Source organism: Streptomyces sp. NPDC001270 (assembly GCF_042896695.1).
GTDB lineage: Bacteria > Actinomycetota > Actinomycetes > Streptomycetales > Streptomycetaceae > Streptomyces.
In genome coordinates, this window is sequence record NZ_JBIAXM010000003.1 from 336,976 (window position 1) to 428,666 (window position 91,691).

General features: G+C 73.1%; 85 protein-coding genes and 4 pseudogenes (1 of these 89 running past the window's edge). 43 read left to right on the plus strand and 46 right to left on the minus strand.

Annotation, left to right across the window (positions count from 1 at the left end; all coding sequences use genetic code 11):
• Nucleotides 1–743, minus strand: the 5' portion of a protein-coding gene (locus tag ACFY2B_RS07870) for a LysR family transcriptional regulator (RefSeq protein ID WP_390762264.1). 178 nt of this gene lie to the left of the window's left edge; 743 of the gene's 921 nt are visible here — the first part of the coding sequence; its start codon is at nucleotides 741–743; the stop codon falls past the left edge of the window.
• 188 nt (nucleotides 744–931) lie between these two features.
• Between ACFY2B_RS07870 and ACFY2B_RS07875 the strand changes: the two genes are divergently transcribed.
• Nucleotides 932–1,297, plus strand: coding sequence for a YybH family protein (locus ACFY2B_RS07875; RefSeq protein WP_390762265.1), 366 nt, complete (start codon nucleotides 932–934; stop codon nucleotides 1,295–1,297).
• A 46-nt stretch (nucleotides 1,298–1,343) separates the two neighbouring features.
• On the opposite strand, the gene ACFY2B_RS07880 is transcribed toward ACFY2B_RS07875, so the two are convergent.
• Nucleotides 1,344–2,501 (minus strand): acyltransferase family protein, encoded by a 1,158-nt coding sequence (locus ACFY2B_RS07880; protein ID WP_390762266.1) that lies wholly within the window; start codon nucleotides 2,499–2,501, stop codon nucleotides 1,344–1,346.
• Nucleotides 2,502–2,926: 425 nt separating this feature from the next.
• Between ACFY2B_RS07880 and ACFY2B_RS07885 the strand changes: the two genes are divergently transcribed.
• The 5 genes and pseudogenes from ACFY2B_RS07885 (at nucleotide 2,927) to purB (ending at nucleotide 8,325) form a co-directional block, all read left to right on the plus strand.
• Entirely contained in the window at nucleotides 2,927–4,267 is a 1,341-nt protein-coding gene (locus ACFY2B_RS07885; protein ID WP_390762267.1) for a hemolysin family protein, read from the plus strand.
• Nucleotides 4,264–5,277: a hemolysin family protein gene (locus tag ACFY2B_RS07890; RefSeq protein ID WP_390762268.1), complete on the plus strand. Its 1,014-nt coding sequence runs from the start codon at nucleotides 4,264–4,266 to the stop codon at nucleotides 5,275–5,277. The genes ACFY2B_RS07885 and ACFY2B_RS07890 overlap by 4 nt, the downstream gene beginning before the upstream one ends.
• Before the next feature lie 296 nt (nucleotides 5,278–5,573).
• The gene (locus ACFY2B_RS07895; protein WP_390762269.1) at nucleotides 5,574–6,389 is read left to right on the plus strand and encodes an SGNH/GDSL hydrolase family protein; all 816 of its coding nucleotides are present in this window, start codon (nucleotides 5,574–5,576) and stop codon (nucleotides 6,387–6,389) included.
• Nucleotides 6,386–6,715 (plus strand): annotated as a pseudogene (locus ACFY2B_RS07900) (DUF4326 domain-containing protein); the annotation flags it as partial. The gene ACFY2B_RS07895 and the pseudogene ACFY2B_RS07900, both read left to right, overlap by 4 nt.
• Before the next feature lie 167 nt (nucleotides 6,716–6,882).
• Nucleotides 6,883–8,325, plus strand: coding sequence for an adenylosuccinate lyase (gene purB, locus ACFY2B_RS07905; RefSeq protein ID WP_390762270.1), 1,443 nt, complete (start codon nucleotides 6,883–6,885; stop codon nucleotides 8,323–8,325).
• Between the two features lie 61 nt (nucleotides 8,326–8,386).
• On the opposite strand, the gene ACFY2B_RS07910 is transcribed toward purB, so the two are convergent.
• Nucleotides 8,387–9,103, minus strand: a complete 717-nt coding sequence (locus tag ACFY2B_RS07910; protein WP_390762271.1) for an ABC transporter permease — start codon at nucleotides 9,101–9,103, stop codon at nucleotides 8,387–8,389.
• A 2-nt stretch (nucleotides 9,104–9,105) separates the two neighbouring features.
• Nucleotides 9,106–10,026: an ABC transporter ATP-binding protein gene (locus ACFY2B_RS07915; RefSeq protein WP_390762272.1), complete on the minus strand. Its 921-nt coding sequence runs from the start codon at nucleotides 10,024–10,026 to the stop codon at nucleotides 9,106–9,108.
• A gap of 108 nt (nucleotides 10,027–10,134) precedes the next feature.
• Between ACFY2B_RS07915 and ACFY2B_RS07920 the strand changes: the two genes are divergently transcribed.
• The 3 genes from ACFY2B_RS07920 (at nucleotide 10,135) to ACFY2B_RS07930 (ending at nucleotide 13,455) form a co-directional block, all read left to right on the plus strand.
• Nucleotides 10,135–11,289, plus strand: coding sequence for a sensor histidine kinase (locus tag ACFY2B_RS07920; protein WP_390762273.1), 1,155 nt, complete (start codon nucleotides 10,135–10,137; stop codon nucleotides 11,287–11,289).
• 169 nt (nucleotides 11,290–11,458) lie between these two features.
• Nucleotides 11,459–12,124 (plus strand): response regulator, encoded by a 666-nt coding sequence (locus ACFY2B_RS07925; RefSeq protein ID WP_390762274.1) that lies wholly within the window; start codon nucleotides 11,459–11,461, stop codon nucleotides 12,122–12,124.
• Between the two features lie 173 nt (nucleotides 12,125–12,297).
• A complete protein-coding gene (locus ACFY2B_RS07930) occupies nucleotides 12,298–13,455 on the plus strand; it encodes an ROK family transcriptional regulator (protein WP_390762275.1) in 1,158 nt (385 codons plus the stop codon).
• Between the two features lie 105 nt (nucleotides 13,456–13,560).
• On the opposite strand, the gene ACFY2B_RS07935 is transcribed toward ACFY2B_RS07930, so the two are convergent.
• The gene (locus ACFY2B_RS07935) at nucleotides 13,561–14,322 is read right to left on the minus strand and encodes a GntR family transcriptional regulator (RefSeq protein WP_390762276.1); all 762 of its coding nucleotides are present in this window, start codon (nucleotides 14,320–14,322) and stop codon (nucleotides 13,561–13,563) included.
• Nucleotides 14,323–14,608: 286 nt separating this feature from the next.
• Entirely contained in the window at nucleotides 14,609–15,493 is an 885-nt protein-coding gene (locus ACFY2B_RS07940) for an RNA polymerase sigma-70 factor (RefSeq protein ID WP_390762277.1), read from the minus strand.
• A 307-nt stretch (nucleotides 15,494–15,800) separates the two neighbouring features.
• On the opposite strand from ACFY2B_RS07940, the gene ACFY2B_RS07945 reads away from it, so the two are divergent.
• From ACFY2B_RS07945 to ACFY2B_RS07960, 4 genes and pseudogenes are all read left to right on the plus strand, one after another.
• Nucleotides 15,801–16,631 carry an alpha/beta fold hydrolase gene (locus tag ACFY2B_RS07945; protein ID WP_390762278.1) on the plus strand — a complete coding sequence of 277 codons (831 nt, stop codon included), beginning with the start codon at nucleotides 15,801–15,803 and terminating at the stop codon, nucleotides 16,629–16,631.
• Nucleotides 16,632–16,803: 172 nt separating this feature from the next.
• Nucleotides 16,804–18,395, plus strand: a pseudogene (locus ACFY2B_RS07950) (alkaline phosphatase D family protein).
• 479 nt (nucleotides 18,396–18,874) lie between these two features.
• Complete coding sequence (locus ACFY2B_RS07955) at nucleotides 18,875–20,320, plus strand: GNAT family N-acetyltransferase (protein WP_390762279.1); 1,446 nt, start codon at nucleotides 18,875–18,877, stop codon at nucleotides 20,318–20,320.
• A 120-nt stretch (nucleotides 20,321–20,440) separates the two neighbouring features.
• On the plus strand, nucleotides 20,441–22,132 hold the full coding sequence (locus ACFY2B_RS07960) for a DUF885 domain-containing protein (RefSeq protein ID WP_390762280.1): 1,692 nt from the start codon (nucleotides 20,441–20,443) through the stop codon (nucleotides 22,130–22,132).
• A 227-nt stretch (nucleotides 22,133–22,359) separates the two neighbouring features.
• Here the strand turns inward: ACFY2B_RS07960 and ACFY2B_RS07965 are convergent, their stop codons facing one another.
• The 4 genes and pseudogenes from ACFY2B_RS07965 to ACFY2B_RS07980 form a co-directional block, all read right to left on the minus strand.
• A complete protein-coding gene (locus ACFY2B_RS07965) occupies nucleotides 22,360–22,875 on the minus strand; it encodes an immunity 21 family protein (RefSeq protein WP_390762281.1) in 516 nt (171 codons plus the stop codon).
• A 111-nt stretch (nucleotides 22,876–22,986) separates the two neighbouring features.
• Nucleotides 22,987–25,980: an AAA family ATPase gene (locus ACFY2B_RS07970; RefSeq protein WP_390762282.1), complete on the minus strand. Its 2,994-nt coding sequence runs from the start codon at nucleotides 25,978–25,980 to the stop codon at nucleotides 22,987–22,989.
• Nucleotides 25,981–26,075: 95 nt separating this feature from the next.
• Nucleotides 26,076–27,224 (minus strand): annotated as a pseudogene (locus ACFY2B_RS07975) (exonuclease SbcCD subunit D); the annotation flags it as partial.
• A 116-nt stretch (nucleotides 27,225–27,340) separates the two neighbouring features.
• Complete coding sequence (locus tag ACFY2B_RS07980; RefSeq protein ID WP_390762283.1) at nucleotides 27,341–27,967, minus strand: YigZ family protein; 627 nt, start codon at nucleotides 27,965–27,967, stop codon at nucleotides 27,341–27,343.
• A gap of 308 nt (nucleotides 27,968–28,275) precedes the next feature.
• Between ACFY2B_RS07980 and ACFY2B_RS07985 the strand changes: the two genes are divergently transcribed.
• Nucleotides 28,276–30,234 carry an amino acid transporter gene (locus ACFY2B_RS07985; protein ID WP_390762284.1) on the plus strand — a complete coding sequence of 653 codons (1,959 nt, stop codon included), beginning with the start codon at nucleotides 28,276–28,278 and terminating at the stop codon, nucleotides 30,232–30,234.
• Nucleotides 30,235–30,312: 78 nt separating this feature from the next.
• On the opposite strand, the gene ACFY2B_RS07990 is transcribed toward ACFY2B_RS07985, so the two are convergent.
• Both ACFY2B_RS07990 and ACFY2B_RS07995 read right to left on the minus strand, forming a co-directional pair.
• The gene (locus ACFY2B_RS07990; protein WP_390762285.1) at nucleotides 30,313–30,870 is read right to left on the minus strand and encodes a SixA phosphatase family protein; all 558 of its coding nucleotides are present in this window, start codon (nucleotides 30,868–30,870) and stop codon (nucleotides 30,313–30,315) included.
• The gene (locus ACFY2B_RS07995) at nucleotides 30,867–31,643 is read right to left on the minus strand and encodes a hypothetical protein (RefSeq protein WP_390762286.1); all 777 of its coding nucleotides are present in this window, start codon (nucleotides 31,641–31,643) and stop codon (nucleotides 30,867–30,869) included. The genes ACFY2B_RS07990 and ACFY2B_RS07995 overlap by 4 nt, the downstream gene beginning before the upstream one ends.
• Before the next feature lie 183 nt (nucleotides 31,644–31,826).
• Here ACFY2B_RS07995 and ACFY2B_RS08000 point away from each other — a divergent pair, with 183 nt between their 5' ends.
• A complete protein-coding gene (locus ACFY2B_RS08000; RefSeq protein WP_390762348.1) occupies nucleotides 31,827–32,234 on the plus strand; it encodes a CoA-binding protein in 408 nt (135 codons plus the stop codon).
• On the opposite strand, the gene ACFY2B_RS08005 is transcribed toward ACFY2B_RS08000, so the two are convergent.
• The 5 genes from ACFY2B_RS08005 to ACFY2B_RS08025 form a co-directional block, all read right to left on the minus strand.
• Complete coding sequence (locus ACFY2B_RS08005; protein WP_390762287.1) at nucleotides 32,218–33,273, minus strand: FUSC family protein; 1,056 nt, start codon at nucleotides 33,271–33,273, stop codon at nucleotides 32,218–32,220. The genes ACFY2B_RS08000 and ACFY2B_RS08005 overlap by 17 nt on opposite strands.
• Before the next feature lie 211 nt (nucleotides 33,274–33,484).
• Entirely contained in the window at nucleotides 33,485–34,159 is a 675-nt protein-coding gene (locus ACFY2B_RS08010; protein ID WP_390762288.1) for a GntR family transcriptional regulator, read from the minus strand.
• Nucleotides 34,160–34,336: 177 nt separating this feature from the next.
• Nucleotides 34,337–35,356: a cupin domain-containing protein gene (locus ACFY2B_RS08015; protein WP_390762289.1), complete on the minus strand. Its 1,020-nt coding sequence runs from the start codon at nucleotides 35,354–35,356 to the stop codon at nucleotides 34,337–34,339.
• A 335-nt stretch (nucleotides 35,357–35,691) separates the two neighbouring features.
• Complete coding sequence (gene fdhD, locus ACFY2B_RS08020) at nucleotides 35,692–36,531, minus strand: formate dehydrogenase accessory sulfurtransferase FdhD (RefSeq protein WP_390762290.1); 840 nt, start codon at nucleotides 36,529–36,531, stop codon at nucleotides 35,692–35,694.
• Nucleotides 36,532–36,538: 7 nt separating this feature from the next.
• Entirely contained in the window at nucleotides 36,539–38,836 is a 2,298-nt protein-coding gene (locus tag ACFY2B_RS08025; protein WP_390762291.1) for an FdhF/YdeP family oxidoreductase, read from the minus strand.
• Between the two features lie 242 nt (nucleotides 38,837–39,078).
• Here ACFY2B_RS08025 and moaA point away from each other — a divergent pair, with 242 nt between their 5' ends.
• The 4 genes from moaA to ACFY2B_RS08045 all read left to right on the plus strand — a co-directional run bounded on the left by moaA (nucleotide 39,079) and on the right by ACFY2B_RS08045 (nucleotide 42,956).
• The gene (gene moaA, locus ACFY2B_RS08030) at nucleotides 39,079–40,065 is read left to right on the plus strand and encodes a GTP 3',8-cyclase MoaA (protein WP_390762349.1); all 987 of its coding nucleotides are present in this window, start codon (nucleotides 39,079–39,081) and stop codon (nucleotides 40,063–40,065) included.
• 60 nt (nucleotides 40,066–40,125) lie between these two features.
• Complete coding sequence (locus ACFY2B_RS08035; RefSeq protein WP_390762292.1) at nucleotides 40,126–40,383, plus strand: DUF6457 domain-containing protein; 258 nt, start codon at nucleotides 40,126–40,128, stop codon at nucleotides 40,381–40,383.
• A 2-nt stretch (nucleotides 40,384–40,385) separates the two neighbouring features.
• The gene (locus tag ACFY2B_RS08040; RefSeq protein ID WP_390762293.1) at nucleotides 40,386–41,609 is read left to right on the plus strand and encodes a molybdopterin molybdotransferase MoeA; all 1,224 of its coding nucleotides are present in this window, start codon (nucleotides 40,386–40,388) and stop codon (nucleotides 41,607–41,609) included.
• Between the two features lie 129 nt (nucleotides 41,610–41,738).
• Complete coding sequence (locus ACFY2B_RS08045) at nucleotides 41,739–42,956, plus strand: 4-hydroxybenzoate 3-monooxygenase (RefSeq protein ID WP_390762294.1); 1,218 nt, start codon at nucleotides 41,739–41,741, stop codon at nucleotides 42,954–42,956.
• 24 nt (nucleotides 42,957–42,980) lie between these two features.
• Here the strand turns inward: ACFY2B_RS08045 and ACFY2B_RS08050 are convergent, their stop codons facing one another.
• On the minus strand, nucleotides 42,981–43,346 hold the full coding sequence (locus ACFY2B_RS08050; RefSeq protein WP_390762295.1) for an ArsR/SmtB family transcription factor: 366 nt from the start codon (nucleotides 43,344–43,346) through the stop codon (nucleotides 42,981–42,983).
• 61 nt (nucleotides 43,347–43,407) lie between these two features.
• Here ACFY2B_RS08050 and ACFY2B_RS08055 point away from each other — a divergent pair, with 61 nt between their 5' ends.
• A complete protein-coding gene (locus ACFY2B_RS08055; protein WP_390762296.1) occupies nucleotides 43,408–44,643 on the plus strand; it encodes a cation diffusion facilitator family transporter in 1,236 nt (411 codons plus the stop codon).
• Nucleotides 44,644–44,645: 2 nt separating this feature from the next.
• Here the strand turns inward: ACFY2B_RS08055 and ACFY2B_RS08060 are convergent, their stop codons facing one another.
• The 3 genes from ACFY2B_RS08060 to ACFY2B_RS08070 form a co-directional block, all read right to left on the minus strand.
• Nucleotides 44,646–45,203: a YbaK/EbsC family protein gene (locus tag ACFY2B_RS08060; RefSeq protein WP_390762297.1), complete on the minus strand. Its 558-nt coding sequence runs from the start codon at nucleotides 45,201–45,203 to the stop codon at nucleotides 44,646–44,648.
• 180 nt (nucleotides 45,204–45,383) lie between these two features.
• Nucleotides 45,384–45,956 (minus strand): helix-turn-helix domain-containing protein, encoded by a 573-nt coding sequence (locus ACFY2B_RS08065; RefSeq protein WP_390762350.1) that lies wholly within the window; start codon nucleotides 45,954–45,956, stop codon nucleotides 45,384–45,386.
• Between the two features lie 189 nt (nucleotides 45,957–46,145).
• On the minus strand, nucleotides 46,146–46,910 hold the full coding sequence (locus tag ACFY2B_RS08070; RefSeq protein WP_390762298.1) for an acyltransferase: 765 nt from the start codon (nucleotides 46,908–46,910) through the stop codon (nucleotides 46,146–46,148).
• A 148-nt stretch (nucleotides 46,911–47,058) separates the two neighbouring features.
• Here ACFY2B_RS08070 and ACFY2B_RS08075 point away from each other — a divergent pair, with 148 nt between their 5' ends.
• Nucleotides 47,059–47,586 carry a gamma carbonic anhydrase family protein gene (locus tag ACFY2B_RS08075; RefSeq protein WP_390762299.1) on the plus strand — a complete coding sequence of 176 codons (528 nt, stop codon included), beginning with the start codon at nucleotides 47,059–47,061 and terminating at the stop codon, nucleotides 47,584–47,586.
• A 152-nt stretch (nucleotides 47,587–47,738) separates the two neighbouring features.
• On the opposite strand, the gene ACFY2B_RS08080 is transcribed toward ACFY2B_RS08075, so the two are convergent.
• Nucleotides 47,739–48,395, minus strand: a complete 657-nt coding sequence (locus ACFY2B_RS08080; protein ID WP_390762300.1) for a DedA family protein — start codon at nucleotides 48,393–48,395, stop codon at nucleotides 47,739–47,741.
• Nucleotides 48,396–48,861: 466 nt separating this feature from the next.
• Between ACFY2B_RS08080 and ACFY2B_RS08085 the strand changes: the two genes are divergently transcribed.
• From ACFY2B_RS08085 to ACFY2B_RS08095, 3 genes and pseudogenes are all read left to right on the plus strand, one after another.
• Entirely contained in the window at nucleotides 48,862–49,794 is a 933-nt protein-coding gene (locus tag ACFY2B_RS08085; RefSeq protein ID WP_390762301.1) for a YbhN family protein, read from the plus strand.
• A 442-nt stretch (nucleotides 49,795–50,236) separates the two neighbouring features.
• Nucleotides 50,237–51,190 carry a UTP--glucose-1-phosphate uridylyltransferase GalU gene (gene galU, locus ACFY2B_RS08090; RefSeq protein WP_390762302.1) on the plus strand — a complete coding sequence of 318 codons (954 nt, stop codon included), beginning with the start codon at nucleotides 50,237–50,239 and terminating at the stop codon, nucleotides 51,188–51,190.
• Nucleotides 51,191–51,374: 184 nt separating this feature from the next.
• Nucleotides 51,375–52,390: pseudogene (locus ACFY2B_RS08095) on the plus strand (hypothetical protein).
• A gap of 147 nt (nucleotides 52,391–52,537) precedes the next feature.
• Here the strand turns inward: ACFY2B_RS08095 and ACFY2B_RS08100 are convergent.
• Together ACFY2B_RS08100 and tuf are read right to left on the minus strand one after the other, a co-directional pair.
• A complete protein-coding gene (locus ACFY2B_RS08100) occupies nucleotides 52,538–53,383 on the minus strand; it encodes a spermidine synthase (RefSeq protein WP_390762303.1) in 846 nt (281 codons plus the stop codon).
• 111 nt (nucleotides 53,384–53,494) lie between these two features.
• A complete protein-coding gene (tuf, locus tag ACFY2B_RS08105; RefSeq protein WP_390762304.1) occupies nucleotides 53,495–54,673 on the minus strand; it encodes an elongation factor Tu in 1,179 nt (392 codons plus the stop codon).
• Between the two features lie 497 nt (nucleotides 54,674–55,170).
• Between tuf and ACFY2B_RS08110 the strand changes: the two genes are divergently transcribed.
• From ACFY2B_RS08110 to ACFY2B_RS08120, 3 genes are all read left to right on the plus strand, one after another.
• Nucleotides 55,171–55,962, plus strand: coding sequence for a TVP38/TMEM64 family protein (locus ACFY2B_RS08110; RefSeq protein ID WP_390762305.1), 792 nt, complete (start codon nucleotides 55,171–55,173; stop codon nucleotides 55,960–55,962).
• A 257-nt stretch (nucleotides 55,963–56,219) separates the two neighbouring features.
• Nucleotides 56,220–57,095, plus strand: a complete 876-nt coding sequence (locus ACFY2B_RS08115) for an undecaprenyl-diphosphate phosphatase (protein WP_390762306.1) — start codon at nucleotides 56,220–56,222, stop codon at nucleotides 57,093–57,095.
• A 141-nt stretch (nucleotides 57,096–57,236) separates the two neighbouring features.
• A complete protein-coding gene (locus tag ACFY2B_RS08120) occupies nucleotides 57,237–57,416 on the plus strand; it encodes a hypothetical protein (RefSeq protein WP_121891261.1) in 180 nt (59 codons plus the stop codon).
• A 136-nt stretch (nucleotides 57,417–57,552) separates the two neighbouring features.
• On the opposite strand, the gene ACFY2B_RS08125 is transcribed toward ACFY2B_RS08120, so the two are convergent.
• Both ACFY2B_RS08125 and ACFY2B_RS08130 read right to left on the minus strand, forming a co-directional pair.
• The gene (locus ACFY2B_RS08125; protein ID WP_390762307.1) at nucleotides 57,553–58,293 is read right to left on the minus strand and encodes an SDR family NAD(P)-dependent oxidoreductase; all 741 of its coding nucleotides are present in this window, start codon (nucleotides 58,291–58,293) and stop codon (nucleotides 57,553–57,555) included.
• Between the two features lie 160 nt (nucleotides 58,294–58,453).
• Nucleotides 58,454–59,098: a class I SAM-dependent methyltransferase gene (locus tag ACFY2B_RS08130; RefSeq protein ID WP_390762308.1), complete on the minus strand. Its 645-nt coding sequence runs from the start codon at nucleotides 59,096–59,098 to the stop codon at nucleotides 58,454–58,456.
• Between the two features lie 150 nt (nucleotides 59,099–59,248).
• Here ACFY2B_RS08130 and ACFY2B_RS08135 point away from each other — a divergent pair, with 150 nt between their 5' ends.
• Nucleotides 59,249–59,830 carry a helix-turn-helix domain-containing protein gene (locus ACFY2B_RS08135; protein WP_390762309.1) on the plus strand — a complete coding sequence of 194 codons (582 nt, stop codon included), beginning with the start codon at nucleotides 59,249–59,251 and terminating at the stop codon, nucleotides 59,828–59,830.
• 101 nt (nucleotides 59,831–59,931) lie between these two features.
• Here ACFY2B_RS08135 and ACFY2B_RS08140 read toward each other — a convergent pair whose 3' ends face one another.
• Nucleotides 59,932–60,918 carry an LLM class flavin-dependent oxidoreductase gene (locus tag ACFY2B_RS08140; RefSeq protein WP_390762310.1) on the minus strand — a complete coding sequence of 329 codons (987 nt, stop codon included), beginning with the start codon at nucleotides 60,916–60,918 and terminating at the stop codon, nucleotides 59,932–59,934.
• A 249-nt stretch (nucleotides 60,919–61,167) separates the two neighbouring features.
• Here ACFY2B_RS08140 and ACFY2B_RS08145 point away from each other — a divergent pair, with 249 nt between their 5' ends.
• Together ACFY2B_RS08145 and lnt are read left to right on the plus strand one after the other, a co-directional pair.
• Complete coding sequence (locus tag ACFY2B_RS08145; protein WP_390762311.1) at nucleotides 61,168–61,653, plus strand: nuclear transport factor 2 family protein; 486 nt, start codon at nucleotides 61,168–61,170, stop codon at nucleotides 61,651–61,653.
• Nucleotides 61,654–61,844: 191 nt separating this feature from the next.
• On the plus strand, nucleotides 61,845–63,419 hold the full coding sequence (lnt, locus tag ACFY2B_RS08150; protein WP_390762312.1) for an apolipoprotein N-acyltransferase: 1,575 nt from the start codon (nucleotides 61,845–61,847) through the stop codon (nucleotides 63,417–63,419).
• Here lnt and ACFY2B_RS08155 read toward each other — a convergent pair.
• Both ACFY2B_RS08155 and ACFY2B_RS08160 read right to left on the minus strand, forming a co-directional pair.
• Nucleotides 63,337–64,248, minus strand: a complete 912-nt coding sequence (locus ACFY2B_RS08155; RefSeq protein ID WP_390762313.1) for a Gfo/Idh/MocA family protein — start codon at nucleotides 64,246–64,248, stop codon at nucleotides 63,337–63,339. The genes lnt and ACFY2B_RS08155 overlap by 83 nt on opposite strands.
• A gap of 10 nt (nucleotides 64,249–64,258) precedes the next feature.
• The gene (locus ACFY2B_RS08160; protein WP_390762314.1) at nucleotides 64,259–65,437 is read right to left on the minus strand and encodes an FAD-dependent oxidoreductase; all 1,179 of its coding nucleotides are present in this window, start codon (nucleotides 65,435–65,437) and stop codon (nucleotides 64,259–64,261) included.
• A 131-nt stretch (nucleotides 65,438–65,568) separates the two neighbouring features.
• Between ACFY2B_RS08160 and ACFY2B_RS08165 the strand changes: the two genes are divergently transcribed.
• The 3 genes from ACFY2B_RS08165 (at nucleotide 65,569) to ACFY2B_RS08175 (ending at nucleotide 67,305) form a co-directional block, all read left to right on the plus strand.
• Entirely contained in the window at nucleotides 65,569–66,159 is a 591-nt protein-coding gene (locus ACFY2B_RS08165; RefSeq protein WP_390762315.1) for a TetR/AcrR family transcriptional regulator, read from the plus strand.
• A gap of 43 nt (nucleotides 66,160–66,202) precedes the next feature.
• Entirely contained in the window at nucleotides 66,203–66,715 is a 513-nt protein-coding gene (locus ACFY2B_RS08170) for a DinB family protein (protein WP_390762316.1), read from the plus strand.
• 113 nt (nucleotides 66,716–66,828) lie between these two features.
• Nucleotides 66,829–67,305: a hypothetical protein gene (locus tag ACFY2B_RS08175; RefSeq protein WP_390762317.1), complete on the plus strand. Its 477-nt coding sequence runs from the start codon at nucleotides 66,829–66,831 to the stop codon at nucleotides 67,303–67,305.
• A gap of 196 nt (nucleotides 67,306–67,501) precedes the next feature.
• Here ACFY2B_RS08175 and ACFY2B_RS08180 read toward each other — a convergent pair whose 3' ends face one another.
• From ACFY2B_RS08180 to ACFY2B_RS08210, 7 genes are all read right to left on the minus strand, one after another.
• Nucleotides 67,502–68,020: a hypothetical protein gene (locus ACFY2B_RS08180; RefSeq protein WP_390762318.1), complete on the minus strand. Its 519-nt coding sequence runs from the start codon at nucleotides 68,018–68,020 to the stop codon at nucleotides 67,502–67,504.
• Between the two features lie 151 nt (nucleotides 68,021–68,171).
• Nucleotides 68,172–68,855 (minus strand): uracil-DNA glycosylase, encoded by a 684-nt coding sequence (locus ACFY2B_RS08185; protein ID WP_390762319.1) that lies wholly within the window; start codon nucleotides 68,853–68,855, stop codon nucleotides 68,172–68,174.
• Between the two features lie 174 nt (nucleotides 68,856–69,029).
• Nucleotides 69,030–69,791: an SDR family oxidoreductase gene (locus ACFY2B_RS08190; RefSeq protein WP_390762320.1), complete on the minus strand. Its 762-nt coding sequence runs from the start codon at nucleotides 69,789–69,791 to the stop codon at nucleotides 69,030–69,032.
• 42 nt (nucleotides 69,792–69,833) lie between these two features.
• Complete coding sequence (gene fabG / locus ACFY2B_RS08195) at nucleotides 69,834–70,595, minus strand: 3-oxoacyl-ACP reductase FabG (RefSeq protein WP_390762321.1); 762 nt, start codon at nucleotides 70,593–70,595, stop codon at nucleotides 69,834–69,836.
• A 171-nt stretch (nucleotides 70,596–70,766) separates the two neighbouring features.
• Entirely contained in the window at nucleotides 70,767–71,183 is a 417-nt protein-coding gene (locus ACFY2B_RS08200; RefSeq protein WP_390762322.1) for a DUF3037 domain-containing protein, read from the minus strand.
• A complete protein-coding gene (locus tag ACFY2B_RS08205; RefSeq protein WP_390762323.1) occupies nucleotides 71,180–71,944 on the minus strand; it encodes a HipA family kinase in 765 nt (254 codons plus the stop codon). Before ACFY2B_RS08205 ends, ACFY2B_RS08200 begins: the two co-directional genes overlap by 4 nt.
• Nucleotides 71,945–72,150: 206 nt before the next feature.
• The gene (locus tag ACFY2B_RS08210; protein ID WP_390762324.1) at nucleotides 72,151–73,074 is read right to left on the minus strand and encodes an Ig-like domain-containing protein; all 924 of its coding nucleotides are present in this window, start codon (nucleotides 73,072–73,074) and stop codon (nucleotides 72,151–72,153) included.
• Between the two features lie 477 nt (nucleotides 73,075–73,551).
• Here ACFY2B_RS08210 and ACFY2B_RS08215 point away from each other — a divergent pair, with 477 nt between their 5' ends.
• The gene (locus ACFY2B_RS08215) at nucleotides 73,552–74,073 is read left to right on the plus strand and encodes a Rieske (2Fe-2S) protein (RefSeq protein ID WP_390762325.1); all 522 of its coding nucleotides are present in this window, start codon (nucleotides 73,552–73,554) and stop codon (nucleotides 74,071–74,073) included.
• Between the two features lie 3 nt (nucleotides 74,074–74,076).
• Here ACFY2B_RS08215 and ACFY2B_RS08220 read toward each other — a convergent pair whose 3' ends face one another.
• Nucleotides 74,077–74,721 (minus strand): cysteine hydrolase, encoded by a 645-nt coding sequence (locus ACFY2B_RS08220; RefSeq protein WP_376536814.1) that lies wholly within the window; start codon nucleotides 74,719–74,721, stop codon nucleotides 74,077–74,079.
• 75 nt (nucleotides 74,722–74,796) lie between these two features.
• Between ACFY2B_RS08220 and ACFY2B_RS08225 the strand changes: the two genes are divergently transcribed.
• Nucleotides 74,797–75,264 carry a pyridoxamine 5'-phosphate oxidase family protein gene (locus tag ACFY2B_RS08225; protein WP_376536812.1) on the plus strand — a complete coding sequence of 156 codons (468 nt, stop codon included), beginning with the start codon at nucleotides 74,797–74,799 and terminating at the stop codon, nucleotides 75,262–75,264.
• A gap of 144 nt (nucleotides 75,265–75,408) precedes the next feature.
• On the opposite strand, the gene ACFY2B_RS08230 is transcribed toward ACFY2B_RS08225, so the two are convergent.
• Entirely contained in the window at nucleotides 75,409–76,311 is a 903-nt protein-coding gene (locus ACFY2B_RS08230; protein ID WP_390762326.1) for a LysR family transcriptional regulator, read from the minus strand.
• A gap of 74 nt (nucleotides 76,312–76,385) precedes the next feature.
• Here ACFY2B_RS08230 and ACFY2B_RS08235 point away from each other — a divergent pair, with 74 nt between their 5' ends.
• Complete coding sequence (locus ACFY2B_RS08235) at nucleotides 76,386–77,330, plus strand: DMT family transporter (protein ID WP_390762327.1); 945 nt, start codon at nucleotides 76,386–76,388, stop codon at nucleotides 77,328–77,330.
• 85 nt (nucleotides 77,331–77,415) lie between these two features.
• Here ACFY2B_RS08235 and ACFY2B_RS08240 read toward each other — a convergent pair whose 3' ends face one another.
• Nucleotides 77,416–78,747 (minus strand): aminotransferase class I/II-fold pyridoxal phosphate-dependent enzyme, encoded by a 1,332-nt coding sequence (locus tag ACFY2B_RS08240; RefSeq protein ID WP_390762328.1) that lies wholly within the window; start codon nucleotides 78,745–78,747, stop codon nucleotides 77,416–77,418.
• Nucleotides 78,748–78,783: 36 nt separating this feature from the next.
• Between ACFY2B_RS08240 and ACFY2B_RS08245 the strand changes: the two genes are divergently transcribed.
• A complete protein-coding gene (locus ACFY2B_RS08245) occupies nucleotides 78,784–79,467 on the plus strand; it encodes a pyridoxamine 5'-phosphate oxidase family protein (protein ID WP_390762329.1) in 684 nt (227 codons plus the stop codon).
• Nucleotides 79,467–80,099: an FMN-binding negative transcriptional regulator gene (locus ACFY2B_RS08250; RefSeq protein ID WP_390762330.1), complete on the plus strand. Its 633-nt coding sequence runs from the start codon at nucleotides 79,467–79,469 to the stop codon at nucleotides 80,097–80,099. Before ACFY2B_RS08245 ends, ACFY2B_RS08250 begins: the two co-directional genes overlap by 1 nt.
• Nucleotides 80,100–80,405: 306 nt before the next feature.
• Here the strand turns inward: ACFY2B_RS08250 and ACFY2B_RS08255 are convergent, their stop codons facing one another.
• From ACFY2B_RS08255 to ACFY2B_RS08265, 3 genes are all read right to left on the minus strand, one after another.
• Nucleotides 80,406–81,359 carry a DMT family transporter gene (locus tag ACFY2B_RS08255; protein ID WP_390762331.1) on the minus strand — a complete coding sequence of 318 codons (954 nt, stop codon included), beginning with the start codon at nucleotides 81,357–81,359 and terminating at the stop codon, nucleotides 80,406–80,408.
• A gap of 176 nt (nucleotides 81,360–81,535) precedes the next feature.
• Nucleotides 81,536–82,534: a DMT family transporter gene (locus ACFY2B_RS08260; protein WP_390762332.1), complete on the minus strand. Its 999-nt coding sequence runs from the start codon at nucleotides 82,532–82,534 to the stop codon at nucleotides 81,536–81,538.
• 210 nt (nucleotides 82,535–82,744) lie between these two features.
• A complete protein-coding gene (locus tag ACFY2B_RS08265) occupies nucleotides 82,745–83,416 on the minus strand; it encodes a Clp protease N-terminal domain-containing protein (RefSeq protein WP_390762333.1) in 672 nt (223 codons plus the stop codon).
• A 198-nt stretch (nucleotides 83,417–83,614) separates the two neighbouring features.
• Between ACFY2B_RS08265 and ACFY2B_RS08270 the strand changes: the two genes are divergently transcribed.
• Both ACFY2B_RS08270 and ACFY2B_RS08275 read left to right on the plus strand, forming a co-directional pair.
• Nucleotides 83,615–83,803 carry a hypothetical protein gene (locus ACFY2B_RS08270; RefSeq protein WP_390762334.1) on the plus strand — a complete coding sequence of 63 codons (189 nt, stop codon included), beginning with the start codon at nucleotides 83,615–83,617 and terminating at the stop codon, nucleotides 83,801–83,803.
• A gap of 229 nt (nucleotides 83,804–84,032) precedes the next feature.
• A complete protein-coding gene (locus tag ACFY2B_RS08275; protein ID WP_390762335.1) occupies nucleotides 84,033–84,461 on the plus strand; it encodes an SRPBCC family protein in 429 nt (142 codons plus the stop codon).
• A gap of 178 nt (nucleotides 84,462–84,639) precedes the next feature.
• Here the strand turns inward: ACFY2B_RS08275 and ACFY2B_RS08280 are convergent, their stop codons facing one another.
• Entirely contained in the window at nucleotides 84,640–85,269 is a 630-nt protein-coding gene (locus ACFY2B_RS08280) for a PadR family transcriptional regulator (RefSeq protein WP_390762336.1), read from the minus strand.
• A 188-nt stretch (nucleotides 85,270–85,457) separates the two neighbouring features.
• Between ACFY2B_RS08280 and ACFY2B_RS08285 the strand changes: the two genes are divergently transcribed.
• Nucleotides 85,458–86,267, plus strand: coding sequence for a PhzF family phenazine biosynthesis protein (locus ACFY2B_RS08285; RefSeq protein WP_390762337.1), 810 nt, complete (start codon nucleotides 85,458–85,460; stop codon nucleotides 86,265–86,267).
• Nucleotides 86,268–86,318: 51 nt separating this feature from the next.
• Here the strand turns inward: ACFY2B_RS08285 and ACFY2B_RS08290 are convergent, their stop codons facing one another.
• Both ACFY2B_RS08290 and ACFY2B_RS08295 read right to left on the minus strand, forming a co-directional pair.
• Entirely contained in the window at nucleotides 86,319–87,119 is an 801-nt protein-coding gene (locus tag ACFY2B_RS08290) for a CPBP family intramembrane glutamic endopeptidase (protein WP_390762338.1), read from the minus strand.
• Nucleotides 87,120–87,670: 551 nt separating this feature from the next.
• The gene (locus tag ACFY2B_RS08295) at nucleotides 87,671–89,188 is read right to left on the minus strand and encodes a glutamate--cysteine ligase (RefSeq protein ID WP_376536786.1); all 1,518 of its coding nucleotides are present in this window, start codon (nucleotides 89,186–89,188) and stop codon (nucleotides 87,671–87,673) included.
• Between the two features lie 556 nt (nucleotides 89,189–89,744).
• Between ACFY2B_RS08295 and ACFY2B_RS08300 the strand changes: the two genes are divergently transcribed.
• Together ACFY2B_RS08300 and ACFY2B_RS08305 are read left to right on the plus strand one after the other, a co-directional pair.
• On the plus strand, nucleotides 89,745–90,329 hold the full coding sequence (locus tag ACFY2B_RS08300) for a hypothetical protein (protein ID WP_390762339.1): 585 nt from the start codon (nucleotides 89,745–89,747) through the stop codon (nucleotides 90,327–90,329).
• Nucleotides 90,330–90,744: 415 nt separating this feature from the next.
• Nucleotides 90,745–90,936, plus strand: coding sequence for a DUF5999 family protein (locus tag ACFY2B_RS08305; RefSeq protein WP_390762351.1), 192 nt, complete (start codon nucleotides 90,745–90,747; stop codon nucleotides 90,934–90,936).
• A 12-nt stretch (nucleotides 90,937–90,948) separates the two neighbouring features.
• On the opposite strand, the gene ACFY2B_RS08310 is transcribed toward ACFY2B_RS08305, so the two are convergent.
• Entirely contained in the window at nucleotides 90,949–91,581 is a 633-nt protein-coding gene (locus ACFY2B_RS08310; protein ID WP_390762340.1) for a potassium-transporting ATPase subunit C, read from the minus strand.
• Between the last annotated feature and the right edge of the window lie 110 nt (nucleotides 91,582–91,691).

The following is a 91,691-nucleotide window of genomic DNA, read 5'->3' on the forward strand; positions in this document are numbered from 1 at the left end:
GGGGCGGCCATGGTGGCGGAGAGCACCGCGACGCCGAGCCCTCGTTCGGCCAGGTTCGCCACCGCTGCGGGGGCGCTCGCCTGGAGGGCGACGGCCGGAGTCAGGCCGTGCGCCGCGGCCGCCTGGTCGAGCGTCGCCCGGACGCCGGTTCCCTCGGGCAGGCAGATGAGCGGATGGGCGGTGAGTTCGGCGAGGGTGACCCCGTCCTTTTCGGCCAGCGGATGACCGTCGGGGACCGCGGCGACGATCGGCTCGCTGATCACCTGCCGGCCGTCCAGGTCCTCCGGAGCCCGGCGGGCCGCCCCGATCAGTGCCAGGTCGACGCTGCCCGCACGGACGCGCTCGACCAGCGTCGCGGAGTCGTCCTCGACGAGGCTGATCTCGACGCCGGGATGGGCGAGGTGGAACCTCGACAGGGCATCGAACAGCGGCTCGACGGTGCAGGCGGTGACCATGCCGACGACGAGCCTGCCGCGCACGAGCCCGTTCATCTCGTCGACGGCGCGCCGCAGCGCCTCCATCGAGGACAGGACGGACCGCGCGTGGGTCAGTACCACTTCGCCGACCGCGGTCAGCGCGACCGTACGCCCCGAACGGTCGAGCAGCGTGGCCCCGAGATCGTTTTCGAGCTGGCGGATCTGCGCGCTGATTCCGGGCTGGCTGATGTGCATCAGCTCGGCGGCCCGCGTGAAATTGGCTTCCTGCGCCACGGCGACGAAGTACCTCAGCTGCCTGATGTCCATAACTTTTTATTCTAAAGCCGATCCCAACTATTGATTGGACTTCTATTCGGTCGCCGCCGGAAAATCGCCACGCCGGTCCCGGTACCGGGACCGCGGCCGGTGCCTGAACCACAGAACAGGACGGCCGGCGCCTGAACCACAGAACAGGGCGGCCGGTGCCTGAACCACAGAACAGGAAAGGAACGACCGTGTCCGAGAACGAGAAGGCCATGCAGCCGGAAGATCTCACCCGTCTCTTCGTGGAGCGGGCCAACGCCGGTGACGCCGCGGGACTCGCCGCCCTGTACGAGGAGGAGGCGGTGATGGCCTATCCGCCGGGCAGTGTGACGGTGGGCCGCGAGGCCATCCGGCAGTTGTGGGAGAAGGTGCTGGCCGGCGCACCGCACTTCGCACCGGAGCAGCCGCTCCCGACCCTGGTCTGCGGTGACATCGCGCTGACCGCCACGCCGCCCGGGGACGGCGCGGGCGCCCGCGCTCAGGTCGTCAGGCGGCAGGCCGACGGCAGTTGGCAGCGCCTCATCGACCAGCCGGAGTTCCGTCCGCCCGCGAGCTGAGCGGGCACCCCGTCACGTCCTCCGTGACGCGACCGCCCGCTCGCCGCTACCCCGCGGCTCTGGCGAACGACCGGTCGAGACCGGTCTTCAGGGCCCTGGCCACCGGCCGCTCCACGAACCGGTGCACCAGCCAGCTCAGCACCAGGAACCCGGCGATCACCGCGACGACCAGCAGCCGGGGGTCCATGACGTCACGCAGGCGGTGGATCAGGGTCGTACCGGCCAGGTAGTGCGTCAGGTAGAGCGGGTAGGTCATGGCGCCGGCGGTGATCAGCCACTTCCAGCGGATGCGGTCGGTCGCGCCGAGCGCGACCGCCACCATCACGAGCATGAACACGGTGAAGATCAGCACGGCTCCGCGCCAGCTGGAGACACCCTCGTAGGCCACCCGGTCGCCCAGTTCCTCCTGGCCCATCAGCCAGGCCATGGCGAGGATGCCCCACAGCAGCAGGTCCTGGCCGAAGCGGTGCATGAGGTAGAGGGCGAGACCCGCGATGAAGTACCAGGCACCGGTCGGATCGGCCACCACCTCCAGCAGCCGGAAGTCGGCGAGCGGCGCGATCATCGCCGCCACGCCCCACACACAGCAGAAGATCACGACCCTGCGGTACGTCAGGCCCATGGCGACGACGATCAGGAAGAGGAGGTAGAAGCGCAGCTCCGACCAGAGGGTCCAGTAGACCGAGTCGACGTGCGGCACGCCCACGCCGGCCTGCAACATCGTGAAGTTCACCAGGATGTCGTGCAGAGCCAGCCGCTTCCACACCCCGGGCAGCGCCACCAGCACAGCCGTGGTGAAGACGATGGCGAACCAGTAGGCCGGATAGAGGCGGATCACCCGGGAGACGAAGAACTGGCGCGGGGTACGCCCCCAGCACGACATGCAGATGACGAAGCCGCTGATCACGAAGAAGATCTCGACGCCGATCCAGCCGAACGAGGCGAACCGGAACACCGTGGGCATGATGTCGGACACCGGCCGGTCCCAGATGGCGTTGCCCGGCTTGTTGACCCGGTTGGTGCCGACGTAGTGGTGCAGGGCCACCATCAGGGCGGCCACCAGGCGGATGCCGTCGACGACGAACAGCCGAGGGCGGTTGCGGCCCGCGGCCACCGGCTTCTGCGGGGCCGCGGGTCTGGGCGGGCTCTCGGCGAGTGCGACGCCACCGGCGGGTGTCGACGTTCTGCCGCGCACTTCGTGCATCAGAGCTAAGCCAATCCCTTATGAGGCAACCAGGACCTCGTGGCCCACGGACGGTTCACGCTACGGCCACGCCTTCCACGCCTTAGGGGCAGGGACGACTAAATCGCGCATGCCGTGACGGAGAGTTACCACAACCCTCGCCAGGCCGACGTGCAACGTTCTCCAATACTTCATCTGTCGTCACTCGCCGCGCTCACGGGGTTGACCGGCCGCCACCCCGGCCCGGGAGCCGACGCCCGACCGTTCCCTTTGCTGATCCTTTACCCTGGGAGGACGGCGGGTGGCCGACAGGTCCCCTCCTGCTCGTGTCCCCGATCCGCATCCTCCGACGAAAGGTGTGAGCGTCCACTCATGGACGAGCCTCCCAGTCCGCGACATCGCGCGTTCCTCTCCGCCCCGGCCGATCATGGGACGGAGGTGACCCGATGACCGAAGTGCTCCTCCTGCTGGTGGCGGTGCTGCTCTCGCTCGCCTGCGGTGCCTTCGTCGCCGCGGAGTTCTCGCTGACCACGGTCGAACGCGGCGAGCTCGAACGCGCGGCCGCACGCGGTGAGCGCGGCGCGCCCGGCGCCCTCAAGGCCGTACGGAACCTGACGTTCCAGCTCTCCGGTGCGCAACTCGGCATCACGGTCACCAACCTGGTGGTCGGCATGCTCTCCGAGCCGTCCATCGCCCGGCTGATCGCGGGCCCGCTCAGATCGCTCGGCGTCCCGTCCTCCGCGGCCGGCACGGTCGCCCTGGTCATCGGCACCGCGCTGTCCACAGTCTTCCTGATGGTCGTCGGCGAACTGGTGCCCAAGAACTGGGCGATCTCCTCGCCGCTGGCCGTGGCCAAGCGGGTGGGCAGCCCGCAGCGCTGGTTCAGCGCCGTCTTCCGGCCCTTCATCGCGCATCTGAACAACACCGCCAACCACGTGGTGCGCCGCTTCGGCGTGGAGCCGGCCGAGGAGCTGGCCTCCGCGCGCGGGCCGCAGGAGCTGGCGGCGCTGGCCCGGCACTCCGCCAAGGAGGGCGCGCTGGAGCCGGACACCGCCGAACTGTTCGTACGGACCCTGAACCTCGCCGACCTCACCGCGGAGAACGTGATGACCCCGCGGGTCCAGGTCGTCGCCCTCGACACCCAGGCGACCTGCCAGGACGTGGCCAACGCGACCCGGGCGACCGGGCTGTCCCGGTTCCCGGTCTACCGCGGCAACCTGGACACGGTGGTCGGGATCGCACACATCAAGGACGTGCTGACGCTGCCCGGCGAGGAGCGGGCCCGGTGCAATGTCACGCAGATCATGCGCGAGCCGCTGCTCGTCCCCGAGTCGCTGACCGTCGACCGGCTCCTGGACCGGCTCTCCGGCAAGCGCACGATGGCAGTCGTCATCGACGAGTACGGCGGTACGGCCGGCGTGGCGACCCTGGAGGACATCGTCGAGGAGGTCGTCGGCGAGGTGCGGGACGAGCACGACCCGCACGAGACGCCCGACCTCGCCCCCGCCGGGGCCGACGCGGACGGCAGGGCCGTGTACTCGGCCGACGGCGCCGCCCGCACCGACCAGCTCGCCCGGGTGGGCCTGCGGACGCCCGGAGGACCCTACGAGACGCTGGCCGGCCTGGTCGCCGCCGAACTGGGCCGCATCCCCGTTGCCGGGGACACCGTCGAGGTCGTCGGGTGGCGGCTCGACGTGGTCGACGCGTCCGGACACCGGGCGGCCCGGCTGCTGCTGCACGCTCCGCCGGACGACGTGACCGAGGCGAGCGCGGAGGACGGGACATGACCGCCGTACAGCTGCTGATCGGGCTGGCGACGCTCGTCGTCAACGCCTTCTTCGTCGGCGCCGAGTTCGCGCTGATCTCGGTACGGCGCTCACAGATCGAACCGCACGCCGAGGCGGGCGACCGGCGCGCGAAGATCGTCCTGTGGGGGTTGCAGCACGTCTCCGCGCTGATGGCCGCCGCCCAGCTGGGCATCACGCTGTGCACGCTGGTCCTCGGCGTGGTCGCGGAGCCGGCCATCGCCCATCTGCTGGAGCCGGTGTTCCACGCGGTGGGCATGTCCACCGGCGCGGGCCACGCCGTGTCGTTCGTGATCGCGCTGGCGCTGGCGACCTATCTGCACATGCTGCTCGGCGAGATGGTGCCCAAGAACGTCGCGCTCGCCGAACCGGTGCGCAGCGCACTGCTGCTCGGCCCTCCCCTGGTCGCCCTGTCCCGGGCCCTGCGCCCGGTGATCTTCACGGTCAACGCCTTCGCGAACGCCCTGCTCAAGCTGCTCAGGGTGGAGACGAAGGACGAGGTCACCGCGACGTTCTCGGACGCGGAGCTGGCCCAGATCGTGCGGGACGCCGGGGAGGCGGGCCTGATCGACGACCGGGCGCGGGAGCGGCTGTACGACGCCCTGGAGCTGGGCCGACGGCCGGTGCGGGACGTGGTGGTCCCGCTGGACGACGTGGTCTACGCACGCGTGGGCGTCACACCCGACCAGTTGGAGCGGCTGTCGGCCCAGTCGGGCTTCTCCCGCTTCCCGGTGGTGGACGAGGGACGCCACATCGTCGGTTACCTGCACGTCAAGGACGTGCTGGACGCCTCGCCACGGGACCTGCCGCTGCGGCAGCAGGACATGCGGCCCATCGCGCGCGTACGGGAGAACACACCGCTGGACGACGTGCTCACCGCGCTGCGCGGCAGCCGTACGCATCTGGCGGCGGTGCTCGGCGCCGACGGGCGGCTGGCCGGCCTGGTCACCATGGAGGACGTGCTGCGGGAACTGTTCGGCCAGCACGCGTGAGCCCCGCCGGGGCCGTGCCACGGCGGTCCGCGGCACGGCCCCGGACCGATGGGCGGACACGATCCCGGCCCCGGACCGGCCCGGTGGGCACTTGCCTGGACCGGCCGGCGGATACGGACGTGCATCCTGGACCGACCAGACGTGCATCCTGGACCGACCAGCGGACGCGACCGGGCCGGCCAGCGGGTACGGCCCCGGACCGACCAACGGTCACCGACCCTGACCGGCCGGTGGAAACGGGTCCGGACCGACCGGTGGGTACGGTCCCGGGACGCCGGGATAGCATCGCACTCGCCATGCAGACGATCCCCTCACATCCCACGCACTCCAGCCTGGTCGCGGTCGGCGACTCCTTCACCGAAGGCATGTCGGACCTGCTGCCGGACGGCTCCTACCGGGGCTGGGCGGACGTCCTCGCGGCGCGGCTGGCCGCCCGCACCCCGGGCTTCCGCTACGCCAACCTCGCGGTACGCGGCAAGCTGATCGGGCAGATCGTCGAGGAGCAGGTGGACGTGGCGGCCGCGATGAACGCCGACGTGATCACGCTGGTCGGCGGACTCAACGACACGCTGCGGCCCCAGTGCGACATGGGGCGGGTGCAGGGGCTGCTGACGGAGGCGGTGGAACGGCTCGCTCCGGCCTGCAAACAGCTGGTGCTCATGCGCAGCCCGGGCCGCCGCGGGCCGGTCCTGGAGCGGTTCCGGCCCCGCATGGAGCAGTTGTTCGCCTGCGTCGACGACCTCGCCGGACGGCACGGCGCCCTGGTCGTGGATCTGTATGGGGCGCCGTCGCTGGCCGACCCCCGGCTGTGGGGCGCGGACCGGCTGCACCTGACGGCCGACGGGCACCGCCGGGTCGCGGAGGCCGTCTGGCAGAGGCTCGGCTACGCCGCGCAGGACACCGAATGGCACGTCCCGCCGCCCGCGGACCTGCCGCCGGGCTGGTACACCCGGCGCGCCGCGGACGTGCGGTTCGCCCGGCAGCATCTGCTGCCGTGGATAGGCCGCCGGCTGACCGGCCGCTCCTCCGGCGACGGCCGCCCGCCCAAACGCCCCGAGCTGCTTCCGTACGAGAACCGGGCGGAGCCCGGCGGCGTGGCACCGCCGCCATGACCACCGGGGTCATCAACCTCAGGGGCCAAATCCACGACTTCGGCCCCCGGCTGGAGGACGCCCCGCCGGACGTCGTCTACGTGGGCCGCCGCTGGACCCTGGGCGGCTGGGACCTGCCCCGGCATCCCTTGTACAACCCCTTCGCCCACCACACCGCGACCAAGCGACGGGACGGCACCCGGGCCGAGGTCATGGCGATGTACCGGGCGTACCTCCTGGAACACCCCGAACTGCTGGAACTCGTCCCCGAGCTGCGCGGCAGGACCCTCGCCTGCTGGTGCGTGCCCGAGCTGTGCCATGCGCAGGTACTGGCGGAGCTGGCGGACACGGACGACCTGCCTGACTACCGCCTGCCCGCCCGCCGGAGCGTGCCTGATGAAACGGCGACGGGGTACACCGGCCACTGTTCACAGGCGGCCCCGCAGGCCCTCGTAGCCTCCACCACCTCCCCCATGGCGCTGGCCTGCGGGAATCGCCAGTAGAATCTGTACACGTGACTTCCGCGCCCGCCAAGCCCCGCATCCCGAACGTCCTCGCCGGACGCTACGCCTCCGCCGAACTGGCCACGCTGTGGTCCCCCGAGCAGAAGGTGAGGCTGGAGCGGCAGCTCTGGCTCGCCGTGCTGAGGGCCCAGAAAGACCTCGGGATCGAGGTGCCGGACGCGGCGATCGCCGACTACGAGCGGGTTCTCGACACCGTCGACCTGGTCTCCATCGCCGAGCGCGAGAAGATCACGCGGCACGATGTGAAGGCCCGGATCGAGGAGTTCAACGACCTCGCGGGGCATGAGCACGTGCACAAGGGCATGACCTCCCGTGATCTGACCGAGAACGTCGAACAGTTGCAGATCCGGCTCTCCCTGGAGCTGGTGCGCGACCGCGCGGTGGCCGTGCTGGCGCGTCTGGGCAGGCTGGCCGGCGAGTACGCCGAACTGGTCATGGCGGGCCGCTCCCACAACGTCGCCGCGCAGGCCACCACGCTGGGCAAGCGCTTCGCGACCGCCGCCGACGAACTGCTGGTCGCCCACGGCCGGGTCGAGGAGCTGCTCGGCCGCTACCCGCTGCGCGGCATCAAGGGCCCGGTCGGCACCGCGCAGGACATGCTGGACCTGCTGGGCGGCGACGCGTCGAAGCTCGCCGAGCTGGAGGACCGGATCGCCGGGCACCTCGGTTTCTCGCACGCCTTCACCTCCGTCGGTCAGGTCTATCCGCGCTCGCTGGACTACGAGGTGGTGACCGCGCTGGTGCAGCTCGCGGCGGCGCCGTCGTCGCTGGCGAAGACGATCCGGCTGATGGCGGGGCACGAGCTGGTCACCGAGGGCTTCAAGCCGGGACAGGTCGGCTCGTCCGCGATGCCGCACAAGATGAACACCCGGTCCTGCGAGCGGGTCAACGGCCTCATGGTGATCCTGCGCGGCTACGCCTCGATGACCGGCGAGCTGGCCGGCGACCAGTGGAACGAGGGTGACGTGTCCTGCTCGGTGGTACGCCGGGTCGCGCTGCCGGACGCCTTCTTCGCACTGGACGGCCTGCTGGAGACCTTCCTGACGGTGCTCGACGAGTTCGGTGCCTTCCCCGCCGTCGTCGCCCGCGAGCTGGACCGCTACCTGCCGTTCCTCGCCACGACGAAGGTACTGATGGGTGCGGTGCGGGCCGGGGTGGGCCGCGAGGTCGCGCACGAGGCCATCAAGGAGAACGCCGTGGCCACCGCGCTCGCCATGCGCGAGCAGGGCGCCGAACGCAACGACCTGCTCGACAAACTGGCCGCCGATGAGCGACTGCCGCTGGACCGCGAGCAGTTGCGGGCACTGATGGCCGACAAGCTGTCCTTCACGGGTGCGGCGGCCGACCAGGTCGGCGTGGTGGCCGGCCGGATCGAGAAGATCGTCGAGCAGCACCCGCAGGCCGCCGGGTACACCCCGGGGGCGATCCTCTGATCCGGTCCGTCCGGACGTGGCCGCCCAGGAAACCGGGTCCGCACCGGCAGGCGGTGGCGGGTCAGGCGTCCCGCCGGTGCACGCTCCACGCTCCCGCGAGCAGTGCCGCCGCCGACCACAGTGCGGTCACCGCCAGGCCGGTCCACGGGCCGAGGGTGCCGTCCCAGTCGCTGTGCAGCACCACTTGGCCGGCCCGGTCGGGCAGGAAGTCGGCGACGCCGCCGGACAGATCGCCGACCACGAAGGAGACGATCAGGAGCAGCGGGATCAGCACGCCGAGTGTGGCCACGCCGCTGCGCAGCACCGCCGCGAGACCGGCCGCGAACAGCGCCATCAGCGTCAGGTAGACGCCGCAGCCCAGCGCCGCGCGCAGCCCCTCGGACCAGGTCGGCCGGTCCGGTCCTGACCCGAGGGCGGCACGGCCGACCAGGAAGGTCACCCCTCCGGTGACCAGCCCGACGGCGAGGACGGGGGCCGCGATCGCGGTGGCCTTGGCGGCGAACCAGCGCAGCCGGTCGGGAACCGCGGCCAGGGTCAGGCGCAGTGCGCCGCCCTGGAACTCGGACGAGACGGCCGTCGCGCCGAACGCCGTCGCCGCGATCTGGCCGAAGGAGACGCCGAAGAACATCGAGGACAGGGAGTCGGTGCCGGTCTCGTCCGTCGAGGCGAGCAGGGCGAGGGCGGCGGTGACGAGCAGCACCGCGGCGAGGCTGCCGACCAGCGAGCGCAGCGTACGGATCTTGATCCACTCGGCGTGGAGGGCGGGCTGGAAGGACATGGTCAGACCTCCTGCGGCTGGGCGGCGAACTCGGTCTCGGCCGACGTCAGATCCAGATATGCCGCCTCCAAGGTGGGCTCCATCGGGGCGAGTTCGAGGACAGGGACACCCGCGTCCGCCATAAGGCGCCCGATGTCCTCCACGCGCGCGTCGCCTACGGTCCAGCTGCCGGAGGGGTCCGGGGCGGCGTCGTAGCCGTGCCGGGCCAGCAGGTCGGCGGGGGGCGTGCCGTCGGCCGTACGGACCCGTACGCCGGGTCGCACGCGCGCGTGGACGAATTCCCGCAGCGGGGTGTCGGCGAGCAGACGGCCGCGGCCGAGGACGACGAGGTGGTCGGCGAAGGCCGCGGTCTCGTTCATGAGGTGGCTGGAGACCAGGACGGTGCGTCCCTGGGCCGCCAGCCGGCGCAGCAGTTCACGGATCCACACGATGCCTTCGGGGTCGAGGCCGTTCGACGGCTCGTCGAGGAGGACGACCTCGGGGTCACCGAGGAGTGCGGCGGCGATGCCGAGCCGTTGGCGCATGCCCAGGGAGTACGTCTTCACCCGGCGCCGCGCCACGGCCGCGAGGCCCGTCTCCTCCAGCAGCGCGTCGGCCCGGCGCACGGGAATGCGGTTGCTCGCCGCCAGGGCGCGCAGATGGTCACGTCCGCTGCGGGAGCCGTGCGCGGCCTGCGCGTCGAGCAGTGCGCCCACCTGGCGCAGCGGCTCGCGGAGTCCGGTGTAGGGCCGGCCGCCGACCGTCGCGGTCCCGGAGGTCGGCCGGTCCAGGCCCAGGACGAGCCGCATGGTGGTGGACTTCCCGGCGCCGTTGGGGCCGAGGAAGCCGGTCACCCGGCCGGGCCGGACGGTGAAGGTGACGTGGTCCACGGCCCGCCGGGTGCCGTACGTCTTGCTGAGTTCTCGTACGTCGATGCAGGTCATGGCACCACCCTGGCCGGGCACGGGGGTTGCGGTCCTCCCCCGCCGGTGGGCACCGTCTCCCCCGCCCGGGGGAGGTCCGTTGTCGGCGGCGCCTGCCACTATGAGCGGATGGCCCGTTTTCTGCGCCCGCTGCTGCGGGGGAGGACGTACACGCGCGTGCTGCACCTGTGGGTGCCCATGCTGATCGTCAGTGTCTGGCTGTTCATCGACATGTCGACGCCGTGGGTGCCCGCGGTGGCGCTGCTCCCGGTGGGGCTGATCGGGGCGGTGCGGACCGGGGAGGGGGTGCAGGCGCGGCTGCTGCTGACGCCCGGCGAGGAGGAGCCCGGCATCTCGGTGACGCCGGCGGCGACCTGGCGGGACAGGATGCGCACCGTGCTCTGGCTGGAGGCACGGATGGTGCTCGCCGTGCCCGCCGTGTTCGGCACCGTCTGGCTGCCGGCGCTGACCTACGATCTGGTCCGGCTGGCTCTCGGCCGGACCGCCCCGGCCGCCCCGGTGCTGGACCACCTGCAACCGCACTGGGCCTACGCACTGCTCGCCCCGCTCCCCCTGCTCGCCCTGTACGGGCTGGTGGTGGGCCTCGGCGAGCTGGTCACCGCCGCCGCACGCCGGATGCTGGGCCCGTCGGCGGTGGAGCGCCTGGCCGCCCTGGAGGAGCGGACCGAACAGCTTCTGGAGCGCACCCGTATCGCGCGCGAGCTGCACGACTCCATCGGACACGCGCTGACGGTCGCGGTGGTGCAGGCGGGCGCGGCGCGGGCCGCGGGCGATCCGGAGTTCACCGACCGCGCCCTGGGTGCCATCGAGGAGACGGGCCGGACCGCCCTGGAGGACTTGGAGCGGGTGCTGGGCGTGCTGCGCGAGTCGCAGCGGCCGGCGGCCAGCCGCCCCACACTGGCCGACGCCGACCGCCTCCTGGAGTCGGCGCGCGCCTCCGGGGCCAAGGTCGACGCCGAGACGACCGGCCCGCTGGAGACGGTTCCGGGGCCGGTGTCACGGGAGGGCTACCGCATCCTCCAGGAGGCACTGACCAATGTGCTGCGGCACGCGGGGGCCGTGCCGGTCCTGGTCCGTGTCACGGTGGCGGCCGGTGCCCTCGCCCTGGAAGTACGCAATCCGCTGCCGGGCGGGGTGGCCGGTCCCGCCCGGGGCAGCGGCCTGCGCGGCATACGCGAGCGCGCGACCCTCCTCGGAGGCAGCGCACGGACCGGCCCGGACGCGGGCGACTGGCAGGTACGCGTGGACCTACCCCTGCACTGACCCGACCACCACCGAACCGGGACGCGGGAACTCCGCACCAGCCACCCCCAACCAAACAACCCCACACCACCCACACAGGAGCGCGGGGAACTGCGCAATCAACCACCCACCCCCCGCACACAACCAAACAACCCCACCCCGCCCCCAGCGGAGCGCATACGCTTGGCGGATGCCGGTCACCGTTCTCCTCGTAGACGACGAACCCCTGGTCCGTGCCGGTCTGCGGGCGGTGCTCGCCGCGCAACCGGACATCGAGGTGGTCGGCGAGGCGGCCGACGGCGCCGCGGTGATCCCCCTGGTGCGTCAACTACGCCCCGACGTGGTCGCCATGGACGTCCGGATGCCGCTCATGGACGGCATCGAGGCGACGCGCGCGGTGCTGCGCACGGTGGCCGAGCCGCCGAAGATCCTGGTGGTCACCACGTTCGAGAACGACGAGTACGTGTACGACGCGCTGCGGGCGGGTGCCGACGGGTTCCTGCTGAAGCGGGCCCGGCCCGCCGAGATCGTCCATGCCGTACGGCTGGTCGCGGAGGGCGAATCGCTGTTGTTCCCCGCCTCGGTGCGGCAGCTCGCGGCCCGTTACGGCGACGACGGGCACGGCAACCGGGCCGCACGAGCGGTCCTGGAGCGGGCGCGGCTGACCGAACGGGAGGCCGAGGTGCTGCGGTTGATGGCCCGGGGGCTGTCCAACGCGGAGATCGCCGACCGGCTCGTCGTCGGCACGGAGACGGTCAAGTCGCACGTCAGCGCCGTCCTGACGAAGCTGGGGGCACGGGATCGCACCCAGGCGGTGATCGCGGCTTTCGAGTCCGGCTTCGTCGCTCCGGGCTGATCAACCATGCTCACACCCGCGCCCTCGCCCGTGCCTCATCCCGTGGCATCTCCCCGGGCTTCTCCCGACTCATCTCCCGTGCGGCGGGAGGGAGTCGGCGCCAGGCACTCGCCGGGGGTTCACAGCGCCGAGTACGATCCGGCCAACACGCGCACGAGCTGGGAGGACGGACGTTGGGGCGGCTGACCGGCGGCGATCCCTCGCTGCTGCGAAGGATCAATTCCGCGGTGGTGCTGCACGCGATGCGTGCGGCCGACTTCGCGACACTCACGGAGATCACCCGGGTGACCGGGTTGTCCCGGCCGACCGTCGAGGGGGTCGTCGAAGGGCTCATCGAAACCGGTCTGGTGGTGGAGACCGCGGCCGAGGAGGGCATCACCCGGCGCCAGGGGCGCCCCGCGCGCCGCTTCCGGTTCCGGGCCGAGGCCGGGCATCTGCTGGGCCTGGAGATCGGGGCGCACCGGGTCGCGGCGGTGGTCTCCGATCTGGACGGGCGGGTGCTGGGCGCGCAGGCCAGAGAGGTGGCCGAGGCGGCCGCGGCCGACGAGCGACTGGAGCGGCTGCGGAGCGCTGTCGCCGAGTTGCTCAGGCGGGCCGGCGTCGCGCGCAGCTCGCTGTGGGCGGTCGGGGTCGGCACACCGGGGATCGTCGAGACCGACGGCACCGTACGGCTCGGTACGGCGCTGCCCCAGTGGACGGGCCTGCGGCTCGGTGAGCGGCTCAGCCGTTCCTTCAAGTGCCCGGTGCTGGTGGAGAACGACGCGAACGCCGCCGCGGTGGCCGAGCACTGGAAGGGCGTGGCGACCGAATCGGACGACGTGGTGTTCGTGCTGGCCGGACTGAGCCCGGGCGCCGGAGCGCTGATCGGCGGGCGGCTGCACCGGGGCCACAGCGGGGCGGCCGGGGAGATCGGCGCGCTGCATCTGCTGGGCCGGGAGGCGACCCCGGAGACCCTGCTGTCCACCACGGACCAGCCGCTGCCCCCGCTGGACGAACAGGCGGTCGCCGAGGTGTTCGCGCTGGCCCGCAAGGGCGACGAGCAGGCGCAGGCCGCTGTCGAACGGTTCAGTCAGCGGCTCGTGCACGACGTGGCGGCGCTCGCCCTGGCGCTCGATCCGGAGCTGGTCGTGATCGGTGGCTGGGCGGCCGGCCTGGACGGTGTCCTCGAACCGCTGCGCCAGGAACTCGCGCGTTTCTGTCTGCGCCCGCCCCGGGTCGCCCTTTCCCTCCTCGGCGAGGCGGCCGTGCCCATGGGGGCCCTGCGGCTCGCCCTCGACCATGTGGAGGAGCAGTTGTTCGCGGTGGAGGGTACGGCGACGGCTCGGCGCTGACCGACGGCGCTCACGCCGTCGGCGTACGGCCGGCCGGGGCACCGGGCTGCGACCTGGTGCGGAACGCCGTACGCCGCCTCGGGGCGCGCGGGGCGGAGGACGGTGCTACGAAGCCTGCCGTTCGGGCCCGTGGTGGATCTCCACCCCGCCGGAGTCGGCGAAGGTGAGCCGGCAGGTGTCCGCGCGGTACAGGGCGACGGAGAGCGCGGCCGTGCGTCCCTCGGCGAAGAAGCGGGTGGTGACGACCAGGACGGGCGCCCCGGGCAGCCGGTCCAGTTCCTTGGCGTCGTCCGCGTGCGCCGAGCCGAGTTCCACGGCGCGGTCCTGGCCCTCCAGGTCCAGGCGCTGCAGCTCTCGCAGGACCGCACGCGCGCGTGCGGGGCCGGAGGGGGCGTCTATCGCCGGCAGGTCGGGCACCGAGGAGTCGGGGACGTAGAGCAGTTCGGAGGCCACCGGCTGACCGCGGGACACCAGGGTGCGGCGCACGACGTGCGCGGGCTCGCCGGAGGCGGTCTCCAGGGCCGCGACGACACTCGCGGGCGGCACCGCCCGCGTGCATTCGGCGGGCTGCCAGGCGTCGGCGGCGGCGCCCGGCCAGGCGTGCTGCTCGGTGCCGACGGCCACGCCGAGGCGCGGCGGCGCGACGGTCGTGCCGACACCGCGGCGGCGCTGTAGCCGGCCTTCCAGTTCGAGCTGTTCGAGGGCCTGGCGGAGCGTGGCGCGGGCCACGCCGAAGCGGGCGGCGAGGTCCCGCTCGTTGGGCAGGATCTCACCGACCGAGAACTCCGAGTCCAATGCCTCGCTGAGTACGGTCCTGAGATGCCAGTACTTCGGTTCCGGCACCGATTCCAGCTGCGTAGTCCCCACCCTGTCCTCCGCGATCGCCGTGGTCCGGCGGCGTTTTAGCGCCTTGTTTATTAAAGGTTGTTGCACTTATCGGTGACGATAAGGCGGCGCTCCACCCTTGGTCAAGACCAATCCTCGAACGCTCGGGCCAAAGAATGACCGTCCGCAGTGGAGCGTTCACGAACCGTTCGCGCGGAGCCGTCTTCGTTACGTGCGGGCAAAGCCCCCGTCGTACCGCGCGGGCGGCACACGACGGACTCCGGACGGAGGGCGAGGGCAGAAGGCGGAGGACGGAGGGCGGAACGGATCAGCGGGCCGTCAGGAACCGCAGCTTGTCGGGGTTGCGGACGACGTACACCGTGCGGACGAGGCCGTCGGCGACGTCCAGTTGCAGGACGGAGTCGGGGCGGCCGTCGCTGAGGGCCAGCACCGAGAAGCCGCCGTTGACCTCCAGGAAGCGTACGGACAGCCGCGTCTCCTTGTCGCCGACGACCGCGACGAGGAAGCGGCCCACCTTGTCCGCCGTCTCCAGGATCCGCACCGGCGCCTTCGCCTTGCCCCCGCTGTCGCCCACCAGGCGCACGTCCGGGGCGAGCAGGGACAGCAACGCCGCCAGGTCGCCGCCGGCCGCGGCGGCGAGGAACCGCTCCGTCAGGTCGCGCCGCTCGGCCGGATCGACCGTGTAGCGCGGCCGCCGCTCCTCGACGTGCCGACGGGCCCGCCCGGCGAGCTGGCGCACCGCCGCCTCACCGCGGTCGAGCACGGCCGCGATCTCGGCGTACGGACAGCCGAACGCCTCCCGGAGGACGAACACGGCGCGCTCCAGCGGTGACAGTGACTCCAGGACGACGAGTACCGCGAAGGAGACGGAGTCGGCGAGCACCGCGCGCTCGGCGCCGTCCGGGACGGTGTCCGCGAAGTCGGTGACGTACGGCTCCGGGAGCCAGGGGCCGACGTACGCCTCACCGCGGGCCCGGATCTGCCGCAGCCGGTCGATGGCCAGCCGGGTGGTGACGCGCACCAGATAGGCGCGCGGCTCGCGCACCTGGGCGTGGTCGGCTCCGGACCAGCGCAGCCAGGCGTCCTGGACCACGTCCTCCGCGTCGGCCACGCGTCCGAGCATGCGATAGGCGACGCCCATGAGGACGGGACGGTGCGCTTCGAAGACATCGGTCGGGGTCTCCACGGTCACCGCTCCATCCCATCCGACCCGTCCTGCGATGTCCAGGCGGCGAACCGGGGCGGGAAGGCGGCGGCCGGACGAGCGACGACGAGCGTCACGCGACGGGAACGAACAACGGCGATGGACAACGGCGACGAGCGACGAGATGCCCGCGGCGGACGGACCGCGGCTGACCCGGCGGTGGACACGGCCGGGGCGGCGCGCCGGTCCGGCGGCGGAACACGCGGGACACGCGGGAGTCGGGGGCTACCCGGCGGTAGCAATTGCTGACAAGCTGTCTACGGCGTCCGCAGCCGTCCCAGAGGAGGAGCACCCCGTGTCCGCGACCGCCTCCTTCGAGGTCCCCACTCCGTACGGCCCCCGGAACGTCACCGTCTCCTACGCGCGCGTGGGGCGGGGCGAACCGCTGGTCCTGCTGCACGGCATCGGCCACCACCGGCAGGCATGGGACCCGGTGGTGGACGTCCTCGCCGCCGAACGCGACGTGATCGCCGTGGATCTGCCCGGGTTCGGCGCGTCCCCGGCTCTGCCGGACGGCCTCGCCTACGACCTGCCGACGACCAATACCGTGCTCGGCGCCCTGTTCGAGGCCCTGGAGCTGGACCGCCCGCACGTGGCCGGGAACTCGCTCGGCGGTCTGCTCGCCCTCGAACTGGGCCGCGAGAAGCTCGTACGGTCCGTCACCGCGCTCTCCCCCGCCGGGTTCTGGACACCGGCCGAACGGCGCTACGCCTTCGGTGTCCTGATCGCGATGCGGCGGATCTCCCGGCAGCTGCCACCTCCGCTGGTCGAGCGGCTGGCCCGGACGCCGACCGGCCGGACGGCGCTGACCAGTACCATCTACGCCCGGCCCGCCGGCCGTCCACCGCAGGCCGTGGTCGCCGAGACCCTGGCGCTGGCCCGGGCCACCGGCTTCGACGCGACCCTGCGGGCCGGTACCGCCGTCCGGTTCACCGACGAACTCGCGGGCCTCCCGGTCACGGTCGCCTGGGGCACCCGGGACCGGATGCTCGTACGCCGGCAGGGGATCCGCGCCAAGCAGATCATCCCCCGGGCCCGGCTGGTGCGACTGCCCGGTTGCGGACACTGCCCGATGAACGACGACCCGGCGCTCGTCGCACGGGTGATCCTCGACGGCAGCCGCTGACCGGCACGCCGAGCGGTCGACGCGGCCGGGGCCGGGGTCGGGGTCGGGGAAGCGCCCTCCGATTCCCTTGCCCGCCGGGCCAGTTGTTCACCTGCGGTTTCCGTGCCGGCTGCGGCGCACCAGTAGTTGTGGCACGGCAGACTGACCGGTTCCCGACCCCGGAGGCGCATTCATGTCGCACCGTCACTCTCCCGGCCGCCGCGGCGTCCTGCGCGGATCGCTCGCCGCGTCGGCGGCCCTGGCCCTTCCCGTCGGCGCCGGTGCGGCGCCGGCGTTCGCCCTGTCGGGACGTCCGAAGGCGGGCTGGGGGGTGCAGGTCGGTGACGTGACCTCCGACTCCGGCCTGGTGTGGGTGCGCTCGGACCGGCCGGCCCGGATGGTCGTGGAGACCTCGGCCACCGAGTCGTTCCGCAACCCGCGCAGATGGTACGGCCCGCTGCTCGGCCAGGACACCGACTTCACCGGCACCACCGCGCTGCGCGGACTGCCCTCCGGCGAGCAGATCCACTACCGCGTGCTGCTCGCCGACCCGGACGACCCGCGGCGCACCGGCGAGCCGGTGACCGGCACGTTCCGTACCGTGTCGGGTCGGGGCGCAGGCGCGACGGCGTGCGCTTCCTGTGGTCGGGGGACCTGGCGGGCCAGGGCTGGGGCATCAACCCCGACCTCGGCGGCTACCGGATCTACGACGCCATGGCGAGGCTCGACCCGGACTTCTTCCTGTGCAGCGGCGACAACATCTACGCCGACGGCCCGATCACCGCCACCCAGGCCCTGCCGGACGGGCGGACCTGGCGGAACATCACCACCGAGGAGAAGTCCAAGGTCGCCGAGACGCTGGCGGAGTTCCGCGGCAACTTCCGCTACAACCTGCTGGACGAGCACCTGAAAGGGTTCAACGCGCAGGTCCCGTCGATCATCCAGTGGGACGACCACGAGGTGCGCAACAACTGGTACCCGGGTCAGGTGATCACCGACTCGGACGCCCGGTACACCGAGAAGAGCGTCGACGTGCTGGCGGCGCGCGCCCGGCGGGCCTTCAGCGAGTACTTCCCGGTCCCGACCCTGCGGCCGGGCGCCGAGGAGGGCCGCGTCCACCGGGTGGTGCGGTACGGTCCGCTGCTCGACGTGTTCGTCCTGGACATGCGGACCTACCGCAACGCCAACTCCCCTGACGACCAGAGCGTCGATCCGCGGGGCATCCTCGGCCGCGAGCAGCTGGAGTGGCTCAAGCGGGAGCTGTCCCGGTCGCGCGCGGTGTGGAAGGTGATCGCCTCCGACATGCCGCTCGGCCTGGTCGTGCCGGACGCGACCGAGAGCCGGCCGAACATCGAGGCGGTGGCGCAGGGCGACCCGGGCGCTCCGCTGGGACGTGAGCTGCAGATCGCCGAGCTGCTGCGGTACATCAAGCACCGGCGGATCACCGGGACGGTGTGGCTGACCGCCGACGTGCACCACACCTCGGCCCAGCACTACCAGCCGTCGCGGGCCGCCTTCACCGACTTCGAGCCGTTCTGGGAGTTCGTCTCCGGTCCGCTCAACGCGGGCGCCTTCCCGGCCAGCGCGCTCGACGCGACCTTCGGTCCGGAGCGGGTGTTCGTGAAGGCGCCGACCGAGTCGAACGTCTCCCCCGCCGGCGGCTACCAGTTCTTCGGCCAGGTCGACATCGACGGCGACAGCGGGGAACTGACGGTGCGTCTGCACGAACAGGACGGCACGGTGCTGTTCACCCAGCGGCTGCAGCCGGGCCTCGTCGGCCAGTAGGCGCGGCGGAACCCACCGGGCGGCCGACTCCCGTACCCTCGGAGGCGTGCCGCGCACCGGCGTCATCCCCCGGTGCGCGGCACGGGCCGCCCCCCTCCCCCAACTCACCGTCCGGAGAATCGTTTTCGCCGAGTGACGGCGACGGCTCACGGGGCTCCGCCCTCGCTCCCTGACGTCTCCTCAGGCCGCTGCCTGACACCTTTTCAGGCCGTTTGCGGCGGCGGGCGATCGCATACCACCGTCGGCCCGCGGCGCGGCGGTGCGGGACGGGCGGACGGCGGTGGTGCGGGGCCGGGCGGGTGGACGACCGGGCCGGCGACCCGCCGGGGCATGCAGGGGCGTGCAGGGACGCCGTCACGGGAGAGCTCCACGGCAACCAAAAGGATGATCAAAAAGCAGCAAAAGGGACAGAAACATGCTTTACCTATCAGTCACAGACCGTTCGTGATCACGCAACACCACTCCTTCACTGTGGGTGCATGACTGGAGACATGTCGGATGTGACGGGTGCGAAGCGCGGACGCGCCGTGCACCACTGGCGACGGGACGTCGTCGAACTCGCCGCCCTCTTCACGGCCGTCGCCGTGGCGGACGTGGTGGCCAACCTGGTCGGGCACGGGCCCGACGGCCCGGCGCTGCTGGTGATCGCCGCCGCCGCCCTGATCGCCACGGCGGCGTTCCACACCTGGTGGGCGCGGCGCCATGGACACGCCCCTCCGGCGAGCCATACCGGCGCCCGGCCGCCCGCCGAGGCGCGGCAGACCGGGCCGGCCGAGGAGACCGGAGCGACACCCGCCGCCGGGGGCGGGGCGAGCGCGCTGTGGCGGATGCGGACGACGGTTCGGGACGAGCCGGGCTCACTGGCCGCGCTCTGCGCCGCCCTCGCGGGCCGCAGGATCGACATCCTGAGCCTGCAGACGCATCCACTGGCCGAGGGCACGGTGGACGAGTTCCTGCTGCGTTCCCCGGCCGGCCTCGCGGCAGCCGAGATCACCCGGGCGGTCTCACTGGCCGGAGGTGCGCACACCTGGATCGAGCGGGCCGACGCGCACGATCTCGTGGACGCGCCGACCCGGGTCCTCGGCCTCGCCGCACGCACCGCCCAGGACGCGGCGGAACTCCCGCTGGCACTCCGGCAGTTGCTGGGCCGCTGCACCGTGCGCTCGCTGCCCGCCGCGGCGCCCCACAGCGACCCGGAAGCGGCGGAGCCGGCCGAGGCGGCGCTGGAGGACACGGTGATACGGCTGCCGGCGCCCGAGGGCGGAGTGATCACCGTGGAGCGGCCCTATCTGCCGTTCACGCCGACCGAGTTCGCGCGGGCCCGGGCGCTGGTGGAGCTGGACGCGCGGCTCGGCCCGCGGATCCCGGACAGCCAGGACCTGCTGACTCCGGCGGAGGACACCGCGATCACCGTCTGCCGGGCCGACACGGGCGACCTGGAGGCGGCGAAGGCGATGCACGCGCGCTGCTCGGCACGGACGCTCGGCCTTCGCTACCACGGTCCGGTCCGGGACGCGGACCGCTACCTCGACCATCTGCTCAGCCCGCGCTTCGGGCGGACGCTGGCCGTGCGGACCGCGTCGGGCCGCCTCGTCGCTCTCGGCCATCTGCTGTGGGACGGCGACGAGACGGAGGTCGCGCTGCTCGTCGAGGACGAGTGGCAGCGACGCGGCATCGGCGGCAAGCTCCTCGGCCGCCTGGTGGCGCTGGCCGTCGAGGCGGGCTGCGACAGCGTGTACGCCGTGACGCAGACGTCCAACACCGGCATGCTCGCCGCGATGCGCGGCCTCGGTCTGCCCCTCGACCACCAGGTCGAGGCCGGCACGCTGGTCGTCACGGCCCGCCTGGACGCCACCCCGGTCGTCTCGCGCCCGCCGTACGACTGCCTGCCGGAGCGGTTCGGCGGGCCGGCCGACCGGGACTGAGCGCCGCGCGGGGCGTCCCGTCCCACCCGCCGCCGATCCGGCACGCCCTGAGCTGAATCGGGGTGAAGATCACCTCGTACAGGGTGACGCGGACATCGTCGCCGTATCAGGATGGACAGCATGTCTGAAACCAAGAGCCCGCTGCCCCGTGAGGTGGCCGACGCCTACGTCGACGCGTTCGTCGCCCTGGACCCGGTCACCGGTACCTACCTCGGTGTGAAGGAGAGTTCGAGCCGGCTGCCTGACTTCTCGCCCGCGGGCCAGGAGGCCCTGGCGGAGCTGGCGCGGAACACCCTCAGCGCACTCGCCGAGGCCGAGCGGCGGCCCGGGGCGGACAGCGCCGTGGAACGCCGCTGCGCGCGTCTGCTGCGCGAGCGGCTCACCGCCGAACTCGCGGTGCACGACGCCGACGAGCACCTGCGCGCGGTCGGCAACATGCACACGCCGGGACACGCCGTGCGCGACGTGTTCACCGTGACGCCCACCCAGACGGAGGAGGACTGGGCGGCGGTCGCCGAGCGGCTGCGCGCGGTTCCGGCCGCGCTCGCGGGCTACCACGAGTCGCTGGCGCTCGGCCTGGAGCGGAAGCTGTACGCGGCGCCGCGCCCGACCGCCACCTTCATCGAGCAGCTGACCGAGTGGTCGGACCTGGACGGCAAGGGGCGCGGCTGGTTCGAGGACTTCGCCTCGGCCGGACCCGAGGCGCTGCGGGCCGAACTGGACGAGGCGGCCCGCGCGGCGACCGCGGCCGTCGTCGGGCTGCGCGACTGGATGCGGGACGTGTACGCGCCGGCCGTCGAGGGCACCCCGAACACCGTGGGCCGTGAGCGGTACGCACGCTGGTCGCGCTACTTCAACGGCACGGACCTGGACCTGGACGAGGCGTACGCGTACGGCTGGGCCGAGTACCACCGCATCCTGGGCGAGATGCGGCAGGAGGCGGAGAGGATCCTGCCCGGTGCCGAGACGCCGTGGGTGGCGCTCGCCCACCTCGACGAGCACGGCGCGCACATCGAGGGCGTCGAGGAGGTGCGCGTCTGGCTGCAGGGCCTGATGGACCGGGCGATCGAGGAGCTGGACGGCACGCACTTCGAACTCGCCGAGCGGGTGCGGAAGGTGGAGGCCCGTATCGCCCCGCCCGGCGGTGCGGCGGCGCCGTACTACACGGCCCCGTCGGAGGATTTCTCGCGTCCCGGCCGTACCTGGCTGCCGACCATGGGGCAGACCCGGTTCCCGGAGTACGACCTGGTGTCGACCTGGTACCACGAGGGCGTGCCGGGCCATCACCTCCAGCTCGCGCAGTGGGCGCACGTGGCCGAGAACCTCTCCCGGTACCAGGCGACGCTCGGCGGGGTCAGCGCCAACGCGGAGGGCTGGGCGCTGTACGCCGAGCGCCTCATGGACGAGCTGGGCTATCTGACCGACCCGGAGCACCGCCTCGGCTACCTGGACGCGCAGATGATGCGCGCCGCCCGGGTGATCGTCGACATCGGCATGCACCTGGAGCTGGAGATCCCGGCGGACTCGCCGTTCCACCCGGGTGAGCGGTGGACGCCGGAGCTGGCCGAGGAGTTCTTCGGCGCGCACAGCAGCCGGCCGGCCGACTTCGTGGAGAGCGAGCTGACCCGCTATCTGACCATTCCGGGTCAGGCGATCGGCTACAAGCTCGGCGAGCGGGCCTGGCTGCTGGGCCGGGAGAACGCGCGCAAGCGGCACGGCGACGCCTTCGACCTCAGGGTCTGGCATATGGCGGCCCTGTCCCAGGGCTCGCTGGGTCTGGACGACCTGGTGGACGAGCTGTCCGCGCTCTGACCAGGAGGGCGCGGGCCGGCTCCCGGCACGGGACGGATCCCGGTTCGGGACGGGTCCCGGTTCGGGACGGGTCCCGACCACGGTTCGGCTCCCTGTTCGGGACGGATGGCGACCACGGTTCGGGGCCGGCGCCCTGGGCCGACCCGGGGCACGCCCGCGCTCAGGCCCGCCCGGCCGGTGGTGCGCACGGCTGCGTCGCGGCACCGCCCGGCCGGCGGGCCACCCGTTCAGTCCGGCAGCCGGCGGAGCTGCACCAGGCCGAGCCAGGTCTCCGGCCCCGGCTGGGCGTGCGCCGCGCGCACCGTGTACCGGCCCGGCTCCAGCGGCACGCGCAGGTGTTCGGTGCGGTCGGTCGCGGTGCCGGGCCAGGCCGAGTCGAACAGGACGACCGGGCCGGGCACCTGCCAGCTGACCTCGTTCTGCCACACGGCCCCGTCCAGCGCGGCGGGCACACCCGCGAGCAGTTCCTCCTCGGAGCCCGCGGCGCTCCACCGTACGAAGATGCCGTGGTCCGGCAGGAACGAGGTGGAGGCCGGTTCGTCGCCGAGCACGAGGGCCGCGCTGTCCCCGACCGGGAGCAGACCGACGTACCCGTCGACCTCGCACGCCCGGTCGTAGTCCGTGGCGAGATCCTCGCCGTCGGCCCCGGCCCAGAACGGCAGCACCGCCTCGGGTACCACGATCAGCGGGCCGCCGCCCGACTCCACCCACTCCACCGTCCCTGGATCCGCGTATCGCGCCATGGGCAGAACCTACACGGAAAGCGATCAAGTCGATTCACTGACCTGCCTTCGTCCGTCCGCCGGCCCGCTGACCCGCCAGGCCGGCCGGGCCGGCCGACAGGGTTCGGCCGGTCATCCGGCCTCCCGCTGCCGCAGCACCGAACCCGATCTGCCCTTCACCACCTCCAGCTGGGCGTGGACACGGCGGCGCAGATCGGCGACATGGCTCACGATGCCGACGCTGCGGTCCCGTTCGCGCAGGGAGTCAAGCACGTCCAGGACCTCGTCCAGGGTCTGGTCGTCGAGGCTGCCGAAACCCTCGTCGATGAAGAGGGTGTCCAGCCCGACGCCGCCCGCCTCGTCGGTGACGACGTCCGCGAGGCCGAGGGCCAGCGCGAGGGAGGCGAAGAACGTCTCACCGCCGGACAGGGTCGCCGTGTCCCGCTCGCGGCCGGTCCAGGCGTCGACGACGTGCAGGCCGAGCCCGCTGCGGCCGCGCCCGGTGCGGTCGTCCGAGTGGACCAGGGTGTAGCGGCCGGAGGACATCCTCAGCAGCCGTACCGTCGCGGCCGCGGCGACCTGCTCCAGGCGGGCCGCCAGCACGTACGACTCCAGGCGCATCCGGCGCTCGTTGTCGGCGGAGGTGCCGGCGGTGAGGGCGGCGAGCCGGGCCACCCGGTCGTACTCCTCGCGCAGCGGGGCGAGCCCGCGTACGCCGTCGGTGGCGCGGGCGGAGAGCCGGTCGAGTTCGGTGCAGCAGCGGGCCGCCGCGTCACGTGCGGACGCGGCCTCGCGCAGCCGCCCGGCCGCCCCGGCCGCAGCCCGCTCGGCCGCTTCGAGGTCGGCGGGCGGTCGCTGGGCGGCGGCGGCCGTGTCCGGTTCGGCGAGGATCGCGCGCACGGCGGCCTCCTCCGACTGCCGGGCGTCCAGGCGGCGTTGGAGTTCGCGGTGGGCCGCGTCGTCGAGCAGGGCGGCAGCGGCGGCCCGCGGGGTGTCGAAGCCCGCCCGGTAGGCGGCGTCGGCCAGCCGGGCGTCGGCGTCCTTGAGCCGCCGGGCGCCGTCCTCGGCGGCGCGGGTGGCGTCGGCGGCTTCGGTGAGCAGCGCCGCCTGCCGCTCCAGTTGCCCGGCGCGGGCCGTCACGCTGGCGGCGGCGCCCCGGGCCTGCGTCAACTCCGCCTCCAGGACGGCGCGTTCCCGGTCGAGGGTGTCCCGCCGGGTGAGCCGGGAGGCGGTCCTGACCTCGGCCTGCTGCCGGTCGGCCAGGCGGCGCTCACGCTCCTGCTCGGCGCGCCGCAGCTCCTCGCGGGCCGCGTGCAGCCCGGACGCGTCCCGCCGGGCCCGCTCGTACGCCCGCTCCAGCTCGTCCGCCTCGGCGGCGAGTCGTTCCGTCGGGGTGTCGCCGGCCTCGGCGGTCGCGGCGGCCAGCGCCTCCCGTACGAGGCCCAGTCGGCGTTCGTCCTCGGCGCGCTGTTCGTCGGCGCTCCGGTGGGCCGCGAGCGCGCGCTCCTCCGCCTCGCGGTCGACGTGCCCGACGGCTCTGCGGGCGGGCGCAGGGTGTTCGGTGGCGCCGCAGACGGCGCACGGTTCGCCGTCGGTGAGGTGCGCGGCGAGTTCCGCGGCGATGCCGTTCAGCCGCTGTTCCTTGAGGTCGAGCCAGTGGGCGCGGGCCGCCAGGGCGGCCGTCCGGGAGGCGAGCACCTGTTCCTGGGCCGCTTCCGTGTCCCCCGCCAACTGGTCGCGCAGCCGGGCCGCGTCGAGCCGGCGCCCGGCCGGTTCGCGCTGCACGGCGAGCTGTTCGGCGCGGGTGGCCGCTTCCTGGGCGGACTCCAGCCGGGCCTGGAGTCCGGCGCGGGCGGTGTCCCAGCCGGCCAGCCAGCTCCCGGTGTCCCGCAGGACGTCCTCGTCGGCCCGTTCCTGCCGGTCCAGGCCGGCGCGCTCGGCGACGAGGTCGGCGAGCCGCCGCTCGGCGCGGCGGGCCGACTCCAGCCCGCCCAGTTCCTCGGCGGCCCGGCGCGCGGCGGCGGCGAGCCCGGTGGCGCCGGCGTCCGCGAAGGTCTCCGGCAGCCGCCCGCGCGCCCGGGCCTCGACGGCGGCGGCCCGCCGGTGCTCGGCCTCCGCGGCCTCCCGCAGTTCCAGGGCAGGCGCCACGGTCTCCGCCTTGCGGCCCCGCTCCATGCGGATCTGTACCTCGCGGTGGGCGGCGGCCCGCTCCTCCAGGACCGCGGCGCGCCGTCGGGCCTCGGCGAACCTGTCCTGGAGTCTGGCGAGTTCGCGTGCGTCGGCCAGGGCGCGGTCGGCGGTGGCATGGGCGGACTCGGCCGCGGTGAGCCGGCTGTGGGCGACGGTGAGCCGTTCGCGGGCGGTGCTGCGCGCGACGGCGGCGGCGCCCAGGACGGCCGCGGCCAGGCCCGGCTCGCCGGGGGCGAGTTCCGGCAGTTCCATGGCCTCGCCCGCCTCCTGCTGCATGCGGTGCGCGTCGGCGAGGAGCACCGCGTCGCCCTCGCGCACCCGGGCCTCGGTGGCCCGGCGCCGGTCGGCGAGGCGTTTCTCGACGTCGGCGAAGCGCCGGGTGTCGAAGAGGCGGCCCAGCAGCCGCCCCCGGGCCTCGGCGTCGGCGCGCAAAAAGCGGGCGAAGTCGCCCTGCGGCAACAGGACGACCTGGCAGAACTGTTCCCGGCTCATGCCGAGCAGTTGGGTGATCTCCTCGCCGATCTCCTGGTGCGAACGGCTGAGGTCCCGCCAGGCACTCGCCACCGGGTCGTAGCCGCGCAGCCAGGTCTGGGCCTTGTCGAGCGTGGTGCCCGACCCGCGCTTCTTGGGCCGCTCCCAGGGCGGTTGCCGGGTGACCTGCAACCGCCGTCCGGCGACGGTCAGTTCGAGCCGGACCTCGGTGCGGGTGCCGGGGTCGGCGTGGTCGCTGCGCAAGGAGAGGCCCTGACCGCTCTGCCGGGCGCCCGGCACGGAGCCGTACAGCGCGTAGCACACGGCGTCCAGGACGGAGGTCTTGCCGGCGCCGGTCGGTCCGTGCAGCAGGAAGAGGCCGGCGGCGGACAGTTCGTCGAAGTCGACACTCTGGGAGCCGCCGAACGGGCCGAAGGCGGTGACGTCCAGCCGGTGCAGTCTCATCGCGCCACCTCGCGCACCATCGTGTCCTCGCACGCCGTCTCGTCCTCGCGCACCGTCACGTCCTCGCGGATCGCGTCCGCGCGCGCCCCGTCCGCCCGCAGGGCCTCCTCGGCGCGCACCGCGTCGAACGCGTCCCGCAGCACGGCCCGCTCCCGCTCGTCGGGTGCCGCGCCGCGCACATGGGCCACGAAGTCCTGGGCGATCTGCTGGTCGCCACGGCCGACGAGGCGGCCGGCGTACGTCGTGTCGACGTCGTCCGGGGTCCGGTCCGGGGCGAAGACGAGGCTGAGCGTGTGCGGGAAGCGGACGGTGAGCCGGGCCATGGGGTCGGCGGGGCGCACCGGGTCGGTGAGCGTGGCCTCGACCCAGGCGGCCTCGCAGGCGGTGAGGCTCGGGTCGGCGAGCAGGTCCTCCAGTGTGCCCCGGATCCGGGCCAGCGGTCGCGGCACCGGGCAGTCGACCCGCTCGGCGGCCACCGAGCCGTCGGCGCCGAGGTCGACCAGCCACATGCTCTTGCGGTGGGCGGCCTCGGAGAAGGAGTAGGCCAGCGGGGAGCCCGAGTAGCGCACCCGCGGGGTGAGGGTCTGGCAGCCGTGGAGATGGCCGAGCGCCACATAGTCGACGCCGTCGAAGACTCCGGCCGGGACGGCGGCCACCCCGCCGACGGTGATGTCCCGTTCGCTGTCGCTGGCCTCGCCGCCGGTGACGAAGGCGTGCGCGAGGACGACGGAGCGAGTGCCGGACGGCCGGGCGGCGAGGTCGGTGCGCACCCGGTCCATGGCGGCGCCGAGCACGCTCTCGTGGCCCGCGCGGTCCACCCCGAACGCGTCCTTCACCAGGGCGGGTTCCAGGTAGGGCAGGCCGTAGAAGGCGACGTCCCCGAAGGTGTCGGCGAGCACGACCGGGGTGCCGCAGCCGGCCGGGTCGGTGCGCAGGTGGACGCCCGCGCGGTCGAGGAGTCCGGCGCCGACCCCGAGCCGGCGGGCCGAGTCGTGGTTGCCGGAGATCATCACCGTGGGCACGCCGAGGTCCGCGAGCCGGTGCAGCGCGTCGTCGAACAGTTCGACCGCGGCGAGCGGGGGCACCGCCCGGTCGTACACGTCTCCCGCCACGACCACCGCGTCCACCCCGTGCTCGCGCACGGTGGCGACGAGGTGTCCGATGAACTCGGCCTGGGCGCCGAGCATGTCCACCCGGTGGAACGCCCGGCCGAGGTGCCAGTCGGAGGTGTGCAGGAGTCTCATGATCCCCGAGACTAACGGCCGGGTCCGACATCACCGGCGGTTACTCCCGTATTGGGTCGTCACCAGCCGTGCACCAGCGGCCCGTTATGCCCGATTGGCCGCGAAGATCATGGATGTCACGCGTCCCCGTAGGACTCCCCGCCCGTCTCGAACCGGGCGGTTCCGGCCGTGATGTCGGCCAGCCAGGCGCGGAAGGCGGCCACGTCCGCGTCCGGCAGGCCGATCTCGATGGTGACCGCCTCCGCGTAGTGGACGTCGCGCACCGTGCGGCCGGTCGCGCGCAGGTCGTTCTGCACCTTGCCGGCGCGCTGGTGGTCGACGGTCACCGTGGCCAGCCGGAACCGGCGCCGGGTGACGGTACCCAGCGCGTCCAGGGCCTCGCCGACGGCCCCGCCGTACGCCCTGATGAGGCCGCCCGCGCCCAGCTTGACGCCACCGTAGTAGCGGGTGACGACGGCGACGACGTACCGCATGTCGCGGCGCAGCAGCATCTGGAGCATCGGGACGCCCGCGGTGCCGCCGGGTTCGCCGTCGTCGCTCGCCTTCTGGACGGACGCGTCGGCGCCGATGACGTACGCCCAGCAGTTGTGGGTGGCGTCGGCGTGCTCCGTGCGGACCGCGGCGACGAACTCCTGGGCCTCCTGCTCGGTGGCGGCCGGGGCGAGCGCGCACAGGAAGCGGGAGCGGTTGACCTCGGTCTCGTGCACGCCCGCGAGGGGGACGGTGCGGTACTCGTCCTGCATCCGGCCAGCCTATGCGGACGCCCGCGGCGGTCCCGGCCCGAGGGGCGGTCCGAACGGCCGCGGCCGCCCCGGTCCGCGGAGCGGGGCGAGGCGGGGCGGGGCGGGGCGAGGCGAGGCGGGGCGGGGCGGGGCGGGGCGGGGCGGACGATGCTGCCTGTTGCGGTCGCCCTCGCTGCACGGGGGCCGTGCGGGCATCTGCGGTCGCCCGGGGCCAAGGGGCGGGTCACGATGTGGTGGACGCCGCCGCCCGCCGGCCGGACGTCCCGCCCAGGCGGCCGTCGTGAGCCCGAGCAGGCAGGAGGAGACCGATGACCGGCACCCCGGTGCGCAGCACGGCCCTCCACGACCGCTGCCGGGGGTGGCTGCTGAAGGGGCTGAACGAGCAGCCCGCGCGGCACCCCGGCCCGCACCGCACGCCCCGGCCCGGTCAGGAGGGCCACTCGTGGTGGCGGGTGATGTGCCTCACCGGGGTGGACTACTTCTCGACGCTGGGCTACCAGCCGGGCATCGCCGCCCTCGCGGCCGGTCTGCTCTCCCCGTTGGCCACCGTCGTGCTGATCGCGCTGACCCTGCTCGGCGCGCTGCCGGTCTATCGCAGGGTCGCGCACGAGAGCCCGTACGGCTCGGGTTCGATCGCCATGCTGGAACGGCTGCTGCCCTGGTGGACCGGGAAGATCCTGGTCCTGGTGCTGCTGGGCTTCGCGGCCACCGACTTCATGATCACGATCACCCTGTCGTCCGCGGACGCCACCGCCCACGTGGTGGAGAACCCGTACGCGCCGCGCTGGCTGAAGGGCGGGAACCTCTGGATCACCCTGGTGCTGATCGGTCTGCTCGGCGCGGTCTTCCTGAAGGGCTTCCGGGAGGCCATCGGTGTCGCGGTGCCGCTGGTCGGCATCTACCTGGGGCTCAACGTCGTCGTGCTCGCGGTCTGCGCCCAGGAGGTCCTCACCCACCCGGCGCACATCGGCGACTGGACCACCGCGCTGACGGCGCAGCACGCCTCCCCCCTGGCGATGCTCGGCGTGGCGCTCGTCGTGTTCCCGAAACTGGCGCTCGGCATGTCCGGCTTCGAGACCGGCGTCGCGGTGATGCCGCAGATCAAGGGCGATCCGACGGACACCTACGAGAACCCGGCCGGCCGCATCCGCCGCACCCGCAAGCTGCTCACCACCGCCGCGCTGATCATGAGCTGCTTCCTGCTGCTGTCCAGCCTGGCGACGACGCTCCTCATCCCGCAGGCGGACTTCCGGAGCGGCGGCCCGGCCAACGGCCGCGCGCTCGCCTATCTGGCCCACGTCCACCTGGGCCAGGGCTTCGGCACGGTGTACGACCTGTCGACCATCACGATCCTGTGGTTCGCGGGGGCGTCGGCGCTCGCCGGTCTGCTGAACCTCGTCCCGCGTTATCTGCCGCGCTACGGCATGGCGCCGGAGTGGACCCGGGCGGTGCGTCCGCTGGTCCTCGTCTTCATGGTGGCCGCCGTCCTCATCACCGTGTGGTTCCGCGCGAACGTCGACCGGCAGAGCGGGGCGTACGCGACCGGGGTGCTGGTGCTGATGCTGTCGGCGGCGTTCGCCTCCACCGTCGCCGTACGCGCGCGTGGCCGTCGCGGCGCCACCGTCGGCTTCGGGGCGATCACCGTCGTGTTCGCGTACACGCTCGTGGCGAACGTCCTGGAGCGGCCCGACGGCATCAAGATCGCGGCCATTTTCATCGTGGCGATCCTGGTCACGTCGTTCTTCTCACGGGTGCACCGGTCCTTCGAACTGCGCGCGGGCGAGGTGGACCTGGACGAGACGGCACGGCGGCTCGTCGACGAGGCCGCCCGCGCCGGTCCGCTGCGGCTGATCGCGAACTATCCGGATGAGCGCAGCAGCCGGGAGTACCACTCCAAGGAACACGCGCAGCGCCGGCGCACGCTCATCCCGAAGGGCGCGCCGGTGCTGTTCCTGGAGGTGACGGTGGCGGACTCCTCGGAGTTCAGCACCGATGTGACCGTGCACGGCGACGAGCGGTTCGGGGTGCACAGGCTGCGGGCGACGGGGCCGACGGTGCCCAACACCATCGCGGCCGTGCTGCTGGCGCTGCGCGACCGCACCGGCGAGGTCCCGCACGTCTACTTCAGCTGGACGGAGGGCAGCCCGTTCGGTTTCCTCATCCGCTTCCTGGTGTTCGGCGAGGGCGAGGACGCGCCGGTCACCCGTGAGGTGCTGCGCCGCGCGGAACCGGATCCGCGCCGGCGGCCGTGGGTGCACGTGGCGTGAGCCCCGGGGCCGCCCCCGGCTCCCCCCTGCGGTCGGGCCGGTCCTGCCCCACGGTTCTCCGCCGGCCCTGCCCCGCGCCTATCCGCCGGACTTGCCCTGCGGCTTTCCGCGCGGCACGGTCACCGAGGTCAGCAGGGCGGTGCCGGGGGCGAGCGCCTGCCAGCCGGTGCCGTGCCAGGCCAGCACCGCGATGGCCGAGGTCGGGAACTTCACCCGGACCACGGCCAGGGTGTCGTCCAGGCCGTCCCCGGCCAGGTCGAGGACCAGATCCGCCAGTCCGGGGTTGTGCCCGACCAGCAGCAGCGTCTCGACCTCGGGCGGCACCTCGTGCACGACGCGCAACAGGTCCGGTGTGCCGGCCGCGTACAGCCGCGGGTCGAACCGGGCCGGCGGCGGGGTGCCCCACTGGGCGGAGGCCAGTTCCCAGGTGTGCCGGGCGCGCAGCGCGGTGGAGCACAGGGCGAGGTCGGGCAGGCAGTCGGCCTCGGCGAGGGCGCGGCCCGCGGCGGGCGCGTCACGTCGGCCGCGTGACGCGAGGGGGCGCTCATGGTCGGCGATGTCCTCCGGCCAGGCCGACTTGGCGTGTCTGAGCACGATCAGGCGGCGATGCGGGCCGACGCCCGCGCGGGCTCTCACGCGGGGCTCCCGATGTCGCGGACGAGGTCGAGGCCGAGCAGCCGGTCGGCGTAGGCGTACGTCTCGAAACGGGCGCCGTCCGGCACGTCGGCGACCTCCGCCACGGTGTTCAGGACGTTCAGTACCTCGGTCACATCAAGATTGTCCTCCCAGGCGGCGCGCAGCCGCCCGCGTACCTCGTCGGGGATCGGCCGGGACGGCTGCCGGGCCCACCGGGCGACGGCCCGCCGCCAGTGGGCGAGCGTCCGGCCGGCCCGGTCGAGGGCGCCGGGATCGACACGCACGGGTGCGTCCCTCCGGGTGGCGAGCAGGGCGAGGCGGAGCACGGCGGGTTCGGCGTCCCGGTCGGGCGGCGCGGCGCCGGCCTCGTCGGCGCCATGCGCCGGGGGGACCTTCCGGGCGCTGTCGGTGCCGAGAGCGGGGGCGACGCCGACGACGACCCCGCTCGTGGGCAGCGCCCCGTCGGCCGCGACGACGTGCACGACCTGTGCCTCGCCGAGGCCGGCGGCGAGGCCGTGGCCCTCCTCGAAGGGGCGTATGCCGAGGGCCGTGGCCGCGGCCCGCAGTTCGGCCTCGCGGTGTCCGCCGGTGAGCAACGACCACACGGGCGTACCGCCGAGTTCCAGGGCGCGGCTCAGCAGATCGGCGACGAGCAGCACGCGCAGGTCGGAGGTGTCGGAGCCGGACGCGTGGGCCTCGACCCGGGTCAGGCCCCGGCGGGCCGGAGCGGCGTGGACGGGCCGGCCGGTTCGGGCGTCGATGATGCGCAGCACGGGGCGAGCGTAGGCGGACGGGGCCACGGACGCAGGAATTGGCACCGAATCCGGACACCGTGCGGACGCATGCGACCGGCGGCACGTCGTGCGCCGGGTACGCGTGCCGCGCGGGGAATCACCGTCCGGCGGGCGCTGTTGCCCCGAGGACAGTCCGGTGCCATGTCCGAGGAGGCCGCGTCCGTGTACGGCGACGAAGAGACGATCCGCAGGATCCTGACCGAGCTGGGCGACACCTGGGCCGTCGTCGGCCTGTCGAACAACCAGGGACGCGCGGCCCACCGGGTGGCCGAGGTGCTGCGACGGTTCGGCAAGCGTGTGGTCCCGGTGCATCCCAAGGCGGAGACGGTCCGCGGCGAACAGGGGTACGCCGCTCTCTCGGACATCCCGTTCGAGGTCGATGTCGTCGACGTGTTCGTGAACAGCGATCTCGCCGGTCAGGTCGCCGACGAGGCCGTCGCCAAGGGCGCGCGGGCCGTCTGGTTCCAGCTCGGGGTGATCGACGAGGCCGCGTACGAGCGCACCCGGGCGGCCGGCCTCGACATGGTGATGGACCGCTGCCCGGCGATCGAGATCAGCTCGCTGCGTTAGCGTCCGCCTGCCCGCCCCCTCGTCCGGCGGCGTGCCGTCCGCGCCCGAGTGACCACCAGTCGATGGTGAACAGCGCCACGATGAGGCCCGCGACGGCGGTGTCCGCGACGCGCGCCCGCAGCGCGACGGAGGATGTGGCGACGGTGGGGTCGGCGAGGACGAGCACGATGACCGTGACCAGACCGGTGTGGAAGGTGTACGCGGCATCGGTGGCGCCCGGGAGCACCGTGCCGACCACCAGGGCGAGCAGCAGCAGCTCCCAGCCGTGCGGTGCCGCGGCGGCGACCGCCAGGACCATGAGGACACCCAGCGCCGTCCCGGCCGCGCGGTGCTTGAGACGGCTGGTCTGTTCGGCCCTGTCCAAGCGGCAGATCATGATGGCGGTCAGCGGCAACCAGTAGGCGTAGGCGGGGTGCACGAGGTTCGCCACCAGCGCCGCGGTCCCGACGCAGGCGGTGAGGCGGGCGACGTCGAGCCAGGGGACGGGTCGGCGCCGGATCCGGGCGAGGCGACGGGCGGGGGCGATCCGGGCGGGCCGGGCAAGAAAGGCGGGAAGGAGCAGCAGGGCCATCGGGGCGAGCCCGAGCAGGAACAGCAGACCGGACTGCCAGGCGGGGGCCGCGCCGTTCATGCCGACGCCGATGGCGGTGAGCAGCATCAGTTTGACTCCGCCGAGTTGTCCCACGGGGCCTTCGGCCGCCGCGACCGCGGCGAGCAGAGCGGCCGTCGTCATGGCCACGACCTGCGGCCAACCGCTGTGGTGCACCAGGGTTCCCAGGGTGACACCGGCCGTGCCGCCGACGGCGACGGCGCCGAGGCGGGCCAGCCGCGCCTCCCGCGGCCCGCTGTGGTCCCCGTTGATCGCGCTCAGCCCGCCCACCACCAGGGCGGTGGACGCGTCGGCCTGGGTGAGGAGTGCCAGGCCGACGGACCAGCCCAGCGCGATCGCGCCGCGGAGAGTGCGGTCCCACGGGATACGGCCGGAGCACCTGGGCACGCGGCCGGCCGGGGGGCGTCCGGCCTCCTGCCGGTCCGTCATGTCAGGTGTCTCCTCGTACGGTCCTGCCGCCGGTCGTCCCGGGGACAAGCGATCCTAGATGCAAGTTGTATCTCACGTGGGGGTGTGGCCGACCCCGGACGCCCACCGAATACGCGGTCGACCGGGACCGCCCGCCGCACAGGCAGGCCGACGAAACCGCCCGCACGGCCCGAACACCCCGGGCGGCTGCCCGGGTGCCCGCCGTGCGGCGCTACGCCAGGCCGAGCGCCGAGCGCGTGCTGGCCAGGTGGGTGCGTACGGCCCCGAGCGCCCGTTCCGCGTCGCCGGCCCGGAAGGCGTCGGCGATCTCGGCGTGTTCGGCGAGGATCGAGTCGCTCCGCCCGGGCGTGGCCAGCACGGAATCGGCGGTCATGCGGACCTGCCGGTCCCGCAGCGAGGTGTAGAAACGGGCGAGCAGCGGGTTCTCGGCCGCCGTCAGCAGACTGGTGTGGAACAGCCGGTCGTCCTCGAAGAAGCCGTCCAGGTCGCCGGTCCCCAGCAGCCCACGCTGGCGCTCGATGCTCCCGGTGAGTTCCTCGGTGAGCGCCTCGCGCACCGCGGCCGGGCCGTCCATCAGCTTCCGCACCGCGAACTGCTCCAGGACTTCGCGTGCCTCCAGCACGGACCGGACCTCGCCGGGAGAGACGGGCACCACCAGCGCGCCCCGCTGCGGATACAGCCGCAGCAGCCCTTCGATCTCCAGCCGCAGGAACGCCTCACGCACCGGAGTGCGCGACATGTCCAGCTCCTTGGAGACATCCCCCTCGCTGATCAGGTCGCCGCCCTCGTACGCCCCGCTCAGGATCTGGCGCTTGACGAATTCGTACGCCCGGTCCTTCGCCGGCACCTTCACGCTTCCGGCCACCGCGTCCTCCAGCACTGCCACATCCGCCCGGGATCCAAGTCCGGTCCATTCTAGATCCCAGCGGGATCCCGCCCGCCGGGACCGGGTGCGGGCGGCACCGGCCGGCGGATCGCCGTCCCGCAGCGGCCGGCCGGTGCGGTCCCGAGGCCCCCATCCGCAGCCCCCACCCGGACCGCGGCCGGCCGGTCATGGCCGGTCTCAGCGGCGGTTGGTGAAGCGGATGTCGAGGGAGCGCAGGTAAGTCTGGAGACCTGCGTCCTGGACGGGGATGAGGTGGGCGTCCTGGCCGGACTCGTTGAAGTGGGCGTGCCACTTGCCGGGCGGTGTGACGAAGGCGCCGCCGGGCTCCCAGTCGACCCGCTGCGGGTTGATGATCTCGCCGCGCTCGTCGAGCCGGTCGCCCAGCAGGGTGTAGCAGCCCTCGGGGGCGTCCAGGATCAGGTCCAGGGCCACCGACTGGTGGCGGTGGGGCCGCTGCTCCTGGCCGGCGGGCAGGACGCCGAACATCGCCCACAGCGTGTGGGTGATGGTGAGGGTCTGCTCCTGGTCGGCGTTGTTCAGCAGGACACTGACCCGGGACTTGTCGTTCGCGCCCGGCCGGGAGGCGATCCGGTCCAGTTCCGCGACGACGTCGGTGCGGGCAAACTTCGTGGCGCGGAAGCGCGGTTCGGTGGCGGTCGCGCCGAGGTAGCGCAGCAGCGGCTCGTCGGTGACGTAGTAGAAGACGGTCTCGGCCTGCGCGTAGTGCACGGCGGCGCTCTGGGCGGGCAGGACGACGAAGTCGCCCTTCTCCCAGTTGACCAGGCGGCCGTTGACCGCGGAGTAGCCGTGGCCCTTGAGCACGTAGTACAGCTCGCTCGTGGCGTTCGGCCGGGTCGGCACAGACTCGCCCGCGTTGATGCGCACGAAGTTCGCGATCAGGCCCGGACTGGTCGCGGGGCCGTCCTCGATGCCGAGTTCCCGGGACAGGTCCAGCGGGATGATCCGCGAGGGGCCCTCGGCGTGCAGGGACGGGCTGAAGGTGCGCACCGGAACCTTCTGCGTGTGCCCGGACCCGATCGGGTTGGCGGCCTTGGAGTACTCGAAGTAGCGGGCGTCGGCCGCCCAGTCCTCGAACCGGCCCTCGAAACCGTACTCGGCGACATTCACGACAGCCGGGACCGTCGGGTCGAACTCGTCGCTCTTGGTGGATGAAACCTGCAGGGTCGCGGGGCCCATCTCGGATCACTCCCTCTCATAGGCACGACTTGTATCTCAGTCGTGCTCGCACGGTACCCCTGTTGCATTTATTGCGCAAGGGAGTCCCACCAGGGCGGATCGAATCGGGATGCCGCGCGTCACCCGGAGGGAGGACATGTTCATGACAGTCCCTTAAAGCGCCCGGCCGCTTCGAGACATTCGGAGGACCGGGCCGGGGGCGCGGCCCGGTCCTGCTCGTCGTCTCCTGCCCGCGTCCACGCGGGGCGATCCACACGGTGTGCGGGGCAGGGACGGTCTGACTCGGGTCCGGTGGCCGCCGCCGGCGGCAGCGAACCCGTGGGCCCGGTGCCGCCTCAGCCGACCGGTTCGGCCACCCGGACCCGTTCGGTACCGGCGTAGACGTTCATCGACCTGCCGCGCAGGAAGCCCAGCAGGGTCAGGCCGGCCTCGTCCGCCAGGTCCACGGCGAGCGAGGACGGGGCCGACACCGCGGCCAGCACCGGGACGCCCGCCATGACCGCCTTCTGCACCAGCTCGAAGGAGGCCCGGCCGCTGACCATGAGCACGCTTCCGCGCAGCGGCAGCAGTCCCTGCTGCACCGCGTGTCCGACCACCTTGTCGACGGCGTTGTGCCGCCCCACGTCCTCGCGCAGGCACAGCAGTTCGCCGGTGGCGCTGAACAGTCCGGCCGCGTGCAGCCCGCCGGTGCTGTCGAACACCCGCTGCGCGGCGCGGAGCCGGTCCGGCAAGGTGAAGATCACCTCGGGGTCGAGGCGCGTCTCGTCGTCCGCCACGCTCCAGCGGGCGACGGTCCGTACGGCGTCCAGGCTGGCCTTGCCGCACAGACCGCAGGAGGACGTGGTGTAGAAGTTGCGCTCCAGCGACGCGTCCGGGACGGGCACGCCCGGGGCCAGCGCGATGTCGACGATGTTGTAGGTGTTGCTGCCGTCGTCCGTGGCACCCGCGCAGTAGCGGATCCCGAGGACATCGCTCGCGGCGTGGACGACGCCCTCGCTGACGAGGAACCCCACGGCGAGGTCGAAGTCGTTGCCGGGTGTGCGCATGGTCACCGTGAGCGGCCGTCCGGCGACCCGGATCTCCATCGGCTCCTCGGCGGCGAGGGTGTCCGGACGGTACCCGGGCACCCCGTCCCTGATCCGCAGCACCCGCTTACGGGCGGTCACACGTCCCATCGCTGCCTCACCCCTCCTCGGAGCCCGCCGGCTCCAGCCGGACGACGATGCCCTTGGACGTGGGGCAGTTGCTGATGTCGGCCACGCTGTCCAGCGGAACCAGGACGTTGGTCTCCGGGTAGTAGGCGGCGGCTGAGCCCCTGGAGGTGGGGTACGGCACCAGCCGGAACTCCTCCGCGCGCCGTTCGACACCGTCATGCCAGATGCTCACCAGATCGACCAGTTGCATCTCGGCCAGGCCCAGGTCCTTGATGTCCTCGGGATTGACCAGCACCACCCGGCGGCCGTTGTGGATCCCGCGGTAGCGGTCGTTCATCGCGTACGGGATGGTGTTCCACTGGTCGTGCGAGCGCAGCGACTGGAGGATGAGGTACCCCTTGGGCGCCCGCAGGTCGACGAAGTCGTTGCTGGTGAACACGGCCTTCCCGCTCGCCGTGTGGAAGGTGTGGCTGTTGACCGGGTTGGGCAGATGGAACCCGGCCGGATGGGCGACCCGCTCGTTGAAGTCCTCGAAACCGGGGACCACCCGGGAGATCCGGTCCCGGACGCTGCCGTAGTCCCGCTCGAACTCCTCCCACGGGATGTCCGGGGCGTCACCGAGGGTGCGGCGGGCCAGCCGGGAGATGATCGCGACCTCGCTGAGCAGTTCGTCGGAGGCCGGGGTGAGGCGTCCGCGGGAGGCGTGGACCATGCTCATGGAGTCCTCGACGGTGACGAACTGCTCGCCGCCCGCCTGGACGTCCCGGTCGCTGCGGCCCAGCGTGGGCAGGATCAGCGCGGTCTCCCCGCACACCGCGTGGGAGCGGTTGAGCTTGGTGGAGATGTGCACGGTCAGCCGGCAGCGGCGCATCGCCGCCTCGGTCACGTCGGAGTCGGGGGTCGCCCGGACGAAGTTGCCGGCCACGCCGAGGAAGAACTTCGCCCTGCCGTCCCGCATGGCCCGGATGGAGTTGACCGAGTCGTGGCCGTGCCGGGTGGGCGGGGTGAAGCCGAACTCCCGCTCCAGCGCGTCGAGGAACCGCTGCGGCACCTTCTCCCAGATGCCCATGGTGCGGTCGCCCTGGACGTTGCTGTGTCCGCGCACCGGGCACACGCCCGCGCCGGGCTTGCCTATGTTGCCGCGCAGCATCAGGAAGTTGACGATCTCGCGGATCGTCGGCACGCCGTGCTTCTGCTGGGTCACGCCCATCGCCCAGCAGACGATGACGCTCCTGGCGTTCAGGACCCGCTCGTGGATCTCCTCGATCTCCTCGCGGCTGAGACCGGTCGCGGCCAGGACGTCGTCCCAGGACGTCTTGCCGACGTGCTCGGCGAACGCCTCGAAACCGGTGCTGTGCCGACGGATGAAGTCGTGGTCCAGGACGGTGCCCGGGCGGGCTTCCTCGGCCTGGAGCAGCAGCAGGTTCAGCGCCTGGAACAGCGCCAGGTCGCCGCCGGCCCGGATGTGCACGAACTGGTCGGCGATCTTCGTCCCGCGGCCGACGATGCCGCGCGGCCGCTGCGGGTGCTTGAACCGGATGAGGCCCGCCTCGGGCAGCGTGTTGACGGCGACGACCTGGCCGCCGTTGCGCTTGGTCTCCTCCAGCGCCGTCAGCATGCGCGGGTGGTTGGTGCCCGGGTTCTGGCCGACGACGAAGACCAGGTCGGCGTTGTGGATGTCGTCCAGACTGACGCTGCCCTTGCCGATGCCCAGGGTCTCGTTCAGCGCCGATCCGCTGGACTCGTGGCACATGTTGCTGCAGTCCGGCAGGTTGTTGGTGCCGTACGCGCGGGCGAAGAGCTGGAGGAGGAACGCCGCCTCGTTGTTGAGCCGGCCCGAGGTGTAGAACAGGGCCTCGTCCGGGGAGTCCAGGCCGCGCAGTTCCCCGGCCATCAGGTCCAGGGCCTCGTCCCAGCCGATCGGCTCATAGTGCTCGGAACCCGGCCGCTTGACCATGGGTTCGGTGAGCCGGCCCTGCTGGTTCAGCCAGTAGTCGGACTTGCCGTTCAGCTCGTCGACGGTGTGCTGCGCGAAGAACTCACGGGTGACGCGGCGCGAGGTGGCCTCGTCGTTGATGTGCCTGGCGCCGTTCTCGCAGTACTCGTTGATGTGCCGCTTGCCCGGCTCCGGTTCCGGCCAGGCGCATCCCGGGCAGTCGATCCCCTTGCCCTGGTTGATGTTGAGCAGCGTCAGCATGGTCCGGCGGGGCGATGTCTGGCTCAGCGAGTACCGGAGTGCGTGCGTGACGGCCGGGACACCTGTCGCCCAGGTCTTGGGCGGCGTGACCTCCAGAGCGTCGTCCGTAGGGTCTTCCAGAACACTCATGGCCCGCCTGCTTTCCTTTCCGAACTGCACAGAAACAGCCGCGAATATGCGCCGCCGGAAAACTACGCCCGCCGTGGACCCGCGTCAAAAAGCTTTTTCCTTTCTCGTGATAGACCGCTTCTATCAGCCGCCTTGACTTTTCCCGGGAAAGCACTTCAGGATTTCTGGTCGTGGAGACTGGTTCAGCGACTTCCGACACGGCCGCCCGGCCCGAGCGCCCCGCCCACCAGGCCGGTGCGCCGCTGGTCGATCGATATGGCCGGATCCACACCGATCTACGGCTGTCCGTGCTCGACCGGTGCAATCTGCGCTGCTCGTACTGCATGCCGGCGGAAGGTCTGGAATGGCTCTCCCGTTCCGCGGTGCTCACCGATGACGAGATCCACCGGCTGGTCCGAATTGCGGTTTCTCGACTGGGTGTACGTTCCATTCGGGTCACCGGAGGTGAACCGCTGATTCGTCGGGGACTCCCCGGACTCGTCCACCGTATTTCCGCCCTCTCCCCCGCACCCGAGATCTCCCTCACCACGAACGGAATCGGCCTGGCGCGCCTGGCCGGACCGCTGCGCGCCGCGGGTCTCGAACGGGTGAACGTCAGTCTGGACACCCTGCGCCGGGAGCGGTTCCGCGAGATCACCCGGCGCGATCACCTGCACCGGGTACTGCGGGGGCTCACCGCGGCGCGGGACGCCGGGCTGCGGCCGGTGAAGATCAACACGGTGCTGGTGCGCGGTGTGAACGACGACGAGATCCTCGACCTGGTCTCCTACGCGGTCGACGGCGGATACCAGCTCAGATTCATCGAGTCCATGCCCCTGGACGCCCAAGGGGCCTGGGACCGCGAGCGGATGATCACCGCCGACGAGATCCTTGCCGTACTGGGCTCCCGTATGACGCTCCGTCCCCTGCCCCGGGCCGAGGGCGACACCGCGCCCGCCGAGGAGTGGCGCATCGCCGGAACGGACGCGGTCGTCGGGGTGATCGCCAGTGTCACCAGGCCCTTCTGCGGTTCGTGCAACCGGCTGCGGCTGACCGCCGACGGACAGTTGCGCACCTGCCTCTTCGCCACCGAGGAGTCCGACCTGCGCGGCCTGCTGCGCAAGGGCGCCGAGGACGAGGAGATCGCCGCCGCCTGGCGCCGCGCGGTGGCCGGCAAGGGCCGCGGGCACGACATCGGTGCCGCCGGCTTCCGGCAGCCGGACCGCCCCATGTCCGCCATCGGCGGCTGACCGCACGCTCCGGCGTCCCTTCCCCGGCCCCGACGGGCCCTCCCGCCAAGGAAGAAACCCGTGCTCGACCAATGGATCGCCGAGGCCGAACCCGGCCCCGGTTCCCGGAGCGCCGTCCCGGAGCTGCCGCGGACGACCGCCGCCGTCGCGCACACCGCGGCACGCCCCGCGGCACCGTCGGCCGCTTGCCCGGCCGGTCGCGCGGCCGGGCAAGCCGTCGACGGCGCACGGACCTCCCGGTCCGAGGCCCACCGCCGCCCGCGCGCCCTCGCCGGGCGGTGGGCGAGCGAGCACGCCGACACCCCTGAGGAGGCGTGACCATGAGCGTCGCGCACACACTGCCAGGCCCGCACCCCGTCGCTCCCCCGGCCGCCGAGCACCTTCCCTGGGCGACGGCCCGCGAGATCGCCGGCCGGACCGGTGCACCGCTGCCCGCGATCAGCCGGTCGCTGTCCGGCGCCGTGGGACACGCGCTGGCCGAACCCCTGACCGCGCTGACCGACCTGCCCGCCTTCGACACCTCGGCCATGGACGGCTGGGCCGTCTCCGGACCCGGCCCCTGGCGACTGGGCACCGGCGGCATCCTGGCCGGTGACGTCCCGCGGCCGCTGCGGACCGGCACCGCCCGGCCCATCGCCACCGGCGCGCCCGTCCCCGCCGGCGCCACCGCCGTGCTCCGCCGTGAGAACGGCACCGAGTCAGCCGGCCTGCTGCGCAGCGGTGCCCCGCTGCCGACCGGCCACGACATCCGCCACCGGGCCCAGGAGTGCGGCACCGGCGCGACGCTCCTCGACGCCGGGACCACGGTCACCCCGGCGGTCGCCGCGCTTGCCGCGGCGGCCGCGCACGACCGGCTGCGCGTACACCGGCAGCCGACCGTGCAGTTGGTGGTGACGGGCAGCGAACTCACCACGTCCGGAATCCCGTCGGCGGGGCGCGTTCGCGACGCGCTCGGCCCGCTGCTCGATCCCGCCCTGCGCTCCAGCGGCGCGTGGTGGTCCGGCCGGCATCCGGTCGGGGACGACCCGGACGCGCTGCGGGATCTTCTGCGGCACGCACCGGCCGACGTGATCATCACCACCGGCGGCACCTCCGCCGGGCCCACCGACCTGGTGCACGAAGCCCTCGACGCGGTCGGCGGCCGACTGCTGGTGGACTCCGTCGCCGTACGCCCCGGCCATCCCATGCTGCTGGCCGAACTCCCGCCCGCCGCCGACGAGTCGCCCCGCCGTCTGGTCGGGCTGCCGGGCAACCCGCTCGCCGCGGTCGCCGGCCTGGTGACGCTCGCCGTGCCGCTGCTGCGCCGGCTCGGCGGGCACCAGCCGGCCGAAGCCCGCCGCTGCTCCACGGCCGCCGCGTTCCCCGGGCACGCCCGCGACGTCCGCCTGGTGCCCGCGAAGATCGAGAACGGCCGCGCGGTTCCCCTCCCGTTCGACGGCCCCGCCATGCTCCGCGGCGTGGCACTCGCCGACGCGCTGGCGGCCGTACCACCGGGCGGCGTCCCGGCGGGCACCGACGTGGAAGTGCTCGATCTTCCCCGGTGACGCCGTGTGCCACGGCCCGCCTGGGACCCGCTCGGGATCCGTCGCGTCCGCGGCAGGTCGGCACACCGCGCCGGAGGCCGGTCCGCACCGACGGCACGGGGGCTGACAAGTCACCGTCATAATGACCGGGTGACATTCCCTTCCCCCCGCCCCGCGTCCGCGGGGCGGCGGCCGGTCGTCGTCGTGGGTGCCGGTCCGGCCGGGCTCACCGTCGGCAACATCCTGCGGGCCGCCGCCGTCGACTGCCTGGTCCTGGAGACCGAGAGCAGAAAGTTCATCGAGACGCGACCCCGAGCGGGCGTCATCGAGGAATGGGCGGTGCGCGGGCTCGACCGGCGCGGCCTCGCGCCCGGTCTGCCGGCGCGGGCGCAGGCGCACGAGGAGTGCGAGTTCCGCTTCGGCGGCGCACGGTACCGGCTCCCCTACCGTGAACTGACGGGACGTCATCACTATGTGTACCCGCAGCCGTTGCTGGTGACGGACCTCGTGCGCGAGTACGCCGATGTCCGGGGCGGCGACATCCGCTTCGGCGTGCGGGACGTACGGCTGCACGACCTGGACACGGACCACCCCTCGGTGTCGTACCTGTGCCCGGAGACCGGCGAACGCCAGGTCGTCCACTGTGACTTCGTCGCCGGCTGCGACGGGGCGCGCGGGGTGTCCCGGCGGGCGCTGCCCCCGGAACGGGCCCGGCTCGCGCGGCACGACTACGGCATCGGCTGGCTGGCGCTGCTGGCCGAGGCACCGCCGTCGGCCGACTGCGTGGTGTTCGGCGTCCATCCGCGCGGATTCGCCGGGCACATGGCACGCAGCCCGGAGGTCACCCGCTACTACCTCCAGTGCCCACCCGGCGACGACCCGGCCAACTGGCCGCACGAGCGGGTCTGGTCCGAACTGCGGGAACGGCTCGGCGCCGCGGGGGCGGCGCCGCTCGCGGAGGGCCGGCTGATCGAGAAGCGCGTGCTGGACATGCACAGCTACGTCGTGGGGTCCATGGCGTCCGGGCGGCTGTTCCTCGCGGGCGACGCGGCCCATCTCACCGCGCCGATAGCGGCGAAGGGCATGAACCTGGCCCTGCACGACGCCTTCCTGCTCGGCGACGCGCTCGTCGCCCACCTCACGACGGGCGACGCGAGCGGCCTTGCCGGTTACTCGGCGGCGTGCCTGCGACGGGTGTGGGACTACCAGGAGTTCTCCGAGTGGCTGTCCGGCATCTATCACGGCACCGCGTCGGGCGACCCGTACCACGCGGGCACCGCCCTGGCCCGGCTGCGCCGGCTGTTCACCTCGCCGGCCGCGGCGACGGCGTTCGCGGAGCAGTATCTCGGCGCCGCCGCCGCGTTCTGACCGGGCCCCGCCGTCCGGCGGGGCTCAGTCCGCCGTCCCGGAGCGGGTTTCGCCGAGCCGGTGGTCCGCCACGTCCAGCGCCTCGGTCACCAGGCGGCTCAGATGGTCGTGGCGGAGCGAGTAGACCACGCGGCGGCCCTCCTTGCGGGTGTCCACGAGGCCGGCCAGCCGCAGCCGGGCCAGATGCTGGCTGACCGCGGGACGGGCGGCGCCGCACACCTCGGTGAGCGTGGTGACGTCGGCCTCGCCCGACGTGAGGGCGTGCAGCAGGGTGAGCCGGGTCCGGTCGCCGAGCAGCGCGAGCAGGTCGGCGGCGACCGCGAACTGTTCCTCGCCCGGGGTACGCGGGTGCGCATGCTGCGCAGGTGATAGGTGCAAGCGTGCGCTCATACGCACATAATGGCTCCGTGGACGTCGTGCGTCCACTCACGCGCACCGGAAGGGGATCCACGTGAGCGACCGGCACCAGCACGACCACGGGCACGAGCACGACCGCGGGCCCGACCACGGACACGAGCGCGGCCACGGGCGTGAGGGCGGGCCCGATCACGAGCGCGGGCACGGGCATGAGGGCGGGCCGGGAGCCGGGCAGGCGCGGGCGCACGGCCACGGCCACGACTACCCGCACGGGCCCGCACCCGGGCATGGCCACGCCCCCAGCCACGAGCACGGCCACGACCACGGGCGCTCCCGGCCGGTTTCCGGTCTGCGGCACCGCCTCGGGCATCTCCTGACCCCGCATTCCCACGACACCGGCGACAAGCTCGACGCGGCCCTGGAGGCGTCGACGCGTGGCATGCGCGCGCTGTGGGTGTCCCTGGCGGTGCTGGGCGTGACCGCGCTCGTGCAGGCCGGGGTGGTGGTCGTGTCCGGGTCGGTGGCACTGCTCGGCGACACGGCGCACAACACGGCGGACGCGCTGACCGCCGTGCCGCTCGGCATCGCGTTCGTGCTCGGCCGCCGCGCCGCCAACCGGCGCTTCACCTACGGTTACGGCCGCGCCGAGGATCTGGCGGGCATCGCCATCGTGCTGACCATCGCCGCGTCCGCGGCCTTCGCGGCATGGACGGCGGTCGACCGGCTGCTCGACCCGCGTCCGCTGCACCATGTGCCGGCCGTGGCCGTGGCCGCCCTGATCGGGTTCGCGGGCAACGAGTGGGTGGCCCGCTACCGGATCCGGGTGGGACGGGAGATCGGCTCCGCCGCGCTCGTCGCCGACGGGCTGCACGCCCGCACCGACGGCTTCACGTCACTGGCCGTGCTGGTGGGCGCCGCCGGGTCCGCGCTGGGCTGGCGACTGGCCGACCCGCTGGTGGGGCTGGCAATCACCGCGGCCATCGCGCTGGTCCTGCGGGACGCCGCGCGCGAGGTGTTCCGGCGGGTACTGGACGCCGTCGACCCGGCGCTGGTGGACCGGGCCGAGCAGGCGTTGCGGGAGGTGCCGGGGGTGCGCGGGGTGGGCGAGTTGCGGCTGCGCTGGATCGGGCACCGGCTGCGGGCGGAGGTGGCGATCGTGGTGGACGGCGACGCCACGGTGCGGCGGGCGCACGCGATCGCGGTCGACGCCGAGCACGCCCTCCTGCACGCCGTCCCGAAGCTCACCGCGGCCCTGGTGCACGCCGATCCTGCGCCGCTGCCCGGCGAGGCGGACCCGCACCGGGTGCTGGCGCACCATCTGACGGCCTGAACTCAGGCGACGCCCAGCCCCTCCAGGACCACGGCGCCCGGCAGCTGGGCGAACGCCTTGCCCGGCACCAGCAGTTTGCCGCGCCTGCGTCCGCTGCCGACCAGGACGTAGGGCAGGTCGACGACGGCGCAGTCCACCAGCACCGTCCAGTCGGCGGGCAGCCCGACCGGGGTGATGCCGCCGTACTCCATGCCGGTCTCCCCGGTCGCCGTGTCCATCGAGGCGAAGGAGGCTTTGCGGGCGCCCAGTCGGCGGCGGACGGTCCCGTTCACGTCGACCCGGGTGGTGGAGAGCACCACGCACGCCGCCAGGGTCGCCCCGCCGCCCCGCCTGCCCGCGACGACCACACAGTTCGCGGACCGCTCCAGCAGGTCACGGCCGTAGTGCTCGACGAAGACGGCGGTGTCCGCCCACTCGGGTTCGGTGTCGACGTACACGATCTGGTCGGCGGGGACGCCGCCGCGCCAGTTGCGCACGGCCTCGGCGACCGGAGCGGCCAGGTCGTCGAGGCAGTCCGGAGCGGGGAGGGCGGTGTCGAAGTCTCCGATGGGTGCGCGCATGCCCGCACGCTAACAGCCCGGCGGGACGGCGACGGAACGGCCGCCGGCGGCCGAACGGCGGCGCGCGGGCGGGCAAAACCGCGGCCCGACGGCCGGGCAACGGGACGGCGGCCCGCGCACGGGCGGCGGCCCGGCGACCGGACGAGGACCCGCGGACAGGACCGCGGCCCGGCTTCGGGATCAGCCCACGGGCGGGACGGAGACGGCCATCACCATCTCCATCGGTACGTCGCCGTCGTTGCCGTAGGTGTGCGCCGTGCCGGCGTCGAAGGACGCGCTCGCGCCGGCCGGGACGCGGTGCTCGACCCCGTCGACGGTGAGCGTCAGCTCCCCCGCCGTGACGTGGACGAGTTCCACCGTGCCCACGGGGTGCGGATCGGAGGCGCTGCTCTCGCCCGGCATCAGCCGCCAGTCCCACATCTCCAGCGGGCCGGGGGCTTCGGCGCCCGCGAGGAGCCGGTTGTAGCTGCCGGCGTCGGTGTGCCAGAGCCGTACGGCCCGTTCGGCGGGGACGATCCGGACCATGGGGCCCTGCGCATAGTCGAGCAGCGTGGTGATGCTGATCCCGAGCGCGTCACCGATCTTCACGACCGTGCCGAGGCTGGGGTTGGTACGGGCCTGCTCGATCTGGATGAGCATGCCGCGGCTGACCCCCGCCCGGGCGGCGAGCGTGTCCAGGGTGAAGCCGCGCTCGGTGCGCCAGCGCTTGACGTTGCGCGCCAGTGACTGGGTCAGCAGATCGAGGTCCGACACGATGAGTCCTGGCTTTCCCAGCAGGTCCATTATTTTGAATGATGCAGTTTACTCGACTGCACTACGCTGAGATGCACCCGAGCGTTCACCGAACTGTACTGCGAGGCGGCCCGTGACGGCATGCTTCGCCCCGGCCACGCGCCTCCCGTGGGGGGCTCGCCGACTTCGGCGACGGGGTGCCCGGTCCGGTCAGCCGTCGGAGTCGAGTTCGGCGAGCCGGGCCACGGCCTCCTCGTCGAGGTCGCCCAGTGCCAGCAGTTGCTCCGGGGTGATGCCGGCCGGGATGGGCACCGGGGCGGGTGTGCGCAGCGGGGGCTGCCAGCCCTCGTCGGGCGTCCAGCGCCGTACCACCCGGGCGGGCGCGCCCGCCACCACGGCGTGGTCGGGCACCGCGCCGCGCACGACCGCGCCGGCCGCGACCACCACGTTCCGGCCGAGCCGCGCGCCCGGCAGGATCACGGCACCCGTCCCGATCCAGCATCCGGGCCCGATCGCCACCGCCTCCATCCGCGGCCACTGCCGGCCGATGGGCTGGTGCGGGTCGTCGTACGAGTGGTTGGTGGACGTGACGTACACGTACGGCCCGAAGTAGCAGTCGCTGCCGATGGTGACCGTCGTGTCGGCGATGACGTGGCTGCCGCGGCCGAGGACGACCCCGTCGCCGATGCGCAGGATCGGCTCGGGGCCGAGGTCGAGGTCCGGCATCAGGCCCGCGGTCAGGGTGACCTGTTCGCCGACGATGCAGTGGGCGCCCAGGTGGATCCAGGGTTCGCCGAAGACCGTGCCGAGCGGGAAGGCGAGTCTGGTACCTGTTCCCATCGCGCCGAAGCGCAGCCGCCCGGGGTGCTCGGCGGTGACGGAGCCCACGCGCTGCGCCCAGGCCCAGCCCGCCTGGACGACTCGCTGGGCGAGGCGGCGCCCCCAGGACGAGAACGTGTTCTTGGGCTTCGGCACCCGCTCACGGTACTCAGCGCGCACCGCGGCCATGAGCCGGTACCGCTGTGATCTTCGCCCTACCGGGTGGCGTACGGTGCCGGTGAACTTCCCCCGGCAGACCGAAACTTCCCTCGCCGGACAGCGGCAGACAGAACGGTGGACACACATGACGCACAGGGCGCTGATCGTGGGCATCGGCGGCAAGGAACCCCGGATCGACGAAGGGGTGTTCGTGGCCCCCACCGCGTCGGTCGTCGGTGACGTGACGCTGCGCGCGGGTGCGAGTGTCTGGTACGGCGCGGTGGTGCGCGGCGACGCCGAGCGGATCACCGTCGCGGCGGGCGCGAACATCCAGGACAACGTCACGCTGCACGCCGACCCCGGCTTCCCGGTCAGCATCGGGGAGCGGGTCTCCGTCGGGCACAACGCCGTCGTGCACGGGGCGACCGTGGCGGACGACTGCCTGATCGGGATGGGGGCGACCGTGCTGAACGGGGCGGTGATCGGGGCGGGTTCGCTGGTCGCCGCGCAGGCGCTGGTGCCGCAGGGAATGACGGTCCCGCCGGGATCGCTGGTCGCCGGGGTGCCCGCGAAGGTGAAGCGGGAACTCACGGACGAGGAGCGGCAGGCGGTGACGCTGAACGGCACCCTGTACACAGGGCTGGCCGCGGCGCACCGCGAGGTGCACGAGTAGAAGCGAGGTGCACGAGCAGGACGGCGGCGGGACGGACCGGAGCCGGTACGGCCGACGCCGGCGGCGTGCGAAGCGGACGGGCACGGACCGCTTGCCCGTGAGTCCCGTCCGTCCCCCGAGGAGCCACGTCCGGCTTCTCCTCGGGGCGCGCCTCACTCGTTGGCGGGTACCGGCTCCGCCTCGGCCCGGGACTCCTGTGCCTTCTGCCCGGCCTTCTTCGCCCGGCGCCTGAGCACCAGCATCGAGGTCAGGCCGATCAGGACCGCCGCCACCAGGCCCAGCCAGGAGAACTTGCTCAGCCAGCTCTCGGCGACCACACCGACGTAGTAGATGACGGCTGTGGTGCCGCCGGCCCAGCAGACACCGCCGAGGACGTTGGCGATCAGGAACTTCCAGTACGGCATGTGGAGCACGCCCGCGAGCGGGCCGGCGAAGATCCGCAGCAGGGCGACGAAACGGCCGAAGAACACCGCCCACATGCCCCACTTCTCGAAGGACCGCTCGGCGGTGGCGATGTGTCCCTCGCTGAAGTGCCTCGGGAACTTCTTGCCGAGCCAGGCGAGCAGCGGACGGCCGCCCTTGCGGCCGATGAGATAGCCGATCGAGTCGCCGACGACGGCACCGAGCGTCGCACAGGCACCCAGGACGAACGGGTTGACACCGGAGTGCTGCGAGGAGAGCAGCGCCGCCGACACCAGGACGATCTCACCCGGCAGCGGGATACCCAGGCTCTCCACGCCGATGATGAGGGCCACTACGGCGTAGACGGCCACCGCGGGCACGGTGTCGAGCCATTCCTGGACGTGCAACGCCGGTTCCTTCCCTGTCGGGTCCCTGCTTCACGGGGCGGTGTCCACCGCACGCCCCCCCGTGCAGGCTACCCGCTCGCCGCCATGAGCGGTCGCACGTACCGGTCCGCGGCACCGTCCCGCCGACGGTCCTTCGGTTTTCGGACATCCCCCGGTCACACGGAACGGGAAAGCTCCGGGCGGATTCCCCGCCTCGCACCCAGGTCCCCGCCGCGCGGCCCGATGCGGAAGGACGACGTATCCCGTGTCCTCAGTCCCCACCGTCCCGGCCGGAGCCTCCCCACTCCGGCCGGAAGCTCCCACGCTCGGCTCCGCGGCACCCGTGCCCGGACCCGAGCCCGTCCCACCCGGGGCCGAGCCGTCCGTACCCGGATCCGAGCCGCCCGCGCTCGGGGCCGAGGCACCGGCGCTCGGAGCCGGGCCGTCCCCGTTCGGGGCCGACGCGCTCACGCGTCCGGTGCCGTTCATGGCGACCCGCCCGGTCCGGCTGGCGCTGTGCCTGAGCCCCCTCCTGCTGGTGGGGATCTGGGGACTGGCCAACCGTCCCCTCGTGTACGAGGGTGCCTCCCGGCTGGCCGCGGCCGACCCGGGTTGGCTGCTGGCCGGGGTCGCCTTCAACTGCCTGGGCTGGATCGCGGCCTCCTGCGTCCGGCAGGGCGCCCTGCCGGACCGGCTGCCGCCGGGACTCCTGCTGGCCTCGCAGTTCGCCGCCGGGGCCGCGAACCACGTGCTGCCCGCGGGCCTCGGCGCGCACGCCGTCACCCTGCGCTTCCTGCGGGGCCGTGGCATTCCGCTCGACCGGGCCACCGCGTCGATCGCCCTGTACTCCCTGGTGAAACCGGTGGCCAAGACGCTGGTGCTGCTGGCGTTCCTGCTGGCCTCGCCCGCCGGGCGACGGCTCGGCGACCTCGTCCCGGACGGGCGCACCCTGATCGCGGTGGCCGCCGTCGCGGGCACCTGTGTCGCCGTGGCGGTCCTGCTGGTCACGGTCGTACGGCCGCTGCGCCGCCCGCTGACCGGTCTGCTGCGCACCGCCCTCGCCGACGCGCGCCGGCTGCACACCCGGCCCTGCCGGGTCCTCGCGCTGTGGGGCGGGGCGGCGGCGATGCCGCTGCTCCAGGCGTGCGTGCTCGCCTCGGTCGGGACCGCGCTCGGACTGCCGGTGCCGTGGACGCACGTGGTCGTCGCGTTTCTGGCCGCGGGCACCGCCGTGGGGGCCGTGCCCGCGCCCGGCGGTCTCACGGTGGACGCGGCGGTGGTGTTCACGCTGGTGGCGTTCGGCTCGCCGGTCGCCGTCGCCACGGCGACCGTCATCGGATTCCGGGTGGTCACGGACTGGCTGCCGCTGCTGCCGGGGGCCCTGGTGCTGTCGGCGCTGATCCGCGCCAAGGTGCTGTGAGGGCCGCTCGGCGACGACGCGGAACCGCGTCCCGCGCGTGGGGACGAGGACCGCGACCGGCGGAACGGCAGTGCGGGCGGCGGGACTTCGGCGCGGCACGCCGGACCACCGCACCGCGCCCGTCGGCATCGGCATCGGCATCGGCCCAGTCGGCCGGACAGCGGGACCGTCCGTCGGAAAGGGGACGGGACCGGCGGCGAAGCAGAGGGTCGGGCCGGTGAGTCCCGGAGTGCCCCGCGGTGCTCGTGTCGTCGGCGGCCCCTGCACGGAGCGTCTCACCCACGGCCGTGCGAGGGCTCGGCCGCGGGGACGGGGTGCGGGGATGAGGCATTGGGTTTCCAACTACCGCTGTCCTACGGGTGAGTTGCTTCCGATCCCGGTCCACAGCCCGCTCCCATGCTGCTCTCGGCCCGCTCTCATCCTCGTGCGCCAGCATGGCCGCATGATCGCCCCCCACTCCTCATCCGCCTCCCCCTCCCCTCGTCCCGTACGCAAAGCGGTCGTTCCGGCCGCCGGGCTCGGTACCCGGTTCCTGCCCGCGACGAAGGCGACGCCCAAGGAGATGCTGCCGGTCGTCGACAAGCCGGCCATCCAGTACGTCGTCGAGGAGGCCGCTGCGGCCGGGCTCGATGACGTACTGATCGTGACCGGACGCCACAAGCGCGCCATCGAGGACCACTTCGACAGCGCCTTCGAGCTGGAGCAGGCGCTCGCGACCAAGGGCGACACCGTGCGCCTGGACGCCGTGCGCGATCCTGCGCGGCTCGCGGACATCCACCACATCCGCCAGGGCGACCCGCTGGGCCTCGGCCACGCCGTCTCCTGTGCCCGCCGGCACGTCGGCGACCAGCCCTTCGCGGTGCTCCTCGGCGACGACCTGATCGACCCGCGCGAGACCCTGCTCAGCCGCATGCTGGAGGTGCGCGACCGGTACGCGGGCAGCGTGGTCGCCCTCATGGAGGTCGACCCGGCCCAGTTCCACCTCTACGGCTGCGCCGCCGTCGAGCCGACCGGCGAGGACGGTGTCCTGAAGGTGACCGGCCTCGTGGAGAAGCCCGCGCCCGCGGCCGCCCCCAGCGCCTACGCGGTCATCGGCCGGTACGTCCTGGACCCGGCCGTCTTCGACGCCCTGGAGCGCACCGGGCCCGGCCGCGGCGGGGAGATCCAGCTGACCGACGCCCTCCAGGAACTCGCCGCGGCCGGCACGGTGCACGGTGTCGTCTTCGACGGCCTGCGCTACGACACCGGGGACAAGGCGGACTACCTGCGCACAGTGGTGCGGCTGGCCTGCGACCGGCCGGACCTGGGGCCCGAGTTCGTGGCCTGGCTCAAGGAGTTCGTCGCGGGGCTGCCGGGCGGCGACGCCGGACGGACGGAGCGACATCGGGCCGCCTGAGCGACCCCTGCCCGGGAAGCGATCAGGGTTCCACCCGCGGATCGGTCAAGGGTCCACCCGCTCGACCGCCGGCCCGGCCCGGCTCACCCCAGGCCGCCACCACCGCGGCGAGCGACGGATTCGGTACGTACCTGACAAAGTCCGGTGACGAATCATGCTCCGCGCGGCACTAGGGTTGCTGCCCATGTGGCCAGGACAGCAGCCGCCGGGGGGCGAGCAGAACCCGCAGAACAACCCGTATCAGCAACCGGGTTACCAGCAGCCGAATCCTTACACGCAGCCCGGCTACCAGCAGCCCGACCCGTATGCGCAGCAGCCGCACTGGGGGACGCCCGCGCCCGTCGGGGCGCCCCAGCCGCCCCGGCCGCCGCAGGGAGGCGGCGGGAACCACACGAAGCTCATCGCGATCGTGTCGGCGACGGCGGTGGTCCTCGCCGCCTGCGTGACGGGATTCCTGGTGCTGGGCGGCGGCAAGGACGGCAAGGCGGACGGCGGCGGGGCAGGCGGGAACGCCGGCCGGCCGCGGCGGACCCGACGACGGCCGCGACCGTGACATCGGGCACGGACGGCGATCCGCACGGCGACGCGACCGAGCAGCCGCTCGTCGCGGGCTGGAAGACGGTCGTCAACCCGAAGTGGGGCACGGCCTTCGACGTGCCCGCGGACTGGCAGGTCGGCACCCCCCGCTCCCTCGTCGGCTTCGAGGACCGCAAGTCGCCCGACGCCAAGCCGCTGATCGCGATGTCGGCACCGGCCACGTACAAGTCGCAGTGGTGCACCTCCGACGACGACAAGGACGGCCGGAGCGACGACACACCCCTGGCCGTGGCGGGCACCAAGGGCGAGAACGGCGCCAGGAATCCGGGCGACGCGGCGGTCAAGAGCGTGCCCTGGTGGGTCTACGGCGGCTACACGCAGCCGGACAAGAAGAGCGTCACCCAGGACGAGAAGGCCACCGACTACACCACCACGTCGGGCGTCGAGGGCGCCTACGCCTGGGCGAGTTCGACCGGCACCCCGCGCACCGGCAAGTGCGCCAGCGACGGCAAGGCGATCACGTTCGCGTTCCGGAACGCGGCCGACGACATCGTGTCCTTCGACCTCTACGCCGCCAAGGGCGTGGACGGGGAGGTCGGCACGGCGACCATCATGAAGATCCTCAGCACGGTGCGGATGCACGGCGAGCCGACGGGGCCCTGACCGCGGACCGGACCGGACGTCCGCGTCGCGTCCCGGCCCGCGGACACAGGCCGGAAGGGCCGCCGTGGATGTCCGGCCGAGGGGCTACGGCGGATGTCCGGCCGGGAAGCCGTCGCGGATGTCCCGTGGCTCGCCGGACGGCGGCCGTCAGCCGATGCCGAACGCTCCCTCGGGGGGCTCGGGCGACGGTACGGCCTCCGCGTCCGCGACCGGCCGGGCCGCGCCGATGAACTCCCGTAGCGCGGCGCCGTGTTCCACCCGGGCCGGGAAGGCGTCGGCGGCGGTCCGCCGGGCCACCGCGGCCGTGTCCGGGGGCCGGTGCGAGGCGACGAGCACCGCGTTGCCGAACCGGCGGCCGCGCAGCACGCCCGGCTCGGCGATCAGCGCCAGTTCCTCGAAGACGGCCGCGAACGTGGCGAGTTGGGAGCGGAGGAAGGCGAACGGCGCGGCGTCGGCCAGATTCGCCAGGTAGCAGCCGCCGGTGCGCAGCACGCGCTCGGCCTCGCGGGCATAGCCGAGCGAGGTGAGGTGCGCCGGGACCCGGGAGCCGCCGAAGACGTCGGCGACCAGTACGTCCGCCGTGTCGTCGGGGGCCGCTTCCAGCCAGGTTCGGGCGTCGGCGGGGTGCAGGGCGATGCCGGCGCCGGCCGGGACCGGCAGGTGCTCGGTGACCAGGGTGAGCAGGCCCCGGTCGGCCTCGACGACGTCCTGCCGTGAACCCGGCCGGGTCGCCGCCACGTACCGGGGCAGCGTGAGCGCTCCCCCGCCGAGGTGCACCACGGCCAGCGGCCGGCCCGGCTCCGCCACCGCGTCCAGCACGTGCCCGAGCCGCCGCGCGTACTCGAACTCCAGATGCGTGGGCTCGTCCAGGTCGACGTACGACTGCGGCGCCCCGTCGACCGTCAGCAGCCAGGCCCGCGCCCGGTCGACGTCGGGCATCAGCTTCGCGGTGCCGTGGTCGGTGGTGCGGACGACGGGTATGGGTTCGCTCACATCCCCATTGTGCCGGTCCCGGGTGCGCCCCGGGCCGGGCCCGGCCTCCCCCGGACGGGGCACCGGACCCGGCCGCCTCGCCGACCCGGTGGGTCGGCGAGGCGGCGGCCGTCAGCCGACGGAGGTCACGGTCCCGGCGCCCACCGTCCGGCCGCCCTCGCGGACCGCGAACCCGAGGCCGGGCTCCAACGGGACCGCACGGCCCAGCTCGACCGTCATGGTGACGGTGTCGCCGGGCCGCGCGACCGCCGTCGCGCCGAGGTCCACGTCCCCGACCACGTCCGCGGTGCGGATGTAGAACTGCGGCCGGTAGCCGGTCGACACCGGGGTCCGCCGGCCTCCCTCGCGCGCCGACAGGACGTACACGCGCGCGACGAAGCGGCGGCTCGGTACGACGCTGCCGGGCCGCGCCACGACGTGCCCGCGCCGCACCGCGTCGCGGGGCACCCCGCGCAGCAGCAGCGCCACGTTGTCCCCGGCCTGCGCCTCCTGCATCGGCTTGCCGAAGGTCTCCAGGCCGGTGACGACCGTCTCAAGACCGACGCCGGGCACCTCGACCCGGTCGCCGACGTGCAGCGTGCCGCGCTCCACCGCGCCGGTGACCACGGTGCCCCGGCCGGTGATGGTGAGCACGTTCTCGACGGGCAGCAGGAACGGCGCGTCGAGGTAGCGCTCCGGGACGGGCACATAAGTGTCCACCGCGTCCAGCAGCGCCTCGATCGCGGCGGTCCAGCGCGGGTCGCCTTCGAGGGCCCTGAGCCCGGAGACCCGTACGACGGGCACGGAGTCACCCGGGTAGCCCTGCGCGGTGAGCAGCTCGCGGACCTCCAGTTCTACGAGGTCGGTCAGCTCCTCGTCGCCGGCGTCGGCCTTGTTGAGGGCGACGACGATGTGGTCGACACCCACCTGCCGGGCCAGCAGCACGTGCTCGGCGGTCTGCGGCATGATCCCGTCGACCGCGGAGACGACGAGGATGGCCCCGTCCAGTTGCGCGGCGCCGGTCACCATGTTCTTGACGTAGTCGGCGTGACCCGGCATGTCGACGTGCGCGTAGTGACGGGTGTCGGTCTCGTACTCGACGTGCGCGATGTTGATGGTGATGCCCCGCGCCGCCTCCTCCGGAGCGCGGTCGATGCGGTCGAAGGGCACGTAGCGGGTGCCGCCGCCGCTGCCGCGCTCGGCCAGGACCTTGGTGATGGCGGCGGTCAGGGTGGTCTTGCCGTGGTCGACGTGGCCCATGGTGCCGATGTTCAGGTGCGGCTTGGTGCGCACGTATGCCGTCTTGGGCATGGCTGTACCTCGAAAGCCTCGGAAGTGAAGACGGGGACCCCGGCAAGGCACCGACCCTCCCCCTGCGGGGTCCGCCGGACGATCCGGAGAGGGTCAGCTTCGGGCGCCGTCGACGGCCACGACGATCGGGACGGCAGCCTTCGCAGCATCCGCGACCGCGGATGCTGCGAGGAGGAAGGCGTGCCGGAACATGACGTCGAGCATCGCCGACGCGGTGTCCCGCGTCGAATGGTTTTCCGGCGCGCGGTCCCGCACCCGACGGCCGGCCGTCCGGTACGGGCCCGACGGCCGGCCGTCCGGTACGGGCCCGAGGGCCGGCCGTCCGATGCGGGCCCGACGGCCGGCCGTCCGATGCGGGCCCGACGGCCGGTGTCCCGGCCGGATCTGACGGTTCGTCCCGGGACGCGCGGCCGGGCAGCGGCGGCGGGACGTGACGGTGACCGGCATGAGACGGTCCGTGCGGCGATCGGACACCTTCGTCGGTTACTGTCACCGGCATGCTCGATGCCACCAACCGCTCTGGGGGCACCGCCGCGGCCTCACCCCGGGCCACCGCCACCGAGCCGGCCGTCGCAGGCTCCGCGACGACGGCCGCCGCGCCCCTCACGCGCGCGGGATGCGCGGCTCGCTGCCTGCGCGTGTTGCTGTCGCCCTGGTCGCGGCTTTCCCTGCTCGTGGCGCTGCTCGCGGCGTCCGCCGCGGCCGTGCTGCTGTTCGAGCCGCAGAAACTGCTCACCCACGGCTGGCCGCCGCAGCTCGGCGGGGCCGCCGCCGCGACCGTGTTCGCGGTGGCCTACGGGCTGTGCACGGTGGCGTTCGTGCCGCGTCCGCTGCTGAACCTGGCGGCGGGTGCCCTGTTCGGCTCGCAAGTGGGACTCGGCACGGCCCTCGTGGGCACGGTGCTGGGTGCCGGTGTCGCGTTCGGACTGGGCCGGGTGCTGGGTCAGGACGCGCTCCGGCCGCTGCTGCGGGGGCGCCTGCTGCGGGCGGCCGACGGTCAGCTCAGCCGGCACGGCTTCCGCTCGATGATGGCGGCACGGCTGTTCCCGGGCCTGCCCTTCTGGGGGGTGAACTACTGCGCCGCCGTCTCCCGGATGGGCTGGTCGGCGTTCCTGCTCGCGACGGCGCTCGGCTCGATCCCGAACACCGCCGCGTACGTCGTGGCGGGCGCGCGGGCCTCGGCGCCGACGTCGCCCGCCTTCCTGATCGCGATGGCGTGCATCGCCGTACCGGCGCTCGCGGGTGCCGTGGTGGCCTGGCGCAAGCGTCACCACCTGCGCACGCGCTGAACCGTCCGACGGCCTGTCGGACGCCCCGTCGAACAGCCGGTCGGGGGTGATCACCGGCCGCCCGTGGTGGTGAACACCTTCACATCCGCCGCGAGGCGAGCGGCGGCCCGGCGGCCGTCACCACCCTTGTCCGGTCCCGTGTTCCCCGCCGAACCCCTGTGCAGTGCCCGTCACTTCGGGACGCTACGCTGTGCCCTCACACGCAAGATCACCACATTCCCCGACTTCCCCGATCCGCACTTGGACGTCTCACCTCCATGTCTTGGTTTGAATCCCTCATCCTCGGACTCGTCCAGGGGCTGACCGAATTCCTCCCCGTCTCCTCCAGTGCGCATCTCCGCCTGACCGCGGCTTTCTCCGGCTGGAAGGACCCGGGCGCGGCCTTCACGGCGATCACCCAGATCGGCACGGAGGCCGCGGTGCTGATCTACTTCCGCAAGGACATCGGCCGGATCGTGTCGGCCTGGTTCCGGTCACTGTTCGACAAGGCGATGCGGCACGACCACGACGCGCAGATGGGCTGGCTGGTGATCGTCGGCTCGATCCCGATCGGGCTGCTGGGTGTGACGCTCAAGGACCAGATCGAGGGGCCGTTCCGCGATCTGCGGATCACGGCGACCATGCTGATCGTCGTCGGCCTGGTCATAGGCTTCGCGGACCGGCTCGCGGCCCGCGACGAGAAGGGCGGCCGGCACCGCGCCCCCAAGCAGCGCAAGGGCCTGGAGGACCTGGGCGTACGGGACGGCCTGATCTACGGCCTGTGCCAGGCGTGCGCGCTCATCCCGGGGGTCTCCCGCTCCGGCGCCACGATCAGCGGCGGTCTGTTCATGGGATACCGGCGGGAGTCCGCCGCCCGGTACTCGTTCCTGCTCGCCGTCCCGGCCGTCCTCGCCTCCGGGGCGTTCGAGCTGAAGGACGCGATGAGCAGCGACCACATCGCCTGGGGACCGACCCTGCTCGCGACGGTGATCGCCTTCGCCTCGGGGTACGCGGTGATCGCCTGGTTCATGAAGTTCATCTCGTCCAAGAGCTTCATGCCGTTCGTCTACTACCGGGTGGTGCTCGGCATCGTCATCATCGCCCTGGTCACGGCAGGTGCGCTGAGCCCGCACGCGGCCGAGTCGGCGGGCTGACGCCCGGCACCCCCTGACCGCCGGATCACCCCGGCGGGCCGGCGCCGGTCGTCCGGGCAGGCCGCACCCGTGACCGACTCCATACGGTCTGCGTATCTGTGCGGTAGCGCAGTGTCAGTGCTTGCCCCTAGGCTTGTCCGCATGTCCCCCGATTCCGTGTTCCCTGGTTCCGTGCGGTCCGCCGCCGAGGTGAACGAACAGATCCGGGCGCTGTGGCTGCGTGCGGGCGGATCCTTGTCGGCCCAGGAGCGCGCGGAGTACGAGTTGTTGGTGGTCGAGTGGGCCGAGGCCATCCGCGGCGAGATCATCGAGGCGGCCTGAGATTCCGGGCCGCGCGCCGGCCCCGGCCCGCCCGCCGAGATCCGCGCCGACCCGGCCCGAAGGCCCAGGGCGGCACGGCCGCCACCCGATCGGCCGGGTCCTCGCCACGCCTCGGCAGCCGCCGTACGGTCGGCCGCTACCGGCCGCCCGCCACCCGCAGCACCGCACCCGTGGTGTACGAGGCGTCCGGGGACATCAGCCAGGAGATCGCGGCGGCGATCTCCGCCGCCCGCCCTGGGCGGCGCAGCGGGATCGAGGCGGCCATGCGGTGTGCGCGGTCCGGGTCGCCCATCGTCGCGTGCATCTCCGTGTCGATCGCCCCGGGGGCGACCGCGTTGACCCGGATGCCGTCCGGGCCCAGTTCCTTCGACAGGCCCAGGGTGAGGGTGTCGATGGCGGCCTTGGTCGCCGCGTAGTGGACGAACTCACCGGGGCTGCCGAGCGTGGCGGCTCCGGACGAGACGTTCACGATCACACCGCTCCCCCGCCCCGTCATGAGGCGGGCCGCACGGCGTGAGCACAGCAGCGTGCCGAGGAGGTTGACCTCGACGACCCGGCGCAGATCAGCGGGGTCCGCGTCGGCCAGCCGCCCCAGCGGACCGGTCACCCCCGCGTTGTTCACCAGCCCGGTGACGGGACCCAGACTTTCCTCCGCCGTGTCGAACAGCCGCTCCACGTCGGCTTCCACGGCGGTGTCCGCGCGTACGGTGGTGCAACGGGCCCCCGCCGCCCGCACCCCTCGGGCGACCGACTCGGCCGCCGCCGCGTCCCGGACGTAGCCGACGACCAGGTCGTGACCGTCCGCCGCGAGCCGCAGACAGGTCGCGGCACCGATCCCGCGGCTGCCGCCGGTGACGACGGTGACGGGGCGTGTCATGGAAGCCTCCTGGTGACGCCGGTGACGCATACGATGCGAAGATCACTCACTCTACGGGCGGGCGGAGGCGCGATCACCCGTGGGCGGGAGAGCCCCCTGGACCGCGGGGCCTCACAGCCCGGGGACATGCACCTCATGGTCCGAGGACATGCGCCTCGCCTCATCGTCCGAGGACATGCGAGAGCCCCGTGGGCGGACCGGATCGCCCCGGGCGGCGCGCGCGCAGGACCGCGTCGTGGGTGTGGTGGGTGCCGGCCGGTGCGGGAGTGGGGCGCGGGCGGATCTCGTCGACCAGCACGGTCCAGTCCGGGCCGAGGAGCCGGGCGATGTCGGCGGGCCGGTAGTAGTCGCCGGGATCGAAGCCCTGCTCAGGGCGCGGGGTCAGGCCGGCGCGGTCATGGGTGGCGAAGATCAGGGTGCCGCCGGGCGCGACGGCGTCGAGCAGGCCGCGCAGCACGATGTGCCCCGGCTGGTACCGGAGCGGGAAGTAGTGGACGGACACCAGGTCGAACGCGCCTGCCGGGGGCGGTGCGGCGGTCAGGTCGGCCCGGGTCCACACCACGTGACCGGCGGTGTCGGGGGCCGCGGCGGCGGCTCGTTGCAGGGCGGTCGGGGCGATGTCGACGGCGGTGACCTGCCAGCCGCGCCCGGCCGGCCAAGACGCGTCGGCGCCCTCGCCGCAGCCCACGTCGAGCGCGCGCCCGGGCGGCAGTGCGGCGGCCTCGGCGACGAGCACCGCGTGGGGGGCACCGCTGAAGACCCGCTCACGGCTGCGGTACATCTCGTCCCAGGAGTGGGTGTCCACGGCCTCTCCTCGTGTGTTCTCTCCGTGCCGACGAGGTGTTCGTCCTCGCCGGCCGGGGCGGGGGCCCGCCTCCGGCCCCAACCTGTCCCCACTCCTGCGAAGGCGACAACGTTCTTTGCGGAAATCGCAAAGCGCGGGCACAGTGAACACATGAGCGACGAGTTCGACGCCGTACTGGCCGCGGTCGGGCCCCGGCTGCGCGAGTTGCGGCGTCGCCGCGGAACGACCCTGACCGCCCTGTCGGAGACCACCGGCATCCCGGTCAGCACGCTCTCCCGGCTGGAGTCCGGCCTGCGCAAGCCGGGCCTGGAACTGCTGCTGCCGCTGGCCAGGGCCTATCAGCTGCCGCTCGACGAACTCGTCGACGCACCTGACGAGGTCGATCCCCGGGTGCGTCCGCGGCCGTTCACCCACAACGGCATGACCGTCATCCCGCTGACCCGGCAACCGGGCGGTCTCCAGGCGTTCAAGCAGGTCCTCCCGGCCGGCCCGACCGACCGCACACCGGATCCCCGCTCGCACGAGGGGTACCACTGGCTGTACGTCCTCAAGGGGCGGCTGCGCCTGGTGCTCGGCGACCAGGACCTCGTCCTCGGCAGCGGCGAGGTCGCCGAATTCGACACACACCTCCCGCACTGGTTCGGCAACGCCGACACCCGGCCGGTGGAATTCCTCAGCATCCTCGGCCCCCAGGGCGAACGCATCCACATCAGGGCCCGCTATCGGCCTTGAGGACCGGCCGGGATCAGGGGAGCCGTTCCAGTTGTGCCGGCCGTTCCCCGTCCGGCGCCGGACCGCTCCGGTCCTCCCGCGTCGGGGACGCGCGGACGCCGCTACGCCGCCGCGGGCAGCATGACGTGATCCTTGACCAGCTCGTACGACCTCAGGCGGTCGGCCGGGGCGTAGACGGGCGTCACCAGCATGAGTTCGTCGGCCCCGGTCACCGTCACCACGTCCGCGAGGCGCTGCGCGACCGTCTCGGGCGAACCGTACGCCTGGTGGGCATGGAAGGCGGCCAGTGCCTTCGTCTCCTCCGCGGTGAACGTGTGGGCCGCCGCCGCTTCGGGGGTGGGGAAGGGACTGTCGCCGCGTCCCATGAGCAGCCCGGCCTTGATGACGTCCATCGGGCCCGTGAGCCGGGCCGCCTCCCGCTCGGTCTCGGCGCAGACCGTCTCCACGCAGACCAGGACGCGCGGGCGCGGACACCAGCGGGACGGCGCGAAGCGCTCGCGGTAGTGGTGGAGCGCGGCGCGCGTGTTGTCGGGGCGGATGTGGTGGGCGAAGGCGATCGGCAGGCCGGCCTCCGCGGCGAGCGCGGCACCCGCCGTGCTCGATGCCAGCAGCCAGGGCTCCGGCAACGTCCCCAGGTCGATCTCGTCCACCAGGAACCGCAGCGTCGCCGCCACGTCGTCGCGGTACTCGTCGTCCGTCGTGGATCCGGCGCCGCGCCGCAGGGCCCGCGCCGTCGCCTCGTCGAAGGTGCCGGGGCCGCGGCCGATGCCCAGGTCGATCCGGCCCGGGTGCAGTCCGGCCAGCGTGCCGAACTGTTCCGCCAGCATGATCGGGGCGTGGTTCGGTGCGAGCACGCCACCGGATCCGAGCCGGATGGACGACGTCGAGGCGGCGGCATGCGCGGTCAGGACGACCGGTGGGAACGCTCCGATGGCCGGGGAGTGGTGATGCTCGGCATACCAGAGGCGCCGGTAGCCGAGGTCTTCCAGACGCCGGGCGAACTCGCCGGTGTCCTTCAGCGTGTCCACGGCCCGGGCGCCGGTCTGCACCATGGCCACTTCGAGCGCGCTGAACGGAACGCTGATCATCTCGCCAGTATAGAAGGCGTGTTGGCGAGGGCGAGGGGCGAAGCCCCGCAGACCGCTCCGGACTTCCCCGGGTCGCTGAGGGCTTCCCCGGCCGTCCTGGGCGTCCCCGGACACCCCGGGCGTCCCCGCACACCGTGGACCTCCCGGCCGGTCCGGCCCGCCGCACGAGGCTCGCTACGTCCGAATGTTCGCCCGAATGTCGTCGCACACCCTCTTGGCTCCTTGCGCCCGTTGGCCAACACTGAGCCGATGACGCAGCGCGTGGACCTCGCTACCGTGATGGACCGGCTGGCCGTGGACGGACTCGTCACCGAGTACGCGATGGCCGTGGACGACGGGGACTGGGCGGCGTACCGGGGCCTGTTCACGGACGACGGGCGGGCGGACTACCGGTCCGCCGGAGGCATCGAGGCGGAGGCGGCCCGGGTCGCCGAGTGGCTCGCCGAGAACCTGGGCCTGTTCGCGATGCGCCAGCATCTGATCGTCAACCGCCAGGTGCGGTTCGGGACCTTGCAGCGGGATGCCGGTGACACCGCCCGGGTACGGGCCGACTACATCAATCCGATGCGGTTCGCGGCGGGCGACGGCGGGTCGACGGCGCCCGACTTCGTGTGCGGCGGCCGGTACTCCTTCGGGCTGCTGCGCACCCGGGACGGCTGGCGGCTGCGCGAAGTGGTGGTCGAGGAGAAGTGGCGCCGCCTGCCCGCCCCCCGCACCGCGCCGGTGACCGGCTGAGCCGGGTGGCGCCGCTGACCGGCCCGGCCCGAGGCACCACGCCGCTGACCGGCCCGGCCCGAGGCACCACGCCGCTGACCGGCCCGGCCCGAGGCACCACGCCGCTGTCCGGCCCGGCCCGAGGCGCCCTGTCGGCGAGGGCCGCCCGGCGCGCACACTGGAGTCAGCGGCTGCGCGCAGGGAGGCTACGCATGACGACGCTCGACCACGTGCTCGCCTCCGGCCCGCGGCGCTCCCTCGCCGCCGTCCTCGCGGGCGCGCTGCCCGTGCTCTCCTTCCCCGCGCCCGCGCTGTGGTGGTTCGCGTACGTCGCCCTGGTCCCGTGGATCCTGCTCGCCCGGTCCGCCCCCACCGGCCGACGGGCCGCTCTCGACGGCTGGTTCGGCGGCATCGGCTTCATGGTGGCGGTGCACCACTGGCTGCTCCCCAGCCTGCACGTCTTCCTGTTCCTGATCGCGGCGCTGCTGGGCGCGCTGTGGCTGCCCTGGGGCTGGCTGGTGCGCCGGCTGCTGGGCGGGCTGCCGGGGCCGGGACGGGGTGCGGCGGCCCTGCTGGTGCTGCCGTCGGCGTGGCTGGCGGTGGAACTGGTCCGGTCCTGGCAGGGGCTCGGCGGCCCCTGGGGCATGATCGGGTCGAGCCAGTGGCAGGTCCAGCCCGCGCTGCGGCTCGCCTCGGTGGGCGGGGTGTGGCTGCTCAGCTTCCTGGTGGTGGCCGTCAACGTCGCCCTCGCCGCGCTGGCGGCGGTCCGCGAGATACGGCTTCCCGTCCTCGCCTCGCTCGTCGCCGGCGCGGCGGCGACCTCGGCGGCCTGGGTGTGGGCGCCGCGGCCGTCCGTCGACGAGCGGGTCCGGATCGCGGTCGTCCAGCCGGGCGTGATCGGCGGCAGCGACAGCGGCGCCCGGCGCTTCGACCGCGAGGAGCGGTTGACCCGACAACTCGTGGGGCAGCGTGTCGACCTGGTCGTCTGGGGTGAGAGCAGCGTCGGTTTCGACCTCGGCGACCGGCCCGACCTGGCGCGCCGGATCGCCGTGCTGTCCCGGGAGACCGGCGCGGACGTGCTGGTCAACGTGGACGCCCGCCGCTCGGACCGGCCCGGCATCTACAAGAGTTCGCTCCTGATCGGCCCGGACGGCCCGACCGGCGCCCGGTACGACAAGATGCGGCTTGTCCCCTTCGGCGAGTACATACCGGCCCGTTCGCTGCTCGGCTGGGCGACCTCGGTCGGCAAGGCGGCGGGCGAGGACCGCGGGCGGGGCACCCAGCAAGTGGTGATGGACGCCGGGCACGGGCTGCGCGTCGGCCCGATGGTCTGCTTCGAGACCGCGTTCCCCGACATGAGCCGGCATCTCGCCGAGGACGGCGCGGACGTGCTGCTGGGCCAGTCCGCGACCTCGACGTTCCAGGACAGCTGGGCCCCCGGGCAGCACGCCTCGCTGGCCGCGCTGCGCGCCGCGGAGACCGGCCGTCCGATGGTGCACGCGACCCTGACCGGGGTCTCCGCCGTCTACGGCCCGGACGGGCGGCGGCAGGGCCCGTGGACCGGCACGGACGCGAGCACCGCCCGCGTCTACGAGGTGCCGCTGGCGCACGGGACCACGCCGTACGTCCGCCTCGGCGACTGGCCGGTCGAGGTGGCGCTGCTGGTGCTGGCCGGCCTGGGCGCGACGGAGGGCGTACGGGCGGTCAGGCTGCGCCGGGGTCTTCCTGCACCGCGTGTACCACGCGCTCGCACAGTTCGTGAGTCGCCAGCGCGTCACGGGCGCTGAGCACCTCACCCGCGCGCACCGCGTCGAGGAAGGCGAGCACCGCCTGTTCGATGCCGCGCTGCCGGGCCACCGGCACCCAGTCGCCGCGCCGCCGTACGGACGGCTGGCCCTTGTGGTCGATCACCTCGGCGAGGTTGACCACCTGGCGCTTGGTGTCCTGCCCGGAGACTTCGAGGATCTCCTCCGTGGAGCCGCTGAGCCGGTTCATCACGCCGAGCGCGGTGAAGCCGTCGCCGGCGAGTTGCAGCACGACGTGGTGCAGCAGTCCGTCCCGCAGGCGGGAGCGCACGGTCAGGTCGTCGAACGGGCCGGGGAGCAGGAAGCGCAGGGTGTCGACGACGTGGATGAAGTCGTCGAGGATCATCGTGCGGGGGTCCTCGGGGAGCCCGACGCGGTTCTTCTGCATCAGGATCAGCTCACGGGGGTGGTCGGCGCACTGCGCGTACCCGGGGGCGTGGCGCCGGTTGAAGCCGACGGCAAGGGCGACGCCGCGCTGTTCGGCGAGTGCCACCAGCCGCCGGGAATCGGCGAGTTCGTACGCCAGCGGCTTGTCCACGTAGGTCGGTATGCCCGCCTCCAGGAGCCGGGTGACGATCTCGGGGTGCACCGCGGTGGGGGCGTGCACGAAGGCGGCGTCGAGGTCCTGGGCGAGGAGGGAGTCCAGGGTGGCGTGCCGCTGGACGGCGGGGAGGTGCAGGGAGTCGGCGACCCGGTCGAGGGTCGCGGGCGTCCGGGTCTGCAGGTGCAGTTCGAGGCCCGGCCGCATGCCGAGGACGGGCAGGTACGCCTTCTGCGCGATGTCACCGAGTCCGATGCAGCCGACCTTCACGTGCTCTCCTTCAGCGCTCGCCCACCGGTGCCTGGTCGGAAGCATACGGGGGCCGCCAGTCGGCGACGCCGTCGAATCCGCGCAGGAGCAGGGCAGGTGCGGCCTTGGACAGTGCGGTGATCGCGGTGTTGCGGACGGCGATGGCGGCGCGGTTCCCGGTGAGGTTGAGGCGGCCGGTGCGGACGGCCTGCCGGGCGACGGCGGTGGTGCGGGGCAGCCGGGCGGCCGTGTAGGCGGGCAGGTCGCGGGCGTGGTGGGCGAGGACCACGGCGTCCTCGATGGCCTGGTTGCCGCCCTGGCCCAGGGTGGGCGGCATGGCGTGCGCGGCGTCCCCGAGGAGCGCGGTCCGGCCGCGGTGATGGGCGGGCAGCGGTTCGGCGATGTGGTGGACGTCGTGCCGCAGGACGTCCGTGGGGCGGGCGGCGGCGATGACGGCGGGGATCGGGTCGTGCCAGTCGCCGAACCGGCGGACGAGTTCGGCCTTCTCGTCGTCGGGCGCGCGCCCGCCGGCCGGGACCGTGGCGGCGGCGTACGCGTACACCCGGCCGTCCTTGAGCGGCTGGGTGCCCCAGATGCGGCCCCGGCCCCAGGTCTCGTGCGGGGCGAACTCGGTTCCGGGCACCGGGATCACGATCCGCCAGGTGGTGAACCCGGCGTACACCGGCCCGGGATGGCCGGGGAACAGGGTGCCGCGCACGGTGGAGCGGATGCCGTCCGCGCCGACGACCAGGTCGGCCTCCCACTCCTGTCCCGCGGCGGTCACCCGGGCGGGCCGGCCCGTGTCACCGGGGTCGGTGAGGACGGCGGCGGCGGCGGTGCGGACGGTGTCCGGCGGGAGCAGCGCGGCCAGGGTGTCGACGAGGGTGGCGCGGTGCAGCAGGACGACCGGGCCGCCGAAGCGGGCCGCGACGGCTTCGGCGTCGGTGCGGGAGAGCCAGCGGCCGCTCGGGGTCCGCAGTCCTCCCCCGCCGTCCTGCCAGGCGGCCAGGTCGCGGATCCGGTCGCCGATGCCGATGACGTCGAGGGCGCGCAGGGCGTTCGGGGCCAGTGAGATGGCCGCGCCGACCGGTTCCGGACAGGCGGCCCGTTCCAGGACGGTGACCTGCCAGCCCTGCCGGTGCAGGGCGGCCGCGGCGGTCAGGCCGCCGATTCCGCCGCCGACGACGACGACGCGCGACGACTGTGCCATGGCTCCTCCTGGGGTGCGCGGCCGGCGCACAGCGGATGCCGGCACCGGCCTTGCCGACCACTCCACTACAGCTGTAGTGAAGCCGTACCTCGACCGTACTACAGCCGTAGTGCCACCGGTAGGGTCGGGTCATGTCCGTCCACACCCCGGCCGCCTCCCGTGCGGATCTCGTCGCCGACACCGCCATCGCGCTGCTGGCGGAGCGCGGCATGCGCGGCCTGACCCATCGCGCGGTCGACGAGGCGGCCGGACTGCCGCAGGGCTCCACCTCGAACGTCGCCCGGACCCGTCAGGCCCTGCTGGAGCTGGTGGTGCGGCGGCACGCCGTGCGGGAGGCCCGGGTGCTCGCACTGGACGAGATGCCCGATCCGCGGGGCGGCCGGGACGCCCTCGCCCAGGCCCTGGCCCTGGCGACGCACCGGTCCCTCACCCACCACCGCGACCTGCTGGTCTCCCGTTACGAACTGGCCCTGGAGGCCACCCGCCGTCCTGCCCTGCGGGCCTTCTACGACGCGACGGGTGCCGTCTTCCACGACCACCTGTCCGCCGTGGTCGGCGCGCTGGGCTCGGCCGACCCGCAGCGGCACGCGCTGTCCCTGGTCGCCTGGACGGACGGGCTGATGTTCTCCTGCGTGGCCGGGTCGTTCAGCGCGCGGGTGCCGAGCCTGGACGAAGTGCGGGCGGGGGTGCGGGAGTTGCTCGACGGGATGCTGGGCCGCTGAAAACCGCTGCTCCGCCCGGTCGGGGCGGGCCAGAATGGCGGCCATGACGAATGATCGCCGGGAACCGGCCCTGACCGCGGACGAACGGACCATGCTGGAAGGCTGGCTGGACTACCACCGCGAGACGCTGGCCTGGAAGTGCGCGGACCTGACCGACGCGCAGTTGAGGACCGCCTCGGTCGAGCCGTCCGAGCTGTCGCTCATGGGGCTGGTCCGGCACATGGCGGAGGTCGAGCGGGGCTGGTTCCGCAAGGTGCTGGCGGGCGAGGACCCGGGCCCGATCTACTACAGCGAACAGGACCCGGACGGCGAGTTCCACCTCAGCGAGACGGACACCTGGGAGGAGGCGTACGCCACCTGGCAGAACGAGATCGACACCGCCCGGCGGCACGCGGCCCGTTTCGGGCTCGACGATCTCTCCGAGGGGGTGAGCCGCTCCTCCGACGAGTCGTTCTCCCTCCGCTGGATCTATACGCACATGATCGAGGAGTACGCCCGGCACAACGGCCACGCGGACCTGATCCGCGAACGGATCGACGGCGCCACCGGCGACTGACGTCAGCCCGCACGCACTCGCGCCACCCGTGCGGGGCAGGAGATCACCCGTGTGGGCCATCACGTGCTCGCCCGTCGTCCCGATCGGCAGGCCGAACCAGGAGAGTTGCGCGAGTGCATCGAACGACGACCGCCGCCGCGCTCCTGGTCACCGTGGCCGTCTCGGCCCTCTCCGGCTGTGTGACGGTCCAGCGCCCGCCGGCCGCCGGGCCGCCGGGCACCGCGCAGCCGTCGGCGCCCCGGCCGGACGGCACCGCCGTGCCCCGGGTCGTCCAGGCACCGGCGCGGGAGGCGCTGGAGATGGTCGGACCGTCCCGGCGACCCGAGCGTCCTGAGCGGCCCGAGCGTCCTGAGCCGGTCGCACCGGGCGGACCGGTGGAAACGCCCGCTCCACGGCAGTCGCCGACGCCCCGCACCCGCCCCCGTCCGCAACCGCCCCGCGAGCCCGCGCAGCCGCCGCGCGACGACGTCCCCGCGCCGTCCGGGCCCGCGCCGGCGGCCTCCGACGTGTGCGCCCTGGGCAGGCGGTACGGCGGCTGGCGCGCGGACAGCCCGGAATCACGGATCTGCCGGCAGGCGTACGGCCGCTGAGCGGACCGGATGCGGCCCACCTCGGCGGATCGGCGCCCGGACGGGGCGCGGGGTGCCGGGACCGGCCACGGTGGCACCGCGTGGCGTCCCCCTCGTTTGGACGAACCCGCCAGGACGAACTCGTCCGGACGGAGCCGGAGGGCTCGGGGAAGGGTGCGACGGCGTTCCCGCGGCGGGACGCTCGGGCGTGCGCCGGTCACGAGCGGCCGTGGCCCGGCGGTTCCCACGGCTCGTCGTCGGGCGGGGCCGTCTCGCCGAGCCGCCGGGCCAGTTCAGTGATCGCCGCCCGTACCCCGTCGCCGTAGCCGTCGTCGGCGAGGGCGGCGGCGGCTCCGCGGGCCCTGCGCAGTTGGCTACGGGCGGCGTCGGGACGGCCCAGCTTCGCGTAGTCGGCGGCGAGGTTGAGGTGCAGGGAGGGGTAGAGGCCGCGGGCCGTGTCCCGGTCGCCGGCCGGCCGATCGGCGGCAGCCTCCTGGGCCGCCGACAACGCCCGCAGGTCCCAGGCCAGTTCGTCCGCGGGATCGTCCTGCGTGTCGGCCAGGTAGTGGGCGAGCGTGCAGCGGTGCAGTGGGTCCCCGTCCTGCCCGACCTCCGTCCACAGGTCGAGCAAGCGGCGCCGGGCCTCCTCGCGGTCCCCGCCGTGATGCAGCATGACGACCTGCCCGATCCGGGTCGGCACGCCGTCCGGCGCGGCCCGCTCCTGTCGCTCCACCACGGCGCTCTCCTCCGTCTCGTGGCCCGCCGGCCGGGGCACCGGATCCCGCCCGGTGGATGCCACGCCCCCGTCGTCCCACCCCGACGCTAACCGGGGGCGCCGGGAATCCCGGTCAGGCGCCCCCGTACGGCACCGAGGTGCCCCGGCGCGGTCAGCCGAGGTCCGGGACGGTCCAGTCGACCGGCTCGTGGCCCTGCCGGGCGATCGCCTCGTTGATCTGCGTGAACGGGCGGGAGCCGAAGAACTTCTTCGCGGACAGCGGCGAGGGGTGCGCACCCTTGACCACCACGTGGCGGGTCTCGTCGATCAGGGGGAGCTTCTTCTGCGCGTAGTTGCCCCACAGGACGAAGACGGCCGGGTCGGGCCGGTCGGCCACCGCGCGGATCACCGCGTCCGTGAACTTCTCCCAGCCCCTGCCCTTGTGCGAGTTCGCCTCGCCCGCGCGGACCGTGAGCACCGCGTTGAGCAGCAGGACGCCCTGCTCGGCCCACGGCATCAGATAGCCGTTGTCCGGGATCGGCGTGCCCAGTTCCTCCTTCATCTCCTTGTAGATGTTGCGGAGGGACGGCGGGGTCTTCACCCCGGGACGGACCGAGAAGCACAGGCCGTGCCCCTGGCCCTCGCCGTGATAGGGGTCCTGGCCGAGGACGAGCACCTTGACCCTCTCGTACGGCGTCGCCTCCAGCGCGGCGAAGACCTCCTCGCGCGGCGGGTAGACAGGACCCTTCGCCCGCTCCTCCTCGACGAACTCGGTCAGCTCCTTGAAGTAGGTCTGCTGCAGTTCGTCGCCCAGAACCCCGCGCCAGGACTCGGGCAGCATGGCGGTGTCGGTCACGTCAACGTCCTTACGATGTGCGGTCGCTTGCAGGTCCTTGAACCTACAGGCGGGCACTGACAACCGCTGCCGCGACCGGCGTCGCCGACGGGCGAGGGCGCCGTCCCGGTGCGGGAACGGCGCCCTCGGGCATCCCGTCGTCGTCCTCGTGACCGCTCGCCCGGGCCGTGCCGGTCAGCCCACGCCCGCGTTGAGGAACATGCCGCCGTCCAGGACGATCGTCTGCCCGGTGATCCAGTCCGACTGCCCCGAGGTGAGGAAGGCGGCGGCGCCCCCGACGTCCGAGGGCACACCGAGCCGGCCGAGCGGGTAGGCGGCGGCCGCCTCCTCCTCGCGGCCCTCGTACAGCGCCCTGGCGAACTTGGTCTTGACGACGGCCGGGGCGATGGCGTTGACCCGCACCCGGGGCGCGAACTCGTGCGCCAACTGCTGGGTCAGGTTGATCAGCGCGGCCTTGCTGACGCCGTAGGCGCCGATGAAGGGCGAGGGCGCGAGACCGGCCACCGAGGCGATGTTGACGATCGCGCCGCCGTTGTCCTTCTGCCAGGCGTGCCAGGTCTGCTGGGCGAGGCCGAGCGCCGAGATCACATTGGTCTCGAACACCTTGCGCGCGACGCCCAGGTCGAGGTCGGCCAGCGGCCCGAACACCGGGTTGGTGCCCGCGTTGTTGACCAGGTAGTCGACCCGGCCGAACGCCGCCATGGTGCGCTCGACGGCCTCGGCCTGGTGCGCCGGGTCGTGGGCCTTGCCCGCGACGGCGATGACCCGGTCGGAACCGAGCCGCTCGACGGCCTCCTTGAGGGCGTCCTCGCCGCGCCCGGTGATGCAGACGCGGTCGCCGCGCGCCACCAGCGCCTCGGCGATGCCGTAGCCGATGCCCCGGCTGGCGCCCGTGATGAGGGCCGCCCTGCCGGACGGCTCGGGGAGTTCAGTCATGTCCGTGCTTCCCATCGCTGCCTGCTCGTCTTCCGTCACGTCCTAGTCGAGCGGCCCGCCGGCCACGTACAGCACCTGCCCGGAGACGAAGCCGGCCGCCTCACCGGTGAAGAAGGCGATGGCGTTCGCGATGTCCTCGGGCTCGCCCACCCGCTGCACCGGGATCTGGGTGGCGGCTGCGGCCTTGAACTCCTCGAAGCCCATCTTCACCCGCTCGGCGGTGGCCTTGGTCATCTCGGTGGCGATGAAGCCGGGGGCGACGGCGTTGGCGGTGATGCCGAACCGGCCGAGTTCGATGGCGAGGGTCTTGGTGAAGCCCTGCAGACCGGCCTTGGCGGCCGAGTAGTTGACCTGGCCGCGGTTGCCCAGCGCGGAGGACGAGGAGAGGTTGACGATCCGGCCCCAGCCCGCGTCCACCATGTGCTTCTGCACGGCCCTGGTCATCAGGAACGAGCCGCGCAGGTGCACGTTCATGACGGTGTCCCAGTCGGTGGCCGTCATCTTGAACAGCAGGTTGTCGCGGAGCACGCCGGCGTTGTTGACGAGGATCGCCGGGGCACCGAGTTCCTCGACGACGCGCGCCACGGCGGCCTCGACCTGCGCCTCGTCCGCGACGTCGGCGCCGACCGCGAGCGCGCGGCCGCCGACGGCGGTGATCTTCTCCACGGTGTCCTTGCAGGCCGCCTCGTCGAGGTCGACGACCGCGACCGCGCGGCCCTCGGCGGCCAGTCGTACGGCGGTGGCGGCGCCGATGCCGCGCGCACCGCCGGTGACTACGGCGACCCGCTGCTCGGTGGTGGACATCGCTGGTTCTCCTCACCCTAGAGAAAGCCCGGTCGGCAGAGCCGGTCGGCAGGCGGTCTGCGACTGCCACGGCACATCCCCACCATGAGCAACCGCTTAGTACCTTCGGTGGACGTGACGCTAGAAGCCCTGGCACCCGGTGTCAACGGCACAGCGGGCGCATGTGATCCATTACCGCACCAGGAGGTCGAGCAACCGCTCCGCCTCGGCCGCCGGATCGGTGGTGAGCCCGGTGTGCACGGGACCGGGCTGCACGACCGTGGAGCGGGGCGCGATCAGCCAGCGGAAGCGGCGCCCCGCGTCGTCCGCGGCGGCCTGCCCGGCCGCCGCGCCACCGGCGCACACCCCCTCGACCGCGCTCAGCGCCGCCCGTACGCCGTCCGTGTCCGCGGCCGGGTCGAGCGCCCGCAGTCTGGCCTCGTCGAGGTGGATGCGGGCACCCACATAGCCCTGGGCCCGGCAGTACACGACGACGCCCGCGTTGATGCACTCGCCGCGCTCGACGCGGGGCACGACGCGCAGCACGGCGTACTCGAAGACGTCGCGGCCACCGCCCTGGCCCGGCCTGATGATGTGCCGCTCGGTCACTTCGCCTCCTCGATCCCGGTGATGCGCTGGTGGACGACGGCGGCTCGGGCGAGGAGCGGCCGTGCGTAGGCCCGCCGGAGGTCGTCCGGCGTGTCGAAGCCGGGCTCGTCCACGAGCCAGGCATCGGGGATCTCGGCGGTCACCTCGGCGAGCAGGTCCTCGGTCACCAGGGGGGACAGCGTGGCGGCGGCCGACGCGACATCCGGCGCGAACCGGGCCAGGGCGTGGTCCGCGGCGTCGTAGGCGCGGGCGGCCGAGGTGTCGGCGCCGGGCCAGTTGTGGTGCCAGATCATGGTGGCGCCGTGGTCGATGAGCCACAGGTCGCCGCGATGCATCAGGAGGTTGGGGTTGCGCCAGGAGCGGTCGACGTTGTTCACCAGCGCGTCGAACCAGACGATCCGGCCCGCCTCCCGGGGGTCCACCGAAAAGGCCAGCGGATCGAAGCCGAGGGCACCGGAGAGGAAGCCCATGCCGAGGTTGGCGCCGCCGCTGGACCTGAGCAGTTCCTGCACTTCCCGGTCGGGCTCGCCGAGGCCGAGCACCGGGTCCAGCTCGATCGTCACGAGCGGCGGCACCCGCAGGCCCAGCCGGCGGGCCAGTTCGCCGCAGAGCACCTCGGCGACCAGGGTCTTGCGGCCCTGGCCCGCGCCCCTGAACTTCAGGACGTACGTCCCGAGGTCGTCGGCCTCGACGAGCCCCGGCAGTGAGCCGCCCTCGCGCAGCGGCGTGATGTAGCGAGTCGCGGTGACCTCTCTCAGCATCTTCCAAGGCCCCACAGGTCGTTCGGCTTGATGTCCACGGCCAGCTCCCACGCGATGCACTCCATGCGCCCGGCGTCCCCGGGCCTTCGCCAGGAAATGAGCATAGTGACCGAGCGTGACAGCCGGTGAAGTGGGCCCGAGCCGTCGCGCCTGACGTCGGTGACGCGGTGACGTCGGTGTGGGGGAGCGGGACGGCGGACGGCCGGTCAGGACGGGCTGGTCGTCCGCTGTCCCGTGGCGCTGCCCGCCAGCCACTGCGACCAGGACACGTTGTAGTCGGCGTACCCGTTGTCCCCCGCGGCCTTGCCCCGCGGGGAGCCCGAGATGGTGACCGGGTCGCCTTGTTCGACGTAGTCGTAGTACCACTTGGCGTTGGCGTCAGACAGGTGGACGCAGCCGTGCGAGCCGTAGGAGTGTCCCGGGTTCGGGTCGCCGGTGGAGTAGTGGATGTACGTGCCCGACGTGGTGAGGTGCACGTCCCAGGGGAGCGTCAGGTCGTAGTAGTCGGGGCTGTGCTTGTCACAGCTGATGCCTACGCTGCAGGACGTCATGCGCACCTTGCGCTGCTTGTCGATCACCGCCATGGTGCCGTCCCAGGAGGGCCAGCTCGGGCTGCCCGCGTCGATCGGCAGGGTGCGCACCAGTTTGCCGTCGCGGTAGACCTTCATGGTGTGTCCGGGAACGCTCACCTGGGTCTCGACGTCCGCCCCGACGGTGAAGCCGTGCTGGTAGTCGTGCGTGCCGTAGCGGCCGTTCCCGTCGCCGACCCCCTTCAGCCGGGCGTCGAGCGTCACCTTGGTGCCCGACGGCCAGAACGCCTCGGGGCGGAAGTCGACGCGGGTGCTGCTGAACCAGTGCCAGGCACCGGTGACCGGTGTGGAAGTGGTCACCTTCAGGTGCCGCTCGATCGAGGCGCGGGCGGACGTGGCCACCGGTTTGCTGAAGACGACCGAGATGGGCATGGCCACGCCGACGGTGGTGCCGGGCTCGGGGACGATCGTGTCGAGCAGCATCGCCGGGGGCGGCGGCTTCGTCGGGGAAGGGCTCGCACTCGCGCCGCTCGTCGCCGAGGGCTTCGAAGCCGCCGACGCGGAGCCGCCGCCACAGGCGCTGAGCCCTGTGACCAGCATTCCCACGGCTCCGGCGGTACCGACCGTTTTCGCTATGCGTTTGATGTTCGTGCTCCACTCGCGTCGCTGCATATTGAGGGGAACGTGGCTGCGGCTCCATGAGTTGCCATATGGCAGTAAAGATACGGACTTGACTGGCTTATGCACTCGCCAAGTGCCGACCCTGGCGGAAGGGCCGGGCGGGTCCGCCGGTCAGCCGTCCCGGATCACGTCTTCCACGGCCAGGGCGTCGGCAGATCGGCACCGTGATCGGTCATGGTCCTGTCCTCTCCCACACCGGTCGGACGTTCTCCCGGACGGCCGGGCGTACGGGCACCGGGCACCGGGCGGTCTCCTGGGCACGACGCTCACCGCGGCGGCCCCGGAAAGGCAGCCGGGAGCCTCGTCCGCGGCCGTCGCGCCGGCCGTCTGAACACGCGGCGCCCGTGGACCGTACCCCTGGGCGGATCACCACACAGCTCCGCGGAAGGGAAACCCATGACCAGTGCATCGTTCAAGCCCACGGTGGGGCCGGCCCGCCGTACCGTCATGACGGCGGCCGGAGCGGCGGGGCTCGCCGTCGCGTTGACCGCCTGCGGTTCGCAGGACGGTTCCGGCTCCTCCGACGCCGCCCGTGCCGCCGACCCGCAGGCCGGCGGCACGGGCGGCGGTGACAGCACCACGGGCAGCGGTGACGGCGCCGCGGGCAGCGGTGACGGCGCCGCAGGCGGCGGCACCGTGCTCGCGAAGACCTCCGAGATCCCGGAGGGCGGCGGCAAGATCTTCAAGGACCGGGGCGTGGTGGTCACGCAGCCGACGGCGGGGCGGTTCAAGGCGTTCTCGTCGCAGTGCACCCACCAGGGGTGCGCGGTGGGCAGCGTCTCTGGCGGCGCGATCGTCTGCCCGTGTCACGGCAGCGAGTTCTCCGTCACGGACGGCGCGGTGCGGCGCGGCCCCGCCACCCAGCCGCTGCCGGCCCAGGACATCACCGTGTCCGGGGACGAGATCACGCTCGCGTGAGGCTCAGCCGCCGCGCCGCGGCCCTCTGAGGCAGCCGAGCACCTCGTCGGTGGTCACGACCGTGGCGACCAGCGCGAGAGTGTTGCGGATCATCGCGGGGGTGTAGTCGGCGGGCACCCCCGCGATCGCGTCGGCGGGCACGACGGCGGTGTAGCCGCGGTTCACCGCGTCGAACACCGCGTTGGGGATCGCGACGTTGGCCGAGACACCGGTGACGACCAGGGTGCGGCACCCCAGGTTGCGCAGCAGCGCGTCGACGTCGGTGCCCTGGACGGGCGAGAGGCCGTGCAGCCGTCGTACGACGATGTCCTGCTCGGCCACCTCGATCGGGGGCGCGACACGCACCGCGGTGGTGCCGGACAGCTGCTGGACGGGGAGCCGTTCGGCCGCGCGGAACAGCCGGGCGTTGCGGCTGGCGCCCCGTCCGTCCGGGCGGCGTTCGGCGACGGCGTGGATCACCTGGACACCGCTGTCGTGCGCGGCGGCGACCAGCCGGGCGACGTTGCCGAGGGCGCCCGACGAACGGGCCTGCGCGGCGAGTTCGGGCAGCGCGCTGCCGGGTCCCACGACGCCCTGCTGGCATTCCACGGTGAGCAGCACGGTGACCGTGGGATCGAGGAGTTCACGGAGCCGATCGTGCGACGGCACGACGCCCCCTTTCGCTCGGGTGCGGGGCGGGCGAGACTAACCAGCATTGCCCGAGAGGGGAAGAAAGGGGGCCGTATGACTGTCGCGCAGCGCCGGGGCCGGAGAATCATGATGACGCCCGGTGAACTGGACGGGTTCCTTGCCGGCCAGCGCACCTGCCGGGTCGCCACCGTCTCCGCGGACGGCGCACCGCATGTGAGCGTGCTCTGGTTCGCCTGGGACGGCACCTCGTTGTGGCTGTATTCGGTGGTGCGCAGCAAACGGTGGTCCGATCTGCGCCGCGATCCGCGGGTGGCGGTCGTGGTGGACGCGGGCGAGGAGTACGGGCAACTGCGCGGCGTCGAGTTGTCCGGCACCGTGGAGTTCGTCGGCGAGGCCCCGCGCACCGGCGAGCTGTGCGCCGAACTCGACACCCCCGAAATCCTCTTCGCCCGCAAGAACTTCGGCCTCGACGAGATGCCGTACGACGGCCGGCACGCGTGGATGCGGCTGACCCCGCGGAAGATCGTCTCCTGGGACTTCCGCAAGATGGGCTCGGCGTAGGACCGGGCGCGGCGCCGGGCGCGTGATTCAGCTGCGGAAACCCGGTACGGAAACCCGGTGCGGAGAGCGGGTGCACGGGACCGGGTCCGTGGGACCGGGTGCGGTCCCGGGGCCCCTGAGGGGTTCAGCGCGCCGTCCCAGGGTTCACCGCACCGTCTCCGCCGCCGTGCGCAGCGCCTCCACCGCCGCCCGGATCGACGGCCGGCGGTCGGCGTCGGCCCGCCAGACGACGTACACATGACGGCGTACGCGCTGCTTGAGCGGGATGGTGACGACCCCGGGCGGTACCGGGTGGCGGCCCAGGCGCGGCACGATGCACACGCCCAACCCGGCCGCAACCAGGCTCAGTTGGGTGTGCGTCTCGGCGGCACGGTGACCGAGGATCGGTTCGACACCGCGCGAGCGCAGCGTGAACATCAGCCACTCGTGGCAGAACTCGCCCGCGCCCCAGGTGATCCACTCGTCGCCGGCGAACTCCCCGAGGTCCACCTCCGTGCGCCCCGCGTGCCGGTGTTCCGCGTGGACGGCGACATCGGCGGGATCGTCCAGCAGGGGCGCCTTCACCAGCCCGTCCGGTACCGGCATCGGCTTGTTGTACCAGTCGAGGACGACGGCCAGGTCGAGGTCACCCCGCACCACCCCGGCGACGCCGCTCTCCGGTTCCAGCTCGCACGAGCGGATCCGCAGCGCCGGGTGCCGGGCGCGCAGGGCCGCGAAGGCGGTGGGAAACAGACCGCGGGCGGCGGTCGGGAACGCGGACAGCCGGAGTTCGCCGACCACCTGCCCGCGGTGCGCCTCCAGGTCGGACTGGGCCAGCTCCACCTGGGAGAGGATGCGTGCCGCGTGCTCGGTGAGCAGCCGCCCCGCGTCGGTGAGGCGCACGCCCCGCCCGTTCTTGGCGAGGAGTTGCTGCCCGACCTCGCGTTCCAGCTTGCCGAGTTGCTGGGAGACGGCGGACGTGGTGACGTGCAGCGCCTCGGCCGCCCCGCTGACCGAGCCGTGCCGGGCGAGGGCGTCGAGGGTGCGCAGGCGCTCCAGGTTCAACATGTAAGCAAGACTAAGAGGTATCCGGTGAGAAATATCGATTGTGCTACGAGGTCGGCTACCGCATCGTTGCGTCCATGACCGCCACCACCCCGCGCACCGAGGCCCGGCCCGCCTCCGTCGCCCGTGCCCGGCTCGACTGGCGCCTCCGGTTCGGCGCCCTGTCGCTGATCTGGGGCTTCAGCTTCCTGTTGATCAAGGTGGGCACGGACGGGTACGCGCCTTTCCAGGTCACGCTGGGCCGGCTGGTGTTCGGTACGGCGGTGCTCGTGGCGGCGATGGCGGTGAAGCGGGAGCGGCTGCCGCGCGGAGCGCGCCTCTGGGCGCATCTGGCCGTCGCCGCGTTCCTGTTGAACGCCCTGCCCTTCTCCCTGTTCGCCTACGCGGAGCTGACCGTTCCGTCCACCCTGGCGGGCATCTGCAACGCCACCTCGCCCCTGTGGGGCATGGCCCTGTCGCTGGTCGCCCTCTCCGAGGACCGCCCGACGCGGCTGCGGGTCGCGGGGCTCGGCCTCGGTTTCCTCGGCGTCCTGACGGTCCTCGGTGCCTGGCAGGGCTTCCACGGGCTCGACGCGACGGGCACGGCGCTGGCCCTGCTGGCCTCGCTCAGCTATCCCGTCGGCTGGATCCACGTCCGTCGCACGCTGGCCGGGACGGGCCACTCGCACCTGTCGATGACGGGCGCGCAGCTGTCCCTAGCCACCGTCCAACTGGCCGTCGTCACGCCCCTGTTCACGTCCTTGCCGGGCCGCTTCCCGGTGGTCCCGCTGCTCGCCGTCGCCGCCCTGGGCGCGCTCGGCACGGGTCTGGCCGTCCTCGTGCAGTACGGCCTGGTCGCCGAGGTCGGCCCCACGACGGCCCAGATGGTCACCTACTTCATCCCGGTCATCGCCACCGCCGCGGGCGTGGCGGTCCTGGGCGAGTCGCTGAGCTGGACGACACCGGTGGGGGCGGTGATCGTACTGGCGGGCGCGGCCCTCACCCAGGCACGCCCGAAATCCGGCACCGTCCCTGATCCTTGAGCGCGCCCTTGACGGGCCTCGAGCTCGCCGCTTCCCGGGCCGTCCGGACGCGACTCCGGGAGCGCTGGACGTAACTCCGGGAGCGCTAGACGTAACTCCTGGAGGGCGCCGGTGCCAGGGCCGCCGCGACGGCGTCCGCCAGGGGGACGGTCTCCTCCGCGGTGAGGGTGGAGACGGTGATGCGGACGGCGGGCGGCGCGGCGAGGCGGAAGGGGGCGCCGGGAGCGACGGCCCAGCCCGCGTGCAGCAGACGGGCGACCGCGCCGGTCTCGTCGGGGACGGGGATCCAGACGTTCATGCCGCTGCGCCCGTGGGCGGGGATGCCACGTTCCGCGAGTGCGCCGATCAGCAGGTCCCGGCGGGCCCGATAGGCCGCCGCCACCGCGGGTCCGTCCACCGCGCCGTCCGTCCACAGCCGGACCACGGCCCGCTGCAGCACGCGGCTGACCCAGCCGGGCCCCAGCCGTTGCCTGCCCACCACCCGGTCGACGGTGACCGGGTCACCGGTGAGGACGGCGAGCCGCAGGTCGGGGCCGTACGCCTTGGCCACCGAGCGGACGAAGGCCCAGTGGTGGGTGCCGCCGGCGAGGGGGTGCGGCGGCAGATCGACGATGCCGTGGCCGTGGTCGTCCTCGATCAGCAGCGTCCGGGGGTGTGCGCGCAGCACGGAGCGCAGGGCACGCGCGCGTGCGGCGCTCACCGCGGCGCCGGTGGGGTTCTGCGCGCGGTCCGTGACGATCAGCGCACGCGCGCCGGACTCCAGGGCGTCGCGCAGGTCGCCGACGAGCGGCCCGTCGTCGTCGACGCCCACGGGGACCGTGCGCAGTCCGAGCGCGGGCATCAGGTCCAGGGTCCGGCCCCAGCCGGGATCCTCCACGGCGACCGCGTCACCGGGCCTGAGGTGGGCGACGAGGACCCGTTCGACGGCGTCCAGCGAACCGGACGCCACGGCGAGCGGGCCGTCGGGCACCCCGTCGGCGTCGAGTTCGCCGCGTGCGATCCGGGCCAGGGCGGGCTCCACCGGCTCGGCGCCGTACAGGACGGGATCCCCGTCCCCCGCCTCCGCCACCGCCGCCAGGGCGGGCGCGAGCGGCGGCAGCAGCGCGGGGTCGGGATTGCCGCTGGACAGGTCGCGCACTCCGGGCCCCACGGTGACGTGCAGTTGCTCACGGCCGGTCGTGGCCGGCTTGGGCCGGATCCGGCTGCCCCGGCGCCCGGCGGTCTCGATGACCCCGCGCTCGCGCAGGGTCCGGTAGGCGGCGGCCACCGTGTTCGGATTGACGCCCAGACGGACCGCCAACTCCCGCATGGGCGGCAGCAGTTGTCCCGGCTCCAGGCGGCCGTCCCCCACCGCGCGCTCGACGCTCGTCGCGATCTCCGCTGCGCCGCGGCCTTCGATCGGATATTCTCCTAGCACAAATGACATTATGCACTAGTGCAATGGAGACTGCTCATGCAGGGGCCCCAGCAGACACCGTCGCAACCCGCCGCCTACCCCTCGACCGAGCGCACCGTACCGACGCGTTCCGCGGACCGGGCGTCGTACGACCGCGACGTGGTGCACGCGATACTCGACGAGGGCTACGTCTGCCACCTCGGCTTCGTCCGTGACGGCGCACCGGTGGTGCTGCCGACGCTGTACGCCAGGGTCGGTGAACGGCTCTACGTCCACGGCTCCACCGGATCGCGCCCGCTGCGGATGACCGGGCAGGCCGATCCCGGGCTTCCGGTCTGCCTGACGGTGACCCACGTGGACGGCCTGGTGCTGGCCCGGTCCGCCTTCCACCACTCGATCAACTACCGCTCCGTGGTGGTGCACGGCACCGCCCACGAGGTCACGGACCCCGAGGAGCGGCGCCTGGCCCTGGACGCGCTGGTCGACCACGTCGTCCCGGGCCGCGCCGCCGACTCCCGGCCCGCCAACAGGAAGGAGCTGGCCGCCACCGCGGTGATCCGGCTCGACCTGGACGAGGTCTCCGCCAAGTTCCGCACCGGCGGCGCGAACGACGAGCCCGAGGACCTGGCCCTGCCGCACTGGGCGGGCGTCGTACCGCTGCGCAAGGGCTACGCCGCCCCGGTCCCCGACCCGGGCCTCGCCCCCGGCACGGAACTCCCCGGCTACCTCAAGGCCCTGTGATGCTGATCCACCCCTGGGACGCGCCGCACGACGCCACCGAATGGCAGACCTGGCTGGCCACGCACGACTTCGGCCAGTTGGCCGTCAACGGCCTGCCCGGCGAGCCGCCCGCCGTCCAGCCCCTGCACTTCGCCTACGACGCCGAGCGCGCCGAGGTCGTCACCCACCTCGCCCGCCCGAACCCCCTGTGGGCCGCGCTGGACGCCGATCCCCAGGTGCTGCTGAGCGTGGTCGACGACTACGTCTACGTCCCCGGTCCCTGGCAGGCCGCCCCGGGCACCGCGGCCGAGCACGGCGTCCCGACCAGCTTCTACGCGGCCGTCCAACTCCGCTGCACGGCCCATGTGGTGGACGATCCCGCCGAGAAGGCCGACCTCCTCAACCGCCAGCTCGCCCACTTCCAGCCCGCGGGCGGCTCGGCCCGTGCGACGCCGGCCGGGCCGCCGTACGGCAGGATGCTGCCCGGCATCCGCGGACTGCGGCTCGAAGTGACCGGCGTGCGGGCCAAGTTCAAGTACGCGGGCCAGAAACCCGAGGAGGTCCAGGAGCGGATCGCCTCGGGACTCGGGCAACGGCGCGGCCCGCGCGACGGGGCGGCACGGGAGCACCTGATGCGTCGGCGGAGCGGCTGAGCCCCGGCGGGAGACCAGCTCCCCGGGGGAGACCGCGCCCCCGCCGGCACCCGCGAACCCCGCGCGGAAAGCCGTCGAGGCCGGGTGGACGGCGACTCGGCCGGGGCCGGAGAACGGGCGGGCGTCCGGGGGCCGCCGGGAGCGCGGAGGTGGTCCACACCCGGCCGCGGTCCGAGGCCCGGACACAGCCCCGGCGCACCGGGCATGGTCCGGCGGCCGGGACAGGCCCGCGCCCCGGCGCACCCCGGCCCGAGGCGTCCCGGCCGCTGGACACCGCCCCGGCCCCGGAGCACGGCGGCAAGAGGCTCAGGCCAACACCGGTTCGCCCTCCGTGCGGCGGGCGCTCCGTGCCTCCGCCGCCGCGAGGCCGCCGACCGAGCCCAGCATCAGGAGGGTGCCCGCCACCGTAGCCGCCGACAGGTGCTCGCCGAGCAGCGTGACCGCGAGGACCGCCGCGCTCACCGGCTCCAGCAGCATGATCACGGAAACGGTGGCCGACCGCACCACGGCGGCGCCCGCGAAGTAGAAGGCGTACGCGAGCGCCGTGGGGATCGCCGCGATGTAGACCAGCAGCCACAGGACCCGCGCGGGATGCGCGGTGTGCGGGACCAGGCCGTCCGCCAGCGCGAACGGCAGCAGGCACAGACTGGTGACCGCGAACGCCCACACGGTCGTACCGGAGGTGTCCGCGCCGCCGTGGCGGCCCCACCAGCGGGTGAGCAGGGTCATGGCGGAGTAGCCCGCCGCCGAGGCCAGCGCGAACAGCACCCCCGAGGGGCGTACGGTCGCGCCCGTGCTGCCGAGCGTGAGCACGGTCAGCCCGGCGAGCGCCCCGACGACGGCGGCGGCCCCGGCGCGGCCCAGCCGCTCCCCCAGCGCGAACCGGGCGCCGAGTGCGATGAGGACGGGCCCGGCGCCCAGCGTCACGACGGTCGCCACGGCGAGCCCGGTGGCGGCCACGGCCGCGAAGTACGCGGTCTGGAAGACGGCCAGGCCGAGACCGGTCGCGACCGCTTTCACGGCCTTGCGGCCGAGCGGTTCGGCGGCGGCCGGACGGCGGGCGCCGCGGCGCAGCAGCCGCCCGGCGAGCAGCAGCACGAGCCCGACCGCGCAGCGCCAGAAGGACAGGGTGACGGCGCCCATGTCACTGGTCCGGTAGACCAGGGAGGCGGCGGCGCCCGCGGTGCCCCAGGCGGCACCGGCGACGGTCAGATAGAGCAGGCCACGCCCGACGGGCAGGCCGAAGGAAGGGTTCGACACGAATCTTCTCCGCAGAGGTGCAGAAGTACGGGAGGCGACCCGCTCAGGCGGGGCGCGCGGACTTCATCTGCGGGCAGCACCGTCCGGCCCGGCGTGGTGCCGGGCCTGGTCCCGGAGGCCCGCCTCAGGCGGCCGGAGGCGGAAGGACGAGTGCGTTCGTCTGCATGTGCGGCACCCTACGCGGCCGTTCGCCGGACGGACAACTCGTGTTCCGCGCCCCCGCCCGCCACGGGCTCGGCGGCGCCCCTGGCGGGCGTCGACGACTGCGCGATGAACGCGCCGACCAGCACGACCGCGCCACCGGCCAACTGCGGCAGCGACAGGTGCTCACCGAGCAGCACCCAGGCGAGCACGGTCGCGACGACCGCTTCCAGACAGGCCACGACCCCGGCGACCGGCGGGGAGAGCCGGCGCACGGACAGCACGCCGGTGATGTACGCGACGACCGTGGCGACCAGGACGATCCAGGCGAGCAGCGCGATCGCCGGCACCGTGCCGCCGTTCATCCGCGCGCTGCCGGTGAGCACCGACCAGTCCATGGTCCAGGGGCGGGCGACCGCGGTGAGGACGACGGCGCCGATGAGGAGGCCGTACGCGATGACGCCGAGCGGATCGGGCGCCTCGGCGCCCGCGTCGCTGCCCTGGTCGGACAGGACGAAGTAGCCGACCTGGCAGCAGGCGGCGCCCAGGGCCAGCAGCAGCCCGAGGGCGTCGAAGCTCAGGCCCGACCACACCTCGACCACGCAGGCGAGGCCGACCGCCGCGAGGACCACGCCGAGCGCGGCGGCCCGGGTCACCGGCCGCCGCTGCACGAACCGCACCCAGCCGAGCACCAGGGCGGGGGCGAGGTACTCGATGAGCAGCGCAACACCGACCGGGATACGGGAGAGCGCGGCGAAGTAGCAAGCCTGGACACCGGCCACGGCGAGCAGCCCGAATCCCGCGAGCAGTCCCGGGCGGCGGCGCAGCAGCGCGCGATGGCGCACGGCGAGCGGCAGCATCACTGCGGCGGCACCGGCCACCCGCAGCCACACCACGTGCAGTGGATCGAGTCCCGCCTCGATCAGCGGCTTCGCCGCGACACCCGACCCGCCGAAGGCGAGCGCCGAACCGAGCGCGAGGCCGAGGCCGACGCCCTTCCCATGACCGCCGGGACCGCTCTCAGAGGTACGCACCGGGCCATGATGACAGGCGGCGACATGACCGTCACCCCCGTTGACACCTGTCTCACCGAGTGGACGGAGGCAGTCGCGCCGCACATGTCGCCACCGCCCGTTCCGCGCGCGGCGCGCGTCCCCGACCTCCGTGGTTCGACAGTCCCGCACGCCCAGGCCGTCCGCCCGGCGTGCACCGTCCGCCCCGTACGCCCGGCGGGTCGCCCAGGCTCAGCAGGGCGCCCCGCCGCCGGCCGCGTACTTCCCCGAGCGGCCGTCGATCCGCGCGAACAGGCCGGGCACGTCGACCCCGGCGCGGCCGAGCACCTCGACGGCCCGGGACTGCGGGTCCGCGACGATGGCCGCGAGCAGGTCGGTGCAGTCGGCCCGGCCGGTGCCTCGAAGGACTGCGCGGGCGACGGCGGACCGCATGGCGGCCGCGGCCAGCGGCGACCAGCCGGCCGCCTCCTTCGCGTCGACACCTCTCAGCTCCGGGCCGCGCAGGTCCGGGCCCTTGAGGTCCTTTCCGTTCAGCTCCGGACCCGTCAGCTCCGGACCCGTCAGTTCCGGACCCGTCAGTTCCGCGGCGCGCACCACGGCGATCGGGCCCGAGTCCTCCACGGAGTTCTGCCAGCGCAGGCCGTAGCCGATGCTGCGCTGCACGAGGTAGCCGAACAGGCGGGCGTTCTGCGGGACGTCGCCGATGACGGCGCGCACGTCCGGGTCGGACTCCAGCAGCGAGTGCAGCAGATGGGCGGTGTCGACCTGCCGGTCCCCGTCCCGGACGGCTCTCCGGCGGGCACCGGCGACCACCGCCGCCAGTTCGGCACTGAGTCCGGCATCGCCGCCCGCGCGGTCTGCGCCCTGGTCATGGGCGGGCTGGCGGGGAACACGGGGTTGCACATCCCCTACCCCATCAGTCCCGTGGGCCCGGGTCATCCCCGGTGGGGAGCATTTCGGCGTCCCACACAAAGTGGACGCCGCCGGCCGGAATCTCCTCCTTACGGAGGAGATCAGGCCGATATACCCGCGGGGGCGCGCGTCGCCTTGCCCCGCGCCCGGAAGGAAACCGCCGACGCGCCGCGGCACGTCCACAGGAACGTGGAGAGCGGGTGCTGGCTGGTCGCCCTGCCGGCGATCGACGGCAGGCAGTACGTCTACCGGGTGTACGCCCCGGCGGACGCACTCCCCGCCGACCTGTTCTGGGACGCGTGGCACTGCCACGACGAGAGCAGGTTTCCGCGCGCGTGGGACCTGTTCGACTCGGCGGTGATATGGCGGGTGGGCTGATCCGGGGGTCCGGCGCCGACCCGGGCCGGCCCGGCCCCCTGGTCTCCACAGGTCCCTTGGTCTCCGCAGGCCCCTTGGTCTCCGCAGGCCCCTTGGTCGCCGCAGGCCCCTTGGTCTCCGTGGGCGGTGGCACGGCCTCCGCGTTTCCTGACGGTTCATCAGTATTGAATGTTTGCGGGCCTGCGGCTACGTTCCGCGACACCGTAGCCCGACACGAAGAGGTGGTCCCATGGCCGAAGTCAGCGCGGAGGCACGCATCCAGGCACCGGCCGAAAAGGTGTGGGCCCGGCTCACGGACTGGCCGGCGTACGGAGAGTGGAACGCCACCCACACCAACTTCCCCAAGGGCGGCCCCGCGACCCTGACGGTGGGCGGGACCTTCCAGGAGAACATGAAGCTGATGGGCTTCCCCGCGGAGGTCGAGTGGACCATCGAGGAACTGGAACCGGCCCGGGTGTTCGCCATCCGCGGCAAGGGCCCGATGGCGGTGACCGTCGCGACCCGCTACACGCTCACCCCCGAGGGCGAGGCCACGACGGTCCGCATCGACGGCGAGTTCACCGGCGCCGCCGTCTCGCTGATGGCCGGCAAGCTGAAGGATTCGGCGACCGCCGCCCTGAACGAGTCGCTGCGCAAGCTGGAGGGACTGCTGAACTGAGCGACCGCGCGGTCGCGCGGAAGGCGCCCCGCGGAGTGTTCCGCGAGGCGCCTTCCCGGCTGTCCGGGGCGCACGCCCGAGCCTTCCGGCCGCGAGCGCCGCACGCCCGCGGCGGCTCGCCGCCCCGGACCTCGGACCGCCCCGGCACTCAGTTGCCCGGCACTCAGTTGCCCGGCACTCAGCGCTCGTCCTCGTCGGCGAGGATCAGGTACAGCCGCTTGCGGGTCTCGTTGATGAGGGCCAGTGCCTTCTCGCGCTGCTCCTTGCTGCCCGACCTCCACACCTGGCCGAATGCCTCCATCAGCCCGAAGCCGGCCTGCCGGATCTCACCGAGCGCCTCCCAGTCGACCCCGCGCGACGCCTCCTCCCAGGGGGCGTCGGGCCCCTCGTCGGCCGCGGCGCGACCGGTCCCGGTGAGCGAGAACAGCTTCTTGCCGCCCTCGCTCTCGCTGGTGATCAGCCCCTCGTCCTCCAGCAACTGAAGGGTCGGGTAGACCGAACCCGGGCTGGGCTTCCACGCCCCGCCGCTGCGCTCGGCGATCTCCTGGATCATCTCGTATCCATGCATCGGCCGGTCCTTGAGCAGGGCCAGGATCGAGGCCCGCACGTCGCCGCGCCGGGCCCTGCCGCGCGGTCCGCCACGCCCTCGTGGATCCCAGGGCCCAGGTCCGAAACCGGGTCCGCCGGGCCCGAAACCGCGCCCTCCGGGACCAAAGGGGCCGAAGGCCGCCCGCCGCCCGTCAAAGCCGCCCCAGCGGCGGGAAGGACCGTCCTGCCGATGTCCACGCTCGAATCCGTGGGTACGCATCGCCCACACTCCATTCCCTCGTTGATCTGTCGCGATAACTCAACGATATATCGCTAGAGTCGCTACGGCAACCCTCCTTCGACCTCGTCGGCATCCACCGGGCCGGGATCAGATCGGGATCGGGATCGGGGCCAGGAATCGCGGATTGGCCTTGGCCCGCCGGGCGCCCGGGCCTCTAGCGTCGGCGCATGCGCATCCGAATCGTCGACGCCTTCACCGACCGCCCCTTCGCGGGCAACCCGGCCGGAGTCATGCTCCTCGACGCCTTCCCCGGGGACGACCGGCTCCAGGACATCGCCAGGGAGGTCAATCACGCCGAGACGGCGTTCGCCCACCGGCTGCCCGAGGGCGGCCCGGCCGACTGGGCCCTGCGCTGGTTCACCCCGGTCACCGAGGTCGCGCTGTGCGGCCACGCCACGCTCGCCACTGCCCACATCCTGCACACCACCGGCGCCCATGACGGACCGGTGCGCTTCGAGACCCGCAGCGGCGTGCTCGTCGCGACGCCCGGCGCCGGCGGTTCGATCACCCTGGACTTCCCGACCGCCCCGCTGACGCCCGTCGCGGTACCGGCCGGGGTGGCCGCGGCACTGGGTGCCGAGCCGCTCGCGGCGTTCGACACCGGTCCGCAGGTCGGCGACCTGCTGCTGGAGCTGGCCGACGAGCAGACCGTCCGGGGCCTCTCCCCCGACCACAAGGCGCTGGCCGCCCATGCGGCGCGGGGCATCATCGCCACGGCCCGCGCCGCGGATCCGGCCCGCGGCTACGACTTCGTCTCCCGCGGCTTCTTCCCGAACGTGGGCATCGACGAGGACCCGGTCACCGGCAGCGCGCACACCGCCCTCGCCCCCCACTGGTCGGCACGCCTGGGCCGCCCCGACCTCACCGGCCTCCAGGCATCCCGGCGCTCCGGGACGGTCCGTACCGGGCTGCGCGGCGAACGCACGCTGCTCACCGGTCGCGCGGTCACCGTCATCGACGGCGAGCTGCTGGTCTGAGGTCCGCGCAGGGGGGCGTACGAGGCCGGGTACGCCCCCACCCGGGCCGGTTCACGCCGTGGGCAGCCACCCCACCTTGCCCGCGAGCAGCGCGTATCCCACGAACGCTCCGATGTCGAGCAGGGAGTGCGCCACCACCAGGGGCCCGACCCGGCCCCAGCGCCGGTACAGCCAGACGAAGACCACGCCCATCACCATGTTCCCGATGAAGCCGCCGACGCCCTGGTAGAGGTGGTAGGACCCGCGCAGTACGGAGCTGGCCAGCAGCGCGGCGCCCGGGGTCCAGCCCAACTGGCCGAGCCTGCGCAGCAGATAGCCGACGACGATCGCTTCTTCGAGGATCGCGTTCTGCATCGCGGAGAGGATCAGGACGGGGTACTTCCACCACACGTCGGGCAGCGCCTCGGGCACCACCGTGAGGTTGAATCCGAGGCCGCGGGCAGCCAGGTAGAAGGCGATCCCGGTGCTGCCGATCACGGCCGCGACCCCGGCGCCGCGGGCCAGGTCGGGCAGCCGGCGGGTGCGGTCGAAGCCGAGGGTGCGCAGGCTCTCGCCCTCGCGCAGGAGGAGGTGCGCGACGAGCGCGACGGGGATGAGCGCCGTCGCGATGCCGAACAGCTGCCAGGCGAGGTCCAGCCAGGGACGGCCCGGCGCGGCCGAGGCGTTCAGGGTCGCGGCCTGGTCCTTGAGGCCACCCGGTTTCGTGACCGATCCGATGAAGCTGATCAGCGCGGACACTCCGCTCGCACCGAGCGAAAGCCCCAGTACGAGCAGCGTCTCGTCCCGGAGAATCCGCCGCGGGGACCGCTTCCGCGGCACAGAACCGGCCTCCGGGTCCGCCTCCACCTGCACACCTGCCTCCAGCTGAGTAGTCCCGCTCCACGCACATCTTCGCCCAGCCAGGGTCCCGGCAGAAGTCACGAAGATCGTGCGCGACAGGCCGCCCCGGGTGGCGGACGCCGTACGGGTCGTGTCCGCCCCGGGCACGCCCCGCGGCCGGATCCCGGGCCGAGGTCCGCCGAGGCGGGCGCCACCGGGCCTGGGACGTCACAGCTTGCCCGATGTACATCGGGCGGACGCGGGCGGCCCCCTCCCCGTTCCGACGGTCACGGCGCGCGTGCCCGGCGCAGGTCACCCAGAGGCACCGGCAGAGGTCACCGGCCGGACACTGGGCGGGCCCGCCGGTGCGGGACGGCTGCCTGCGGTTCCGGCCGGGGTGCCGTCCTTGGCCCCTTCCTTCCCTTCCTGCTTTCCTCCCTTCCGCGCCCCGGCGCGTCTCTACCTCTCGTGCCTGCTCGGGCGAGGCTCCCGCGCCCCCGCTCCGGCACCCGATGGCCTCGCCGACGGGCCCGGCGCGGCACCCTCCTCAAGCCCTGCCGACCGGTGCCCGCCCACGGCCCCGCTCAGCCGAGCGGGGCCGGCTGCGGCAGTCCCACCGGCCAGCTGTGGACCGGCTCGCCGACGTGCATCAACTGGGCGTAGCGGCGGGTCGTGGCCGCCAGGGCCGCGTCGCGGGACATGCCCTGGGCCAGTGCCTGGTGGAACGTCGCCGCCTGCCAGGAGGCGCCGTTGACCCGGCGCCGGCAGCGCTCCTCGATGACACCCAGATAGAGGTCCCGGTCGGCGGCCTCGACGCCCCATGCGTCCAGGCCGGCCGCGGCCAGCGGCAGCAGTTCGTCGCGGACGAGGGTGACCGCGTCGACCTCTCCGGGACCGCCGTAGCGGCCCCGTCGCGGCCAGACGAAGCGGGCGTCGATGCCGTACCGGCAGGCGGCATCGAAGTTGGCCTCGGCCGTCTCGAAGGACATCCGGGTCCACACCGGCCGCTGCTCCTCGGCGAGGGCGCGCACCAGACCGTAGTAGAAGGCCGCGTTGGCGATGACGTCGGTGATCGTCGGGCCCGCGGGCAGGACGCGGTTCTCCACCCGCAGGTGGGGTACGCCGTCCGCGATGCCGTAGACCGGGCGGTTCCAGCGGTACACCGTGCCGTTGTGCAGGACGAGTTCGGCGAGCCGGGGCACGCCTCCGGCGTCGAGCACCGCCAGTGGGTCCTCGTCGTCGCACATCGGCAGCAGCGCGGGGAAGAAGCGCAGGTTCTCCTCGAACAGGTCGTACGCCGAGGAGATCCACCGCTCGCCGAACCAGGTGCGCGGCCGTACCCCCTGGGCCTGGAGTTCGGGCGGGCGGGTGTCGGTGGACTGCTGGAACAGCGGCGGCCGGGACTCGCGCCACAGTTCGTGGCCGAACAGGAAGGGCGAGTTGGCGCCGACGGCGATCTGGGCGGCGCAGGCCGCCTGCGCGGCGTTCCACACGTCGGCGAACCGCGCCGGGGTGACCTGGAGGTGCAGTTGTACGGAGGTGCAGGCCGCCTCGGGCACGATCGACTTCGAGGTGCAGACGAGGTGCTCCACCCCCGCGATGTCGAGGAGGAAGTCCTCGCCGCGCGCGGCCACGATCTGATCGTTGAGCAACGCGTAGCGATCGGCCTCGGAGAGGTTGGAGGAGACGAGGTCGTCACGGCCGAGGGTGGGCAGAATACCGATCATCACGATGCCGGCATCCACCTCTCCCGCCTTCCGGTCGGCGTATGCGAGCGAGGTACGGAGTTCTTCGGCGAGCCGGTCGAATACCCGGCCGCCCAATCGGTGTGGAGCTATGTTGACTTCCAGATTGAACATGGCGAGTTCTGTTTGGAAATCGCGGCTCGCGATACGTTCAAGCACTTGTCCATTCAGCATTTTGGGCATGCCGTCCGGCCCGGCGAGATTCAGCTCGATCTCTACGCCCATGAGGTTCTTCGGGCGGTCGAACCGCTTCTCGACCAGCAGTCGCTCCAGTCCCGTCAGGCACCTGGCGAGCTTTTCTCGGTGGCGCCGGCGCTCGGACAGGTCGAACTGCCCCGCCACGACCTTCTCCCCCATCGAAGCGTCCCTCCTCGGATGGGCGGGCCGAGCATACGGCCGCCGGTGGTACCGGGTCAGGTTGGATGATGCCCAGCCGAAGCGATCGATAACGCCCCGCGCGGCCCCGGAGCCCGCTAGTCTGTCGTTTGTGGCCTGCGGCACATTCACGGGGCATGAAGGAGCCCGCCGCTCCGAGTGCCCCGTGGACCTCGTGAAAAATGCCGACGACATTCGGCCGACCGCAGGGGGAGCGTATTCCGAGGTCAGCGGGGGCGGACCGGGCAAGAAATCGGCATGAATACCGCGAATCGGCGACCGATTAACGCCTTGCTCTATTCACAGGCAACGGTTAGCTGAAACATCGGCTGAACATTTGTCGTATAAACTCCACCGACAGGCAGAAGGCTGGCGCCCACGGTCCCGATTCCTGCCGTCAGGTGACGTGCGGCAGGTCCTCGCCCGCGCCGCGCTCACCGACCCGGGCCCCCGCCTCTCTGACCTCCATCGAGCTGACAGCGTCGTCCGCCCCCGCCCTCGCGCCCTCGCGCCTGTCGAACGAGAGAGGCGACCCACCATGCCGCTGCAAGTACCCCCTGCCCCCGCGCCCGCACTGCGCTCCGTCCTCACGGCCCTCGGTTCCCCCACCGCCGTCCGCGAGGCCCCGACGCCCTCCCTGCGCAACGCGGAGCAACCCACCACCGCGGAACTCCCGCTGCCCGTGCACGTGTTGGACCGGATCACCGCGGAGGGCGCGTCGGCCACCCGGCTGACCGGCTGGCGATTCCTCATTCGCTCCGGCGGCCGTTCGGTGGCCGCGGCGGAGACCATGCTGACCGCGGACGGCTGGGCGTTCTCGCGCTTCTTCGAGGGTCCCTACATCGCGTCCACCGAGCGCGCACTGCGTCAGGCCGAGGCGCTGCCCGAGACGTACCAGCCGCGTCTGCTGTCCGTACCGGGCCTGTACATGCTCACACTGTGGCTGCACGGGGACTGCGCGGCGGACGGCGCCGAGGGCCATCCGGTCGCAACGGACCTGCTGGTGCCGCTGGCACCGGCACCGCCCGGGATCGCGGCCCACCGCCCGCACCAGGTGGCCGAGTTGCTGCCGGTCCTCACCCTCCGGGTGACCCCCGCGCCCCTGCTCGGCTCACCCGCCTGACCCGCCCCGTCCCCACCCGCGCCCCGCCTCCGCCGCCCGGAGGCGGGGCGCGCCTCTCCCTTCCGGTGTCCCGGTCGGGCCGCTGAGCAGGCCGGACGACGTTCGCCACGGCAGCGGCGACACCCGAGGAGGAGAACCGCGTGCCGGTGCCGCGGCGGCGCGGACGACGGGCGGCGCGGGACGGACCTTCCGGCATCGCGCTCGGCTCCGCCGGCCAGGACGAACCAACCGCGGGAGCCACCCGGTTGCCGCCCGCCCGCGTTGAACCATACGAGTGCGCGATGCGTCATCACCCTGTGAAGAAGCGGTGCGGTGAAATCCCTGCGGATCGACGCCCAGACGGGAAAACTGGATTCCGACCGACTCATCATCACGGGGGACAGCCATGACCACGACGCAGCGAAAGATCCCACTCATGTGCCAGCACCAGCCACCGTGTCCGACCGCCGAGTCCGCCGACCGGGAGTCCGCCCGTCTCGTGGCGCACCACCCGGAGCAGGGCTGGAGCCTGCTGTGCAACGGCGTTCTCCTCTTCGAGGACACCGGTGAACTCCTGCCCGACGGCCAGGTCATCGCACCGCACCGCCAGGTGATGACGGCCGCCTGACAGGTCGGATCCTCAGCTCTTCCCGGCCAGTTCCCTGACCGCGATGTTGAGCCGGAGCACGTTCACCCTGGGCTCGCCGATGAACCCGAGGGTGCGACCGGACGTGTGCTCCTCGACGAGCTTCTCCACCTGGGCGGGAGACAGGTGGTTGCGGTCCGCGACCCGGTGCACCTGGAGTCGCGCGTAGGCCGGGGAGATGTCCGGGTCCAGGCCGGAACCGGACGAGGTCACCGCGTCCGCGGGCACCTGGGAGGGCCGCACCTTGTAGCCCGGCGTGGAATTGTCCCTGACGACCTTGGCCTTGGCCTGCTCGACCGAGGCGACGAGCTTGGGGTTGTCGGCCGCGAGATTCGTCGCGCCGGACACCAACAGTTTGTACTGCTTGTTGACCGTATTTGTGCTCAGCCCGTTCGCCGGGCGCGACTGGAAATAGTCGAGGGCGTAGTCCTGCTGCCCGATCAGGGCGGAACCGACGACCCTGCCGTCCGCTGTGATCTTCGAGCCGTTCGCCTTGTCGGCGAACAGCCCCTGGGCGATGCCGGTGATCACCAGCGGGTAGACGACGCCCGTCACCACGGTCAGCACGATCAAGGCCCGCAGACCCGCACCCAGCAGACGTGCGGTCTTGCCCATGGACAAGTTCATGATGCGTCACCCGACTCCGGGGATGAGGGAGATGAGCAGGTCGATGATCTTGATGCCGATGAAGGGCGCGATCAGGCCGCCGATGCCGTAGATCCCGAGGTTGCGGCGGA

Excerpts from the sequence above, each read along its gene's own strand:
- ACFY2B_RS07880 (WP_390762266.1), bottom strand. The coding sequence starts at position 2,501 with ATGCACGAAGTGCGCGGCAGAACGTCGACACCCGCCGGTGGCGTCGCA.
- ACFY2B_RS07885 (WP_390762267.1), top strand. The coding sequence starts at position 2,927 with ATGACCGAAGTGCTCCTCCTGCTGGTGGCGGTGCTGCTCTCGCTCGCC.
- ACFY2B_RS07890 (WP_390762268.1), top strand. The coding sequence starts at position 4,264 with ATGACCGCCGTACAGCTGCTGATCGGGCTGGCGACGCTCGTCGTCAAC.
- ACFY2B_RS07895 (WP_390762269.1), top strand. The coding sequence starts at position 5,574 with ATGCAGACGATCCCCTCACATCCCACGCACTCCAGCCTGGTCGCGGTC.
- ACFY2B_RS07910 (WP_390762271.1), bottom strand. The coding sequence starts at position 9,103 with ATGTCCTTCCAGCCCGCCCTCCACGCCGAGTGGATCAAGATCCGTACG.
- ACFY2B_RS07915 (WP_390762272.1), bottom strand. The coding sequence starts at position 10,026 with ATGACCTGCATCGACGTACGAGAACTCAGCAAGACGTACGGCACCCGG.
- ACFY2B_RS07920 (WP_390762273.1), top strand. The coding sequence starts at position 10,135 with ATGGCCCGTTTTCTGCGCCCGCTGCTGCGGGGGAGGACGTACACGCGC.
- ACFY2B_RS07925 (WP_390762274.1), top strand. The coding sequence starts at position 11,459 with ATGCCGGTCACCGTTCTCCTCGTAGACGACGAACCCCTGGTCCGTGCC.
- ACFY2B_RS07955 (WP_390762279.1), top strand. The coding sequence starts at position 18,875 with ATGACTGGAGACATGTCGGATGTGACGGGTGCGAAGCGCGGACGCGCC.
- ACFY2B_RS07960 (WP_390762280.1), top strand. The coding sequence starts at position 20,441 with ATGTCTGAAACCAAGAGCCCGCTGCCCCGTGAGGTGGCCGACGCCTAC.
- ACFY2B_RS07965 (WP_390762281.1), bottom strand. The coding sequence starts at position 22,875 with ATGGCGCGATACGCGGATCCAGGGACGGTGGAGTGGGTGGAGTCGGGC.
- ACFY2B_RS07970 (WP_390762282.1), bottom strand. The coding sequence starts at position 25,980 with ATGAGACTGCACCGGCTGGACGTCACCGCCTTCGGCCCGTTCGGCGGC.
- ACFY2B_RS07980 (WP_390762283.1), bottom strand. The coding sequence starts at position 27,967 with ATGCAGGACGAGTACCGCACCGTCCCCCTCGCGGGCGTGCACGAGACC.
- ACFY2B_RS07985 (WP_390762284.1), top strand. The coding sequence starts at position 28,276 with ATGACCGGCACCCCGGTGCGCAGCACGGCCCTCCACGACCGCTGCCGG.
- ACFY2B_RS08005 (WP_390762287.1), bottom strand. The coding sequence starts at position 33,273 with ATGACGGACCGGCAGGAGGCCGGACGCCCCCCGGCCGGCCGCGTGCCC.
- ACFY2B_RS08015 (WP_390762289.1), bottom strand. The coding sequence starts at position 35,356 with ATGGGCCCCGCGACCCTGCAGGTTTCATCCACCAAGAGCGACGAGTTC.
- fdhD (WP_390762290.1), bottom strand. The coding sequence starts at position 36,531 with ATGGGACGTGTGACCGCCCGTAAGCGGGTGCTGCGGATCAGGGACGGG.
- ACFY2B_RS08025 (WP_390762291.1), bottom strand. The coding sequence starts at position 38,836 with ATGAGTGTTCTGGAAGACCCTACGGACGACGCTCTGGAGGTCACGCCG.
- ACFY2B_RS08040 (WP_390762293.1), top strand. The coding sequence starts at position 40,386 with ATGAGCGTCGCGCACACACTGCCAGGCCCGCACCCCGTCGCTCCCCCG.
- ACFY2B_RS08050 (WP_390762295.1), bottom strand. The coding sequence starts at position 43,346 with ATGAGCGCACGCTTGCACCTATCACCTGCGCAGCATGCGCACCCGCGT.
- ACFY2B_RS08060 (WP_390762297.1), bottom strand. The coding sequence starts at position 45,203 with ATGCGCGCACCCATCGGAGACTTCGACACCGCCCTCCCCGCTCCGGAC.
- ACFY2B_RS08075 (WP_390762299.1), top strand. The coding sequence starts at position 47,059 with ATGACGCACAGGGCGCTGATCGTGGGCATCGGCGGCAAGGAACCCCGG.
- ACFY2B_RS08085 (WP_390762301.1), top strand. The coding sequence starts at position 48,862 with ATGGCGACCCGCCCGGTCCGGCTGGCGCTGTGCCTGAGCCCCCTCCTG.
- galU (WP_390762302.1), top strand. The coding sequence starts at position 50,237 with ATGATCGCCCCCCACTCCTCATCCGCCTCCCCCTCCCCTCGTCCCGTA.
- tuf (WP_390762304.1), bottom strand. The coding sequence starts at position 54,673 with ATGCCCAAGACGGCATACGTGCGCACCAAGCCGCACCTGAACATCGGC.
- ACFY2B_RS08110 (WP_390762305.1), top strand. The coding sequence starts at position 55,171 with ATGCTCGATGCCACCAACCGCTCTGGGGGCACCGCCGCGGCCTCACCC.
- ACFY2B_RS08115 (WP_390762306.1), top strand. The coding sequence starts at position 56,220 with ATGTCTTGGTTTGAATCCCTCATCCTCGGACTCGTCCAGGGGCTGACC.
- ACFY2B_RS08120 (WP_121891261.1), top strand. The coding sequence starts at position 57,237 with ATGTCCCCCGATTCCGTGTTCCCTGGTTCCGTGCGGTCCGCCGCCGAG.
- ACFY2B_RS08125 (WP_390762307.1), bottom strand. The coding sequence starts at position 58,293 with ATGACACGCCCCGTCACCGTCGTCACCGGCGGCAGCCGCGGGATCGGT.
- ACFY2B_RS08135 (WP_390762309.1), top strand. The coding sequence starts at position 59,249 with ATGAGCGACGAGTTCGACGCCGTACTGGCCGCGGTCGGGCCCCGGCTG.
- ACFY2B_RS08140 (WP_390762310.1), bottom strand. The coding sequence starts at position 60,918 with ATGATCAGCGTTCCGTTCAGCGCGCTCGAAGTGGCCATGGTGCAGACC.
- ACFY2B_RS08145 (WP_390762311.1), top strand. The coding sequence starts at position 61,168 with ATGACGCAGCGCGTGGACCTCGCTACCGTGATGGACCGGCTGGCCGTG.
- lnt (WP_390762312.1), top strand. The coding sequence starts at position 61,845 with ATGACGACGCTCGACCACGTGCTCGCCTCCGGCCCGCGGCGCTCCCTC.
- ACFY2B_RS08160 (WP_390762314.1), bottom strand. The coding sequence starts at position 65,437 with ATGGCACAGTCGTCGCGCGTCGTCGTCGTCGGCGGCGGAATCGGCGGC.
- ACFY2B_RS08165 (WP_390762315.1), top strand. The coding sequence starts at position 65,569 with ATGTCCGTCCACACCCCGGCCGCCTCCCGTGCGGATCTCGTCGCCGAC.
- ACFY2B_RS08170 (WP_390762316.1), top strand. The coding sequence starts at position 66,203 with ATGACGAATGATCGCCGGGAACCGGCCCTGACCGCGGACGAACGGACC.
- ACFY2B_RS08190 (WP_390762320.1), bottom strand. The coding sequence starts at position 69,791 with ATGACTGAACTCCCCGAGCCGTCCGGCAGGGCGGCCCTCATCACGGGC.
- fabG (WP_390762321.1), bottom strand. The coding sequence starts at position 70,595 with ATGTCCACCACCGAGCAGCGGGTCGCCGTAGTCACCGGCGGTGCGCGC.
- ACFY2B_RS08205 (WP_390762323.1), bottom strand. The coding sequence starts at position 71,944 with ATGCTGAGAGAGGTCACCGCGACTCGCTACATCACGCCGCTGCGCGAG.
- ACFY2B_RS08210 (WP_390762324.1), bottom strand. The coding sequence starts at position 73,074 with ATGCTGGTCACAGGGCTCAGCGCCTGTGGCGGCGGCTCCGCGTCGGCG.
- ACFY2B_RS08215 (WP_390762325.1), top strand. The coding sequence starts at position 73,552 with ATGACCAGTGCATCGTTCAAGCCCACGGTGGGGCCGGCCCGCCGTACC.
- ACFY2B_RS08225 (WP_376536812.1), top strand. The coding sequence starts at position 74,797 with ATGACTGTCGCGCAGCGCCGGGGCCGGAGAATCATGATGACGCCCGGT.
- ACFY2B_RS08230 (WP_390762326.1), bottom strand. The coding sequence starts at position 76,311 with ATGTTGAACCTGGAGCGCCTGCGCACCCTCGACGCCCTCGCCCGGCAC.
- ACFY2B_RS08235 (WP_390762327.1), top strand. The coding sequence starts at position 76,386 with ATGACCGCCACCACCCCGCGCACCGAGGCCCGGCCCGCCTCCGTCGCC.
- ACFY2B_RS08245 (WP_390762329.1), top strand. The coding sequence starts at position 78,784 with ATGCAGGGGCCCCAGCAGACACCGTCGCAACCCGCCGCCTACCCCTCG.
- ACFY2B_RS08250 (WP_390762330.1), top strand. The coding sequence starts at position 79,467 with ATGCTGATCCACCCCTGGGACGCGCCGCACGACGCCACCGAATGGCAG.
- ACFY2B_RS08275 (WP_390762335.1), top strand. The coding sequence starts at position 84,033 with ATGGCCGAAGTCAGCGCGGAGGCACGCATCCAGGCACCGGCCGAAAAG.
- ACFY2B_RS08280 (WP_390762336.1), bottom strand. The coding sequence starts at position 85,269 with ATGCGTACCCACGGATTCGAGCGTGGACATCGGCAGGACGGTCCTTCC.
- ACFY2B_RS08285 (WP_390762337.1), top strand. The coding sequence starts at position 85,458 with ATGCGCATCCGAATCGTCGACGCCTTCACCGACCGCCCCTTCGCGGGC.
- ACFY2B_RS08295 (WP_376536786.1), bottom strand. The coding sequence starts at position 89,188 with ATGGGGGAGAAGGTCGTGGCGGGGCAGTTCGACCTGTCCGAGCGCCGG.
- ACFY2B_RS08300 (WP_390762339.1), top strand. The coding sequence starts at position 89,745 with ATGCCGCTGCAAGTACCCCCTGCCCCCGCGCCCGCACTGCGCTCCGTC.
- ACFY2B_RS08305 (WP_390762351.1), top strand. The coding sequence starts at position 90,745 with ATGTGCCAGCACCAGCCACCGTGTCCGACCGCCGAGTCCGCCGACCGG.
- ACFY2B_RS08310 (WP_390762340.1), bottom strand. The coding sequence starts at position 91,581 with ATGAACTTGTCCATGGGCAAGACCGCACGTCTGCTGGGTGCGGGTCTG.